This window comes from Azoarcus indigens, assembly GCF_004361735.1.
GTDB lineage: Bacteria > Pseudomonadota > Gammaproteobacteria > Burkholderiales > Rhodocyclaceae > Azoarcus > Azoarcus indigens.
Window position 1 is genome coordinate 1 of record NZ_SNVV01000008.1, and the last position, 114461, is coordinate 114461.

General features: G+C 67.7%; 100 protein-coding genes, 1 tRNA gene, 1 pseudogene and 1 CRISPR repeat array (1 of these 103 running past the window's edge). Of the genes and pseudogenes, 26 read left to right on the forward strand and 76 right to left on the reverse strand.

The genetic code is table 11. From position 1 onward, the window contains the following. The first annotated feature begins 95 nt into the window (after positions 1–95). A CRISPR array of direct repeats spans positions 96–978; the repeat unit is 32 nt; unit sequence GTCGCGTCCCTCGCGGACGCGTGGATTGAAAC. 107 nt (positions 979–1085) lie between these two features. Further along, positions 1086–1532, reverse strand: coding sequence for a potassium channel family protein (locus tag C7389_RS10445; RefSeq protein ID WP_133591100.1), 447 nt, complete (start codon positions 1530–1532; stop codon positions 1086–1088). Positions 1533–2043: 511 nt separating this feature from the next. On the opposite strand from C7389_RS10445, the pseudogene C7389_RS10450 reads away from it, so the two are divergent. The 4 genes and pseudogenes from C7389_RS10450 to C7389_RS10465 form a co-directional block, all read left to right on the forward strand. Further along, positions 2044–2226 (forward strand): annotated as a pseudogene (locus C7389_RS10450) (KUP/HAK/KT family potassium transporter); the annotation flags it as partial. A 124-nt stretch (positions 2227–2350) separates the two neighbouring features. After that, complete coding sequence (locus C7389_RS10455) at positions 2351–2791, forward strand: hypothetical protein (RefSeq protein WP_133591104.1); 441 nt, start codon at positions 2351–2353, stop codon at positions 2789–2791. 77 nt (positions 2792–2868) lie between these two features. Next, a complete protein-coding gene (locus tag C7389_RS10460) occupies positions 2869–3450 on the forward strand; it encodes a TetR/AcrR family transcriptional regulator (protein ID WP_162851714.1) in 582 nt (193 codons plus the stop codon). Beyond that, positions 3447–4658, forward strand: coding sequence for an MFS transporter (locus tag C7389_RS10465; RefSeq protein WP_133591108.1), 1212 nt, complete (start codon positions 3447–3449; stop codon positions 4656–4658). Before C7389_RS10460 ends, C7389_RS10465 begins: the two co-directional genes overlap by 4 nt. Before the next feature lie 64 nt (positions 4659–4722). On the opposite strand, the gene C7389_RS10470 is transcribed toward C7389_RS10465, so the two are convergent. From C7389_RS10470 to C7389_RS10515, 10 genes are all read right to left on the reverse strand, one after another. Further along, positions 4723–5571 carry a coiled-coil domain-containing protein gene (locus tag C7389_RS10470; protein ID WP_133591110.1) on the reverse strand — a complete coding sequence of 283 codons (849 nt, stop codon included), beginning with the start codon at positions 5569–5571 and terminating at the stop codon, positions 4723–4725. A gap of 41 nt (positions 5572–5612) precedes the next feature. Next, on the reverse strand, positions 5613–7703 hold the full coding sequence (locus tag C7389_RS10475; protein WP_133591112.1) for a type IV secretory system conjugative DNA transfer family protein: 2091 nt from the start codon (positions 7701–7703) through the stop codon (positions 5613–5615). 277 nt (positions 7704–7980) lie between these two features. Then, positions 7981–8862 carry a helix-turn-helix domain-containing protein gene (locus C7389_RS10480; protein WP_133591114.1) on the reverse strand — a complete coding sequence of 294 codons (882 nt, stop codon included), beginning with the start codon at positions 8860–8862 and terminating at the stop codon, positions 7981–7983. 614 nt (positions 8863–9476) lie between these two features. Continuing rightward, positions 9477–10667: an enolase C-terminal domain-like protein gene (locus tag C7389_RS10485; protein ID WP_246034708.1), complete on the reverse strand. Its 1191-nt coding sequence runs from the start codon at positions 10665–10667 to the stop codon at positions 9477–9479. Further along, a complete protein-coding gene (locus C7389_RS10490) occupies positions 10664–11890 on the reverse strand; it encodes an alpha-hydroxy acid oxidase (protein WP_133591116.1) in 1227 nt (408 codons plus the stop codon). The genes C7389_RS10485 and C7389_RS10490 overlap by 4 nt, the downstream gene beginning before the upstream one ends. A 66-nt stretch (positions 11891–11956) precedes the next feature. Beyond that, a complete protein-coding gene (locus C7389_RS10495) occupies positions 11957–13258 on the reverse strand; it encodes a TRAP transporter large permease (protein WP_133591118.1) in 1302 nt (433 codons plus the stop codon). Further along, positions 13248–13745, reverse strand: a complete 498-nt coding sequence (locus C7389_RS10500) for a TRAP transporter small permease (RefSeq protein ID WP_133591120.1) — start codon at positions 13743–13745, stop codon at positions 13248–13250. The genes C7389_RS10495 and C7389_RS10500 overlap by 11 nt, the downstream gene beginning before the upstream one ends. A 15-nt stretch (positions 13746–13760) precedes the next feature. Next, positions 13761–14789, reverse strand: coding sequence for a TRAP transporter substrate-binding protein (locus C7389_RS10505; RefSeq protein WP_133591122.1), 1029 nt, complete (start codon positions 14787–14789; stop codon positions 13761–13763). A 288-nt stretch (positions 14790–15077) separates the two neighbouring features. Next, positions 15078–16607 (reverse strand): indolepyruvate oxidoreductase subunit beta family protein, encoded by a 1530-nt coding sequence (locus tag C7389_RS10510; protein ID WP_246034709.1) that lies wholly within the window; start codon positions 16605–16607, stop codon positions 15078–15080. After that, positions 16604–18811 carry a thiamine pyrophosphate-dependent enzyme gene (locus C7389_RS10515; protein ID WP_133591124.1) on the reverse strand — a complete coding sequence of 736 codons (2208 nt, stop codon included), beginning with the start codon at positions 18809–18811 and terminating at the stop codon, positions 16604–16606. The genes C7389_RS10510 and C7389_RS10515 overlap by 4 nt, the downstream gene beginning before the upstream one ends. 177 nt (positions 18812–18988) lie before the next feature. Between C7389_RS10515 and C7389_RS10520 the strand changes: the two genes are divergently transcribed. Next, the gene (locus C7389_RS10520; protein WP_133591126.1) at positions 18989–19891 is read left to right on the forward strand and encodes a LysR family transcriptional regulator; all 903 of its coding nucleotides are present in this window, start codon (positions 18989–18991) and stop codon (positions 19889–19891) included. A 291-nt stretch (positions 19892–20182) separates the two neighbouring features. Continuing rightward, positions 20183–21370, forward strand: a complete 1188-nt coding sequence (gene pobA / locus C7389_RS10525; protein ID WP_133591128.1) for a 4-hydroxybenzoate 3-monooxygenase — start codon at positions 20183–20185, stop codon at positions 21368–21370. A 319-nt stretch (positions 21371–21689) separates the two neighbouring features. On the opposite strand, the gene C7389_RS10530 is transcribed toward pobA, so the two are convergent. From C7389_RS10530 to C7389_RS10560, 7 genes are all read right to left on the reverse strand, one after another. After that, the gene (locus C7389_RS10530) at positions 21690–23207 is read right to left on the reverse strand and encodes a tripartite tricarboxylate transporter permease (protein WP_133591130.1); all 1518 of its coding nucleotides are present in this window, start codon (positions 23205–23207) and stop codon (positions 21690–21692) included. A 13-nt stretch (positions 23208–23220) separates the two neighbouring features. Beyond that, entirely contained in the window at positions 23221–23670 is a 450-nt protein-coding gene (locus C7389_RS10535) for a tripartite tricarboxylate transporter TctB family protein (protein WP_133591132.1), read from the reverse strand. A gap of 128 nt (positions 23671–23798) precedes the next feature. Then, positions 23799–24791, reverse strand: coding sequence for a Bug family tripartite tricarboxylate transporter substrate binding protein (locus C7389_RS10540; protein WP_133591134.1), 993 nt, complete (start codon positions 24789–24791; stop codon positions 23799–23801). Positions 24792–25029: 238 nt separating this feature from the next. Next, complete coding sequence (locus tag C7389_RS10545) at positions 25030–26268, reverse strand: mandelate racemase/muconate lactonizing enzyme family protein (RefSeq protein ID WP_133591136.1); 1239 nt, start codon at positions 26266–26268, stop codon at positions 25030–25032. 119 nt (positions 26269–26387) lie between these two features. Continuing rightward, entirely contained in the window at positions 26388–27335 is a 948-nt protein-coding gene (locus C7389_RS10550; RefSeq protein ID WP_133591138.1) for a LysR substrate-binding domain-containing protein, read from the reverse strand. A 49-nt stretch (positions 27336–27384) separates the two neighbouring features. After that, complete coding sequence (petA, locus tag C7389_RS10555) at positions 27385–28008, reverse strand: ubiquinol-cytochrome c reductase iron-sulfur subunit (protein WP_133591140.1); 624 nt, start codon at positions 28006–28008, stop codon at positions 27385–27387. A 287-nt stretch (positions 28009–28295) separates the two neighbouring features. Continuing rightward, on the reverse strand, positions 28296–29615 hold the full coding sequence (locus tag C7389_RS10560) for a sigma-54 interaction domain-containing protein (RefSeq protein WP_133591142.1): 1320 nt from the start codon (positions 29613–29615) through the stop codon (positions 28296–28298). A 175-nt stretch (positions 29616–29790) separates the two neighbouring features. Here C7389_RS10560 and C7389_RS10565 point away from each other — a divergent pair, with 175 nt between their 5' ends. The 5 genes from C7389_RS10565 to C7389_RS10585 are packed head-to-tail and all read left to right on the forward strand — an operon-like array spanning position 29791 to position 33291. After that, positions 29791–30075: a hypothetical protein gene (locus tag C7389_RS10565; RefSeq protein WP_133591144.1), complete on the forward strand. Its 285-nt coding sequence runs from the start codon at positions 29791–29793 to the stop codon at positions 30073–30075. Beyond that, on the forward strand, positions 30065–31669 hold the full coding sequence (locus C7389_RS10570; protein WP_133591146.1) for a cytochrome ubiquinol oxidase subunit I: 1605 nt from the start codon (positions 30065–30067) through the stop codon (positions 31667–31669). Before C7389_RS10565 ends, C7389_RS10570 begins: the two co-directional genes overlap by 11 nt. Positions 31670–31682: 13 nt before the next feature. Then, the gene (cydB, locus tag C7389_RS10575; protein ID WP_133591148.1) at positions 31683–32825 is read left to right on the forward strand and encodes a cytochrome d ubiquinol oxidase subunit II; all 1143 of its coding nucleotides are present in this window, start codon (positions 31683–31685) and stop codon (positions 32823–32825) included. A gap of 17 nt (positions 32826–32842) precedes the next feature. After that, positions 32843–32974 carry a cytochrome bd-I oxidase subunit CydX gene (cydX, locus tag C7389_RS10580; protein WP_133591150.1) on the forward strand — a complete coding sequence of 44 codons (132 nt, stop codon included), beginning with the start codon at positions 32843–32845 and terminating at the stop codon, positions 32972–32974. Further along, positions 32974–33291, forward strand: coding sequence for a cyd operon YbgE family protein (locus C7389_RS10585; RefSeq protein ID WP_133591152.1), 318 nt, complete (start codon positions 32974–32976; stop codon positions 33289–33291). The genes cydX and C7389_RS10585 overlap by 1 nt, the downstream gene beginning before the upstream one ends. A gap of 255 nt (positions 33292–33546) precedes the next feature. Here C7389_RS10585 and C7389_RS10590 read toward each other — a convergent pair whose 3' ends face one another. Further along, positions 33547–34443, reverse strand: a complete 897-nt coding sequence (locus tag C7389_RS10590) for a helix-turn-helix domain-containing protein (RefSeq protein WP_133591154.1) — start codon at positions 34441–34443, stop codon at positions 33547–33549. Positions 34444–34663: 220 nt separating this feature from the next. Here C7389_RS10590 and C7389_RS10595 point away from each other — a divergent pair, with 220 nt between their 5' ends. The 3 genes from C7389_RS10595 (at position 34664) to C7389_RS10605 (ending at position 37507) form a co-directional block, all read left to right on the forward strand. Beyond that, positions 34664–35827, forward strand: a complete 1164-nt coding sequence (locus C7389_RS10595) for a cytochrome P450 (protein ID WP_133591156.1) — start codon at positions 34664–34666, stop codon at positions 35825–35827. Positions 35828–35940: 113 nt separating this feature from the next. Further along, entirely contained in the window at positions 35941–36264 is a 324-nt protein-coding gene (locus C7389_RS10600; protein ID WP_133591157.1) for a 2Fe-2S iron-sulfur cluster-binding protein, read from the forward strand. Position 36265: 1 nt separating this feature from the next. Beyond that, positions 36266–37507, forward strand: a complete 1242-nt coding sequence (locus C7389_RS10605; RefSeq protein WP_133591159.1) for an NAD(P)/FAD-dependent oxidoreductase — start codon at positions 36266–36268, stop codon at positions 37505–37507. Positions 37508–37753: 246 nt separating this feature from the next. On the opposite strand, the gene C7389_RS10610 is transcribed toward C7389_RS10605, so the two are convergent. From C7389_RS10610 to C7389_RS10655, 10 genes are all read right to left on the reverse strand, one after another. Beyond that, entirely contained in the window at positions 37754–38173 is a 420-nt protein-coding gene (locus tag C7389_RS10610; protein WP_133591161.1) for a tautomerase family protein, read from the reverse strand. Between the two features lie 10 nt (positions 38174–38183). Further along, positions 38184–38939 carry an SDR family oxidoreductase gene (locus C7389_RS10615; protein ID WP_133591163.1) on the reverse strand — a complete coding sequence of 252 codons (756 nt, stop codon included), beginning with the start codon at positions 38937–38939 and terminating at the stop codon, positions 38184–38186. Between the two features lie 21 nt (positions 38940–38960). Continuing rightward, positions 38961–39893: a catechol 2,3-dioxygenase gene (locus tag C7389_RS10620; protein ID WP_133591165.1), complete on the reverse strand. Its 933-nt coding sequence runs from the start codon at positions 39891–39893 to the stop codon at positions 38961–38963. Between the two features lie 133 nt (positions 39894–40026). Next, a complete protein-coding gene (gene dmpG / locus C7389_RS10625; RefSeq protein WP_133591167.1) occupies positions 40027–41076 on the reverse strand; it encodes a 4-hydroxy-2-oxovalerate aldolase in 1050 nt (349 codons plus the stop codon). Next, positions 41076–41990 carry an acetaldehyde dehydrogenase (acetylating) gene (locus tag C7389_RS10630; RefSeq protein WP_133591169.1) on the reverse strand — a complete coding sequence of 305 codons (915 nt, stop codon included), beginning with the start codon at positions 41988–41990 and terminating at the stop codon, positions 41076–41078. The genes dmpG and C7389_RS10630 overlap by 1 nt, the downstream gene beginning before the upstream one ends. Then, entirely contained in the window at positions 41987–42214 is a 228-nt protein-coding gene (locus C7389_RS10635) for a tautomerase family protein (protein ID WP_133591171.1), read from the reverse strand. Before C7389_RS10635 ends, C7389_RS10630 begins: the two co-directional genes overlap by 4 nt. 19 nt (positions 42215–42233) lie before the next feature. Then, the gene (dmpH, locus tag C7389_RS10640; protein WP_133591173.1) at positions 42234–43037 is read right to left on the reverse strand and encodes a 2-oxo-3-hexenedioate decarboxylase; all 804 of its coding nucleotides are present in this window, start codon (positions 43035–43037) and stop codon (positions 42234–42236) included. Further along, positions 43034–43831, reverse strand: a complete 798-nt coding sequence (gene dmpE, locus C7389_RS10645) for a 2-oxopent-4-enoate hydratase (protein ID WP_133591175.1) — start codon at positions 43829–43831, stop codon at positions 43034–43036. Before dmpE ends, dmpH begins: the two co-directional genes overlap by 4 nt. A gap of 52 nt (positions 43832–43883) precedes the next feature. Next, the gene (locus C7389_RS10650; protein ID WP_133591177.1) at positions 43884–45344 is read right to left on the reverse strand and encodes a 2-hydroxymuconic semialdehyde dehydrogenase; all 1461 of its coding nucleotides are present in this window, start codon (positions 45342–45344) and stop codon (positions 43884–43886) included. Between the two features lie 278 nt (positions 45345–45622). Beyond that, positions 45623–45802, reverse strand: a complete 180-nt coding sequence (locus tag C7389_RS10655; RefSeq protein ID WP_133591179.1) for a hypothetical protein — start codon at positions 45800–45802, stop codon at positions 45623–45625. Between the two features lie 373 nt (positions 45803–46175). Here C7389_RS10655 and C7389_RS10660 point away from each other — a divergent pair, with 373 nt between their 5' ends. The 4 genes from C7389_RS10660 to C7389_RS10675 all read left to right on the forward strand — a co-directional run bounded on the left by C7389_RS10660 (position 46176) and on the right by C7389_RS10675 (position 49132). Beyond that, a complete protein-coding gene (locus C7389_RS10660; protein ID WP_133591181.1) occupies positions 46176–46934 on the forward strand; it encodes a hypothetical protein in 759 nt (252 codons plus the stop codon). A gap of 26 nt (positions 46935–46960) precedes the next feature. Further along, positions 46961–47647: a hypothetical protein gene (locus C7389_RS10665; protein ID WP_133591183.1), complete on the forward strand. Its 687-nt coding sequence runs from the start codon at positions 46961–46963 to the stop codon at positions 47645–47647. A 25-nt stretch (positions 47648–47672) separates the two neighbouring features. Next, the gene (locus tag C7389_RS10670) at positions 47673–48371 is read left to right on the forward strand and encodes an FRG domain-containing protein (RefSeq protein WP_133591185.1); all 699 of its coding nucleotides are present in this window, start codon (positions 47673–47675) and stop codon (positions 48369–48371) included. Positions 48372–48607: 236 nt separating this feature from the next. Next, positions 48608–49132: a hypothetical protein gene (locus C7389_RS10675; protein ID WP_133591187.1), complete on the forward strand. Its 525-nt coding sequence runs from the start codon at positions 48608–48610 to the stop codon at positions 49130–49132. Between the two features lie 265 nt (positions 49133–49397). On the opposite strand, the gene C7389_RS10680 is transcribed toward C7389_RS10675, so the two are convergent. From C7389_RS10680 to C7389_RS10750, 15 genes are all read right to left on the reverse strand, one after another. Beyond that, the gene (locus tag C7389_RS10680) at positions 49398–50459 is read right to left on the reverse strand and encodes an NADH:ubiquinone reductase (Na(+)-transporting) subunit F (protein ID WP_133591189.1); all 1062 of its coding nucleotides are present in this window, start codon (positions 50457–50459) and stop codon (positions 49398–49400) included. Between the two features lie 97 nt (positions 50460–50556). Next, positions 50557–50913, reverse strand: a complete 357-nt coding sequence (locus C7389_RS10685) for a phenol hydroxylase subunit P4 (RefSeq protein WP_133591191.1) — start codon at positions 50911–50913, stop codon at positions 50557–50559. Between the two features lie 79 nt (positions 50914–50992). Beyond that, positions 50993–52510, reverse strand: a complete 1518-nt coding sequence (locus tag C7389_RS10690; RefSeq protein WP_133591193.1) for a YHS domain-containing protein — start codon at positions 52508–52510, stop codon at positions 50993–50995. A gap of 15 nt (positions 52511–52525) precedes the next feature. Then, positions 52526–52795 (reverse strand): MmoB/DmpM family protein, encoded by a 270-nt coding sequence (locus C7389_RS10695; RefSeq protein ID WP_133591195.1) that lies wholly within the window; start codon positions 52793–52795, stop codon positions 52526–52528. An 8-nt stretch (positions 52796–52803) separates the two neighbouring features. Next, entirely contained in the window at positions 52804–53796 is a 993-nt protein-coding gene (locus C7389_RS10700; RefSeq protein ID WP_133591197.1) for a ferritin family protein, read from the reverse strand. Between the two features lie 45 nt (positions 53797–53841). Next, positions 53842–54093 carry a phenol hydroxylase subunit gene (locus C7389_RS10705; protein ID WP_133591199.1) on the reverse strand — a complete coding sequence of 84 codons (252 nt, stop codon included), beginning with the start codon at positions 54091–54093 and terminating at the stop codon, positions 53842–53844. Beyond that, a complete protein-coding gene (locus tag C7389_RS10710) occupies positions 54093–55028 on the reverse strand; it encodes a catechol 2,3-dioxygenase (protein WP_133591201.1) in 936 nt (311 codons plus the stop codon). The genes C7389_RS10705 and C7389_RS10710 overlap by 1 nt, the downstream gene beginning before the upstream one ends. Positions 55029–55064: 36 nt before the next feature. Then, positions 55065–55382, reverse strand: coding sequence for a 2Fe-2S iron-sulfur cluster-binding protein (locus C7389_RS10715; RefSeq protein ID WP_133591203.1), 318 nt, complete (start codon positions 55380–55382; stop codon positions 55065–55067). A 446-nt stretch (positions 55383–55828) separates the two neighbouring features. Beyond that, positions 55829–57514, reverse strand: a complete 1686-nt coding sequence (locus C7389_RS10720; protein WP_133591205.1) for a sigma-54-dependent Fis family transcriptional regulator — start codon at positions 57512–57514, stop codon at positions 55829–55831. A 93-nt stretch (positions 57515–57607) separates the two neighbouring features. Then, a complete protein-coding gene (locus C7389_RS25140; RefSeq protein ID WP_281275375.1) occupies positions 57608–59080 on the reverse strand; it encodes a methyl-accepting chemotaxis protein in 1473 nt (490 codons plus the stop codon). Between the two features lie 4 nt (positions 59081–59084). Further along, a complete protein-coding gene (locus C7389_RS10730) occupies positions 59085–59534 on the reverse strand; it encodes a universal stress protein (RefSeq protein ID WP_133591207.1) in 450 nt (149 codons plus the stop codon). Between the two features lie 18 nt (positions 59535–59552). Next, entirely contained in the window at positions 59553–61943 is a 2391-nt protein-coding gene (locus C7389_RS10735; protein ID WP_133591209.1) for an efflux RND transporter permease subunit, read from the reverse strand. Then, positions 61943–63058, reverse strand: a complete 1116-nt coding sequence (locus tag C7389_RS10740; protein WP_133591211.1) for a WD40/YVTN/BNR-like repeat-containing protein — start codon at positions 63056–63058, stop codon at positions 61943–61945. Before C7389_RS10740 ends, C7389_RS10735 begins: the two co-directional genes overlap by 1 nt. 92 nt (positions 63059–63150) lie before the next feature. Continuing rightward, the gene (locus C7389_RS10745; protein ID WP_133591212.1) at positions 63151–64503 is read right to left on the reverse strand and encodes a DUF1329 domain-containing protein; all 1353 of its coding nucleotides are present in this window, start codon (positions 64501–64503) and stop codon (positions 63151–63153) included. Positions 64504–64532: 29 nt separating this feature from the next. Further along, positions 64533–66221 carry a DUF1302 domain-containing protein gene (locus C7389_RS10750; protein WP_133591214.1) on the reverse strand — a complete coding sequence of 563 codons (1689 nt, stop codon included), beginning with the start codon at positions 66219–66221 and terminating at the stop codon, positions 64533–64535. A 241-nt stretch (positions 66222–66462) separates the two neighbouring features. Here C7389_RS10750 and C7389_RS10755 point away from each other — a divergent pair, with 241 nt between their 5' ends. After that, positions 66463–67377 carry a LysR family transcriptional regulator gene (locus C7389_RS10755; RefSeq protein ID WP_133591216.1) on the forward strand — a complete coding sequence of 305 codons (915 nt, stop codon included), beginning with the start codon at positions 66463–66465 and terminating at the stop codon, positions 67375–67377. A 79-nt stretch (positions 67378–67456) separates the two neighbouring features. Here C7389_RS10755 and C7389_RS10760 read toward each other — a convergent pair whose 3' ends face one another. Then, complete coding sequence (locus C7389_RS10760; protein WP_133591218.1) at positions 67457–68380, reverse strand: LysR family transcriptional regulator; 924 nt, start codon at positions 68378–68380, stop codon at positions 67457–67459. A 233-nt stretch (positions 68381–68613) separates the two neighbouring features. Between C7389_RS10760 and C7389_RS10765 the strand changes: the two genes are divergently transcribed. Continuing rightward, positions 68614–69762 (forward strand): serine hydrolase domain-containing protein, encoded by a 1149-nt coding sequence (locus C7389_RS10765; protein ID WP_211168265.1) that lies wholly within the window; start codon positions 68614–68616, stop codon positions 69760–69762. Continuing rightward, positions 69759–70994 carry an MFS transporter gene (locus C7389_RS10770; protein WP_133591222.1) on the forward strand — a complete coding sequence of 412 codons (1236 nt, stop codon included), beginning with the start codon at positions 69759–69761 and terminating at the stop codon, positions 70992–70994. Before C7389_RS10765 ends, C7389_RS10770 begins: the two co-directional genes overlap by 4 nt. Before the next feature lie 71 nt (positions 70995–71065). On the opposite strand, the gene C7389_RS10775 is transcribed toward C7389_RS10770, so the two are convergent. From C7389_RS10775 to C7389_RS10795, 5 genes are all read right to left on the reverse strand, one after another. Further along, a complete protein-coding gene (locus C7389_RS10775; RefSeq protein ID WP_133591224.1) occupies positions 71066–72391 on the reverse strand; it encodes a TRAP transporter large permease in 1326 nt (441 codons plus the stop codon). After that, a complete protein-coding gene (locus C7389_RS10780) occupies positions 72388–72912 on the reverse strand; it encodes a TRAP transporter small permease (protein WP_133591226.1) in 525 nt (174 codons plus the stop codon). Before C7389_RS10780 ends, C7389_RS10775 begins: the two co-directional genes overlap by 4 nt. An 80-nt stretch (positions 72913–72992) precedes the next feature. Next, the gene (locus C7389_RS10785; protein ID WP_133591228.1) at positions 72993–74018 is read right to left on the reverse strand and encodes a TRAP transporter substrate-binding protein; all 1026 of its coding nucleotides are present in this window, start codon (positions 74016–74018) and stop codon (positions 72993–72995) included. A 239-nt stretch (positions 74019–74257) separates the two neighbouring features. After that, entirely contained in the window at positions 74258–75100 is an 843-nt protein-coding gene (locus C7389_RS10790; RefSeq protein ID WP_133591231.1) for a class III extradiol dioxygenase family protein, read from the reverse strand. 3 nt (positions 75101–75103) lie between these two features. Further along, positions 75104–75457, reverse strand: coding sequence for a protocatechuate 4,5-dioxygenase subunit alpha (locus tag C7389_RS10795; RefSeq protein WP_133591233.1), 354 nt, complete (start codon positions 75455–75457; stop codon positions 75104–75106). Positions 75458–75545: 88 nt separating this feature from the next. Between C7389_RS10795 and C7389_RS10800 the strand changes: the two genes are divergently transcribed. The 3 genes from C7389_RS10800 to C7389_RS10810 all read left to right on the forward strand — a co-directional run bounded on the left by C7389_RS10800 (position 75546) and on the right by C7389_RS10810 (position 79019). Then, on the forward strand, positions 75546–76478 hold the full coding sequence (locus tag C7389_RS10800) for a LysR family transcriptional regulator (RefSeq protein WP_133591235.1): 933 nt from the start codon (positions 75546–75548) through the stop codon (positions 76476–76478). Positions 76479–76811: 333 nt separating this feature from the next. Further along, positions 76812–78230, forward strand: coding sequence for a cytochrome B6 (locus tag C7389_RS10805; protein ID WP_133591236.1), 1419 nt, complete (start codon positions 76812–76814; stop codon positions 78228–78230). 330 nt (positions 78231–78560) lie between these two features. Continuing rightward, complete coding sequence (locus C7389_RS10810) at positions 78561–79019, forward strand: hypothetical protein (RefSeq protein ID WP_133591238.1); 459 nt, start codon at positions 78561–78563, stop codon at positions 79017–79019. Positions 79020–79163: 144 nt separating this feature from the next. Here the strand turns inward: C7389_RS10810 and C7389_RS10815 are convergent, their stop codons facing one another. From C7389_RS10815 to C7389_RS10880, 14 genes are all read right to left on the reverse strand, one after another. Then, positions 79164–80024, reverse strand: a complete 861-nt coding sequence (locus tag C7389_RS10815; RefSeq protein ID WP_133591240.1) for a DUF3750 domain-containing protein — start codon at positions 80022–80024, stop codon at positions 79164–79166. A 116-nt stretch (positions 80025–80140) separates the two neighbouring features. After that, positions 80141–81070 carry an AEC family transporter gene (locus C7389_RS10820; RefSeq protein WP_133591242.1) on the reverse strand — a complete coding sequence of 310 codons (930 nt, stop codon included), beginning with the start codon at positions 81068–81070 and terminating at the stop codon, positions 80141–80143. A 332-nt stretch (positions 81071–81402) separates the two neighbouring features. Continuing rightward, complete coding sequence (locus tag C7389_RS10825) at positions 81403–82398, reverse strand: aldo/keto reductase (RefSeq protein ID WP_133591245.1); 996 nt, start codon at positions 82396–82398, stop codon at positions 81403–81405. A gap of 185 nt (positions 82399–82583) precedes the next feature. Next, positions 82584–83540, reverse strand: a complete 957-nt coding sequence (locus C7389_RS10830) for a Gfo/Idh/MocA family oxidoreductase (RefSeq protein ID WP_133591247.1) — start codon at positions 83538–83540, stop codon at positions 82584–82586. A gap of 107 nt (positions 83541–83647) precedes the next feature. Beyond that, the gene (locus C7389_RS10835; RefSeq protein ID WP_133591249.1) at positions 83648–84502 is read right to left on the reverse strand and encodes a class III extradiol dioxygenase subunit beta; all 855 of its coding nucleotides are present in this window, start codon (positions 84500–84502) and stop codon (positions 83648–83650) included. A gap of 2 nt (positions 84503–84504) precedes the next feature. After that, positions 84505–84945, reverse strand: a complete 441-nt coding sequence (ligA, locus tag C7389_RS10840; RefSeq protein ID WP_133591251.1) for a protocatechuate 4,5-dioxygenase subunit alpha — start codon at positions 84943–84945, stop codon at positions 84505–84507. 33 nt (positions 84946–84978) lie between these two features. Beyond that, positions 84979–85893, reverse strand: a complete 915-nt coding sequence (locus C7389_RS10845; protein ID WP_133591253.1) for an amidohydrolase family protein — start codon at positions 85891–85893, stop codon at positions 84979–84981. Between the two features lie 71 nt (positions 85894–85964). Continuing rightward, positions 85965–86969, reverse strand: coding sequence for an MBL fold metallo-hydrolase (locus C7389_RS10850; protein ID WP_162851715.1), 1005 nt, complete (start codon positions 86967–86969; stop codon positions 85965–85967). Between the two features lie 85 nt (positions 86970–87054). Continuing rightward, positions 87055–87981 carry an NAD(P)-dependent oxidoreductase gene (locus C7389_RS10855; protein WP_133591257.1) on the reverse strand — a complete coding sequence of 309 codons (927 nt, stop codon included), beginning with the start codon at positions 87979–87981 and terminating at the stop codon, positions 87055–87057. Beyond that, positions 87981–88985 carry an MBL fold metallo-hydrolase gene (locus C7389_RS10860; protein WP_133591259.1) on the reverse strand — a complete coding sequence of 335 codons (1005 nt, stop codon included), beginning with the start codon at positions 88983–88985 and terminating at the stop codon, positions 87981–87983. Before C7389_RS10860 ends, C7389_RS10855 begins: the two co-directional genes overlap by 1 nt. A gap of 206 nt (positions 88986–89191) precedes the next feature. Further along, entirely contained in the window at positions 89192–89887 is a 696-nt protein-coding gene (gene ligK / locus C7389_RS10865) for a 4-carboxy-4-hydroxy-2-oxoadipate aldolase/oxaloacetate decarboxylase (protein ID WP_133591261.1), read from the reverse strand. A 13-nt stretch (positions 89888–89900) separates the two neighbouring features. Beyond that, positions 89901–90926, reverse strand: a complete 1026-nt coding sequence (locus tag C7389_RS10870) for an amidohydrolase family protein (RefSeq protein WP_133591263.1) — start codon at positions 90924–90926, stop codon at positions 89901–89903. 76 nt (positions 90927–91002) lie between these two features. Further along, positions 91003–92367, reverse strand: a complete 1365-nt coding sequence (locus tag C7389_RS10875; protein ID WP_133591265.1) for an MFS transporter — start codon at positions 92365–92367, stop codon at positions 91003–91005. A 130-nt stretch (positions 92368–92497) separates the two neighbouring features. After that, positions 92498–93580, reverse strand: coding sequence for a 4-oxalomesaconate tautomerase (locus C7389_RS10880; protein ID WP_133591267.1), 1083 nt, complete (start codon positions 93578–93580; stop codon positions 92498–92500). Positions 93581–93691: 111 nt separating this feature from the next. On the opposite strand from C7389_RS10880, the gene C7389_RS10885 reads away from it, so the two are divergent. Together C7389_RS10885 and C7389_RS10890 are read left to right on the forward strand one after the other, a co-directional pair. Further along, complete coding sequence (locus C7389_RS10885; RefSeq protein ID WP_133591269.1) at positions 93692–94651, forward strand: LysR substrate-binding domain-containing protein; 960 nt, start codon at positions 93692–93694, stop codon at positions 94649–94651. Between the two features lie 153 nt (positions 94652–94804). Next, complete coding sequence (locus C7389_RS10890; protein WP_133591271.1) at positions 94805–96451, forward strand: methyl-accepting chemotaxis protein; 1647 nt, start codon at positions 94805–94807, stop codon at positions 96449–96451. A 162-nt stretch (positions 96452–96613) separates the two neighbouring features. Here the strand turns inward: C7389_RS10890 and C7389_RS10895 are convergent, their stop codons facing one another. From C7389_RS10895 to acs, 12 genes are all read right to left on the reverse strand, one after another. Then, a complete protein-coding gene (locus C7389_RS10895; protein WP_133591273.1) occupies positions 96614–97477 on the reverse strand; it encodes a Dyp-type peroxidase in 864 nt (287 codons plus the stop codon). A 108-nt stretch (positions 97478–97585) separates the two neighbouring features. Continuing rightward, positions 97586–98488, reverse strand: a complete 903-nt coding sequence (locus C7389_RS10900) for a tRNA nucleotidyltransferase (RefSeq protein WP_133591275.1) — start codon at positions 98486–98488, stop codon at positions 97586–97588. 172 nt (positions 98489–98660) lie between these two features. Continuing rightward, a complete protein-coding gene (locus C7389_RS10905; protein ID WP_133591277.1) occupies positions 98661–99830 on the reverse strand; it encodes a glycosyltransferase family 9 protein in 1170 nt (389 codons plus the stop codon). Positions 99831–99844: 14 nt separating this feature from the next. Beyond that, a complete protein-coding gene (locus C7389_RS10910; RefSeq protein ID WP_133591279.1) occupies positions 99845–101968 on the reverse strand; it encodes a tetratricopeptide repeat-containing sulfotransferase family protein in 2124 nt (707 codons plus the stop codon). A gap of 190 nt (positions 101969–102158) precedes the next feature. Next, positions 102159–105746 (reverse strand): autotransporter outer membrane beta-barrel domain-containing protein, encoded by a 3588-nt coding sequence (locus tag C7389_RS25145; protein WP_211168264.1) that lies wholly within the window; start codon positions 105744–105746, stop codon positions 102159–102161. 433 nt (positions 105747–106179) lie between these two features. Beyond that, positions 106180–106270 (reverse strand) — tRNA-Ser (locus tag C7389_RS10920). Between the two features lie 74 nt (positions 106271–106344). Continuing rightward, positions 106345–108399 carry a sodium:solute symporter family protein gene (locus tag C7389_RS10925; protein ID WP_133591281.1) on the reverse strand — a complete coding sequence of 685 codons (2055 nt, stop codon included), beginning with the start codon at positions 108397–108399 and terminating at the stop codon, positions 106345–106347. A 25-nt stretch (positions 108400–108424) separates the two neighbouring features. Further along, positions 108425–110593, reverse strand: coding sequence for a 3'-5' exonuclease (locus C7389_RS10930; protein ID WP_133591283.1), 2169 nt, complete (start codon positions 110591–110593; stop codon positions 108425–108427). Between the two features lie 8 nt (positions 110594–110601). After that, positions 110602–110976, reverse strand: a complete 375-nt coding sequence (locus C7389_RS10935) for a response regulator transcription factor (protein ID WP_133591285.1) — start codon at positions 110974–110976, stop codon at positions 110602–110604. Between the two features lie 86 nt (positions 110977–111062). Beyond that, positions 111063–113804, reverse strand: a complete 2742-nt coding sequence (locus C7389_RS10940) for a sensor histidine kinase (protein ID WP_133591287.1) — start codon at positions 113802–113804, stop codon at positions 111063–111065. A gap of 13 nt (positions 113805–113817) precedes the next feature. Further along, positions 113818–114015: a hypothetical protein gene (locus C7389_RS10945; protein WP_211168269.1), complete on the reverse strand. Its 198-nt coding sequence runs from the start codon at positions 114013–114015 to the stop codon at positions 113818–113820. A gap of 201 nt (positions 114016–114216) precedes the next feature. After that, positions 114217–114461: the final stretch of an acetate--CoA ligase gene (gene acs / locus C7389_RS10950; protein WP_133591291.1), read on the reverse strand. 1729 nt of this gene lie beyond the right edge of the window; the window shows 245 of its 1974 coding nt (coding positions 1730–1974); the start codon falls outside the window, past its right edge; the stop codon is at positions 114217–114219.

Genomic DNA, 114461 nt, shown 5'->3' on the forward strand with positions numbered 1-114461 from the left:
CCTCAATGTGCTTCGTTTCCAACGATGCCCTCCTTGCGAGCGAGGGGGGCAATTCCTCGTGTCGCTAGGGGGTCAATTTACGATGTCGCCTGACAGTCGCGTCCCTCGCGGACGCGTGGATTGAAACCGTCGTACGCCTCCGCGCCGGCCCCGACCGCCACCGTCGCGTCCCTCGCGGACGCGTGGATTGAAACGTGTTCGGCCGCTCGAAGCCCGCCGCGCCCAGCGGTCGCGTCCCTCGCGGACGCGTGGATTGAAACATGTACGCCTCCTGGCGTGTCAGCCCCTTCGAAGTAGTCGCGTCCCTCGCGGACGCGTGGATTGAAACGTTCTTGATCAGTTGGATTTCGAAATTCCGATGGGGGTCGCGTCCCTCGCGGACGCGTGGATTGAAACTTCGAGAACAGAGGCGAATGATTACTTCGGCTGGGGTCGCGTCCCTCGCGGACGCGTGGATTGAAACCGGCGCAAAGGGCGTCGGTCTCCCCCACGGTGCTGGTCGCATCCCTCGCGGACGCGTGGATTGAAACAGCCCGACCGCATCCGGCCTGAACTGCTTGACCAGGTCGCGTCCCTCGCGGACGCGTGGATTGAAACAGGCCGAGGGGTATGCGCCGCTGATGCGATTCGGTGTCGCGTCCCTCGCGGACGCGTGGATTGAAACGGTGCCGGCGTCGCCCCCGACGGCACGCCCTGGGCGCGTCGCGTCCCTCGCGGACGCGTGGATTGAAACCGGCGCATACAGCTCAATAGGCGCATAGCCGCCCGTCGCGTCCCTCGCGGACGCGTGGATTGAAACACCGTCCCCGACGTCTGCCCTTCCGGACACGACTCGTCGCGTCCCTCGCGGACGCGTGGATTGAAACGGCCTCGAAAGGCCTCAACGACCTCGCGGACGCGTGGATTGAAACCACAGACCGGCCTCGCCCATGAAGAGCGGGTTCATGTCGCGTCCCCCGCTGACGCGCGGATTGAAACCGCTTGATGCGCTCGCGCTCGCGCAAATTGCGCCACGTTCTTCGATGCACAGCTCGCTCCCCGGCCCAGCCGCAGCAGTTCTGCCGGCTTGGCCGGGGAAAGCGGCCTCAGGTTTTGAGAGCCTTCTTGCCGCTCTCCCCCCAGAAGCGCTCCATTGCGATGTAGGTGTAGGAGGCGCTCCATCCGATCAGGAGCAGGCCGTTCAGGGCTTCCACGCCGGCCATCAGGCGCAGGTCTCCCTTGGGCACCACGTCGCCGTAACCCAGTGAGGTGTAGGTTTCGGCGGAGAAATACAGCGAGACGTCGAAAGAGAAACGGCCCGCATCGCCGAGATGGCCGAGTTTTCCGAAGCGGGCCAGCAGGTAGAGCGTGGCGGCGTACAGCAGTATTTCCAGCGTGTGGGCGAGAAAGGCGACGAAGATCACGATGACCAGCCGGGCCCGGGCCCGCACCGGCGCCCTGGACAGGTGGCGGTTCATCAGGCCGAGCACCTCGTAGTGGATGAGGGTGGTTGCCACGAGCAAGCTCAGGCAGGCGAACAGCACCATAGGCATGGCGACACGCTCCGGGAGGGCTGGATCGGCGATGGGTTCCGGCACTCTAGCGCGTTGCGGGGAATGCTGCCCTGAGCATGGAATCTCTTTTCCGCTCATATGCTTGGATTCATTCAGCACGACCTTGAGCGCCTCATGCCCGAAGCTGCCCGAGGCAAACAGCAATCCCACCCGCAAGGGGCCGGGAAGATACGGGACACCGGCTCAGCCGCCTCACAGGAGATGACCGGCCGGGCGGGTGAGGCGGTTCCGTCCATGCCGCGCGGTCCAGGCATGCCGCAGCCAATGAAGGTCATGCGACTGTCAGATCCGCTCCACATTGACTTGGTCGCCCGGCGCCCCTCCCGGCGCAAGATGGCAGGTCACACCGTTTGCCCCCGGCGATCACCGCCCCGCGGGAAGACCTGGGAGATAACCTTCTTCCCACCAAGCAGCAGCGTCGCGGCACACTCCCCGCCAGCATCCCCCGGTCCCCGGGCCGGCGGCATCCGGACGGGATTGCCGCCGGCAGTTCATCCTCCTCACGGGCATGTTCGGCGCAGCGCTCTTCTATGGCGACAGGGTGATCACGCCCGCAATCCCGATAGCCGGCGCGCTGGAAGGGCGGGAAACGATCAACCCGGATTTCGCCGCCTGGATGAGCCCGGTTTCCGTGGCGCCCAAAACCTTGCAGCCACAGGGAACTGGCCATTAATGAGAATTCATCTCATTAAATTTGACCTATTATTGACTATCAGTCATTATCTCTCCACGCATCGGCCCCGGATCGCAAACCGGAGGGCCGGCGAAAAACGACAAACCGCACCGGAGAGAAACCCATGATCCGTCACGATCTTTCCCACTGGCCCCTGGTCATCACCGTCGCTTCCGGGCGAGCCACGCTGGACGACATGCTGGCCTTCACCGCCGAGTGGAACCACTGGCTGGATGAGTGCGATGCCTTCGCCACCTTGCGCATCTTCACCGACGCGGCAGCGCTGGAGCATCCGGAGGGGTCGGCGCAGAACGCGAAGAAGTGGCTGCAGGAGAAGGGGGAGGCGATACGCACCCAGGTGATGGGTATGGCGACGGTGGTACCGCCGGCCGAGTACGAACGCGTACGCAGGATGAACGTGGAGAAGCTGTTCGGCGTTCCGGCTGCAACCTTCCAGGATCTGCCTTCCGCCCTCGCCTGGCTGCAGACGCAGGTGTTCGAGCCGCGCGGACGGACACTGGATGCGGCAGCGGCAAAGGCGGCCGTGGCGGCGCTGGCGCAATGAACGCCATCCGCGAACGAAGGGGGGCGGAGACCGCAGAGGCCGGCGAACGGCGCCCGCCCCGCCGGCCGCGCCGGCGCATGCCGGAAAGCCGCCGCGGCGAGCTGATGGATGCAGCCGAGCGGCTCTTCCTCGCCAAGGGCGTCGCCGCCACCAGCGTGGATGACATCACCACTGCGGCCCAGGTCGCCAAAGGCACCTTCTACGTCTATTTCCCCTCCCGCGACGCCTTGCTGGCGGCGCTGCAGCAGCGCTTCGTCGATGGCTTCTGCCAGCGGGTGGACGCTGCCCTGGCACGCCGCCGCACCAGCGACTGGAACGGCCGCCTGCGCGCCTGGTTCGCTACCGCGCTGGACACCCTGCTCGACCAGTTGGTGCTGCACGACATGTTGTTCCACGAGCTGGGCCACGATCACCGCGACCTCATCCACGACAACCCGGTGGTGACCCAGCTGGCCGCCCTGGTCAGCCAGGGCGTGGCGGCCGGCGTGTGGCACGCGGCAGAGCCGCGGTACATCGCCATCATCATGTTCCACGGCATGCATGGCCTCGCCGACGACCTCGCCGCACAGGCGCAGAGCGGCAACAAGGCCGCCCGCAAGCGGCTGGCCGACACCCTGTTCAACACCTTCTCCAGCGCCATGCGCCCCCTCGTGCCATGAAGACGAACGCGGAAATCCTGCCGCCCTCCCCTGCCTTCAACCCGCGTCCGCTGATGCTCGCCTACATGAGCTGCACCATGGCGATGATGGCCTTCGTCGCCCTCATCGGCCCGATGGCGCGGGTGCTGCACCTGGCCGCCTGGCAGGCCGGTACCGTCGTCACCGTGGGCGGCGTGCTGTGGATGGTGCTGGCGCGCGCCTGGGGCCGCGCCAGCGACAGGCTGGGCCGGCGCCGCGTGCTGCTGATGGGCGTTGGCGGCTTCATGCTGAGCTACTGGGCGATGTGCGGGCTGCTGCTCGCCTCGCTGGAGCTGCTGCCGGCAGCCGCGCTGGTGTTCGCCGGCCTGCTGCTCACCCGCGGCGCGGTCGGCGGCTTCTTCGCCGCCATTCCCTCGGTGGGGCAGGCGCTGGTGGCGGACCATGTGTCGCCCGCCGGCCGCACCGCCGCCCTTGCCGGCCTGGGCGCCGCCAATGCCATTGGGCTGGTGCTCGGCCCGGCGCTGGCGGCGGCGCTGACGCCGATCAGCCTCGGCTTGCCGTTGTATGTGACCGCCGCCCTGCCGCTGCTGGCCTTCGTCGCGCTGTGGCGCGGCCTGCCGCGCAGCGAACATCACCGCGACATGCCCGCCAGCAGCGTGCGCCTCGCCGATCCCAGGCTGCGCCGGCCGATGGCGGTGGCCTTCGCCGCCATGTTCAGCGTCTCGGTGGGTCAGATCTCGGTCGGCTTCTTCGCCATCGACCGCCTGGGCTTGCCGCCCGAACAGGCCGCGCGGGCCGCCGGTCTGGCGCTCACCCTGGTCGGCGTGGGGCTGATCCTCGCGCAGGTGGCCGTCCGCCGGCTGAAGTGGGACAGCCTGAAGCTGATCCGCGTGGGCGCCGCCGTCAGCGGGCTGGGCTTTGGCGCCGTCGCGCTGGCGGACAGCAGCGCGACGCTCGCCGCCTGCTACTTCACCGCCGCCGCCGGCATGGGCTGGGTCTTCCCCGCCTTCGCCGCCCTGGCCTCCAACGCGGTCGGCGCGCACGAACAGGGCGCCACCGCCGGCTCCCTGGGCGCGGCCCAGGGCCTGGGGCTGGTGCTGGGGCCGGTGGTGGGCACCCTGCTCTATGAACTGGGGCCGGGCGTGCCCTACATGTTCATCGGGCTGGTGCTGGTACTGGTGGCTGCGTGGCCGGTGGCAGCGGAGGCGAGCGTTCCGGCTGGCGAATAGCCGGTAGCGGCCTTTCCCTCGATGCCGTCGCGCAGCGCGGCCAGCCTTTCGGCCCTTCCCGCTCTCAGAGTGTGCGCGGGTCCCACTCCTTGCGCTTTCTCTCCTGCTCCTCCAGCAGGCGCTGCCGGTCCTCGGCCAGCTTCGCCTCGAGTTGATCCCGCAACGCCTGGAAGCGCTCCTGCAGTTGCTGACGCAATTCGTCGCGCCGTTCGGGTTCGGTGTTCTGGTGCCGCTGCTCGAAGGTCTGCTCCAGCTTCTGCAGGTTCTGCTCCAATTCCTTGCGTGCGGCGCTGGCCTGCTCCTTTTGCGCCACAGACTCTGCCTGCTCCTTCTCTATCGCGGCGAACACCTCGTTCTCACGCTGGCTCTGCCCGGAAGGCTGGTGCTGGGCAATGGCCTGTTCGAGGCGTTTTTCCTGGCTGATCTCGAGCTTCTCGATGCCGGCCTTGATTGCCTCGATGCCGGCGACCGCGGTCAGCGCAAGGCCCAGGGCCGGGTCAAGCTGGTTGACCGGCGCCTGGTGGACCATGCCGGATTCGTGCTGCACCTCGCGCTTGAACTCCGCCGACGCCGCCAGATAGCGGTCGACGCCAACCTCCTGGGCCTGCGCCTGCTGCTGCTCCCGCACGCGGACCTCCGCCTCCGTCAGCTGTCTCGAGTGTTCCAGCCCCTGCGCCCCAAGCGTCCGGTCGGCCACTTCCTTTGCGATCAGGAGCGCGGTCAGCCGTTCCTCGGTCAGCTTCAGCGCCCCCTGCGCATCGGTTCTCAGGCCGGCGGCTTCCTGCTCCTTCGCCGCGCGGTCTTCGGCAGGTAGCGCGGCGATCCTGGAAGCCAGCTGATCCAGGTCCGTCAGCGCCGCTTCCAGGGCTTCCTTCCGCTTCTGCAATTCCGCGATTTCCTGCTCAAGGCTCATGCCACTCTCCCCACCCGCGACTCACGCAGCCGATGCGGCCCTCACAGGCTGCCCATGCGGCCAGCCACTTCCGGGTTCTGCCAGGCGAAGTCCTTCCTGACCTTCGCCGGCTTGCAACTCGCCGCCATCACGATCTGGTAATCGCGGTAGGCCGGCCCGGCCAGCTCGGCCGCATCCACCAGCCTCTGCCGCGAGCCGTCCATGATGGATTCGCGGTAGCCCAACTGCTCGGAGAGCTTCTCCGCCAGGCCGTCATGCGCGGTGGGGTTCATGAAGATGCGCACCGCGCAGCTGCCCACCATGCCCTCCGCGTTCGGGTAGGCCTTCTCCAGCTGCCCCAGGCTCTGGGCGAACAGCCACAGGCGCAGTCCGTACTGGCGGCCGATCTCGATGGCCTCCTCCACCGGCGGCATGTGCTTCAGGCGCGGCAATTCATCCAGCAGGAACAGGATGGGCGCGGCGCCGCGCGGCGGAAGTTCGCTGCACAACATGCGGATGTGCTGGGCGATGATCACCCGCAGCAGCGAGATGTAGCTGTCCACCTCGCTCGGCTTCAGGCAGATATACACGGTGGGATTGGCGGCCCCGCGCAGGTCCAGCGGACTCCAGTCCGACCGGCTGGTGGCCCTGGCGATACGCTCGCCGCTCCAGGCACTGAGGCTGGATTGCGCTGTCTGCAGCACGCTGTCGCGGGTCTTCTCGTTCATGCCGGCCAGGGAGGTGCCCTGCTGCATCATGCTGCGCACATCCACCGCGGCCTGCAGGCCGAGCACCATTTCGTCCCAGGGCTTGCCGCCGTGGATGATGTCGATGATCTGCGACATCGGCCGGCTCTCCGGCGGATTGGAGTAGGCCACATAGGCCACCGCCGCGGTCAGCACATCGCGCGCCTTGTTCTCCCAGAACGGATCGGCCGCGCCGGAAGGCACGATCATCATGTCGGCGAGGAAGCGCGCATCCTCCCAGATGTAGTCCGACTCCTGGCGGATGAAGGCCAGCGGGTTGTAGAAGTGGCTGTTGGCCGGGTCCAGCGGGCTGAACTTGAACACCGGCCCGACATTCTCGGCGCGCCATTTGCTCGTTCCGGCATAGATCTCGCCCTTCACGTCCAGCACCACCGCCGGGCCATGCCAGTCGAGCAGGTTGGGGAATACATTGCACTGCGTTTTCCCGGATCCGGGGGGCGCCACGGTAATCAGCGAGCCCTCGCCCGAGTAGATCAGCGGCTCGCCGTCCACGGTCCCGATCTTCAGCCCGGGTCGCCCGTTCGGCGCAAAGATCGTATCGGCCAGGGCATCCGGCGACAGCCAGGCATTGCCGCCCTTGAGCCTGGCGCTGGCCTCCTTGATCAGGGGCTGGACGGCAGGGTCGCCCTCCTTGCTCTGCATCACCTTCAGCACGTTGCTCACCACTGCGTCGGCCGAGGCCCCCTCTTTCGACATGAACCAGTTGATGGCGCCGCCGGCATCGCGGATGCCTTTGTCCTCGGCCCACATCGAATAGCTGTAGTGGTCTATGGTCGCTTTCCCATTCCCCCAGATCAGCCCGAACTTCGCCCATCGGTACCACTTCATGTCCTGCTCGCTGGGCGCCCCTTCCACCGCGTTCAGCAGCAGTTCCGTAACGCGCAGCATCTCCCGCTCCCGCGTTTCCATGGCTGCAAGGTGGCGGCTGATATGGAACTCCAGGAAAGACTCGCTTTTCGTTCCATTGGCGCTCTTGTCGGCGAATTCATGCCAGATGGAGATACTCACCGCCCGGTCTTTTCGATCGAACATCTCGTTGATGGCCGCAGTGCGCTGCGCTTGGCTGGCCCCCAACTCCTGAATCCACTTCTCGTGCTCTTTCAGCACCGCTTCCCGCGCCTGCTGCCTTTTCCTTTTCTCCGCGCCGAAATCGATGCGGGAAATGCCATAGGAAATGGCCAGGACGACAAAACCGCTGATGGGCCCGATGAGCACGCCGGCAATGAAGCCCGGCAGCAGCCATTTCCAGCTCTTTTTCGCATAGGAGCCGGCGAACTGCCCAAAACCCTCGCCGCCTCCCGCCTGTTTTCGATAAGCCAGGAAAACAATCAGCGCGAGTCCGCCCAAGAACACCGGCAGCTCGATAAACAGATGCAGTCCGTTCACACAACCCCCTGTCCCGGTTATCCGCTACTGCATTGCGAATGAGAAATGAAGATTCGACCTTGGCGGAAGACGGTTTCCGCCGCTCGCTACAAGGACATCACCCAGGCGTGAAAAGCTGGCGTGCCGGGCCCGACGGTGCGGCGCAGCGCACCGGCCGCACCTATTTCGGATCGGGTAATCCTATGCCGAGGGATTTTTGCTGTAAAGATTTGTCGCAATGGGAAAATCGATGCGTCGCCCTGGCCAATTCGGCCCAGACAAAAGTGCCGTCGACCCCTCAGCCGCTTCGCCCCTGCGCCTGCCGGAAAGCCGAGGGCGACATGCCCTGCATGCGGGTGAAGAAACGGGAGAAGTAAGCCGGGTCGCGGAAGCCCAACGCGTAGCCGATGCCGGTGACGTCGAGATCGGAATAGGCGAGCAGGCGGCGGGCCTCGAGCAGCAGGCGCTCGTGGATCATGTGCTGGGCGCTGAGGCCGGCCTCGCGGCGGCAGCTGTTGTTGAGCTGGGCGGTGGAGACGCCCAGGCGGTTGGCGTAGAAGGCGAGCGGCTGCCAGTCGCGGAAGTGGCGTTCGATCAACTCGCTGAAGCGCGTCACCCGCTGGCGGATGCGGTCGCCGCCGGTTTCGGCGGCGCTCAGGCCGCCGCTGCGCAGCAGGCGCACCAGGGCGAGGCCGATGATGGCCTTGAGCACGCTGACCCGACCGGCCTCGCGGCCGCTGTATTCGCGGGCGAATTCCTCGAAGTGCAGGCGCATCAGGTCGAAGGTGGCGGCTTCCTCCGCCAGCGGCAGGTAGTGCAGCAGGCCGAGAGCCTGGCGCAGCTCCGGCGACAGCGCCAGCAACTCATCCACCAGCGGCTGCGGCAGGGTGACGATCTGGCCGACGATGTCCGGCGAGAAGCGAAAGCCATGCACCCGCTGCGGCGGCACCATCAGCAGGCAGGGCGTCTGCAGCGCCACCCGCCGCGTCTCGAAGCTGATCTCGGCCGCGCCGCTCTGCAGGAAAACGACGTGCAGCAGGTTGTCGTGGCTGTGCGGCGTGATTTCCCAATTGTACAGGGCGCTGCGCGCGGCGATGGTCTCGTGGTGCAGCGGCTCCGGCGTCTGCCACAGCTGCTTTTCGCCAAAAAGCTTGTAAGTCGGGACGGTAGGCTGGCTCATGCGGATTCCGGTTCCTGGCGCGGGAAGCGCGGGCGGGAAATGGAATTTAGCAAAAGTGCAAGCAGATCGACGAGCTCTCCCCGGCTGAAGCCGAGCGCCTTGGCCCGCAGGATGCGCTTCGGGCTTCGGGCGTGAGCAGACGCTATTGCCGCGCCGCCGCGGGACGGCCTTCAAGGAAAAAACCGCCCGCGGCGCCGGCAGAGCACCGCGGACGGCAAGGGGCCGGACGCCTATTCAGGGAGGAGACAACACGGCATCCGGCCGGGAAATAGGGTTGGTTCAGGGGCGCTCGAGCCTCGGTACGGTTCAGGTGACCCGCCTGAGCTGCAAGCCGCGGCGGTGTCTCCCCCCTGGCGGGGGAAGGCCGGGGAGAGGGGGACGCCCCGGTCGGGGCGGCTGCGTTTCAGGTCGGCGCGCGCTGCCCCTCTCTCCCGGCCCCCGCTCCGCGCCCCGGCCCTGTGGCCTGCAGGCCGCAGGGCGCTCCGGCGGGCGAAGCAATGCTTCGTTTTTTCCGCCTGCGCCCCGCGAGGGGCGAGGGGAGAAAACCGCTCCTGCTTGGCGGTCTGGATTGATCTGAAGCGCGGTATCCCGTTCATCGCAGCCAGCGATCGCGCTCACGCCAGGTATCGGGCCACCGCCTCCTCGTTCCATTCAACGCCACTCCCCGGCGCTTCCCCCGGCAGCGCCATGCCGTCGCGGAAGGCCAGCGGGCGGGCGAGGATGGGGGCGGCCAGGTCCATGCGCTCCAGCCAGTGCGCCGTCGGCGTGACTGCCAGCAGGTGCGCGCTCACCTCCTGGAAGATGTGGCTGGAGACCGGCAGGCCGTGGCGTTCGGCGAGCGCGGCGGCTTTCAGCCAGCCGGTGACGCCGCCTATCTTCATTGCGTCCGGCATGGCGAGGTCGCAGGCGCCGGCTTCCAGCGCGCCCTGCATTTCCTCCACGCCGCACCAGTTCTCGCCCATCTGGATGGGCAGTTCGGCGGCGGCGCGCAGGCGGGCGTGGCCGGCGTAGTCCTCCTGCAGGGTGGGCTCTTCCACCCAGGCGGGGTCGAACTCGCGCAGGGCGCGCAGGCGCCGCGCCGCTTCCGGCAGGCTGAGGGACTGGTTGTAATCCACCATCAGCTGCACGCCGTCGCCGATGTGCTGGCGCAGGGCGCCGACGATGCGGCAGTCCTCCGCCAGCGTGGCGTAGCCGATCTTGGTCTTGATGGCGCGGAAGCCGGCATCCAGCGCCCGCGCCGCCCGCTCCAGGGCCAGCGCTTCGCCGTCCATGCTGTGGCTGTCGTAGGCCGGCAGCGGCCGCGGGCGGCCGCCCAGCAGCGTGGCCAGCGGCAGGCGCTGCAGGCGGGCGAGCGCATCCCACAGCGCCATGTCCAGCCCGGCGCAGGCCATGCCGGCGATGCCGCCGCGGCCGAGCAGGCGCAGGCGGCCGGCGAGGTGGCGGTCGATGTCGAAGGGCGCCGCCGGCCGGCCGCAGAGGGCCTCGCCCAGGGCTTGCACCATGGCGCGGGTGCTGGCCAGCGCCAGCGGGGTGTAGGTGAACAGGTAGGCGTGGCCGGTGACCTCGCCCACCTGCAGGTCGATCAGCACCAGCGGCGCGGTGGCGACCACGCCGACGCCGGTGCGCACCGCGTATTCCAGCGGCACGTTGACCGCGCGGGCGCGGATCCCGGTGATACGGCGCTCGTCGGCGGCGGCCAGGGCGTGGGTTTGGGCCTGGGCGAAGCCATGGCTTGCCGCCTGCACCACGGGCAACCTCGTTTCATGCGCCCGCCCGCTGGCGGGCGGCGTCGTGTCCATCTTCATGTCTGCAGCGCCCCCTGGTTTTTCCTATGGATGACGACATCCTCAGCGGCCTGCTCACGCGTGCCCTGCCCTGCCGCGCCCACCGGCCAACGTTCGGCCAGCCCATGCACCATGCCCCGCTCCAGCGCCGCTACCCGGCTTGCCCCGCACAGCACCAGGGCCCGCTCCAGTTCGGTGGCGATGAGTTGCAGCACCGCGCCGGCGCCGGCTTCACCATCCACCGCCAGGCCGTAGAGCAGCGGCCGGCCGAGGAAGACGGCGCGGGCGCCCAGGGCCAGCGCCTTGGCGATGTCGGCGCCGCTGCGGAAGCCGCTGTCCACGAACACCGGAATGCGGCCTTCCACCGCGTCCGCCACGCCGGGCAGCGCGGCGATGGCCGACAGCGCCACGTCCAGCTGGCGGCCGCCGTGGTTGGAGACGATCAGGCCATCCACGCCGCGGCGCAGCGCCTCGCGGGCGTCGGCCGGGTGCAGCACGCCCTTGAGCAGCAGCGGGCCGTCCCACTGGCGGCGCAGCCAGGCGAGGCCATCCCAGTCCAGCGCGCGGTCCAGTTCGCGGCTGAGCAGCGCGGCCTGCAGCTGCAAGGTGTCGGCGCCCTCCTCTTCCGCCAGGTTGACGAAGCCGGGCATGCCGGCGCGCAGGAAGCGCAGCAGCCAGCGCGGATGCAGGGCGATGTCGGCCAGCGTGGCCAGCGGCGGCCGGAAGGGCAGGCGGAAGCCGTTGCGCACGTCGCGCTCGCGGTAGCCGCTCAGCGGCACGTCCACCGTCAGCACCAGCGCCTGGTAGCCGGCGGCGCGGGCACGGCGCAGTAGCTGGCTGGCGATGGCGCGGTCGCGCATCACGTAGAGCTGCAGCCAGTGGATGCCGCCGGGCGTGGCGACCCGCTCCAGCCGTTCGTTGGAGGCGGTGGACAGCACGAAGGGCACACCGGCCGCCGCCGCGGCGCGCGCCAGCATGCCGTCGCCGCCGGCGCGACCAAGGCCGTTGAAGCCCATGGGCGCGATGCCGAAGGGCTGGCGCCAGCGCTGGCCGAAAACCTCGATGCCGCAATCCACCGCCGAGGTGTCGCGCAGCACCCGCGGCATCAGCGCCAGGCGGTCGAGATCGGCACGGTTGCGGTTGAGGCAGTCGCCGCGCTCGGCGGCGCCGTCGATGTAGTCGAAGACGAAGCGCGGCAGCACCCGCCGCGCGGCGCGGCGGTAGTCCTCCACATTGAGTTTCATCGGCACCTCAGGCGAGTCCGGTAAGCCGGTTCAGCCGGCGGACGGCTTGCGCCGCCCGCCGGCCGTTCAGGCAAGGTGATGCGGCAACCACAGCGACAGCACCGGGAAGATGCACAGCACCACCAGGCGGACGATGTCCACCGCGACGAAGGGCGCGATGCCGCGGTAGATCTTGCCGAGCGGGATGTCGCGGGCGATGGAGTTGATGACGAAGACGTTGATGCCCACCGGCGGCGTGATCATGCCGAAGGTCACCGCCATCACCGTGATCACCCCGAACCACACCGGGTCGAAGCCCAGCTCCACCATCGCCGGGAAGACGATGGGCACGGTGAGCAGGATCATCGCCAGCTCGTCCATCACCGCGCCGAGCAGGAAGTAGCCCACCAGCACCACCGCCAGCACGCCGTAGGCGCCTATCGGCAGGTGCACCAGGAAATCCACCGCGTTCTGGGTGAACTGGGTGATGGTGAGGAAGTAGCCGAACAGGTAGGCGCCGACCACGATCATCATGATGGACGAGGAGATGCGCAGCGCATCGATCAGCGAGGCGCGGATCAGCTTCCAGTTCAGCCGCCGCCGCGCCAGGCCGATCAGCAGCGTGCCTATCGCCCCCATGCCTGCGCCCTCCTGCACGGTGAACCAGCCGCCGTAGATGCCGCCCAGCACCATCATGAACAGCAACGCCACCGGCCACAGGCCCACCGAGCTGCGCAGGCGCGCGCCCCAGCCGTGGCGCTCGCCCACCGGCACGCTGGCCGGATTGCGCCAGGCCATGAACTGCACCAGTGCAAAGTAGAACAGCACGCCGAGCAGGCCGGGCACCACACCGGCGGCGAACAGCTGGGTGATGTCGGTGTCGGTCATGATCCCGTACAGCACGAAGATGACCGAAGGCGGAATCATGATGCCCAGGGTGCCGCCAGCCGCCACCAGCCCGGCGGAGAAACCGGGCGCGTAGCCGGCCTTGCGCATCTCCGGCAGCGCCACCTGGGTCATGGTGGCCGCCGTCGCCACCGAGGAGCCGTTCACCGCGGCGAAGCCGCCGCAGGCGGCGATGGAGGCATAGGCCAGACCGCCGCGGCGGTGGCCGAACCACATGCGGCCGGACTCGAACAGCTCCCGGCTCATGCCCGAGTTGGCGGCGAAGGCGCCCATCAGGATGAACATCGGGATCACCGCCAGGTCGTAGTCCGTCACCACCGACAGCGGCACGTTGGCGAACAGGTTGAGCGCCGGGCCGGTGCCGGCGAGCAGGCCGAAGCCAAGCACGCCGGTCGCGCCCATCGCCACGCCGATGGGCACGCGCAGCAGCATCAGCGCGAACATCAGCACGAAGCCGCCGAGGGCTACCAAGTCACGATCCATGGCCGGCCTCCGCAGCTTCGCAGCCTTCCTCCAGCTTGCGGCCACCCAGCGCCTCCAGCGCGCGCCAGATGGCGAACACTGCCGCCGCGGTGGCACCCGCCGCCGCCACCGTCTGGAACCAGGACAAGGGCAGGCGCAGGTCGGAGGTAGCCTGGCCGCCCAGGCCACCCACCTTCACCCACACCATCCAGGCCACGGGCGCGAAGTAGGCGGCGCACAGCACCGCCACCAGCGCGCCCAGCCAGCGCCGGCCGCGCGGCCCCAGCTGTTCCCAGACCAGGTCCACGCAGATGTGGCTGCCGTGCCAGGTGGCGAGCGCGATGCCCCAGAACAGCGCGATGCCGAGCAGCATGCGCGAGCCGTCGAACCAGTCCGGCAGGGTGAAGCCGAACAACTCGCGCGAGGCCACGTTGGCGGCGGTGAGCAAGGCGATGAGCAGCAGGAAGACGGCCGCCACCGTCTCCGTCAGCGAGAGCAGGCGTTTCATGGGTACACGCTCCGCTCAGTAGGCCACGTTGCGCTTGGCCAGCTCCTGGCGGTACTCCTCCAGCACCTTGGCCGGCTCCGGCCCGCCCGCCGGCATCGCCTTCGCCCACATGTCATAGACCGGCGCCACCGCCTTCTTCCACTTCTCCAGGTGGGCTTCGTCTATGGACACGATGGTCTGGCCCTTCATCGCCGCCAGCTTCTCGCGGCCGGAATCCTCCTCGCCGCCCCAGGCCTCGCCCACCCGCGCCGCCCAGCTGTTGTTGCAGTGGTCGTCGATGACCTGGCGCTGCTTGTCGGAGAGCTTGCCGTACCAGGCCTTGTTCATCACCCAGACGAAGGAGGCGTTGTACAGCCGCATGTCGGAGTGGAAGGTGGCCGCCTTGTGCACGTTGAACACGATGAGCGAGTTCCACGGGAAGGTGATGGCATCCGCCACGCCCTTTTCCAGCGCGTCGCGCGATTCCGGCGCCGACACCTGCACATTGCTGCCGCCCAGCAGCGTCACCATCTGCGCCACCGTGCCGTTGGCCGGGCGCACCTTCATGCCGCGGATCTGCTCCGGATCGGTGATGGCCGCCTTGGAGTGCAGGGTGCCGATGTGCATGTGGGCGAAGCACAGCTTGACGTCGGCCATCTCGCGCTCGGCGTACTTGCGGTACCAGGCATCCAGCGCGGCCGAGCCGGGGCCGGGGTCGCGCGCCATGAAGGGCAGCTCGCTGGCGGCGAACACCGGGAAGCGGCCGGCCTGGTAGCCGGGGCTGACCCAGCTCATGTCGGCGATGCCGTCGCGCGCCATGTCGTAGTGGTCCGCCGCCTTGCCCAGTTGCTGGGCGGGGAACATCAGCACCTTGATGCTGCCGCCGGAGGCTTCCTCCACCGACTTGGCCCACGGCGCGAAGCCGGTCTTCACCAGCGCATGCTGCGCCGGCATCCAGTGCGCCAGGCGCAGCTCCACGTTCTTCTCCTGCGCCGCGGCCGGGCTGGCGCCCAGGGTGACGAAGGCGGCGCCGAGCACGGCGGCCAGCGTGGTCTTCAGCCGCATCCCACCCGCTCCCGTTCGGGCCGAGCCTGTCGAAGCCCGTTTCCCCGCCATGCTCCCGGACGGCCTGGCCGGTGGTGACGGTTGCCGCTCAAGCGCCACTGCGTTGGCGTTGGCGCTACAGGTTTCTTCCTGCTTGATTGCCTCGTTCATTTTCGTCTCCTCCATTGTGGTTTTATGTGCTGCGGGTAGTGCGGTGATGCGGTGCTGCGGTGTTGCGGTGCTGCGGGCCGCCTGCCGACGGCACTGGTTTTCAGAATTCCTGAAGTCGCGGCTCACGAAGTCCCTGCCTCATGAGGTCAGCGCGTCCTCCTCCTGCCGGCGGCGCACCAGCCGCACCGGCACCGGCCGCGCCGCCGGTTCCGGCAGGCTGAGGCTGCGCGACAGCGCCAGCCCGGCGGGATCGGCCAGCGCGGCTTCGCGGGCGGCGCGCAGCGTGGCGGCGTCGGCGCCCTGCTCCGCCGCGTCCAGGATCAGGCCCAGGCTGCGGCGGCCGCGGGCGGCGGTGTCGCCATAGCCCTTGATGAGGTTGCCGCAGCGCGCCAGCTCCAGCGCCGCCGCCGGTTCGTCCGCCAGCCGGGCGGTGATCGCCGCCAGCCAGCGCCGCATGGCGGCCTGCTCGGTGGCGTAGCGGGCGCTGCGCGGGCGCCAGCGCTTGAAGCCGCGCAGCAGGCACAGCGCAGCGAAGCCGGCGACGGTGTCGCTGCGCAGGCGCAGGGCGAAACCGCGCCGCTGCGATCCGGCCCGGCGCTCCAGCCACTGCGCCAGCCGCGGTGGCAGCAACGAACAGAGTTCCTCCATGCCCGGCTTCAGGTATTCGGTCACGCGCAGCACCTCGCCCGGCTTGGCGCCGACCTCGCGCCGCAGCCGCTGCAGGCGCTCGCCGCGGGTCTTCAGTTCCGCCACCCGCACCACGTCCTCATAGCCCATCCACAGGGCGAGGAAGCGCGCCACCTCGGCGCCCACCGCACCGGCGCCGCCGGCCTCGCGCTCGCGGGCGCACACCTGGGTGAGCTGCTCCAGGTAGCGGCGGGCGTAGGCGGCATCCTGGTAATCGACAAGCTGGGCCCAGCCCTCGGCGGCCAGCGGGCGCACCGGCGGCGGCAGCGCGGCCAGCGCCGCGTTCACCTCGGCGGGCAGCGGCAGCGCCTGCGCGGCGGCGGCCTCGCGCTCTTCGGCGGCGGCCTGGCTGCGGGCGGCGGCGCGCTCGTAGCCGGCGGCGAAGCCGCGCAGGCTGGCCTCCACCGCCTTGCCGGAACGGCGTATCGCCGCCTCGCAGGCCTCGCGCGGGAATGGCAGCCGGCCGGAGCCGACCATGGCGCCGAACAGCACGGTGTTGATGATGGTGCCCTGGCGCCAGGCGATGTCGCGCATGTCGAAGGCGATGACCTCGCGGGCGAGCTCGCGGGCGGCGTCGAACACCCGCTCGCCGTCGTAGCGGCCATCGCCCATCTGCATCTTCTCCGCCACCGCGTATTCCCGGTGGGTGGAGAACACCAGCGTGGTGCGCGCCGGATCGGCCAGGCCGTTCTGCAGCACCCGGCCGGCTTCGACCAGTTCGGAGGCGGCCACCAGGTCCACATCGCCCGGCCCCGGCGTCAGTGCCAGCACCGGCTGCTGGCCGCCGAGCGCGGCGCGCGGCTGCGGATACACCTCCAGGTAGTAGGTGGTGGCGCCGGTGCGCTGGGCCACGCCCGGCACCGAGGTGCTCTGCACCGGGAAATCGAGCGCGGTGGCGACGTCGATGATCCAGTCGGACAGCACGCCGCCGCCCTCGCCACCCAGCGCGGCGACGAGTATGGAAACCGGTTTCTGCATCATTGGAAGGCTCCGGCAGGCTGGGAAAGCGGACGGGCACGGCCAGCGAGCACGCCGATGGCGGCCTGGCGCAGGCGGTAGAGCGCGCGCTCCCACCAGCGCGGGTTGGCGACGATGTCCACCTTGTAGAAGGAGGGGCAGAGGGTGCCGGCATGCGCCGCCGCGCCGCACAGGCCGCAGCCGACGCAGCCCTGGTTCACCGTGGCCACCGGGTCGATGCGCAGCGGGTTGGGGTTGGGCTTGATGGTGAGCGAGGGACAGCCGGACAGGCGCACGCAGGCGTGGTCGCCGGTGCATACGCCGTCATCCACCGCGAAGCGGGTGCGCTGCACGCGCTGGCCGGCCTGCAGCCGGCGGGCGTTCAGCGGCTTCAGCTTGCGCTGGCGTTCGAGTTGGCACTCGCCGTCGGCGATCACCACCTTGAGGCCGCCTTCCAGCGTGCTCACCGCCTCTTCCAGCGTGCGCAGCATGGTGCCGACCTCGTAGCTGGGCACCTTGCGCACCCAGGACACGCCGACGCCGCGCAGCGCCGCCTCGATGTCCAGCGCCGCCTCCTTGCCGCCGTCCGCCTCCCGCACCGAGGAGGGAATCGCCTGGGTGCCGGTGGCCGAGGTGTAGCCGTTCTTCAGGATCACCAGCACCGAGTCGTGGCGGTTGTACACCGCGTTCACCACGCCGGAGGTGAAGCCGTTATGCCAGAAGCCGCCGTCGCCCATGATGCTGACCACCCGCGTGTCCATCATCGGCGCCACGCCGGAGGAACTGGCGAGACCGAGGCCGTAGCCGAGCACGGTGCTGCCGATGTTGAAGGGCGGCAGCGTGCCGAAGGTGTGACAGCCGATATCGGCGCTGACGTGCAGCGGCCCGGTGCGCGCCTGCAGCAGCTTGAGCGCGGCGAATACCGGCCGCTCCGGACAGCCGACGCAGAAGCCCGGCGGCCGCGCCGGCACCGGCGCCCCCAGCGCGGCGGCGGCCTGGGCGCGCAGCCTGCCGAGGCGGCTTGCGTCCTCCACCCGTTCGGCCACCGCCTGCGCCAGCGGCGCCTGTGCCGCCGGCGCGGCGGCCACCGGATGGCGGGCGAAGAAGGCGGCCATGCCCTTCAGCAGCACCTCGCCGTTGTATTCGCCGGCGCGGGCGAAGGCCTCGCCGCCGTCGAGTTCCGTCGCCAGCCCGGCCTTGCGCAGGATGGCGGCCAGCGCTTCCTCGATGTATTTCGGCTGGCCCTCTTCCACCAGCAGCACCGCCTGCTTGTCGCGGCAGAAGTCCGCCACCTCGTCCGGCACCAGCGGATAGACCACGTTGAGCACGTAGATGGGCAGCGGGCTGCGGCCGAAGGCATCCGCCAGGCCAAGCTGCTGCAGCGCGCGGATCATGCCGTTGTAGAGGCCCCCCTGAACGATGATGCCCAGCCCTCGCGCACCCTCCGCGCCCTCGCCCTGGCCGTCGAAACGCTCGTTCAGCCCGGCCTCGCGGATGAAACGCTGCGCCGCCGGCCAGCGCTCCTCCACCTTGTGCCGCTCCTGGGCGTGGATGGACGGCGGCAGGCAGATGCGGCCGTAGTCGAACTCCGCCTTCTCCAGCGCTTGCCGGCGAGAGTAGCGCGGCGGCCGGTTGTCGCTGCAGGTGAAGCTGCCATGCACATGACAGGCGCGGATGCGTAGCTGCAGCAGCACTGGCGTGGAAGAGGCCTCCGACAGATCGAAGCTGCGCTCCACCGCGGCGACGATGGAGGGCAGGTTGGGCCGCGGATCCAGCAGCCACATCTGCGACTTCATGGCGAAGGCGTGGGTGCGCTCCTGGATGATGCTGGAGCCCTCGCCGTAGTCCTCGCCGAGGATGACCACCGCGCCGCCCTTGACGCCGGCGGAGGCGAGATTGGAAAGCGCGTCCGAGGCGACATTGGTGCCGACGGTGGATTTCCATGTCACCGCGCCGCGCAGCGGGTAGTTGATGGAGGCGCCCAGCATGGCCGCCGCGCCCGCCTCGGAAGCGCTGTTCTCGAAATAGATGCCGAGATCGTCCAGCACCTCGCGGGCATCGCCGAGCACGTCTATCAGGTGGGAAACCGGCGCGCCCTGGTAGCCGCCGATGTAGCTGACGCCCGACTGCAGCAGCGCCTTGGTCACCGCGAGTATGCCCTCGCCGTGGAACACCTCGCCCTCGCCCAGGGTCAGCTTGGCGACCTCGGCGGCAAAGGAACGCTCCATGTCTCTCTCCTTTTGCTTTTGTCCGGCGTCCTGCCCGCTGCACCGCCACGGCTGGCGTGGCTTTGCGGCTGCGGCGCCGATGTTGTGGAGCTAAGACTAACGGCCAGTTCGCATCGAACCAACGCATCGAATGTATGTTACAAATCGACGCCATCTATTCGATGAACGAGGCTGGCGATGGAGCAGTTCGATCTCAATCTGGTGCGCATATTCACCACCTTGTACGAGACCGGCAGCGCCACCCTGGCCGCCGAGCGGCTGGAGCTGACGCAGCCCACGGTGAGCTACCGCCTTGCCCGCCTGCGCGAGGTGTTCTCCGACCCGCTGTTCGTGCGCGACCAGCGCAGCCTCAAGCCCACGCCGCGCGCCGAGGCGCTGTACCGCAAGTTCCGCGAGGCGCTGGCGACCATAGGCGAGGCGGTGGAGGAAACTCACCGCTTCGATCCCCTCACCGCCCGCCGCACCTTCAACCTGGCGATGTCGGACATCGGCAGCATGTACTTCCTGCCGCCGCTGGAAGCCGAGTTGCGCCGCCGCGCACCGGAGATCGCGCTGGAAGTGCGGCAGGTGCCGGTGCCTGAGATCGTCGAGCAGCTGGCCGCCTCCAAGATAGACGCCGCGCTGGGCAACCTCCCCACCCTGCGCGGCCACACCCGCAGCGTGCCGCTGTTCCGCGAGCACTACGTCTGCCTTGTCGGCCGCGCCCACGCCGAACGCCTGGGCGGCCGCATGCCGCTGGAGACCTTCCGCGACGCCCGCCACATCGTCGTTTCCTCCAGCTACTCCGGCCACCAGCTGGCCGAGGACGCGCTGGCCGACCAGGGCATCACCCGCCGCATCGCCCTGCGCACGCCCTATTACAGCTCGCTGCCACTGCTGATCGCGCAGAGCGATCTGGTGGCCCTGCTGCCCTCTCGCGTCGCCGCCACCTTCGCCGCCCAGTGCGCAGTGGTGCCGCTGCCGGTGCCCGCCCAGCTGCCCGGCTTCGAGGTGAAACTGCACTGGCACCCGCGGCATGAATCCAACCCGGCGCTGAACTGGCTGTTCGGCCGCATCGAGGCGGTGCTGGGCGCCTTGTAAGCCTGACGCCTATGTCGCCAGCATGGCGCCGGGCTAGACTTGCCGATCGTACATGGCTTTGCATCGCCCCGACCTTGCTCCGGCACCGGCCGAGACCCGCCAAACTCCAGAAAATCACAGGATTGATGGCGAACGCCCCCTTTTCCATGCTGCATCGCGCCAATCCAACGCCGTTGGCTCGACTTGCGAAAAGTACAAGCATTCACCCCACCGCGTTCAAGCGCCTGCCCGCTCCGCCTCCTATAGTTGAGTCGTCTATAAGACAGCATTAATCCAACGGAGAGAGAGACCATGCGCACCCAAGTCGGCATCATCGGCGGCGGCCCGTCCGGGCTTTGCCTTGCCCGCCTGCTCAGCCTGAGCGGCATCAAGAGCGTCATCCTCGAGCGTCAGACCCGCGACTACGTCGAAGCCCGCATCCGCGCCGGCATCCTGGAGCAAGGCATGGTGGACCTGATGCGCCGCGCCAAGGTCAGCGACCGCCTGGACAAGGAAGGCCTGGTGCACGACGGCATCGTGCTCGCCTTCGACGGCCGCGAAGAACGGGTGGACATGGCCTCCCTCACCGGCGGCAAGCGCGTCACCGTGTACGGCCAGACCGAGCTCACCAAGGATCTCTACGACGCGGTGCTGGAAGACGAAAACGTCACCGTGATCTTCTCCGCCGGCGAAGTCGAACCCACCGGCTACCTCGAAGGCTCGCCCAAGCTCAGCTACACCAAGGACGGCAAGCGCACCACGGTGGAGTGCGACTACATCGCCGGCTGCGACGGCTACCACGGCGTGTCCCGCGCCTCGGTGCCGCGCGGCATGATCCGCGAGTTCGAGCGCGTCTATCCCTTCGGCTGGCTGGGCCTGCTGGCGGACACCCCGCCGGTGCACGAAGAACTCATCTACGCCAACCACGAGCGCGGCTTCGCCCTCTGCTCCCAACGCTCCCACACCCGCAGCCGCTACTACGTGCAGGTGGGCCTGGACGAGAAGATCGAAGACTGGTCCGACGACCGCTTCTGGGACGAAATCCGCGCCCGCCTGCCGGCCCACATCGCCGAACGCATGGTCACCGGCCCCTCCCTGGAAAAGAGCATCGCCCCGCTGCGGAGCTTCGTCGCCGAACCGCTGCGCTTCGGCACCCTCTTCCTCGTCGGCGACGCCGGCCACATCGTCCCGCCCACCGGCGCCAAGGGCCTGAACCTCGCCGCGTCCGACATGTACTACCTCTCCACCGCGCTGATCGCCTACTACAACGAAGGCCGCAGCGACCTGCTGGACCGCTACTCCGAAGTCGCCCTGCGCCGCGTCTGGGCCGCCGTGCGCTTCTCCTGGTGGTTCACCTCCATCACCCACAAGTTCGGCGGCGACCCCATAGAACGCAAGATCCAGGTCGCCGAACTGGACTACCTGATGGGCTCCACCGCCGGCAAGACGACCATTGCGGAGAACTACGTCGGACTGCCGTTCGATCCGAGCTTCAAGTAAGCCAGGGCCGGCTCGCCGGCTGGTGGAAATGAAAGGGGCGCGTCCGCAAGGACGCGCCCTTTTTTTGCGCTGCCTTCTTGGCTGGAGTCAGCTCAGTTGCAACCCGTTGGTGCTTGAACGGACTTCACTGAAGTCACTATCGATTTAGCGCAGTTAGAACATGGCAATCTTCTTGATCTTGCAGATAGTCATAACCACCGGCATTGGCTCGCCCCCCTTAAAGGGATGGCCATTTCCCAAAGACTGGTTGGCTTGAATCAAGCTCCCGGCATTCAATTCCCACCACGATATTTCCAGTGACTTCACCCCAACCTCCCCTTCACCCCGCCGGCCTCAGCGCCTCCCTCCTCTTCAGCACCGCAGCCGTCCTTCTGCACACCGCCCACGCCAGCACGGCCACCGTCACGCCCAGGATGATCGCGCTCAGCGGGCGATCCACGAAGGTCGTCACATCCCCGCGCGCCAGCATCATGGCGCGGCGGAAGTGTTCTTCCATCAGCGGACCGAGGATGAAGCCCAGCAGCAGCGGGGCGGGTTCGAAGCTGAGGACGGCGAAGGCGTAGCCGAGGGCGCCGATGAGGGCCACCTGCAGGATGTCGAAGCTGCTGTTGTTCACGCTGTACACGCCCAGGCAGATGAACACGATGATGGCGGGGTAGAGCACGCTGTAGGGGATGCGCAGCACGCTTACCCACAGGCCGATCAGCGGGATGTTGAGCACCAGCAGCATCAGGTTGCCGATGACGAAGCTGGCAATCAGGCCCCAGAACAGTTCGGGCTGTTCCACCATCAGCAGCGGGCCGGGGGTGATGCCGTGCAGGATGAGCGCGCCCAGCATCAGCGCCATCACCGCGTCGCCGGGGATGCCCAGCGTCAGCGTGGGGACGAAGGCGGTCTGGGCGGCGGCGTTGTTGGCGGATTCGGGCGCGGTGATGCCTTCCACCGCGCCCTTGCCGAAGCGCGCCGGCTCGCGCGCCACTTTCTTTTCCACCGCGTAGGCAATGAAGGCGGCGATGGCGGAGCCGGTGCCGGGCAGCGCGCCGAAGAAGGAGCCGATGCCGGAGCCGCGCGCCATTGGCATCCAGGAGCGGCGCACGTCGTCGCGGCTGGGCACCATGCTGCGCAAGCGGATCTTGTCGTCGCGCAACTGGCCTTCGCGCGGCCGGTTCACCGCGCTGATCACCTCGGCGATGCCGAACACGCCCATCGCCAGGGCGACGATGCTGAGCCCTTCGGCCAGGCCGTTGAAGCCGAAGGTGAAGCGCTGCACGCCGGTGCTGACGTCGGTGCCGACCACGCCCAGCAGCAGGCCGAGCAGCACCATCGCCAGGCCCTTGGCGAGCGCGCCCGAGCCCAGTGTGGAGGCGGCCACCAGGCCCAGCGCCATCAGCGCGAAGTACTCCGCCGAGCCCAGTTCCAGGCCGAGTTCGGCGATCGCCGGGGCGAAAGCCACCAACAGCGCCAGCCCGATCATGGAGCCAAAGAAGGAGGCGGCGGCGGTCATGAACAGGGCGGCGCCCGCCCTGCCCTGCTGTGCCATCGGGTGGCCGTCCAGACAGGTGATGGCGGAGGAGGCCGAGCCCGGCAGGTTGAGCAGGATGGAGGCGGTGGAGCCGCCGTACTGGGCGCCGTAATACACGCCGGCCAACATGATGATGGCGGGCGTCGGCTCGATGTAGTAGGTCACCGGCAGCAGCAGCGAGATGGCCGCCAGCGAGCCGATGCCGGGCAGCACGCCGATGAGGGTGCCGAGGAAGACGCCGATGAAGCAGTACATCAACGTCACCGGCAGCATGGCCGTCTGGAAGCCGGCCAGCAGGTTGTTCAGGGTGTCCATTGCCGTCTCCCCCTCAGAAGTGCCACCACAGCGGCACGATCATGCCCAGGCCGGTGACGAAGATGAGCACCGTGAGCAGCGTGACGCCGGCCGCCAGCTTGAGCCGGCCGGGCCAGCGCAGGCTGCGGTCGGCGAGCGAGGCCAGCAATACCGCCGCCACGGTGGCGATCACCAGGCCCAGGGTCTGCAGCGCCAGCGCGAACACCACCACCGAGCCCAGCACCAGGCCGCCTGTGCGCCATTCCACCCGGATGGGTTTGGCCTTGCCCTGCCGCCGCCAGGCCGGCGCGGCGATGGCGCCGCCGAGCAGCAGCAGGCCGATGCCCAGCAGGATGGGGAAGAAGCCCGGCCCCATCTGCTGCAGGGAGCCGAATTCGTAGCGTTGCCCGTAGAGGGCGGCGAACAGGCCGATGGCGGCGACCAGCAGGCCGCCCAGCAGGTCGCGGTAATTCTTGTCCGTCATGCGGGGTCTCCTCCGCGGCCGCGTCGCGCCCGGTGCTGGCGGCGTCGCGCGGCGCTTGTCGAGTTTTGGCAGTCCCTTGCGGGCCAGTGAGCGTAGCGGCCGGGCGTCCGCGCGCCCGGCTGCGGGCCTCAGTTGGCGGTGATGCCGAACTTGCGGGCGGCGCCGCTCCAGCGGTCCACCTCGGCCACCCAGAAGCGCTGGAACTCCGGCTGCGGCATGTTCACCGCAGCCACCCCGGCGGTCTTCCATACTTCGCGCATGTCTTCGCGCTGCAAGGCACGGACGATTTCCTCGTGCATGCGGGAGACCACCTCCGGCGGCGTGCCCTTGGGCGCGAACACGCCGTACCAGGTCATCACCTGGAAGCCGGGCATCACGGTTTCCGCCAGCGTGGGCACGTCCGGAAAGGCTTCGGTGCGCTGCGGCGAGGTCACCGCCACCGCCTTCACCCGCTTGGCGCGCACCTGCACCGCGGCGGTGGGCATGGTCTCGAACATCACCTGGATGTGGCCGGCGAGGATGTCGCGTATCGCCTGCGAACTGCCACGGTAGTGGATGGCGGCCATGTCCGGCGTGCCGACTTCGGCCTTGAACATCTCGGTGGCGACGTGGTGCAGCGCGCCGGCGCCGCCGGTGCCGTAGCTCACCTTTCCGGGGTTGGCCTTGATCCACGCCACCAGTTCCTGCGGCGTTTCCACCGGCACCCGCTTGCTGACGATGACCATGTTGGGCGTCTCGCCGATGTGGGCGACACCGACCAGATCGCTCTTGCTGTCGTAGGGCACGTCGGCATAGACGCCGGGGATGATGGCGTGGTGGATGGCGCCCATCAGGAAGGTGTAGCCGTCCGGGGCGGACTTGGCGACATGCTCCGCGCCCACCATGCCGGCGGCGCCGCCGCGGTTCTCCACCACCACCGCCTGTTTCAGGGCTTCGCCCAGGTGCTGGGCCAGCGGCCGGGTGAGCGTATCCAGGGAACCGCCGGCCGAGGCCGGCACGATCAGCCGTATCGGCTGCTGGGTGGGCCAGGCCTGGGCCTGGGCGCCGCCGGCGGCGAGGGCACAGGCGGCGAGGGTAATGCCGCGCAGCAGGCGTGCGGCGCGGAATGGGAATCTCTTCATGTCGGGTCTCCTTTGGTCTTGATGTCGTTATGTCGCGGACCGTGAGCGGTCCGGGCCGTCGTCGCGGCGTGCATCGAGTGTGTTTCCCGCCGGCGCGGTGTCCCGCCGCGCCGGTGTGCTGCCTTGTGTCTGCTGGAATCTGCCTCCTCTGCGGGCGGGCTTGGCCCCACACCCGTTCTCTGTTCGTTCCGCTGGCCGGTGGCGGGCGCCCTGTCGCAGGGCCCGCCACCTTGCCGGCTCAGGCCTTGCCGGCGCCGCGCGAGGTTGGCCGCCGCGCCAGTTCCGCCACCGCGTCCCAGTCGGGCGTGAAGCCCAGGCCAGGCGCCTCCGGCAGCGGCAGCCAACCGTTCTCCGGCACCGGCAGGCCGGTGAAGAGCTGTTCGCTCATGGTCACGGCCACATGGTGATATTCGATGAAGCCCCCATGCGCAAGGCCGGCATGTAAATGCATGTTGTGGAAGGGCCAGGCGCCGCCGTTGGCGATGGCCACCTGCCAGGCCTGCGCCATGCCGGCGATGCGCAGGCACTGGGTGTAGCCGCCGGTGATGGCGACGTTGGGCTGGGCGATGTCCACCGCCCTCGCCTGGAAGAGGTCGGCGAAGCGGCTGTCCAGGCCCTCGTTCTGGCCAGCGGCCAGCGGAATATTGATGCTGCGGCGCAGGTCGGCCAGCGCGCGCACGTCGTTGTGGCTCACCGGCTCTTCGAAGAAGGCGATGCCGCAGTCCTCCACCCGCTGGGCGAGCAGGCGGGCGTGGTAGGGGTCCAGGCTGCAGTTGGCGTCTATGCACAACTCCGGCCCCGGCCCCACCGCTTCGCGCACCGCGCGGATGCGGGCTTCGTCCTCGCGGATCACCGCCGACAGCGGCCGTGGCTCGTCGCGGCGCTGCAGGGCATGGTTGCCCACCGTCATCTTCAACCGGGAGAAGCCCAGGCCGACCCAACTGCGCGCCGCCTCGGCCAGCTGCTCGGTATCGAGAAAGCCGAAACCGAAGGTGGCATACACCGGCACCCGCTTGCGCGCGCCGCCGAGCAGCTTCCACAGCGGCAGGCCCAGCGCCTGGGCTTTCAGATCCCACAGGGCGATGTCCAGCGCGGCAATGGCGTGGGCGCCGTAGCCGCTCTGGCCGCGCGGCGTCAGCAGCCAGTAGAGGCGGTTCCACAGCCGCTCGATGTTGAGCGCGCTCTCGCCGAGCAGGTGATGGGCGGCCACCTCGTTGATCGCCGCGGCCACCACCTCTTCCTCGGTGATGGCGGTGAAGCCGCAGCCCACCAGCCCGCTCTCGGTCTCCACCCGCACCAGCACGCAGGACAGCGCGGTGGGCTTGCGCACCGCGCCCACCACCGCATCCACCGGCACGTTGATGGGGATGGCGCGCACGCTGCGGATGGTGAGCTCGCGCTCCAGCCGGGCGCCGGCTGCCGCGGCCGCGCCGTGTTGTTGATCGACGTTCTTCGTGGCTTCTTTATCTATCTGCATGCCTGGGTCTCCTCTTGCGCTCGCCTGCCAGCGGCGTGTCGCCGTGCGGGCTGCGTTCGGCGTTTATAGAGACCGGCGGCAGGAGTGGACAAGCGAGTTTTTTGCGAAGCCGTTTTCGACTATCTCGAAACCTTGGCATCGGGAGATGACAGCGGACTGCCGTCCGCCGCGGCCGATGCCTGCAGGAAGTCGATGATCATCCGCGTCTGCGGCAGCGGTTCGCGCTGGGTGGGCCAGCCGATCAGCAGGCGGCGGCGGGCCCAGTCGTCGCGCAGCGGAATCGCCTTCAGCCGGCCGAGGGCGACATAGGCTTCGGCCGAGCGCACCGGCAGCACGCCGACGCCCACGCCGCCTTCGATCATGCGGCACACCGCGTCGAAGCTGCGCACCTGGATGCGCAGCCGCAGCACCCGGCCGAGCCTGGTCGCCGCCAGCTGCATGCGCGACAGGATGGCGGTGCCGCCGTGCAGGCCCACCTGCTCGTAGGCCAGCGAATCGGCGAAGGAGATTTCGTCCCGCGCTGCCAGCGGGTGGCCCAGCGGCATCACCAGCGCCAACTCGTCGGTGCGGTAGGGGCGCACCACCATGCCGGGCGTGGCATAGCTCTCTTCGAAAATGGCGAGGTCGGTGCGGTCGGTCTGCAGCAGCGCCACCGCCTCGGCGCTGGTCTGCTCCTCCAGGTCGATGCGCAGGCGCGGATGGGCTTCGAGGAAGGCGGCGATGTCGCGTGGCAGGAACTGCACGATGGCGGCGGCGTTGGCCACCATGCGCACCCGGCCCTCGACGCCGCTGGCGTAGTCGCGCAGCTCTTCCTCCAGGCTGGCCGCCAGCGCCGCCATCTGCCGCGCCTGGCCGACGAAGACCTCGCCCGCCGGCGTCAGCGCCACGCCGCGCGGCCGGCGGTGCAGCAGGATCACGCCCAGGCGCGCCTCCAGGTCGCTGATGCGCTTGCTCGCCGCCGCCACCGACATGTGGCAGCGCGCCGCGCCGCCGCTGATGCTGGCGGCTTCGGCCACCGCGATCAGCAGGCGGACGGCGGCGATGTCGAGTTGGGCCAGGGCGCTCATCGGGACTCCGGGGCGGAACGGCCCCGGAGTATCCCACGGGCGGCGGCACTCAGACGACGGCGCCACCCTCGCCGCCGGCATCCTCGCCGACCAGCAGGCGGTTGCCGTCCAGCCAGCGGTGCGGCGGCACTTCGAGATTGGTCGGCGCCGGCTGGTGCAGGAACACCCGGCCGGCGAGGTCGAAGCGCGAGCCGTGGCATGGGCACAGGAAGCCGCCCGGCCAGTCCGCCTCCATGCCGGCGACGGCGCCGGGCGCGAACTTCTCCGAAGGCGAGCAGCCGAGGTGGGTGCAGATGCCGACGAGCACCAGGAACTCCGGCCGGATGGCGCGCTGCGGGCCGGCGGCGTAGGCCGGCTGCTGCGCTTCCTGCGAGGCAGGATCGGCAAGGCGCTCGTCATGGCCTTCCAGCGCGGCCAGCATCTGCGCACTGCGGCGCAGGATCCACACCGGCTTGCCGCGCCACTCCACCGTCATCATCTCGCCCTCGGCGAGACGGCCCACGTTCACCTCCACCGGCGCGCCGGCGGCGCGGGCGCGCTCCGAGGGCGTCAGGCTGGCGACGAAGGGCACGGCGGTGGCAGCCATCGCAACGGCACCCGCGCCGGCGGTGGCGGCGAGCAGGCGGCGGCGGTCGTCGTCCGCGGGGGCGGGCGTCAGCGTATGGGCGGGCATGGTTGGCACTCCTTGAGCGGTCGGGGATGAGGCGACGCGCCGCCGCCGCGGCCCCGGGGCCCGCAGGGGTGGGGCGAGGTGACCAGTGGCCGCCGCGACGCTCGCGGACGCGCCGCCTCGCCCTTACAGAAACAAATCGCGTGCCTGCCGCGCATCGCCTCCCGCAACGGCGGGAAAGCGCTTTTACTTCATTCGCTTGCATGGCTCGGCGCAGACAGGCCGCCACCCCGCGTACTGCCGCCGGCTGCCGCTGGCGGCAGCAGTGGCAGGCACGACCGCCAAGGCTGTCAGCCGCGCTCCAGGTCGCGCAGCTTGCGATACAGGGTGCGCTCGCTGATGCCCAGGCGCTCGGCCAGCGCCCGCCGGCTGCCGTGATGCTCGCGCAGCGCCTCCAGCAGCGCCTGCCGCTCCAGCCGCCGCAGGCCGCCACTCATGGCCGCACCCGCCAGCGGCGCCGACGCCTCGCCGAGCACCTCCGGCGGCAGGTGGGCGAGGTCTATCTGCTCGCCGTCGCACATCAGGCTGGCGCGCTCCAGCACATTGCGCAGTTCGCGCACATTGCCGGGAAAAGCGTAGGCGGCGAGGCAGCGCAGCGCCGGCTCCGTCAGCGTCAGCCGGCGCCGCGGCGCCACCCGCTCCAGCAAGGTCGCCACCAGCAGCGGCAGGTCGGCCAGCCGTTCGCGCAGTGGCGGCACCGGGATGGGGAAGGTATTGATGCGGTAGTACAGATCCTGGCGGAAGCTACCCTCCGCCACCATCTCGCGCAGCGGCCGGTGAGTGGCGGACACCAGGCGGATGTCGGCCTGGCGCAGCTCGGTGGAGCCAACCCGGCGATAGGTGCCGGTCTCCAGCAGGCGCAGCAGCTTCACCTGCATGCCCAGCGGAATGTCGCCCACCTCGTCGAGGAACAGGGTGCCGCCGGCAGCCGCCTCCACCAGCCCGGGCTTGCGTGCGCTGGCGCCGGTGAAGGCGCCGCGCTCATGGCCGAAGAGCTCGCTCTCGAACAGGGTTTCCGGCAGGCCGGAGCAATCCACCGCGACGAAGGGCCGCCCGGCGCGCGGGCTGGCGGCGTGGATGGCCTGGGCCACCAGTTCCTTGCCGGTGCCGGACTCGCCCTGCAGCAGCACCGCCGCCTCGGCCGGCGCCACCCGCGACACCAGCTCCAGCATGCGGCGGAAGGCCGGCGCGCGCCCCACCATGCCGCCTCCGCCGGGGCCGCGGGCGACCTCCATCGGCGCCATCTTCTCGATGAACCAGGCGATGCGGCCCTCGCCGTCGCGCACTGGCGACAGTTCGATGGCGACGTACTCCTCGCCGCGCGGGGTGTGATGCAGATGCAGCACCCGCTCGCGCGTGCCCGACTGCAGGCTGCGGGTGAGCGGACAGGACTCGCCGGCCTGGTCGCAGGGCCGCGGATAGCGGTGCGAGACCTCGTAGCAGTTGCGCCCGAGCACGCTGCGGGTGGTGCCGAAGGCAGCGCGGTAGGCGGTGTTGGCGGCAACGATGCGGTAGTCGCGGTCGCACAGGATGTGGGGCTCGGACAAGGTCTCCAGGTAGGACACCAACTCCGGCAGGACGGGCTCGCCGGCGGACGGCACGGGGGACATGCTGCGACACCTCTGACAGGGGACTGCCATATCTTGCAGCACTGGCAGTACGGCTGTCAGCCCTGCACGCCGGACGGCAGACGCCAAGGCCCTGATTCCACGCTATTCCGCGGCACCGCGCCGGGCTGGCATGCGGCTTGTTATTACCAAGGTGAGATTTTCACCCGCCACCGCCATGTCACCGCCCATCCCCCCGCCTGCCCCGCCGCCTTTCGAGGCGGCCTCAGCAAAAACATGCAAACCGCATCCAGCGCCACCCCTGGCGCCGGCCTCCGGCCCCCTCAGCGGCGCCGACCGCCGCCTGCTGCGCGAACTGGCCGTGGCGCTGGCGGTGAAGCTGGCGCTGCTCGCCGCCCTGGGCGGCTGGCTGGCCAGCGGCGGCACAGAAGCAGGCGCCGCGCCGCTGGCCGGCCCCGCCCCTTCCGATTCCCGTACTCCGAGAGATAACGATGGTCACTGAGCAACTCGTCGACCTGTCGCGGCTGCAGTTCGCCGCCACCGCGATGTACCACTTCCTGTTCGTTCCGCTGACCCTGGGCATGACCTGGCTGCTGGTCATCATGGAAAGCCTGTGGGTGATGACCGGCAAGCCGGTGTACCGCGACATGACCCAGTTCTGGGGCAAGCTGTTCGGCATCAACTTCGCGCTGGGCGTCACCACCGGCATCACGCTGGAGTTCCAGTTCGGCACCAACTGGGCCTACTACTCCCACTACGTCGGCGACATCTTCGGCGCGCCGCTGGCGATAGAGGGCCTGATGGCCTTCTTCCTCGAATCCACCTTCATCGGCCTGTTCTTCTTCGGCTGGGCGCGGCTGTCGCGGCTGCAGCACCTGCTGGTGACGCTGCTGATGGCGGTGGGCACCAACCTCTCCGCGCTGTGGATCCTGGTCGCCAACGGCTGGATGCAGAACCCGGTGGGCGCGGAGTTCAGCTTCGAGACCATGCGCATGGAGCTCACCGACTTCACCGCGGTGCTGCTCAACCCGGTGGCGCAGGCCAAGTTCGTGCACACCGTGTCCGCCGGCTATGTCACCGGCGCGATGTTCGTGCTGGCGATCTCCTCCTGGTACCTGCTGCGCCGCCGCGACGTGGATTTCGCCAAGCGCTCCTTCCGCATCGCCGCCGCCTTCGGCTTCGCCTCGGTGTGCTCGGTGATCGTGCTCGGCGACGAGTCCGGCTATTCGCTGGGCGAGGCGCAGCAGACCAAGCTGGCAGCGATGGAAGCGATGTGGGAGACCGAACCCGCCCCCGCCGGCTTCAACCTCTTCGCCCTGCCGGACGACGCCGCGATGGAGAACCGCTACGCGCTGCAGATTCCCTGGGTGATGGGCCTGATCGGCACCCGCTCGCTGGAGCAAGAGATTCCCGGCCTGAAGGAGATCCTGGCGAAGAACCGCGCCCGCATCGTCAGCGGCATGGAGGCGGTGCGCCTGCTGGACGCGCTGCGCGCCGACCCCGCGGATGCCGCGATGCAGGCGCGTTTCGACGCGATCAAAGGCGACCTCGGCTTCGGCCTGCTGCTGCGCCGCTACGTCCAGAGCATGGACGAGGTGACGCCGGAGCTGGTGGACCGCGCCGCGCGCGACACCCTGCCGCGGGTGGCGCCGCTGTTCTGGACCTTCCGCCTGATGGTGGCGCTGGGCTTCGCCATGCTGGCGCTGTTCGGCCTCGCCCTGTGGCATTCGCTGAAGGGCGACTTCGCCGAGCGCCGCGGCCTGCTGCGCTGGGCGCTGTATTTCCTGCCGGTGCCGTGGATCGCCTGCGAGATGGGCTGGTTCGTGGCCGAGTACGGCCGCCAGCCGTGGACCATCTACGGCGTGCTGCCCACCCATCTGTCCGTGTCCACGCTGACGGTGGAGAGCCTGTACGGCTCGCTCGCCGGCTTCGTCGGCTTCTACACCCTGCTGCTGGTGGTGGAGATGTACCTGATGGTGCGCTTCGCCCGCCTCGGCCCGGCCAGCCTGGGCACCGGCCGCTACCACGGCGAGGCGCCCGCGCCGGCGGCGCCCCTCGCGCCCGCCGCCATCGACCCCCGCCCCACCCTGTCCTGACCGGAGCCCCGCCATGCCTCTCGATTACCCCACCCTGAAACTCATCTGGTGGCTGCTGGTGGGCGTGCTGCTCGTCGGCTTCGCCATCATGGACGGCCACGACATGGGCGTCGGCACCCTGCTGCCCTTCGTCGGCAAGAGCGACGAGGAGCGCCGCGCGGTGATCAACACCGTGGGCCCGCACTGGGACGGCAACCAGGTGTGGTTCATCACCGCCGGCGGCGCCATCTTCGCTGCCTGGCCGCTGGTGTATGCCACCGCCTTCTCCGGCTTCTACTGGGCCATGCTGGCGGTGCTGTGGGCGCTGTTCTTCCGCCCGGTGGGCTTCGACTACCGCAGCAAGATCCACCACGCCGGCTGGCGCCGCACCTGGGACTGGGGCCTGTTCGTGGGCGGCGCGGTGCCGCCGCTGATCTTCGGCGTGGCCTTCGGCAACCTGCTGCAGGGCGTGCCCTTCCATTTCGACGCCAACCTGGTGCCCTACTACACCGGCAGCTTCTGGGCCCTGTTGAACCCCTTCGCCCTGCTCGCCGGGGTGGTGAGCAGCGCCATGCTGAGCTTTCACGGCGCGGTCTATCTCGCCCACCGCACCGAGGGCGACATCCAGCGCCGCGCCATCCGCGCCGCGCTGATCTTCGGCCCGCTGATGCTGCTGGCCTTCAGCCTCGCCGGGCTGTGGGTGGCGCGCGGCGGCCTGGGCTATGCCTTCGCCGTCGCCCCCGACCCGGCCGCCCTGCCCAATCCGCTGGCGAAGCGCGTGGTGGCCGAAGCCGGCGCCTGGCTGCACAACTACGCCAGCGCGCCGGCCACGGTGCTGGTGCCGGCGCTGGCCTACGCCGGCGGCCTCGCCGCCATCGCCCTGGTGGCCGCCCGCCGCACGCTGGCGGCCTTCGTCGCCTCGGCGCTGGCCATCGTCGGCGTCATCGGCACCGCCGGGGTGTCCATGTTCCCCTTCGTGATGCCCTCCTCCACCCGGCCGGACGCCAGCCTCACCGTGTGGGACAGCGTCTCCAGCCAGCGCACGCTGGGCATCATGCTGTGGGCCACGGTGATCTTCATGCCGCTGATCGTGGCCTACACCGGCTGGGCCTACAGGGTGATGGCGGGCAAGGTCACCACCGCCTACATCCGCGAGAACGAGCATTCCGCCTACTGAACCCGAGGAGTCTTTCGATGTGGTACTTCGCCTGGATACTCGGCATCGGCTTCGCCGTGCTGCTGGCCATACTCAACGCCCTGTGGGGCGATACCGCAGCGATGCGCGCCGGCCGCGCCGCGGCGGACGATGACGCGGAGCAAGCTTGATGGCGGCCGCGCCCGGGCCGGCCGCCGCCGGCTCGGCCCCCATCGCCGCCACCCCCGGCCGGCTGCGCCCGCTGCCGCTGCTGGCAGCCCTGGCGCTGATGCTGGGGCTGGGGATCGCACCCAATCTGTTCGCCACCGCCGACGGCCGGGCGGACCACCTGGCGGCGCTGGCGCTGTGCTGGGCGATGAGCGCCGGCTTCGTCGCCGGCGTCGGCTTCCGGCCGCAGGCGCTGGCCTGGCGGCTGCTGTTCTCGCCGGCGGCCGTGGCGCTTGGGCTGGCGCTGGGGCTGGGGCGCTTGCTGATGGTGGGTGGCTGAGGGCGAGAGGGGTTCGGCGGGCTGGCGGGTAGCGCGCGTCTTTTTTCCTGCCTCCGCCTGCGGGGGATGGGCGGCATGGTTTTCTCTGGCTCTCGCGGGAGAAGGAGGGCGGCTGACGCCCCCTGCGGAGGGCGCCCCCTCTCCCCCGGCCCCCGCGAGGGGGAGGGGGCAAACCCGACGTCGCCTGCCCTCATGTAATTTCCTGCCACGCCCCTGCAGTTTCTCCTCCTGCCCCCACACCTCTCACTCCGAGCTTCATGCTTCGCCCTCCACCCCCTGGCGGCGGAAGGCGGATGGGGTGAGACCGGTGCGGCGGCGGAAGAAGCGGCAGAAGTAGGCCGGGTCCTGGAAGCCGAGTTCGTATGCGATGCGGGATACCGGCGCGGCGATGTAGATGAGCTTGCGCCGCGCCTCCAGCAGCAGCCTGTCCTGCGTCAGTTCGAAGGCGGAGCGGCCAGCCACCGCCTGGCACAAGCGGTTCAGCGTGCTCTCCGTGGTGTGCAGCGCCTCGGCGTAGCGCGGCACCAGCCAGTGCTCGGTGTAGTGCGCCTCCACCAGCGCGCGGAAGCGGGCGAAGAGTTCATGGCGGGCACGGTCGGCCGGGGTGGCGGCGTCGGCGGCCTGCAGGCGGCTGCGGGCGAGCAGCATCAGCAGCGCACACACCAGCCACTCCACCATCTTCGCCCGGCCGGCGGCATCCTCATGAAACTCGGCCTGCAGCTGCTCCAGCAGCGCGGCCATCGGCGCCGCCGATTCCAATGGAATGGCCTGCGGCTGGCGGAACAGCACGTCCTCGAACATGCGGCCCGCATTGCCGGCTTCGCCGGACAGCATGGCGGCGGTCAGCGTCAGCACGTAGCCGTGGGTGCCGGGGGTGAAGCGGAAGGCGTGGACCACGCCGGGCGGAATCGCCGCCGCCAGCGGCGCCGTCACCGCCGAGCGCCGGCCATCCAGCGTCAGCTCGCCGCCGCCGTCGAGAAAAAATACCACCTGGTAAAGGCCGGGGTGGGTGTGGGTGCCGATCTCCCAGTCGTAGCGCTCGCTGCGGCTGCGGATGTCTTCGATGTGGAAGAACTCGGCGTCCGCCACCGTGCCGGCGTCGCCATAGAGAAAGAAGCGTGGAATGGCCGCGCCGGGTGCGGGCTGCTGCATGGGTCTCCTCCCAGGATTTCACGGCCGGTCTTGTGCGCCTGGCCTGTTGCGCCCGCCATCGGGGGCGGTACGCAGATTGACGGAATAGTACAAGCCGCCTCCGGCTTAGTCCATTTTCGCGCCAGGGTCTTGTCCCTAAAGTTGCCGCATGGCGGGGCCGGCTCCGGCGGCCCGCCCAGATGCGGTGCCGCCAGCCGGCGGCGCCCGACAAGGAGGAGACATGTTCAGCTTCGATCCCTATTCACCAGCGGTGGACGCGGACCCGTTCCCGTTCTACCGCACCCTGCGCGACGAGCATCCCTGCTTCTGGAGCCAGGAAGCCAATATGTGGGTGCTGTCGCGCTATGCCGACATCGTGACCGCGCTCAACGACTGGCAGACGTATTCCTCGGCGCGCGGCAACCTGATGACCGAGCTGCCCAACCGCGCCGGCGCCACCCTGGGCACCACCGATCCCCCGCGCCACGACCGTCTGCGCGGCCTGGTGCAACACGCCTTCATGAAGCGCAACCTGGCCTCGCTGGACGGCGCCATCCGCGAGGCGGCCATCGACGCGCTGCAGCCGCTGCTGGGTCAGCGCCAGTTCGATTTCGTCGAGGACTTCGCCTCCAAGTTCACCGTAAAAGTGCTGTTCCGCGTGCTCGGCCTGCCGCCGGGCGACGAGGTGGCGGTGCGCGACCGCGCGGTGCTGATGGTGCAGTCCGACCCGGCCACGCGGCAGAAGGGCCCGGCCCACATCGCCGCCTTCAACTGGATGAGCGAGTACGCCAGCGGCATCATCGCAGAGCGGGTGAAGCAGCCGGGCGAGGATCTGATCTCCCAGTTCAGCCTGGCCGAGATCGACGGCGAGCGCCTGTCCGAGCGCGAGGTGCTGCTCACCACCACCACGCTGATCATGGCCGGCATCGAATCGCTGGGCGGCTTCATGTCGATGTTCGCGCTCAACCTCGCCGACCACGCCGAGGCCCGCCGCCGGGTGGTGGCCGATCCGGCGCTGCTGCCGGAAGCCATCGAGGAGTCGCTGCGCTTCAACACCTCCGCCCAGCGCTTCCGCCGCTGCCTCACCCGCGACATCGAGCTGCACGGCCAGCAACTGAAGGAAGGCGATTTCATCTGCCTCGCCTACGGTTCCGGCAACCGCGACGAACGCCAGTTCGCCAACCCGGACGTGTATGACATCGACCGCAAGCCGCGCGGCCACCTCGGCTTCGGCGGCGGCACCCACGCCTGCCTGGGCACCGCCATCGCCCGCATGGCGGTGAAGATGGCCTTCGAGGAATTCCACAAGGTCTTCCCGGAGTACAGCCGGGTGCAGGAGCAACTGCCGTGGATGCCCTCCTCCACCTTCCGCAGCCCGCTGCGGCTGGATCTGGCGGTCGGCTGAAGCACTGCGTCACCCAGGACGACCGCCGGCCCCGCGCCGGCGGTCGCGCTGCATTTTCCGCAACACAGTCCGCAACACAGAACACGCATCCCCATATCGAGAGGAGACAAACCATGGTCATGATCACTTACGTCGAACCCAACGGCGGCCGGCAGGAAATCGATGTGCCCGAAGGCTGGAGCCTGATGCAGGGCGCCATGTCCAACGGCGTGGATGGCATGGAGGCCGAATGTGGCGGCTCCTGCGCCTGTGCCACCTGCCACTGCTACATCGACGAAGCCGCGCTGGCGCGCATTCCGCCGGCCGCCGACAACGAAGCGGCGATGCTGGAGAACGTGGTGGCCGAGCGCCGCCCCAACAGCCGGCTGGCCTGCCAGGTCAAGGCCACGGCCGCGCTGGAAGGCATCCTGGTGGAACTGCCGGCGGCGCAGAGCTGACATGGGCGCGCCCATCGTCATCGTCGGCGCCGGCCAGTCCGGCCTGCAGGTGGCCGAGTCCCTGCGCAGCGAAGGCTGGGAGGGCGGCATCCTGCTGCTGGGCGAGGAAGCGGTGCCGCCCTACCACCGGCCGCCGCTGTCCAAGGCCTACCTTGCCGGCAAGGCGGAAGAGGCCCAGCTCTTCATCCGCAGCCCGGAAGCGCTGGCGAAGAAGCGCATCGACTTCCGCCCCGGCAGCCGCGTCGCCGCCCTCGACATCGCCCGGCAGACGCTGACGCTGGCCGATGGCAGCCAGCTGGACTACGAAGGCCTGGCGCTGGCCACCGGCGCGCGCAACCGCGCGCTGCCGCTGCCCGGCGCGGAGCTGGACGGCGTGTTCGGCCTGCGCACCCTGGACGACACCCGCCGCATCGCCGAAGCCCTGGCCGCGACCGAAGCGGTGGTGGTGATAGGCGGCGGCTTCATCGGCCTGGAATTCGCCGCGGTCGCCGCCGCCCAGGGCAAGCGCGTCACCGTGCTGGAAGCGGCGGAGCGGCTGATGGCGCGGGCGGTGCCACCGGCGCTGTCGGACTTCTACCTGGCGCTGCATCGCGCCCACGGCGTGCGGGTGGAGCTGGGCGTGAGCGTGGCGGCGGTCCTCGGCGAGCAGGGCCGCGCCCATGGCGTGCGCTGCGCCGACGGCCGCGAGTTCGAAGCCGGGCTGGTGGTCGCCGGCATCGGCGTGCTGCCCAATGACGAGCTGGCCGCCGCCGCCGGCATCGCCTGCGATCGCGGCATCCTGGTGGATGCCTGCTCGCGCACTTCTGCGCCCAACGTGGTTGCCAGCGGCGACTGCACCGTCACCCGGCTGGAAGATGGCAGCCTGCGCCGGCTGGAGTCGGTGCAGGCGGCGGTGGAGCAAGGCAAGTCCGCCGCCGCCGCGCTGCTTGGCCGCGAGCGCCCCTTCAGCGCCCGGCCGTGGTTCTGGTCCGACCAGTACGAGGTCAAGCTGCAGATGGCCGGCCTCGCCGCCGGTGCCGACCGCAGCGTGCTGCGCGGCAGTCAGGAGGCGCACGCCTTCTCGCTGTTCCACTATCGCGGCGAGCAATTGCTGGCGGTGGATTCCCTCAACCAGCCGCAGGTGCACATGCTCGCCCGCCGCATGCTGGACGCCGGCCGCTCGCCGACGCCGGCCCAGGCGGCGGACAGCGGCTTCGAGCTCAACACCGTGCTGGCGACACCGGCGCCGGCCATGAGCAGCTGATTCAGTCCGCGGTGGCCGGGCGCCGGGGGTTTGACAGCCGCTGCCGCGATGAGGCTGGAGCCCCTTGCAGAGGTGATTCCAGGGTAGCGAGGCAACCTGGATGAAGCGCCACCGGCCGGCAGCGCCTGCGGCCAGCCAGCGGCCGGACTGCTTGCGGGCTGTCGTGGCGCTGACAGCCCCGCGCGGCGCCCGCCAGTGAGGCAGCGCCGCCAGGGAAAAAGCCAGGCGCGGCTTAAGCCAGAGGGGTCAGCAAGTCTTGCCCGCTCGAGCCGCGACCTCGCCTTGCCGCATGACGCTGGCCGGCACGCCGCCGATCCCCCAGTTCTCCGGCACCACCGGCACGATGCCGCCGCGCACCAGGGCGCGATCGACGCCGAGCACCCGTTCGACGATGTCGGTAAAGCCATGCAGCAGGCGCTGGCGGTCGGCCAGCGAGCGCCCTTCCATCACGACGAAGCTGAAGTACGGTGCCCGCCGCACCTCCCGGCACAGCGGCACGCCGCCCACCGCCACGAGTTCCGGCCGGTAGAGCTGGATGAATACCCGCACGCGGTCCACCGGGCAGGCGAGCACTTCAGCGAAGAAACGGCTGGACTCCACCAACAGCGTCTCGTGTTGCTCCGCCGTGTACTGCCCTTCAGCGAGATGGAAATGCAGGATCGGCATCGCCGCCTCCTCAGGGCAGGCCGCGGCGGCGGCCGGCGTCCAGCATCAGCGTCGAACCGGTCATCGCGTCGGCTTCGGGCGCCAGCAGCAGCGACACCGCCCAGGCCACCTGCTCCGGCGTGGTCAGCGCGCCGATCGAGGATTCGCCGCGCATTTCATCCAGCACCGCATCCACGCTGATGCCGCGCAGCGCGGCCCGGTCGGCGGCGACACGGTGCAGGCGCTCGGTGTCGGCCGGGCCGGGGGCGATGGTGTGGGCGGTGATGCCGCGCTCGCCGTAGGCCAGGCTCAACTGGCGCACCACGTTGATCAGCGCCGCGTTGGCCACGCCGGCGGCGGCGGCGTAAGCGGTGGGTTCGAGGCCGTAGTGGCCGCCGATGGCGACGATGCGCGCGCCCCGCAGCAGCTTGTCATCGACCGCGCGCACCAGGCGCAGCAGCCCGCCGACCTTGATGTTCACCGCCTCGGTCATCGACGCCGTCGGCGCGCCGAGAATGCCGCCCGCCACCGCCACGCCGGGGCCGTGCACCACCATCCGCACCGGCCCGTCGACCGCGGCGCCTATCGCCGCGATGGCACTGTCCGACGCGATGTCGGCGGCGCAGGGCCGCAGGCCCGGGCAGCGCTCGCGCAGCGCGTCCAGCGCATTCACCGAGCGCGCCACCGCCACCACCGCCAACCCCTGCCCCGCCAGCCGCGAGACGATGGCCTGGCCGAAAGCGCCGGTGGCGCCGACGACGACTGCGATTTCCTGTTGTGATTTCATGCGTTTCCTTCCTGTGGCAACTCAGGTGAGCACGGTCAGGAAGCTCTCGCGCGGGATGTTGTCCTGCGCAAAGGTCGCCGCGCCCAGCTCGCTGGTATCCCAGGTCAGCGTCGGCGTGTCCGGGTAATGCACGTAGCCGCCGGAGAAAACCTCGTTGCGATTGCCCGACGGGTCGAAGAAATAGATGGTCGCGCCGCGGGTGACGCCGTGGCGGTTGGGGCCGACATCGACCGGAATGCGGTACTTGCCGATCAGGTCGGCGGCGTGAATCACGTCGTAGGTCGATTCCAGCAGGAAAGACACGTGATGGAAGCGTGCCTCGTCCGGCTGCAGCACGAAGGCGATGTCGTGCGGCTTGGTGGAGCAGCTGAGGAAGAGTGCGAGCGAGGCCTCGCTGTCCACATCGATCAGGCGCTCGCTCAGGTCGAACTCGAACACCTCCCGGAACAGCCGCGCGTTCCGGTCGATGTTGGGGCCGCCGAGCAGGCAGTGGTCCAGCCGGTTGATGCGGCAGCCGCGGATCACGCCTTCGTCCGGCATCACGCCCGGATTGCGCGTGCCCAGGGTGTTGCCGGTCTGCTCCTTGTGAGCGTAGAGCTGCATCAGGTGTCCGCTCGGCAGGCGGAACTGCAGGCGCCGGCCGGAGTGCGGATAGACGCCGGCGGCAATGTGCTCCACCTTCAGCCCGAAGGCCTCGATCTTCGGCGCCAGTTCGGTGAGCGTGGCGTCGTCATAGACCTTGAAGGCGAAGTAGTCCATGCCGGCGGAATCGGCCTCGCGCAGCACCAGGCAGTGGTGATCGTGCTCGTCCCAGGCCTTGTAATAGACCCGGCCGCCTTCGCCCTGCATCACTTCGTGCAGACCGAGGCGGCGGCCGTAGTGCTCGCGCGCGGCGCTCATGTCGAGTACGCGGATCGCGACTTCGCCGAGCCGCAGCAGACCTCGTAGTGCCATGTTGTTGTCTCCTCTGTTGTTTTTTCTGCTCCGCGCCCGACCTTGGCCGCGGGCGCGGTGTTCTTCTCCTTCCCCGTCGAGGGGGAAGGAGCAAAAGTGCGGCGACTGACGGTCAGCCCGGAGTCGACGGCGCTCAAGCCGCGCCCGTCACCACCCCGCGCTCCCGCGCCATCGTCATCGCGGTGTCCTGGATCATGTCCTCCTGCCCGCCGATCATCTTCTTGCGGCCCAGCTCGACCAGGATGTCCCGCGCCGGCACGCCGAAGCGCTCCGCCGCGCGCTTGGCGTGCAGCAGGAAGGTGGAATACACGCCGGCGAACCCCAGCGTCAGCGATTCGCGGTCGACGCGGACCATGTGGTCCATCATCGGCACGATCACGTCCTCGGCCACGTCCATCAGCTTGAAGAGATCGACGCCGGTCTCGATGCCCATGCGCTCGCACACCGCGGCGAACACTTCCAGCGGCGTGTTGCCGGCGCCAGCGCCCAGGCCGGCCACCGAGCCATCGATGCGGCTGGCGCCGGCCTCGATGGCGGCGATGGAATTGGCGATGCCCATGCCGAGGTTGTGGTGGCCGTGGAAGCCGATTTCGGTTTCCGGCTTCAGCACCTCGCGCAGCGCGCGCACCCGCGCGGTGACGTCGGCCGGCAGCATGTAGCCGGCGGAGTCGGTCACGTACACCGTTTGCGCGCCGTAGGACTCCATCAGCTTGCCTTGCTGGGCGATGCCGGCGGCGTCGTTGAGGTGGGACATCATCAGGAAGCCGGTGGTGTCCATGCCCAGCTTGCGGGCGAAGGCGATGTGCTGGGGCGCGGTGTCGGCCTCGGTGCAGTGGGTGGCCACATGCACGCTGCGGGCGCCGGCGTCGTAGGCGGCCTGCAGTTCGCGCATCGTGCCCAGGCCGGGAATCAGCAGCACAGACACTTTCGCCTGCTTCATCCGCGATGCCACCGCCGAGATGTATTCCTCGTTGCTCGCCAGCGCAAAGCCGTGCTGCAGCGAATTGCCGCCCAGCCCGGCGCCGTGGGTCGCCTGCAGGTAGGGAATGCCGGCATCGTCCAGCGCGGTGGCCACCTTCACCATCTGCTCCACGCTGATCTGCTCGCGCTTGGCGTGCATGCCGTCGCGCAGGCACATGTCGTGCAACACGACCTTGCGCCCCTTCAGGTTCGATTCGCTCATCACGCCACCTCCACGGTCTTCAGCTTGATCTTTCCGGCCAGGATCTCCTCGGCGAACATCTCGGCGGTGCGCGTTGCCGCCGCGGTCATGATGTCCAGGTTGCCGGCGTACTTCGGCAGATAGTCGCCCAGGCCGGCGACCTCCATGAACACCGAGACCTTGTTGCCGTCGTAGCTCGGCCCATTCACCAGCCGGTAGCCGGGCACGTATTTCTGCACTTCACCGATCATCTGCAGGATGGATTCGGTGATGCGCGCCTGGTCCGGCGTGCCTTCGGTGAGGCAGTAGATGGTGTTGCGCATGATGAGCGGCGGCTCGGCCGGGTTGATGATGGCCAGCGCCTTGCCCTTCTTCGCACCGCCGACCTTCTCGATGGCCGACGAGGTGGTGTAGGTGAATTCGTCCAGGTTGGCGCGGGTACCAGGGCCGACCGACTTCGATGACAGGCTGGCGACGATCTCGGCATATTCCACGCCCTGCACGCGCGACACCGCGTTGACGATGGGAATCGTCGCCTGGCCGGCGCAGGAGATCATGTTCACGTTCATCTCCACGCGGTCGGCATGCTGGCGCAGGTTCACCGGCGGCACGCACAGCGGGCCGATGGCGGCGGGCGTCAGGTCGATCATCATCACGCCCAGCTCGTTGAGCTTGCGCGAGTTCTCCGCATGCACATAGGCGCTGGTGGCGTCGAAGGCGATCTGGATGCCGTCTTCCAGCACATGCGGCAGCAGGCCATCCACGCCGTCGGCGGTGGTCTTGAGGCCCAGCTCGCGGGCACGCGCCAGCCCTTCGGAGGCGGGGTCGATGCCCACCATCCACACCGGCTCCAGCACCGGACTGCGCTTGATCTTGTAGATCAGGTCGGTGCCGATGTTGCCCGAGCCGATCAACGCGCATTTGATCTTGTTCATTGCCTCTCCTCCGCTTGCGCCACCGCGCGCTGGGCTGCGGCGCGCTGGGCCATGTTCATGCCGCCGACGAAGAACTCCTCGTCGCCGTGTTCGGTAATCAGGATGCGCACGCTGTCCTGCCGCACCCCCAGGCTGCGCGTCACCGCCTCGGTGACGGCCTGGGCCACCGCCCGCTTCTGCTCGACGGTGCGCCCCTCCATCAGGTGCATCTCGATGATTGGCATGTTTCCCCCTTGAAATCCCTCAGGCCACGAAGCGCATCGACACGCTGCCCAGCTCCTGGAAGCGCGCCACCACGCTGTCGCCGGGCTTGACCGCGATGGCCTCGGTAATGCCGCCGCTCATCACGAAGCTGCCGGCGGGCAGCGTCTCGCCGAGTTCGGCGAGGATGTTCACCAGCATCGCAATCGCCTCGGCCGGATGGCCGAGCACCGCCGCCGAGGCGCCCATGGCGACGATCTCGCCGTTCTTCTCCAGCACCACGCCGAGCGTGCGCAGGTCCAGTTCCTCGACATAGCGCGCCCGCCCGCCGCCGACGAAGCGCGCGGAAGAGCCGTTATCGGCGATCACGCTGGGCAGGTCGAACTTGAAGCCGGCAAAGCGCGAATCGATGATCTCCACCGCCGGCAGCACGTAATCGGTAGCGGCCAGCACGTCCGCCGCAGTGCAGCCAGGGCCGCGCAGTTCGCGCTTCATGACGAAGGCCACCTCGCACTCGACGCGCGGATGCACCAGGTCGGCGGTGGAAATCGCCGCGTTTTCCGGGCGCGCCATGCGGTCGGTGAGGAAGCCGATGGAGGGCACGTCCACGCCCATCTGCTTCATCTTGGCCTTCGACGTCAGCCCCGCCTTCCAGCCCACCTGGCGATGGCCCTGGGCGAGGTAGCGGCGGCGCAGTTCGTTCTGCACCGCGTAGCCGTCGGCGATGGTCATCGCCGGGTATTCGTCGGTGAGCTTGGGGATGGCGCTGGCGCGGGTCTGCGCGCCTTCGACGCGCTCGCACAGGCGCACGATGTCCTCGCGCGACAGGGTCAGGTTCTGGCTCATGCCGCGCTCCTTCCTGCAAATTTCACCCGGCAGCTGCCGAGCCCGCCCACGGTGCACACCAGTTCGTCGCCATCGGCCACCGGCACCAGCGCCGACTGCGAGCCGGACAGGATCACCTCGCCAGCCTTGAACGGAATGCCCCGCTCACCCAGCGTGTTGGCCAGCCAGGCCACCGCGTTGGCCGGCGAACCCTGTACCGCAGCGCCGACGCCGGTGGAGTACAGCTCGCCGTTCTTCTCCAGCACCATGCCGGCCAGCGTGATGTCCAGCCGGCGCGGATCGCCCTTGGTCTTGCCGAGCACATACACGCCGCAGGAAGCGTTGTCCGCCACCGTGTCCTGGATGCGGATCTTCCAGTCGGTGATGCGCGAATCGACGATCTCGAAGCAGGGCACCACGTAGTCGGTGGCGCGGATCACGTCCATCGCCGTCACGCCCGGCCCCTGCAAGTCATCCTTCAGCACGAAGGCGAGTTCGGCCTCGGCCTTGGGCTGGATCAGCGTATCCAGCGGCAGCGTGTCGCCTTCCTGGTAGACCATGCCCGAGGTGAGCTGGCCGAAGTCCGGCTGGAACACGCCGAGAAAGTCCTGCACCGGCTTGCTGGTCGCGCCTATCTTCTTGCCGACGATGGTCTCGCCCGCCTGCAGCCGGCGCGCCACGTAGCGCTGCTGGATGCGGTAGGCATCGTCCAGGGTGATCTCTGGCGCCTGCTCGACCAGCGGCGGGATGGTGCGGCGCGCCAGCCACGCTTCGTAGAGCGCGTCGCCGTAGTGGCGGATCTGTTCCTCGTTCATGGATCCCTCTGTGGGTGGGGAGATGGGATGGGGTCGCGCGGCGCCGACCGCCCTACAACTTCACGCAGACATTCCGCGTCTCGGTGTAGAACTCCAGCGAATGCACCCCGCCCTCGCGCCCTATGCCGGACTGTTTCGACCCGCCGAAGGCCGTGCGCAGATCACGCAGGAACCAGCTGTTGATCCAGGTGATGCCCACCTCCACCCGCGCCGCAACGCGGTGGGCGCGCGCCAGATTGGTGGTCCAGATCGTGGTCGAAAGCCCGTAGTCGGTGGCATTGGCCAGCGCGACCACTTCCTGTTCGCTGTCGAAGGGGCGGATGTGGCAGCAGGGGCCGAAGATTTCCTCGCGCACCACCGCGGCGGTTTCGGGCAGGCCCGTCCAGATCGTCGGCTGCACCCAGGCGCCCTCGGCCAGTTCGCCGGGCATGTCGGGCACGCCGCCGCCGGTCACCACGGTGGCGCCCTCCTCCACCGCCTTGGCGTAGTAGGACAGCACCTTGCACTTGTGCTCCTGGCTGATCAGCGGGCCGTAACTGGCGGCGTGGTCTTCCGGGCGGCCGTACTTCACCGCCTCGGCCTTCAGCTTCAGCGCCTGCACGAAGCGCTCGAAGATCGGCCGCTCGACATACACCCGCTCGGTGCCGAGGCAGACCTGCCCGGTGTTGAGGAAGGCGGAGCGGAAGATGCCATCCACCGCGGCGTCGAAATCCGCATCGGCGAAGACGATGCCGGCGTTCTTGCCGCCCAGCTCGAAGGACACATCGCGCATGCCCTCGGAAGCCGCCTTCATGATGGCCGCGCCGGTGCGGGTTTCGCCGGTGAAGGTGATCGCATCCACGCCCGGATGCTGGGTGAGGAAGGCGCCGGCGGAATCCGGCCCAAAGCCGTTCACCACGTTGTACACACCCTTGGGCACACCCACCGCGTTCATCACCTCGCCCAGCAGCGCGGCGGTGTTGGGCGTTTCCTCGGAGGGTTTCACCACCACGGTGTTGCCGCAGGCCAGCGCCGGACCCAGCTTCCACGTCATCAGCAGGAAGGGCGCGTTCCACGGGCAGATCACGCCGATCACGCCCTTGGGCACGCGGATCGCGTAATTCAGCGCCCCGGCGCCGTCCGGCGTCGCCATCTGGAAAGCCTCGGTCGGCACGTTCTTCACCACGTCGGCGAAGACCTTGAAATTGGCCGCGCCGCGCGGGATGAACACGTGGCGCATCACATGCGAAGGCTGGCCGGTGTCGGCCATCTCGGCCTCGACGAAATCCTCGAAGCGGCGGGTAATCTCGTTGGCCACGCCATACAGCAGTTCGACGCGCTGGTCAGTGGTCAGCCCGCCCCATTCGCCGTGCAGCGCCGCGCGCGCCGCCTGCACCGCCGCATCCACCTCGGGCCGTCCGGCCTCGCTGATCGAGGCGATCACCGTGTTATCCACCGGCGAACGCTTCTCGAAACGCCGGCCACTGGCGGCGGCGCGATATTCGCCGGCAATGAAGTTGTCGATCTGACGCATCTGCTCCTCCGTTATCCGCCCCGCCGCCGCGCTGCCTTGGGAAGCGGCGGGATGGCGTTGGGTTCTATTCGAAACTGAGTCTAAGAAGCGGGAGAAATACCGTCCAATACCTTATTTTTCGAAACTGAATACCTTCAGGGTATCGGGATGCCCAACCCTGCTCGGGTGCGGCGACTGCGCTTCAGGCGCCTTCATCGCCGCCCACCACCCCGGCAAGTGGCCCGCCCCGCGATCCCGAGAACGCACCCGGTACGCGCCCCGAGCCCCATCCCCACCTGCTAGCAGAACAGGCGCGCAAAGGTGCTCGCATCCTGGTAGCCAACCCGGTTGGCCGGCGCCTCCACTGTCGCCCGCCACGGCATGATCGCGGCGGCCTCGCCAGCAAGCGCGCAATGCGCACCTTCTCCCCGGGCGGCCGTAAGCGAGACCGACTGCATATGCTTGTACTGGACAGCCATACGCCGCTCGTTTTGCCTTGCGTCGAGCACTTCGATGAGCAGCTAAGGCCGAGAGCAGGTGTCTGAGCGCTGCTACAACTGCTGCATCGCCTGAGTCGGCAATCAAGCTTCGCCCTGAGCCGATAGCCAGCCCACGCCAAGCGAATGGCCGTGGCCAGCCACGAGCAATACGTCACAGTTACACTTCATCCGTTCGACATACATTATTGCCGACACGTCGCCGGGTTTGGACCCCCATTTAGGACTGTGTATAACCTGGGATACACGCAAAAGTGCTTATGCGTCAGCTCGTTACCAATGCGGTATTTTTCGATCTATACCGCAGATCTCCGGATGAGTCCGCGGATTTGCGGACTAAAGCACATTGGGCATCATGAATGCTGCGGCAATCCGACACTCTGAGCTACGCTCGGCACTCGAGTGGTACTTCGAGTCAAAGAATCTCGCGCTCAAGAACGCACTTGGACTCCGTTGTCCATTGTGTCCGGAGCAACAGAAGGAGGTACGTCAGTACTACTCCGAGTATTTTGTTGCCCTTGTCTCCGCCACTGAGTTGTTGTGCGAGCCGAGCTACGAATTCAGCACACGGTTCAAAGACCAGCTAAACGCGGCTCTTTCCTTCGAAGGTTTTCCGGATGGGAAGGGCAATTACGACTACATTCGCGAGCTCCGAAACAGCATTGTTCATCGTGGGCTAGACATATGTTCAGCGGCGCATGTTCATGAAAATCGTCTTCTTGTCATAGCCCCTAAAAGGGTGTCTGATCGAAATGGGAAGAAGTCATTTTCGGCTTTTGGTGGGTACTTAATTGAAATTATTGCTAAGTGCGAAGAGGCGGTCGGCCCATACATTGCAAAGCACTTAGAAGAAGTGGGCCTTTTGAAGCCTCTTCTCACCCAAGATCAAGCTAGGGCCGAGGCGAGTAGGTTTCTTGCAGAGGCTCCTGCAGTTCCAGACTGGGTAAAGCAGAATGCCTCTGACCTCATCTCCCAAGTAGATTTCATTCAGGCGCAGGTATCAACGATAGAGAAATTGGTCGACCTATTGAACTTCAACGTTCTCTTCGCTGAAGATGATGCCCAACCCTGCAATGCACCGGACCTTGCGCATAAAACCGCGCAAGGCCGATGATTTTGAACGTCAGAGGAAATACGTGTGTGGCGATGAAACAAGGCACCGATGATCTGGCGGCACTTGAGGAGGCTTTCGGCCTCCCTCAAAAATTCATTGACGGCCTTATCAATGAAGATGACTGGTCTCTCATCATTAAATCGCACGCATTACTAGAGTCAGCGTGTTCAGGCATGCTCTGCCATTATTTCGGAAAATACGAGCTCATCGACATATTTGCGCACCTTGATATGAGCAATAAAAAATATGGAAAAATCGCCTTTATTTCAGCTTTAAAACTCTTGAGCAAAGCAGAAAGGCGATTTATCTCTGAGCTATCGGAGCTTAGAAACATGCTCGTACACAACGCATCAAATGTGACGTTTTCTTTAGAAAATTATTTCTCGAACGCTACCAAAGAAAAGCAAGAAAGATACCATTCCGCCCTAAATTTGCGTCTGAAAAAAATTTCTACAAAAACCGAAGTTATCGAAGGCGTTAATCTCCTAATAAAAGAACCTAAGTCCGTAATCTGGAGCTCATTAACCCAATGCCTAAGCAGCATCTATATTCAAGACATTTTTTCCATAAAGCGGAACGAACTAATAAGTGATGCCCTAAAAAAAATAAAATCAGCGAGGCCAATCGAGATTAAAAAAGAGGACATCCCTCTAACAGTTGGTTCAAAATCGTTCGCCTCGCTCACTCGGGACGGAATAAAGCCCGCCCCTTAACCAACGTTATGCAAATGGAAATCACATGAGAGAGTTTTACATAGAAAGCTTGGAAGAGTTTCTAAAAACACCTTTATGGGATACTCATACAATGATTTTTCGCGGGGTCTCCCAAGCCTCATATGAACTCTCCCCATCAATTGCGAGAATCCCCGCCAAAGACGAAAAATCGAGGTTCGATTTTGAGCAGGAAGTCTTTGAAGAATTTCAATTAAGAGCAATCCCATACATAAAGCGCGAGCCAAAGTTGAAAATAGAATGGCTTTTTCTCGCACAGCACTACGGAATACCAACGCGACTACTAGATTGGACAACTAATCCATTAGTAGCACTTTTCTTTGCCACACAAAATAACAATGAAAACGATTTCGCAGTTTACAAAAAAATGCAAACAGAATGGTTATCCGGCGACATTGATCCATTTGAATTAAAAGAAGAATATGGCATCCAGCCTAGCCACAGTGACATTCGTTATGTGAATCAAGCAGGTGTATTCACAATCCATCCGAACCATTCAGTTGAAAGCAGCAAAAACAGCGTCGCCAAGTACACATTTCCCTGCGCCGCAAAGGAAGAGATTCGGTGGCGCCTAGGAAAATATGGTATTAAGACATCTTTCATCTACCCAAACCTCGATGGCATTTCAAAAGACATAATAGAGGAATGCAAGACTCGGCTTAATGGTGGGAGTATGCGGTCAACCTCACCTTTAGATTGGGCATAACTATGTGCTCAACACCGTTCGCTTCGCTCATTGGACTCGCAAAAGCTACACTTTTGCTCGCTGGTTAGCACAAACGTTAGCCGTCAAACGCACCTATGGACCAAGTTCTCCGCGACCCGATTTGGCAATTCATCGGCGTTCTCACTTCCATGCTCGCCCTCGTGGTAGCGGTTCTAGCGATCCGATACCAACAGCAACGAAAAGCACTGGGGTACCACCTTTCTTTCGATAGCCCAGTGTTCTACCTCTTCAACAAGGCGCTTCGAGACCGATTGGTCGTCACCCTGGATGGGAATCCTGTGAGCGGGCTGAGCACGCGCGAAGTGAGCTTCTTCAACCTGGGAAACACGCCGATCACCCCCGCCGATTTCGTGGAGCCACTGTCTGTCAAGTTCGAGGACGAACTGCGGGTTCTCGGCGTAGCGGTTAGTGATGCGCACCCAGAGAATCTCGGCGCATCTGTGAGTAACGCAGGAAACACCTTCGTTGTTTCGCCAGTTCTTCTCAATCCCGGCGACGAGTTTGTTCTCCAGTTCCTGGTCGAGGAAGACAGAGAAAAGTACAGCGACTCGCCTATGGTTTCGGGGAGGATCGCTGGTGTGCAGCGGCTGGAAGCTCGATCAAGCCGGCCGCGAGCCAGATACCGGATCGAGTACTACGGATTTCGCGCGGTGCGAGCGGCTCCCTACTTCGTGCTTGGAATCATTGCAAGTTGGGGGGCGTCCTTGGTGTATCGCTGGATCGACGCGACAGCAAAATGACGGCTAACCATTCCTCTATGAACGCCCCGTAAATTAAGACAGATCATGTTTCCGACTTTCCGGGGTGAATCACCTGCAGTCGTATATCCGGCATCTGTGGTGGGTTCTGAATAACCCGAGCCGACATGGATTCGGCCCGCGATACGCCAATCGGCACAAGCAACTGCAGGTGAGCAGAGGTGTTATCGACATCGAAGGCTGCGCGTTCGAACCTCCTGCCGCAGGCGTGGCGACCGGTCGCTATAGGCAAACGCACTCAACCCCCTCAAATCGCCTTAAACAACGGACTCCTAACCTGCTGCGCATCCGCCGCGGAAATGAACTTCTCCATATAAATATCCCGCTCGAACAACCGCCCCTGCATCAGCGTCGTGATACACGCGTCTATCATCAGCGGCGGCCCGCACAGGTAGGCCTTGTGCCCGCGGAAGTCGTTGTCGAACGCGGCCTTCGCGGCCTCATGCACGAAGCCGCGGAAGCCGCTCCAGCCCGACCCTTCCGGCTCGTGCGACAGCGCCGGCACGTAGCGGAAGTTGGGATGGCGCTCCGCAAGCGCCAGGAATTCATCGTGGTAGTACAGCTCGGCGCGGCTGCGCTGGCCGTACACCAGGGTGATCGGCAGGTCGAAGCCTTCTTCCAGTAGATCGAGAATCATCGAGCGCGGGCTGGATAGCCCGGAGCCGCCGGCCATGAACACCACCGGCACCCGGGCGGATTTCTTCACGAAGAAGCGGCCGTAGGGGCCGGTGATGCGGATGGGGTCGCCGGCTTTCAGGTGTTCGTGCACATAGCCCGTGCCCTGCCCGCCGGCGACGATGCGGATGTTGAGTTCGATTTCGCCCGCCGCCGATGGCGGGCTGGCGATGGAGAAGGCGCGGGTGCCGATGCCTTCGGGCAGGTGCAGGTTGATGTACTGGCCGGCCTGGAAGCGCATGCCGTCCGGTGCGTCGAGCTTGATCCACACGCCCTTGATGGTGGGCGTGAGGCTTTCGATGCGGCTCACCACGCCGTCGAAGTCGCGCACCGGCAGGTTGAGGGCGTCGGGGTCGTCTTCGATTTCGGCTTCGATCACCAGGTCGCTTTCGGCGGTGGCGCAGCAGGCGAGGCATTTGCGCTCGTCGCGCTCGAAATCCATCAGCGCAAAGCTGGAGGCAGCGCCGTGGTCGACGTCGCCGTCGCTCACCTGCACCTTGCAGGTGGCACAGAGGCCGTGGCAGCAGGCGTGGGGCAGGTAGATGCCGGCGCGCAGCGCGGCGTCCAGGATGGTTTGCCCCTCTTCGATCTCGATGGTCTGGCCGAGGGGTTCTATCGTCAGTTCGTAGCTCATGGCTCCTCCGTGGGGTGTTGCCGGCGGGCGCGCTGCCGCCGCCCTGCCCCGCTGGCGTCGATGCGCGGGGCGGCAGGCGGGCGGCCCGCCGTGGTGCTCAGGCAGCGGGCGACAGGCTGTTGGGGCCGGGCGTGCGCAGGCGCAGCTGGTCCTTGTGGCCGATGCCGTTGGCGGCGAGGCTGGCGTCGAAGTCCGGCGTCCAGGGCTGGTTGGATTTCAGCCATTCCACCCGGCTCCAGTCGACCGCGGCGGCGTCCGGGTCGGGCGACATCAGCGCCTTCAGCGGGCCTTCGACGAGCTCGCGGAACGGGGTTTCCGGCGGCAGGCAGATCAGGAAGGGGGCGGCGAACAGCAGGTGGCGGTCCCAGCTCACATACACGAGCTGTTTGCCGTGGAAGTTGGCGGCCGGGTCGCGCGGGACGCCGACGTATTCCCGGATGGCGGTGACGGGCATTTCGATTCTCCTGGCATGAGGGCTCCCGCCGGGGCCGGACCCCGGAACGGAAGCTGCGGTGGAAGCCTTGTGGAAGGGATTACTGGTTGGATGTCGCCAGCCCGCGCCATTGCTGGAAGTTGCGCTGGTCCTCGGAGCCGGCGTAGTCGCCGTTGTCGGTGCCGTCCTTCAGGCTCACCCAGTCCATCCAGGCGCCGATGTCGCCCTGCTGGTCCTGGAACAGCGCCGGCATCGGCAGCCAGGCCTGGATGTATTTCTCCGGCTCATGCTCGAACACGTCCTGGCAGCCATCGGAGCAGAAGTGGTACTTCTCGCCCTTGTAGGTGGTTTCGCGGTTGCACAGCATGGTTGGGTCGTCCGGCTCGGTGAACACGATGGGCAGCTGGCAGCACTGGCACAGCTTGGCGAGGCCGAAGTTCTTGTACGGCGTGCCGGCGGCGGCGAGCTTCTTGATGTGGTTCCAGCGCGGGCGGTAGTGCTTGTCGAAGGTGGCCGGGTACTTGGCGGACAGCCAGTCCATGTCCTCGTCGGACGGAATCCAGCTGTGGAAGGCGGTGCCGAAGCTCCACTGGTACAGGCCCAGCATCAGCTGGTGCGACATGTGGTCGATGGCCTTTTCGGCGTCGTCCCAGCCCTTGGGCGGGCGGATGCCGTAGCGGGCGAGGTCGCGGAACAGCGCGCCGCCGTTTTCCACGCCGTAGATTTCCCAGGCTTCGCGCCAGGACATCACGCGCTTGGGCAGCATGTAATCCATCATCGTGCTCACCAGCCCGAGCACGCGGAAGCCGCGCCAGAACCACTTGTCTATCCAGGCCTGGACGATGGGCAGGTTGTCCGGGTCCTGTTCCAGCATGAACTTGATGCATTCCAGGCCGAGCGTCATGTGGCGCGCTTCGTCGGATTGCGCCGAGAAGCCGAAGGTCACCGTGGCCATGTCGCCGTTATAGGCGGCGCCGGACATGAAGGGCACGAACAGCAGGTTGGTGAGCACGTATTCGAAGCTGAAGCCGATCGCGATCATGAATTCGAACGGCCCGGCCGACATCGAATCGTCGAAGAAGGAGCGCGCCACCGAGGTGTACCAGATGCGGTCGCGGGCGTCGGCGAAGGCGTGGAAACCGTTGTAGTAGCGGTTGTAGTTGGACATCGCGTGGATCTGCGTCTGGGCGTGGCGCAGTTCGTCGATGGCCTGCATCTGGCACGCGACCTGGGTGCCGACGCCGGCGAATTCGCGCCCGGCGCGGGCAAAGCCCTTGTGCGCGGCGTATTCGCCCGGGCTGATCGCCTGCAGGAAGATCTTCAGCGCGGTGAGGTAGCGCGCGTCGGTGATGTTGAGGTGGCCGTTGTTCTGGGTGTGGGCGTCGATGATCGCGTAGAACTTGCGCTCCTTCTCGGCCTGGTACTTCCAGTAGGCGTCCATGGTGAGGCGGAAGGGGTCTTCCCACTTGTCCCAGTCGTGCACCTTCAGGCCCTCGTACTTCACGTAGGGGTAGATCTCGTCCTTGCTGCGGTAGCTCGGCTCCCAACCCAGGTCGCGGGTCAGCAGCTTGTACTTGTCCTTGAGGTTGAGCTTCTTCTTTTCGACTTTCATGTCCATGACGGGTCTCCGGGGTCAGCTGTTCCAGCGCAGGGTCAGGGTTTCGTCGTCTTCGTCGACGTTGCCCGAGAGGGTGATCAGGTTGATCTGCAGTTCCTGCAGGTCGAAGGCGCGGCCGAGTTGCTCCTCGATGGTCTGCTTGCGGATCACCAGCTCGTCGGGGGCGTCGATCTTGACCATCGCCGGCTGGCGATGGACCACCGCCCTGGGGTTGTCGAGTTCGATGGCGTCGATGATGGGGCGGGTTTCTTCGTTGGCTTGCAGGGCAATGAATACGGTGGACATGGCGTGCCTCAGAGGGTGATGCCGATCTTGTCGAGCCGCTGCTTCAGGCCCGCCAGCTGTTCGCAGACGGCCTCGTCCGCTTGGGCGCCGAGCGCGAGCTCCACCACCGGCAGCAGCGCCGCCGCCGCGCGGCTGCTCCACGCCTGCGTCCATTCGCTGAGCTGCGCCTGGTTTTGAGCGGATTCAGCGGCGGCGACCTTCACCACCGCATCCACCCACTTGCGCGTTTCGGCGAACCAGTCGGTCATGAACCGGGTGAGCATCGCCACCGCCGAGCCGCCGCGCACCGAGAAATCGTCATCGACGATGCGTTCGTAGATCAGCGGGTACAGCAGGCCGTCCAGCGCCAGGTTCTGCGCGACGAAGAGCTCGAAGGGGTCGCGCACCACCAGGCAGTCCTCGACGTAGCGCCGCAGCGGCTGCCAGGCGGCGCCGTCCATCCAGGCGCGCTTGCCGGCTTCCAGCGCCTCGGTGCCGCCCAGCAGCAGGCCGAGGCGCGACAGGTACTGGGCGATGCCGAGGTTGTCCATCGCCTGGTACATGCAGGGCTGGGTGAAGGCTGCGCCGTAGCCGTAGCCGCAGATGAAGCTGTTGTGCTGGTTTGCGCCCCAGGCGGCGTGACGCAGCGGCACCAGCACCGCCAGCGCGGTGTTGCGCAGCGCGTCCGGCAGCCTGTCGGCCAGGCCGCGGCTGTCGACGAACTCGAAATTGGCTTCGGCGGTGTCTTGCTGGCGGGCGCGGGCCAGGGTGTAGGTGTTGTAGTAGTACTGGCGCGGGTCCTTCAGCGCGTACCAGTCCTGCATCACGATCCTGGTGATGGAAGCGTCGTAGAGCTGCTGCTCCGGCGCCCAGGTGGGGCGGTAGTGCAGGTTCTCGGCGGCCTGGATGTCGTAGCTCGCCTCCTGGTAGCGCGACGCCGGCTTGTCGCCGAAGCGGCGCGCGAGGTGGTCGAAGGTGTTCCGCAACGGCTGGATGCTCACCGTGCGCAGGTCGATCTGCATGGATGTCTCCTCGGCGGGCGCTCTATGGCGGCGCCCTGTTGTGGGTTATTGCGGCTTGAAGCGGGTGCGGGTGGCGTCGGCGAGGCGCCAGTTCCAGTCGTCGGCACCACCCTCGCCCGCCGCGGCCTCCAGGCGCTCGACGTGGTTGGCGTGGCAGAACTCGGCGAAGGCGGCCGGCGGCAGGATCATCTCGACGAAGATCTCCGGTTCGCCGACGGCGAAGTCGAACTCGACGAAACCGTTATCGCGCTCGCCGGTGACACGGACGTAGCGGCGGGTGGTGTCGAATGGGGCCATCAGGTCACCACGCTCAGGAAGCTCTCGTGCAGCTTGCGCTGCGGGTAGTCGAGTCCGCCGCCGGCGCCCAGCCCGTCGAAAGTCCAGGTGGTGGGCTCGTAGTCCGGGTAGGGCTGGTAGCCGCCCATGAAGGTCTCGAAGCGGTTGCCCGACGGGTCCCAGGCGTAGATCGTGCAGCCGCGGGTGACGCCGTGGCGGGTGGGGCCGATATCCACGGTGACGTTGTTCATCGCCATGATGTCGGCCGCGCGCAGCACCTCTTCCCAGCTCTCCAGCAGGAAGGACAGGTGGTGCAGCTTGCCCGGCTCCGGGTGCTCGACGAAGGCGATGTCGTGCACCTTGTGCGAGCACGACAGCCAGATCGCCACGTTGCCCGCGCCGTCCGGGGTCAGCACCCGCTCCACCAGGTAGAAGCCGAGCACGTCGCAGAAAATTTTCTGCACCTCGGCGATGTTGGGGCCGTAGAGCAGACAGTGGTCAAGCCGCACCGGGGCGATGCCGTTCTCGGAGGCCTTGGTCCACGGCGCCGGGTTGAGCACCTGCAGGCCGTTGCCCACCGCCCGCTTCTCGGCGTAGAGCTCGATGTCGTGCCCGGACGGCAGGCGGAAGCGCACGCGCTCGCCGGTGGCCAGCAGCTCGCCGGCGGGGATGCGCTCGGTGGCGAGGCCGTAGGCGCGCAGGTCGCCTTCCAGCTTGTCGAGCGTCGCCTTGTCCAGCACCTTGAAGCCGACGAAGTCGATCCCGGCCTGGTCGGCCTCGCGCAGCACCAGGCTGTTGTGGTCGCGCTCGTCCCAGCACTTCAGATACACCCGGCCCTGTTCGTCGCGGCCGGTTTCCACCATGCCGAGCACGTCGCGGTAGTGGTGCACACCTTCTTCCAGGTTCAACACGCGCAGTTGCGCGTGACCCGGGCGCAGTACGCCAGTCAATGCCATCTGGTACTCCTCCTCGTTATTGGAATGAAGCGCCGCTCAGGCCTTGGCGGCCGGGCGGCAGACGTTCTTGTGCATGCGGCCCAGCACACGCAGCGAAACGTCGGAGAGCGGATACGCCTTGCAGGCGAGCAGGCAGCCGCGCGCCTCTTCGTCGGCGCTGACGTGGGCGCGGCTCATCGCCCCGGTGGTCACCGCGCCGCGGGTGATCTCCACCTTGCAGACCCCGCAGCCGCCACCGTGGCAGCCGGACGGAATCCCCCGCCGCCCCAGCCGCAGCATCGCCTTCAAGAGGGATTCACCCGGCACGCAGTCGTAGCGCTCGCCGGTGTCCTCGATATGCACGTTCACACCCATGTAAGGCCTCCTTTGTCTGCCCTGCCCTTTTTGTCACGCCGGGCTTTGGATCAGCTCGATTGATGGGCAGGTAAGCGCTGTTAATGCAGAGGGCGTGCCATCAGGGTCAAGTGCTTGTTTTTATTGGGGGCGGGAGAAGCGGCGGGCGGTGGGGCGGGAAAGGGGACGCGAACGGGCCTTACAAATTGGTAAGGCGGGGGTTTTGGTGGACAAAAACGTCGAGGTGCACTGCAGCAGGGGAAATGGCTTTGCCCTTTCCCCTTCAAGGCAGCGAAACAGGGGTTCGGCAAACACCGTTCGCCGCCGGGCTGACGACGCGACGCAGCGAAAGCTCCTGGGTCGCGGTGGGGGGGAGGAAACTGAACAAAAACGCCCCAGCGGTTCGGAACCGATGGGGCGTATCCAGATGCGCCAAGACCCGCGAGAAACCTGCCTGAGGCCCTCCCCTACTCCGCCGCGGCCGTGTTCTGCTTCAACCGGTAAGCCAGCTGCCGCCGCGTAATCCCCAGCGCCCTGGCCGCATGCGTGAGATTCCCCTTGGCCTGCTGCACGGCCAGTTCGATCAGCCGCGCCTCGTGCGCTTCGAGGTTGAAGCCCTCCTTCAGCAGCGCCTCGCACAGCTTGTTGTGCGAACTCTCCCTCGCATCGCACAGATGCCCGCCGGTATCGAGTTCCACGCCCGCCGGCACCACCGACTCCGCGCCGGCGAACAGGTGCTCTTCCTCCAGCCGTCCGCCCGGCGGTGCCAGCAGCACGCCGCGTTCGATCACGTTCTCCAGTTCGCGCACGTTGCCCGGCCAGGGGTAATCGACCAGCGCGCGGATGGCGCGGTCGGTGATGCCCTGCAGCTTCTTGTGATAGACCGCCTCGTACTTGCCGAGCAGGGCCTGGGCGAGCAGCGGGATGTCGCTGCGGCGGTCGCGCAGCGGCGGGATGGCCACCGGGTAGGTGGCGAGCCGGTAGTAGAGGTCGGCGCGGAAGCTGCCCTGCCGGATCGCCTGCGGCAGATTGACGTTGGTGGCCGCCACCAGGCGCACGTTCACCTTGCGCGTCTGGTCGTCGCCGAGGCGTTCCACCTCGCCGGACTGCAGCACCCGCAGCAGCTTCACCTGCGCCGCCGGCGACAGGTCGCCGACTTCGTCGAGGAACAGCGTGCCGCCGTCGGCGCGCTCGAAGCGGCCGGCGCGGGATTGCTGGGCGCCGGTGTAGGCGCCCTTCTGCACGCCGAAGAGTTCCGCCTCGATCAGGTCGTGCGGAATCGCCGCGCAGTTGATCGCGACGAAGGGCTTGTCGGCGCGGTCGCTGTGGGCGTGCAGCCAGCGCGCGAACACCTCCTTGCCGACGCCGGTCTCGCCGAGCAGCAGCACGTTGATGGCGCTGCCCGCCGCCTTGCGGACCAGCTCGAAGGCCGCCTCGAAGGCGGGCGAACTGCCGATCAGGTCGTCGCGCTGGCAGGCGCCGCCGAGCGAGGCCCGCAGGCGCGCGAGTTCCTCGCGCAGTTCGGCGAGTTCGCCCTCGATATCGCCGGGGCGGAAGTAGTCGAGGTAAGCATCGGCATTGCCCCACTCCTCCGCCGGCTTGCCGACGAGCACGCAGTGTTCGTCACCCTTGCCGACGCAATGGGTCTCGCGGAAGACGATGAAACGATTGAAGAAGCGGGTCACGTAGCCGGAGGCGTAACCGATCAGGCTCCAGCAGGCCGGCGAATCGCCGATGCCGAAATCGCGGACGTGCGCCTCCGCCTCCCAGGAGTTCTCCCACTTCACGTCGCCGATGAAGCTGCCCTGCTCCCAATCCAGCTGGGCGTTGAGGATGCGGGTGCGCACCAGGCCTTCGAAGGCGTGCAGTTCCGGCCCCAGCCGGAAGACGTCCTCGCGCTCGCTGTCGCGGAACAGCTTGCGCGCGAGGTCGGCGTCTTGCTGTCCCGAGGCGAAGCCCATGCGCACCAGCAGGCCGCGCGCACGTTCCACGCCGAGGGAGCGGAACAGCTCGGTGCGCAAGGCGCCCATCGCCTGGGCGTGCAGCAGCAGCATGCGGCTCTCGTCCAGCCAGATGTTGCCGCCGTCGATATCGAAGCGTAGCCGCGAGCGCAAATTGAACTGCTCGACCAGCCCCTGTTTTTCAGTCCCCATCACGCCTCCGGGTCGCGCCCCTCTGCCGGGGGCCTGACCGTGTTCTTCCGTCTGTCCCGCACTCTACCGCGAACGTGATAGCGCCGCCCGGCATCACGCCGCAGCGGCGAGCGCGGCATAGGCCTCCTTCACCGCCTGGTAGGCGGGCCGCACCTGGGCCGGCGCCAGCTTGCGCGTCTGTTCCAGATCCCCGCGGCGCGCATGGGCGAGCGCGTCGTCGCGCACCCGGCGGTAGGCGGCCAGCCTGTCGCGCAGTGTGCGCAACGGCAGCGCCAAGGCCGCCGCATCCAGGCGGGCGAGCTGGGTGTCCATCTCGCCGTCCAGCACTTCGATGCGTTCGATATGCGGCAGCGCCTGCTCCGGTGTGCGCGCGTTGAGCACCATGATGTTGTTCACCCGGGTTTCCTCGATCGCGTCCAGCACCGCGCCCAGCGCGTCGTGCTGCACCTCCAGCCGCCCGGCCAGCGCCTTCATGTCGACCAGCTTGAGCATCAGCCCGCGCAGGCCGTCGTTGCAGAGGTTGATGCGGTCGTCGAGCATGCGCGCCAGCGTGTCGACGCCGGTCATCGCCTCCACCACCGCGCCGCCGGTCTGCGCCCCGGCGGTGGCGCGCGCGGCAATCTCGGCCACCGCGCTTTCACTGTCGCGCGCGGCGGCGGCGATGCCTTCCAGCGTCGCCATCGCCTCGCCGCTGCGGGCGACGCCGTCGTGCGCCATGCCGGTCACCGCGTCGATGCCGTGCTTGAGATGGTCGAAACCGCGGCCGATGCCGTCGATGATCTCGTCCACGCTGACGGTCGCGGTCGCGGTGCGTTCGGCGAGCTTGCGCACTTCGTCCGCCACCACCGCGAAGCCGCGCCCCTGCTCGCCGGCGCGGGCCGCCTCGATGGCAGCATTGAGCGCCAGCAGATTGGTCTGCCCGGCGATCTCCTGGATGATGCGGACGATCTCGCCGATGCGCGCCACCTGGCCGCGCAGGCCGTCGAACTCGCGGCCGACGCCCGCGATCACCTCGGCAAGTTCCTTCACCCCGGCGGCCACCCGCGCCACCCGCTCGCCGCCGTTGGCGGCATGGCTGCTGACCTGGGTAGCGAGGCCCACCAGATGCGCCGCGCCCGCCGCCACGTCGTCGGCCGCGCCCGCCATCGCCACCACGCTGCCAACCGCCTCGCGCGCCAGCGCGGCCTGGCGGTCGGTGGCGTCCACCACCTCGGTGAAGGTCGACACCTGGCTGCCGCTGAAGGCGGCGAGTTCGCGTGCCAGCCCACCCATGCGGGTGGCGTAACCCACCTTGTCCGCCAGCAGTTCGTTCAGGCGCGCCACCGAGGCGGCCGGATCGGCAATCGCCTGCGGGTCTTCCAGCAGCGCGCGGATCGCGTCCACCGCCCCGCCCACCCGCCGGTGCGCGTTCCACGCCATCCACAGCGCCGCCAGCGCGCAGACGACGCCGACCGCGACCACCACCCAGCCCGCGCTGCCACCCACGGCGCCGCCCAGGCCGGTCGCCGTCAACCCAGCCAGCAACAGCGACGCCTGCGCCGCGCGGCCGCCCGTTCCGCCCGTCACGGCGCTAGTCCTGTGCAACGCGGGCAACCAGCACCGGCAGCCGGGCTTCCGCCAGCAGCCGCGCCGTCTCGGAGCCGAGCACTAGCCGTTGCAGCCCGCTGCGGCCGTGCGAGGCGATGAAGATCAGGTCGGCGCCGAGCTTTTCCGCCTGTTGCAGGATGGCTTGGTGCGGATGGTCGGAGACCGCCCACAGCGCCCGCCACGGAATGCCGGCGGCGGCGCCGGCCTGCTCCGCCGGTTCCAGCACCGCGCGCGCCTCGTCGGCAAGGCGCTGGGCGAAGGCGGCCGGGTCCAGGCTGCGCTCCAGCGCGCCGGCATCGGTGGCGCCGAAGTCGGCCACCGCGTGGAAGAAGGTGACGCGGGCGCCGACCGCGGCGGCGAAATCCAGCGCCTGCCGCGTCAGCGCGGCGGAGATGGCGGAACCGTCCAGCGGGACGAAGAGGTGTTGGTACATGGTTGATCCTCGCGTGGGTCAGGCGGCCTTGGGGCGCAGCAGGAAATGGCCGAGCGCGGGCAGCAGGATCAGCGCGCCGAGCATGTTCCAGATGAACATGAAGGCGAGCAGGATGCCCATGTCGGCCTGGAACTTGATCGGCGAAAACGCCCAGGTCGCCACCGCGATGCCCAGCGTGACGCCGGTCAGCACCACCACCTTGCCGGTGAAGGTGAGCGCCTTGTAGTAGGCCTCGGACAGGCTCATGCCGTCGCGCATGCGCGCCAGCGTCACCGTCATCACGTACAGCGCGTAATCCACGCCGATGCCGACGCCGAGCGCGATCACCGGCAGCGTGGCCACCTTCACGCCGATGTTGAGCCACACCATCAGCGCCTCGCACAGCACCGAGGTCAGTGCCAGCGGCAGCACCGCGCACAGCACCGCCCGCCACGAGCGGAAGGTGATGAAGGCAAGCACCGTCACCGCCGCATACACCAGCAGCAGCATCTCGCGGTTGGCCTGGCGCACCACGATGTTGGTCGCGGCCTCGATGCCGGCGTTGCCGGCGGCGTTGAGGTAGCGCACCTCGCCGTTGCCGTACTGCGCGGCGAAGGCCTCCACCGCGTCGACCACGCTCGCCAGCGTGTCCGCCTTGTGGTCCTTGAGGTAGGCGTAGACCGTGAGCAGGTCGCAGTTCTGGTTGAACATCTCGCGCGGCGCCCGGGTGATGATGGCGTTGAGCACGCCCTGCGAGCGCGGCACCTCGTACCACTTCAGGCTGCCTTCGTTCATGCCGACGGCCGACACCTTGGCCAGCCCGGCGAGCGACTTGGTCGATTCCACCCCCGGCAGCTGCTGCAGCGCCAGCTCCAGCGCATCCACGCCCATCAGCGTGTCGTAGGCGGCGCAGCCGTACTGCGGCGTCTTCACCATGACGATGTACACATCGCTGCCGGCGGCGTAGTTGGCGACGATGTAGCTGTTGTCGCGGTTGTAGCGGGAATCCGCGCGCAGCTCCGGCGCGCCGGGGTCGGTGTCGCCGATCTTGAGCTGGAAGCTGAGCACCAGGCCGGCGACGCCCATCACCGCCGCCACGGCCACCGCAATGCCCGCCCACTTGCGCTGGGTGAAGAGGTCGAGGAAGGCCCAGAACGGATGCTTGCGATGCGCGCTGTCCGCCGCCTCCATCAGCTCGGCCTTCAGGCTGCGGCGCGCCGCTTCCGGGCTGACCCCGGTGTAGGACAGCAGGATGGGCAGCAGCACCAGGTTGGTGAAGATCAGCACCGCCACGCCGATGCTGGCGGTGACTGCGAGGTCCTGGATCACCTGGATGCGGATCACCATCAGCACCGCGAAGCCGACCGCATCGGCCAGCAGCGCGGTAACACCGGCGAGGATCAGGCGGCGGAAGGTGAAACGGGCGGCGACCAGCTTGTGGGTGCCGCGGCCGATGTCCTGCATGATGCCGTTCATCTTCTGCGCGCCGTGGCTCATGCCGATGGCGAACACCAGGAAAGGCACCAGCACCGAGTAGGGGTCCAGTTCGTAGCCGAGCGTAGGCAGCAGCCCGAGCAGCCACACCACCGCCACCACCGAGCAGGCCACCACCAGCACGGTGCTGCGCACGCAACGGGTGTACCAGTACAGCACCGCGGTGCAGATGCCGATGGCGAGCAGGAAGAACAGCGCCACCTGGCGCAGGCCGTCGATCAGGTCGCCCACCACCTTGGCGAAGCCGGTGATGTGGATGCGCACATGCTGGCCGTCGTAGCGCTGGCGCAGCTCCTCCAGGCGCTGGCCGAGGTCGCCGTAGTCGATGCGGCCCGTGCCGTCTGCACGCGCTTCCTGCAGCGGCACCAGGATGATGCTGGAGGCGAAGCTGCCCGCCACCAGCTGGCCGATCTCGCCGGAGCGTTCGACATTGAGCCGCACCTGCTGGACGCTTTCGGCCGAGCCGTCGTAGTCGTCCGGGATCACCGGCCCGCCGTCCAGCCCGTCTTCGGTGACGCCGGTCCAGCGCACCGCCGGCGTCCACAGCGACTTCATGAAGGGCCGGTCCACCTCCGGGAACAGGAACAGCTCGTCGGTGAGCTTGCGCAGGGTGTCGAGGTATTCCAGCGTGAAGATGCTGCCGTCGGTGCTTTCCACCGCAATCCGCAGCGTGTTGCCGACGCCGGCCAGTTGCGCCCGGTTGTCGAGGAAGTTGGCGATGTAGGCGTGCTGCGTCGGAATCATCTTCTCGAACGCGGCATTGAGCCGCAGGCCGCCGATCTGCCACGCCAGCACCAGCGTCGCCAGCGCGCACAGCGCGACGACCACCAGGCGATGGTTGAACAGCAGGCGCTCGATGCGCGAACCGGACTCGCGGTCGAAGTCTTCGAGGCGCATCACCACGGCATCGGCGGCGCCGGTATGACTGGGGTTCATCACTTGCCTTCCGTACTGGAATCAATCGGGGCGAGGCGCAGCGGGCCGCGCACGCTGGCCATCACCAGGGTTTTGTCGGCGCCCTCGGCGAGCGCGGTGAAGCGCGGCCCGGCGCTGGCCGGCAGTTCTTCGAAGCGGGCGCCGCCATCGCTGCTGCGCAGCAGGCGGCCGGCCTCATCCACCAGCACCAGCGCGCCGTCGGCGAGCCGCGTGCCGGCGACCACCGATTCGCCGCGGCCGGTGTTCACCTTGGTCCACGCCGCACCGGGCGCGGGCTGGTGGAAAAGGTTGCCGCGCAGGCCGAACACCACCGCGCCGTCGCCGGCAAGCAGCGCGCCGAAGAAGGTGCCGTTGTAGGGCGAGGCGAGCGGCGCGAAGCTGGCGCCGCCGTCTTCCGACGCGAACATCGCGCCCTGCTCGCCCACCACCAGCAGGCGTGCACCCTGGCGGGCGATGGCGTAGAGATGGCGGCCGCGCGGGTCGCCGATGCGGTCCATGATCGAGTGCCAGCTGCGGCCGCCGTCCTCGGTCGCCAGCGCCAGGCCGTAGGCGCCGACCACGAAGCCGCGCTGCGCATCGACGAAATGCACGTCGAGCAGCGGCTTGTCGGGGCCGTCGTCGACGAGACGCTGCGCATCCGCCAGCCGGCGCGCGCTGGCGGCATCGCCCGCGGCGGCAGCCTGGGCTGCTTCCAGCACGCGCTGCGCCGCCTGGCGGCCGTCGAGCTGGCGTACCCAGGTTTTGCCGCCGTCCGCGCTATGCAGCACCACCCCGCCGTGCCCCACCGCCCAGCCGTGCTGCGCATCGGCGAAGTGCACATTGGTCAGCGCCACGCTCACCGGCACCGCGTCGGCCTGGCGCCAGCGCGCGCCGTTGTCGTCGGAAAGCAGCACGGTGCCGCGCTCGCCCACCGCCACCAGGCGGTCGCCGGCGCGGGTGATCGCCAGCAGCAGCGCGGTGTTGGCGCGCGGCGTCGTGGCCGCAGGCTGTTCGAGCAGGTCGAAGCGCGCGGCGAGTGGCGCTTCCGGCGTGGCCGCATGCAGCACTGGCATGCCCAGGCCGAGGGCGAGCAAGGCCGCCCCGACCCGCCGCCGGGTAGAGATTCTGGTGTTCATGATGTCGTGTTCCCTGGCGCCGGCGATGGCCGGCTCAGCGCGGCGTCCGCGGCCGTCGAAGGGCCGCGGAGGGACCGCTGAAGCAGACAGGATCAGCGCACGGCTTCGGCCGCGACCGCATCCCCGGTGAAGTAGTTTTCGCTCTTGCGCGGCACCACGCGGAAGTCCTCGCCGTTGAGCGCCTGGATCACGCTCATGGTGCCGGCCTGCAGGTTGAACACGGTGGCGGTCTTGATCAGCGTGGCCGGCACGCTCGGCACCACGAAGGGCGTCACCTGGGTGGTGCGCCACAGCTTGCCCTCGGCGTCGTAGCCGTCCATCAGCAGCAGCAGCCAGCTGTCCTCGTCGAAGTAGAAGCGGCGCTTGGGCACCGCATGGCGCTTGCCGGAAGCGACCGTGGCTTCCACCTCCCACACCCGGTGCAGCTCCCAGCGCACGTGGTCGGGGTTGAGGTGGTGCTTGGCGATGGCATCGTCCAGCTTCGCGCCGATCAGGCCGTTGGTGTTGTACGGCACGTACATCTCTTTCTTGCCGACGATCTTCCAGTCGTAACGGTCCATCGCGCCGAAGAAGCCCTGCACCTCGTCGAAGTAGTTGGCGCCGGAGGCGACGAAGTCGGGCGTGTCGTAGGCCACCGTGGGCGCCCGCCGCACGCGGCGCTGGCCGACCAGGTATTGCCAGGCCTGGCGCGGATTGGCCGGGTCGATGGTGTCGCGGATGACCAGCGATTCGCCGGCCTTGAACGGCGGTTCCAGCGTGTTGAAGCGGAACATCGCGTACTCGCCCGACCAGCGCTCCGGCGCGCCGTCCTTGTAATAGAACGGGTACTGGAAGGCGATGTCGTTGCGCGTCGCCAGCGTGTGGCTGCCGTCGGCGTTGCCGACGATGTTCTTGAAGCGGTACTCGATGGACTCCGCCTCGACCCGCATCAGGTAGTTCCAGATGACCTCGGCGCCGTCCTTGGGAATCGGGAACGGCGTGCCGCCGAAGCAGCCCTCCAGCGAGCGCTTCTCGTCCTTCAGCGAACAGCGGGTGGCGTTCTTGAAGGCGTTGTCGTAGACGTGCTGGGGCGCGGCGGCGGTGCGCTGGGTCGGGTAGACGTCGACGCGGAAGCTGTCCGGATACTTGGCGAGCAGCAGCCGGGTGCCCTCGCTGAGCTTGTCGGCGTACTGGGCGGCGTTCTTCGCGCTGATCTGCAGCAGCGGCTTGTCGTTGGCGAGGAACTGCGTCGGGATGTCGCCGAGCTTGTTGCCGGCCACCGGCTTGGTCTGGCCGCCGGTCCAGGCGGGAATGCTGCCGTCCTTGTTGCCGGCGCGCTCGCCACCCAGCGGCGTCAGCGTGGTCTTGAGGGCGGCGGCCTCGGCCTCGGTCACCGCGGCCTGGGCCTGCGGTGCGATTGCGAGCAGTCCGCCAATGGCGATGCACAGCATCTTCATGCGCAACATGGTCGTGTCTCCAGTCGTTGTAGTCGTGTTCAGAACGTGCGCTGCACGGAGAGCGAGATGAAGTCGCGGTCGCCGTGGAAGTTCTGGTAGGAAAGCTCGGGCACCGCGGTGTTGTAGCGGATCACCGAGCCGGCGGAGCCGATGTAGTGCGTGTAGTTCAGGCTGGCCTGCCAGGTCTTCTGGTAGTCGCCCTTCACCCCGATCGAGATGTTGCCGCCGTGCTCCGAGGGGAACAGCGCGCCGTTGACCGAGCTGCGCCCGGAGATGCCGTAGCTCACGCCGATCGGCACCTGCAGGTCCAGCCCCGGCACCACCTGGAAGTACTCCGGCTGGAAGATGAACTGCACCGCGCTGGCGTCGCGGGTGGCGCGCGGATCGAGCTGATCGGCGTTCTTGCTGATCGACAGGCGGCGGTTGAAGGCGAATTCGCCGATGAAGGAGGCGCCATCCCACAGCGGGCTGGCCGCCAGCACGGCGAGCGCGGACAGGTTGAGGTGCAGGGTCTTGCCGACCGGGTAGGCCGCGTTGCCGCCGCCGTTGGCGGTGGCGTTGCCCGGCATGATCACCGTGTTGCCGCTCGCCACCAGCGGCATGTTGTCGCGGAAGGAGAGCTCGCCCGCCACGTTGGTGTCGCCCAGCAGGGTGCTGAAGCTCGCCCCCACCATGCGGATGTTCTCGCCGAAGACCTGCACGTAGTCGCCGATGCTGCCGGCCTGCGCGTTCACGCCGGGGCGCACGTAGAACTGGGGCATCTTGTCGTGGTAGCGCGCTGCGTAGAAGCCGAACTCGGTGTCGTCGAGCTTCAGCCGCAGTTGCACCCCGCCCTGCCCGGAATCCCGCGCCTCGATGTCCTTGCCGCGGTAGGCGACGGCGCCCGGCCCGAGGATCAGCGATTCACCGCCGTTATCGACAAAGTCGGCAAAGCTGAAATAGCTGCCCGCCGCCGGCAGGCGCGTCTTGCGCCACTCGAACTGGTAGTAGGCGCCGACGGTGACCTTGGGGTTGATCTGCACCTGGCCGGAGATCTGCCCGATCGGCCGCAGGATCTCCTTGAACTGCGAGTTGGGCACCGACAGCGCCTTGATCAGATCGAGCGAGGTCTGCGCCGCGGCGATGCCGTTGGAGCCGAAGAACAGGCTCTCGCCGTAGAGCTGGGTGAAGCGCCCAGCCTTGACGTTCACATTCATGTCGCCCGGGCTGAAGTTGGCGTAGGCGAAGGCATCCAGCACCTCGGCGTACTGGCCGTGCAGCTTGCGGGTGGAGCGGGTGAACTCGTCGTAGTCGGCCGAGCGCGAATTGACCAGCGCGCCACCGGCGGCGCCGGGGTTGTCGTTGCGGCGCTGATAGACGCTGTCGTACCAGCCGGCGCCGCTCAGGCGAAAGCCGTAGTCGCGCTTGTAGCGGAAGTCGAGTTCGGTCAGCAGGTCGAGCCGGTTGGAGATCAGCCCGCGGCCGAAGTTGAGATCGCCGTCGTTGGTGTTGGCCTGGGTGCCGGCGGAGTTGTCGGCAACATCGCCATCGGCCCCGCGCAAGCGCCACGCGGCGCTGTACTTCACCGTGTTGTCCCAGCGCAGCACCACGTCCGGGTTGCCGGTGTCGATGGTGGCTGCGCCCACGGCCGCCGGCAGCAGCCCGCCAAAGGCGACGGCCAGGGCCTGCACCAGGCAGCTGTATGGGACCACGCGCGGACGGACGGCCCGCCTTGAATCAAACGCCATGTCTTCCTCCTGTCGTTGTTATCGCTGTGGGGCGACTGGAGGCCAGGGAGGGAGCAAACCGCCCCACCCCCGACCCGCATCGCCATCAGCTGTTATTGCCGGCCCGGGCCTCGCCTTTCCTGCGAGCCCCCTGCCGTCATGAGGAAAAATTACCGGCGCGCCTCATTACCGTCCAATACCCATTCAAGGCTCACCTAATACCTTCGCGGTATGATGAACACCCTCGAACGGGACGCCGCCCATGGATATCCGCCAACTCCGCTACTTCATCGCCGTCGCCGAGGAGGCGAACATCGGCCGGGCCGCCACCCGGCTGCACATGTCGCAGCCGCCGCTGACCCGCCAGATCCAGCAACTGGAAGAAGAACTCGACACCCAGCTCTTCGTGCGCACCCCGCGCGGCATGGAACTGACCCAGGCGGGCACGCTGTTCCTCGCGGAAGCGCGCAACATCCGCGCCCTCATCGAGCAGGCCACCGAACGCACCCAGCGCGCCGGGCAAGGCAGGCTTGGGCGGCTGGACGTGGCCATCTTCGGCTCGGCCATCCTCGACCGCATCCCCAAGCTGATCCTGAATTTCCGCAACGAATACCCGGATGTGAACGTGGTGCTGCACACCATGACCAAGGCCGAGCAGATCGCGGCCTTGCGGCAGAACCGCATCACCGTGGGCTTCAACCGCATGCTCGCGCCGCTGCCGGACATCCGCAGCGAAGTGATCGCCACCGAGGCGCTGCTGCTCGCGGTGAACCTCAACGATCCGCTGGCCGCGCAGCCCGCCTTGCCCTTCGACGCGCTCGCCCGGCGTCCTGTGATCCTGTTCCCCTCAGGCGCGCGCCCCAACTTCGTCGACAAGGTGCTGGCGCTGTGCGAAGCGCGCGGCTTCATCCCCGAAGTCGCGCAGGAGGTGGGCGACGCGGTCACCGGCGTGGCGCTGGTCGCCAGCGGCTTCGGCGTCTGCGTGGTTCCGGAATCGGCAACCACGCTGCAGTACCCCGGCGTGGCTTACCTCCCCTTCGCCGACGCCCCGGCCGACGCTCGCGTCGACCTCAGCTGCATCTACCGCGCCGACGACCACTCGCCCATCCTGACGACCTTCCTTGCCTCCGTCCGCAAGTCGGCGGCACTGCAGGACGGGGCGGCGCGCGGCGCGTAAACACCCCGCGCTGGCGAGGCCGCCGCTTCCGCGTGGCGGCGGTCTGGCTGCACGAGCGGTTCTCCTTTTTCCCGCGCGCTCAAGCCACCCGGCAGGCGCCGGCGCTGTCGGATGCCATTGCCGGAAACACCCGCTCGCAGAGGAAATCCACCAGCGCGCGCACCTTGGGCGAGGCATGCTTGCTCGCCGGCCACAGCACATGGAAGGTGTTGCTGCGCGCCACATGGTCCTCCAGCACCCGCTGCAGCCGGCCCTCCGCCAGCAGGGCGCGCACCGAGAAATCCGGCACGCAGGCGATGCCCAGGTCTTGCAGGGCGAAGCACACCCGCGTCTCGATGTTGTTGCAGATCATCGAGGTCGGCAGCGCCAGCTCGGGCTCGTCCGGCGCCCGCCGCAGAGGCCAGCTTTCCAGCTTGCCGGAGTTGGGATAGCGGTAATGCAGGCAGCTGTGCGCCAGCAGATCCGCCGGCACCCGCGGCGTGCCGCGCTGCGCCAGGTAGCCGGGCGAGGCCACCAGCAGCAGCTGGAACTGCCCCAGCTTGCGGGCGGAGAGGCGGGAGTCGGCCGGCTCGCCGGTGCGCACCACCGCGTCGAAACCCTCTTCGATGACGTCCACCAGGCGGTCGGAGAAATCCAGGTCCAGCTCGATGTCCGGATGGCAGCGCATGAACTCGCCCAGCACCGGCAGCACCAGCGAACTCACCAGCGGCAGGCTGACCCGCAGCCGCCCGCGCGGCACCGCCGAAGCCTCGGACAGCTCCAGCTCCGCCGCCTCTATCTCCGCCAGGATGCGCCGGCTGCGCTCCAGGAACAGCGCGCCCTCCGCCGTCAGCGTGATGCTGCGGGTGCTGCGGTGGAACAGGCGTACCCCCAGCCGCTCTTCCAGCCGGGCCACGCTTTTGCCCACCGCCGAGGCCGACACCCCCAGCGCCCGGCCGGCGGCGACGAAGCTGCGGGTCTCCGCTACCTGGATGAACACGGTGAAGCCACTGAGGCTGTCCATATGCGCCCTCGATTAAGGACAAAATTGTCCGTAGAACGAGGAACTCTACCCTGCTTTTTCTTCAATCCAACGTTTTCTATTGTCTCGGGGCCTTCCATGAACACGAGGAATTCCCGATGGCTTCCGCCCCTTTTGCAGCTCCGGCAGCGCCGCTTCCCGCGCCCCACGCTGCATCCCTTGATGGCTCGCCCTCCCCCGCCGCAGCGCCACTCCTGCCCGCCGTGCAGCAGGCAGTGCGGCGAGCGCTGGAGGAGCAGCGGCTGGTCGGCGCGGTGGTGCTGGTGGCACACGATGGCGCGCTGATCCACCACCAGGCCGCCGGCTTCGCCGACCGCGAAAGCGCCTCGCCGATGCGGCCGGACACCCTCTTCCGCCTGGCCTCGGTCAGCAAGCCCATCGTCGCCACCGCGGCGATGGTGCTGGTGGCGCAAGGCCGGCTGGCGCTGGACGAGGACATCCGCCGCTGGCTGCCGGATTTCCAGCCCAGGCTGGCCGATGGCAGCGTAGCCCGCATCACCCCGCGCCAGTTGCTGAGCCACACCGCCGGCCTGGGCTACCGCTTCTTCGAGGCGGACGAGAATGGCGCCTACGCCCGCGCCGGCGTTTCCGACGGCATGGACGACAGCCCCATCAGCCTGCAGGAGAACCTGCGCCGCATCGCCAGCGTGCCCCTGGGCTATCCGCCCGGCAGCGGCTGGGGCTATTCGCTCGCCATCGACGTGCTCGGCGGCGTGATCGAAGCGCTGTGCGGCATGCCGCTGGCGCAGGCGGTGCGCCAGTTGGTGACCGCGCCGCTGGGCATGGCGGACACCGGCTTCAGCGCCAGCGCCGCCGGCCGCGTCGCCACCGCCTATGTCAGCGACCAGCCGCGACCCCACCGCCTGGGCGAAGGTGAGGTGGTGCCGGTGCTGCCGGGCACCGTCGGCATCCGTTACAGCCCGGCGCGCATCTTCGATCCGCGGGCCTTTCCTTCCGCCGGTGCCGGCATGGCGGGCAGCGCACCCGACTTCCTGCGCCTGCTCGAAACGCTGCGCCAGGGCGGCGGCGGGCTGCTGCCGGCCGGGCTGGTGGACGAGATGGGCCGCGACCAGACCGGCGGCCTGTCGCTGCCGGACGCCCCCGGCACCGGCTTCGGCCTGGGCTTCTCGGTGCTGCGCGAGCCGGCGCTGGCCGCCTCGCCGGAATCCGCCGGCACCTGGCGCTGGGGCGGCGCCTACGGCCATTCCTGGTTCGTGGACCGCGCCCGCGGGCTCAGCGTGGTGGCTTTCACCAACACGCTGTACGAGGGCATGTCCGGCCGCTTCGTCGCCGAGCTGCGCGATGCCGTGTATGCCGATGCCAGCCGACCCGTCTCCGATCTCAAGCGAAGGAAAGAAGCATGACATACGCAGGCAACACTCTGGCGGCTGAAGCCGCCGGCCTCGCCCCGCCCTCCCAGCTGCCGCCCTCCCGGTTGCCGCTCTCCGCGCTGCTGGCGCTGGCGGTGGCCGGTTTCATCACCATCCTCACCGAAGCCCTGCCGGCCGGGCTGCTGCCGCAGATAGCCGCCGGCCTGGCGGTGCCGGAGGCGCTCGCCGGCCAGTTGGTCACCCTGTATGCCGTCGGCTCGCTGGCCGCCGCCATTCCGCTCACGCTGGCCACCCGCGGCCTGCGGCGGCGGCCGCTGCTGCTGGCGGCCATCGCCGGTTTCGCCGTCGCCAACACCGTCACCGCGCTGTCCGGCCACTATGTGCTGACCCTGATCGCCCGCCTGCTCGCCGGGGTGGCCGCCGGCCTGCTGTGGGCGCTGATCGCCGGCTACGCCGCCCGCATGGTGCCGGAGCATCTGAAAGGCCGGGCGATTGCGCTGGCGATGGTGGGCACGCCGCTGGCGCTGTCGCTGGGCGTGCCGGCGGGCACCTTTCTCGGCGCCCTGGCTGGCTGGCGCGCCTGCTTCGGCCTGATGACGGGAATGACGCTGCTGCTGATGCTCTGGGTGCTGCGCACGGTGCCGGATTTCCCCGGCCAGGCCGCCGACCGCCGCCAACCGCTGCTGCGGGTGCTGGCGCTGCCCGGCATACGCACGGTGCTGCTCGCGACCCTGGGCTTCGTGCTGGCGCACAACATCCTCTACACCTACATCGCTCCCTTCCTGCGGGAGGCGCAACTCGGCGACCGGGTGGACCTGGTGCTGCTGGTGTTCGGCGCCGCCTCGCTGCTGGGCATCTGGATCACCGGCGTGCTGATAGACCGCTGGCTGCGGCAGCTGATGCTGGCCAGCACGCTGCTGTTCGGCCTCGCCGTGTTGGCGCTGGGGCTGTGGAGCGGCCGCCCTGCGGCGGTGTATGCCGCCATCGGCCTATGGGGCCTGGCCTTCGGCGGCTCGGCCACGCTGCTGCAGACCGCGCTGGCGAAGGCAGCCGGGGAGGCCTCGGATCTCGCCCAGTCCATGCTGGTCACCGCCTGGAACCTCGCCATCGCCGGTGGCGGCCTGCTGGGCGGGCTGCTGCTGGAAGAGCTGGGCGTGACCGCCTTTGCACCGGCCTTGCTGCTCCTGCTGGGGGCGACCTGGGGGCTGGTGTGGCGGGCCCGCGCTGCGGGTTTTCCGCCAGCGGGTGGCGAGCACCGCGCCTGAGCGGCCGGCGGCCGGCATAAAAAAGGGGCGTCTCTCGACGCCCCTTCTGCGTTAACGCGCTGGCCGTCCCGCTATGCCAGCCATCTCAGCATGATCAGCGAGATGGCGGGGAAGGCCACGAGCAGCAGGATGCGCAGGACGTCGGAACACAGGAAGGGCAGCACGCCGCGGAAGATGGTCGCCAGCGGGATGTCCTTGGCCATGCTGTTGATGATGAACACGTTCATCCCCACCGGTGGCGTGATCAGGCCGATCTCCATCACCACCAGCGCCACCATGCCGAACCAGATGGCCTTTTCCTCATGGGTGAGGCCGTAGTAGTCCATGCCGAGGATGATGGGCAGGAAGATGGGGATGGTGAGCAGGATCATGGACAGGCTGTCCATCACGCAGCCCAGCAGCAGATAGATGAGGATGATGGCGAACAGCACGGTGAAGGGACCGAAGCCCATCTGCTCCACCCACTGCGCCACTTCCACCGGCATCTGGCTGACGGCCATGAAGGCGTTGAGCATGTCGGCGCCAAGCAGAATGAGGAACATCATGCCGGTGCCGGTAGCGGTACCGTAGATGCACTCCATCAGACCGCCGTTCTTCAGGCCGCCGGATTTCCATGCCGCGATGCCGGTGGCGATCACGCCCACTGAGGCCGCTTCCGTCGGGGTGAACAGGCCGCCGTAGATACCGCCGATCACCACCGCGAAGATCAGCATCACCGGCCAGGTGTCGACCAGCGTCGCCATGCGTTCCGCCCAGCTGTGCTTGGGCGTTCCCGGGCCGCCGGCGGCCGGGTCCAGGCGGGTGACGATGGCGATCACCAGCATGTAGCCCAGTGCAGCCAGAACGCCGGGGATGAAGGCGGCGACGAACAGCTTGGCGATGTTCTGCTCCGCCAGGATGGCGTAGATCACCAGCGGCACCGAGGGCGGAATCAGGATGCCCAGCGTGCCGCCCGCCGCCAGCGAACCCGCCGCCAGGCTGGGCTTGTACTGGTGGCGCTTGAGTTCCGGCAGCACCACGTGCGACATGGTGGCCGCGGTGGCCAGCGAGGAGCCGCAGATGGCGCCGAAGCCGGCGCAGGCGGATACGCCCGCCATCGCCATGCCGCCACGCCAGTGGCCGATGAAGGCGTTGCCGGCGCGGAACAGGGCCTTGGACAGGCCGCCGTGGGTGGCGAACTGACCCATCAGCAGGAAGAGCGGCACCACCGACAGGTCGTACAGCGAAAAGCGGCCATAGGGCGCATTCTTCAGGTAGGCGAGCAGCGGGTCCCAGCCGGAGGCCCAGACGTAGCCGAGGGCGCCGGCCAGGAACATCGAGATGCCGATATGCACCCGCAGGGCGAGCATGACCATCATGATCGCGCCCATGGTCAAACCAATAGTCATACCGCTCACGACTTCACCTCCCCGCGCACTTCACCCATGAACACGAACAGCGCGGCGATACCGAGCAGCGCAAACGACGGCACCAGCGGGATATAGCCCCACCACACCGGCAGCGAGATCACCATGGAGGTCTCGCCGTACTCGCGCATTTCCAGCATGCCCTCCCACACCCGCCAGGCGATGAAGAAGGCGGAGATCGCCAGCAGCAGCGAGGCCACCGCGTCCAGCAGGCGCTTGAGCACCTCAGGCGCCCACAGGGTGAAGAAATCCACGAACACATGCCCTTTCTTCAACTGGCAATAGGGCAGGCACATGGCCACGCCCATCGCGGAGAACATCTGTACCAGCTCGTAGTCGCCCGGCACCGGCGTGGCAAACAAGGCGCGGCCGACAACGCTGGCGACCGACATGAGGGATTCGATGACGAACAAGATGCCGCCGAGAATGGCCAACGCAGCGCAGGCCAGCTCGACGATCCTGCCCAACGGACCATGCGCATGCACGGTCGGCTGCGCCAGGGACTCTGACATGGGGTTCTCCGGTCGGAGGGGGAAAGGCTAAAAAAACGGCCGCGGGCAGAGCGCGCCGCGGCCGTCGCAGTGCAAGCAGCTTACTTCGCGTAGCTCTGGGACAGGGAGACAGCTTCGTCGTACAGCTTCTTGCCGTCCACACCCTTGGAGGAGACTTCCTTGATCCACTCTTCGGTGACCGGCTTGGTCGCCGCTTCCCACTTGCTCACTTCTTCCGGAGCCAGCGAATAGACGGTGTTGCCGCGCTCGACGGTGAGCTTGCGGCCGGCGGCGTCGGCTTCGCGGAACTGGGTGGAAACCCAGGCGGAGACGTCGCGGCCGCTGTTGTCGTCGATGACCTTCTTCAGCTCGGCAGGCAGGCTGTCGTACTTCTTCTGGTTCATCACGAAGATCATCGTGGAGGTCAGCATGGCGCGGTCTCCGGCGACCTCCATGTTGAACTTGGTCAGCTCGTGCGTCTTGGTGGAGGGCACCACTTCCCAGGGGATCATGGCGCCTTCGATCACACCCTTGGACAGGCTTTCCGCCATCTGCGGCACCGGCATGCCGACCGGGGTCGCGCCCAGCGAGGACAGCATCTTGTTGCCCAGGCGGGAAGGCGCGCGCACCTTCATGCCCTTGAGGTCATCCAGGGTCTTGACCTGCTTGTCGCGGAAGTGGAACACATAGGGGCCGGGCACCCAGGTGGCGATGGGCTTCATGCCGGCGAATTCCTTCATCGCATTCTTGTGGATGAAGTCCCACAGTGCGCGGGAGGTGGCTTCCGGCGTGGTGGTGGCGAAAGGCAGCTCGAACACTTCGGACAGCGGGAAGCGGCCCGGAGTGTAGCCCGGCAGGGTCCACACGATGTCGGCCACGCCATCGCGCACCTGGCTCAGCAGTTGCGGCGGGGTGCCGCCCAGCTGCATGGCCGGGTAGATCTGGCACTTGAGCTTGCCCTGCGATTCGGCGGCGATCTTGTCGCACCAGGGGGCGATGAACTTGGTATGGGCCGGCGAAACCGGCGGCAGGAAGTGGGCAACCTTCAGCACAACTTCCTGAGCATGGGCGGCGGCAGGCGCGAGGGTGGCCAGGGCGATGCCCACGGCCAGGCGGCGAAGCTTCATCAGTGAGTCTCCTCTATGAACACGTTGCGACAGGGTCCGGTTCGTGGTGCCGGCTATCCTGCCGCTTCCTCTGCGTGGCAGAGTTTGACGTCACTGAATGTAAGCCAAAAGACCTATGGCGGACTAACAGCTATATCAGTTCGATATAGCTATATAGGCGATATTTTGCTTTTAATCATCTGAAATACCGCTCCGCCCCGCCATTGGCGGGGCGGAGCGGAACGGCGCACGATGCAGGCTCAGTCGGCGCACTCCATCACCATCAGGCCGGCGGCCGTGTTGGAGATGGGGATGTGGTAGTTGGCGTGCACCTTGCGCACCTTGCCCGGCAGCGCTGCGCGGGTAGCCAGCCACATCAGCAGTTCCACGCCCTGGGTGCCGGTGAGCTCCACCAGTTCTTCGATGGAGTACTTGGTCGCCCATTCCGGGTCGTTGATCAGGCTCTCCATGAAGGCGAGGTCGAAGTCCTTGTTCACGAAGCCGGCGCGCTTGCCGTCCAGTTGGTGCGACAGGCCGCCGGTGCCGATCACCACCACCCGCAGGTCTTCGTCCCAGGAGGCGATGGCTTCGCCCAGCGCCTTGCCAAGCTTGAAGCAGCGCTTGGCCGAGGGCAGCGGGTACTGCACGGTGTTGATGCACACCGGCACCGTCTGCACCGGACAGCGTTCCTCGTTCGGCCACAGCAGCTTCAGCGGCAACGAGAAGGCGTGGTCCACCAGCATTTCCTGGCAGGTGGTGAGGTCGAATTCCTTCTCCACCAGCTCGTTGATGACGTGCCAGGACAGGGCCTGGTTGCCGGCATAGGGCGGCAGCGTGGGAATGCCCCAGCCTTCGTCGGCGTTCTGGTATTCCGGCGCGGCGCCCACGGCGAAGGTCGGCATCTTGTCGAGGAAGAAATTGAGGCCGTGGTCGTTGTAGACCACCACCGCGATGTCCGGCTTCACCTTGGCGAGCCAGTCATGCACCGGCGGGAAACCGTCGAAGAAGGGCTTCCAGTAAGGGTCCTGCTGCAGGTTGCCGGCGATGGCGCGGCCGATGGCCGGCACGTGGGAAGTGGTGATGCCGCCTACGATCTTGGCCATGTCTTATTTCCCCGCGGCCACGAGCATGGCCTTGAATTCGTCTTTCGTCATACCGGTCTGGGCGGCGCCCAGGTCCTGTACGTCCAGCCCCAGGATGCCGGCGAACTTCGCCAGGTAATACACATTGCCGCCGGCGGCGAGCAGACCGAGCACGTCGCGGTTGCGGATCACGCTCTCCTGCTCTTCGTTGAGGCCGTACTTGCGGCAATAGGCGTGCTCGTCGCGCTGGAACTCGGCGCGGTTGTCCGCACTGTTGAACGAGAAACACATCTTGTTCAGCGCATAGCCCTTCTGCGCGAGATCGCCGTCGAACACGGCGGTGCCGGGAATCTCCCGTTTCTGCCTGACGCTGCTCATTCTTTCCCCTCCATGCTTTCTTGTTCGTGGAGGCGCCAGTATTTGCGACTGGACAGGGAAGATAAACGCAGCGAGACTCATACGACCCATGAGCGATTTCGATCATTCCCACCTGGACGGCCGCCTGCTGCAGTTGCTGCTCGCAGTGGTGGAGGAAGGCTCGGTCACCCGCGCCGCCGAGCGCCTGGGCGTGACCCAGTCGGCGGTGTCCCACCTGCTGGGCAAGCTGCGCACCATCGTCGGCGATCCGCTGTTCGTCAAATCCGGCCGCGGCATCGTCGCCACCGCCCGCGCCGAGGGGCTGGCGGTGCACGCGCGGGTGCTGCTGGAGGAAATGCGCCGCTTCGCCAGCGCGCCGGTGTTCGAGCCGGCCCAGCTCCACACCACTTTCACCCTGGCCGCCAACGACTTCCAGCGCGACCTGCTGCTGCCGGCGCTGCTGCGCCGGCTGCGCGCGGTGGCGCCGGGCGTGGCGCTGCGCATCATCCCTTCCGACGTGCCGACACCTGAGATGCTGCGGGACGAACACTGCCACCTCGCCATCTCGCCGCGCCCGCCGGATGCCGGCGACATCCTGCACAAGCGCCTGTTCGCCGATCACTACCGGGTGTTCTTCGACGCCACCCAGCGCGCCGCGCCCGCGGACACCGCGGAATACCTGGCGGCCGAGCACATCACCGTGGTCTATGAGGCCAGCCGGCCGCTGGATTTCGACCGCGGCCTCGCCGCCCGCGGCCTGCAGCGCCGCTTCGTCGCCAGCGTGCCCGGCTTCGCCGGCATCCCCGCCTTCGTCCATGGCAGCCCGCTGCTCGCCACCGTGCCCGGTCTGCTGCAGGGCAGCTTGATGCGCGGGCTGGCGAGCTGCGCCCTGCCCTTCGAGGCGCCGCCGCTGCCGATGTACATGATCTGGCACCTGCGCAACCGCCACGACCCGGCCCACAGCTGGCTGCGCAGCGAACTGGAGGCGGTGGTGCGCGCCCTGCCACTGGCCGCGGCCGCGTCTTCCGCAGCCGTCGCTTGATCCGGCCCATCCTGCCCGCCTGAAAGCCCCGCCAGCCGGGGCTTTCCGTCTTCCGCCGACACTTCCGCAGCACCCCGGATGCCGCCTGGATAGCCGGCACATTGGCCGCCGCTATCGCCGCCATGGTCAATTGCAATTGGCAGGACAAGGGCCCGCGGCCTGTACTGGACTTGCACATGCCAGTTGCAAGGCAGGGAGGTGCGGCGGTGCATCCCACATCACGCCACCGCCGGTGCAACGCAGCGCCACGGCCATCCCCACGGCCCAAGGCACATCTCCGAAGGGCGGCACAGCCCGGGCGATCCGCGTACGCCGGCTGCAAGGAGGAGACCGATGCGACATCCCACTCAGCCTTTACCGCAACGCCCTGCCGTCCATCCCGCCCTGAAAGCGCTGGCCGCCGCCCTCACCGGCGGTAGCCTGCTGCTGCCCCTGGCCGCCGATGCCGCCTCCAGCTACGCGCCGGTCAACAGCGAGGAGAGCTTCTCCGCCCTGCGCGCCCGCTATGTGGACATGAAGCCCGGCGTGGAGCGCCGGCACCGCAGCCTGCTGGAGCAACGCTACGACCTCGGCGACAAGCCCGGCGACCTCGCCATGACCCGCGGCAAGCGGGTGCAGACCGGCGTGCGGGTACGCCTGCCGGCCGGCGTCGCCTCCTGGGAAGCGCTGACGCGCATGAGCCCGGAGCAGATCAAGGAGCGCGACCTCTTCCCGGCTGGCTTCCTGCCGCTGCCCCATCCGCACCATGCCGAAGGCGGCATGCTGTTCCCGCAGTTCCACATCGACAAGGTGATGCAGCAGGACGGCCGCGACCTCAAGCGCTTCGACCTCAGCTACGACCTCCCCGACCACCTGCTGCCGGAATATCCGCCCGCCATCTTCCTCACCACCCGCAAGGACCTGGGCGACGTCTCCAGGGGCCAGGTGGTGACGCTGGCGAACTACTTCGAGCTGTTCGACGGCGTGCTCAATCCCAAGCAGCTGGAAGGGCTGCGCCTGCTGGTGACGCCCTTCCCGCAGCAGCAGTTCAACGCCACCGCCGACCGCCGCTCGGACAAGCCCTCGCAGGGCGTCACCTGCTTCGACTGCCATGTGAACGGCCACACCAACGCCAGCACCCATCTGGTGGGCGACATCCGCCCGCAGGAATTCCGCCACCGGCTGGACACGCCCTCGCTGCGCGGGGTGAACATCCAGCGCCTGTTCGGCTCGCAGCGCGCCCTGAAAACGGTGGAAGACTTCACCGAGTTCGAGCAGCGCGCCGCCTACTTCGACGGCGACCCGGTGATCGCCACCAAGAAAGGCGTGAACATCCTGGAGCGCGGCAGCCAGGTGCACTTCATGGGCGAGTTCCAGGCCCTGCTGGACTTCCCGCCGGCACCCAAGCTGGACCTGCTCGGCAAGCTGGTCCCGGCCAAGGCCAGCGCCAGCGAACTGCGCGGGCAGGACGTGTTCTTCGGCAAGGGCCAGTGCGCCAGCTGCCACACCCCGCCCTTCTACACCGACAACCTGATGCACGACCTGCAGGCCGAACGCTTCTTCACCCCGCGCGACATCAACGGCCGCATGGCGGCCATGGATGGTCCGATCAAGACCTTTCCGCTGCGCGGCCTGAAGGAGTCACCGCCCTACCTGCACGACGGCCGCCTGCTCACCATCGAGGACACGGTGGAGTACTTCAACCTGGTGCTGGGCGTGCAGCTCTCTAGCCAGGAAAAGGCCGACCTGGTCGCCTTCCTGCGCACGCTGTGACGCGCCTGCGCCCAAGCGCAGACAAGTTGCACGCCGACCGGGAGCCGCGGGCATGCGCGGCTCCCGCTTTTTCTTTCGCCGGACGGCAAACCCTGCGGGCGCCCGGCGGCAAGCTCATTGCCCGGCAAGGAAGCGGAGCCGTTCTCCCCTGGCCCTAGACACAGCCAGGAACAGGCCCCTCGGCTTCGCTCAAGGCGGGCTGTCGCAAAGAGCCGCGCCTTCGGCAGGCCCGCCCCGAGCCTGGCGAAAGGCCTTGCCCTGATCGCCGGGTCATTGAATCCATGCCCGATGGCTGGCCGACTGCACGCGACGCTTTCCCCTGATAATCCAGTGGTCTTTCACCCCGACTCGATCACCATCGCCATGCTAGAGCGCCCCTCCCCCGCCGACCGTCCCGCGCCACGCGAACTCGACACCCTGCTGGAGCAATTGCGCAGCAGCATCGCCCACCACCTCGCCACCAGCAGCCCCCGCTCCGCCAGCGTCGCCCAGGACCTGCTGGCCCGCCTGGCCACCCTGGTCGATGGCAGCGGCAAGCTCGCGGCCTGCGGCGGCGGCAACATCGAACACCAACCGGCCCTGGCCGAACTGCTGGCCCAGCTCTCCCGCCAGGCCATCGCCCCCTCGCCCCAGGACGCCCGCCAGATCGCCCGCCAGCTGGAAGCCCTCAGCCATACCGCCGACACCGGCCTGGGCGACGCCCTGCGCGGCCGCATCGTCAAGCTGGCCGAGGAATGGCGGCTGAAGGAACGCCGCGCGAGCGACATGCAGGCCGGGCTGGAAGAGTGAACTGGCTGGCCGGCGACGCAGTGCTTCGCTTTTTCCGCCTACGCCCAGCAAGGGGAGCAAGGAGCGGGGAGAAAACCCACGGCGCCTCATTCGGCGAGCCTTGGAACCGGAACACCAAGAAAGAGGCTGCCGCCCCTCAAGCCATCAAGGCCTGACCGCCTCCGCCGCAACCGGCGCAGCTGCGCCGCCTGCCAGCGCGCCACCCTCGCCCTCCCCCTCCAGCCGCCGCACGCCCCACATCGCGCTGCCCGGCACATGTTCCGGTACGCCGACGCGGCCGATCCCGGGCAGCTTCAGTGCTGGCGGCCAGACATCCACGCCCAGGCTGAGGCCGAGCAGGTTCAGCTCCAGGCCTTCCTCCGCCGCCACGGTGATGCCCAGCAGGCCGAGCAGGGAGAACTGGGCGCCGGTGCCGCTGGGGGCGGTGCCGAATAGGGCGCCGTCGGGCAGGTAGTCCTTGCCGATGGCGGTGGAAGGCAGTTCCAGGTGCAGTTCCGGCACCGCCCGCGCCAGGTAGGCGACGAAGGTGTTGCTGTTGGGACCGGGCCAGATGCGGTATTCGTTGGCGTGCGGATAGCGGCCGGTGGCCTCGTGCAGGCGGGCGATCATCGCGTCCACCTCGGCACCGCCGCGCAGGTCGCGCAGCAGCGTGGGTTCGTTGCCATACCAGTAGCCATCCGGGATGCCTTCGCGCACCCGCACCGCCTGGCGGCCGTTGCCGACGCCAAAGCCCATCACTTCGAAGCGGGTGTATTCCGCCCCGCCGCGCGGCTTGGCCGCAATCCAGGTATGCACGCCGAAGGCCCCGCGCCAGCGCACCGCGCGGGCGGAATACACCTGGATCACCGCCTCCCTGGTGCTTGCCGGATCCGGGGCGAGGCCGGTGCTGTCGCGGCGGGCGCCGCGCCAGTCGCGGGCGTTGTCGCCGGCGTAGTAAGCCGCCACCGAACCGGCAAGCGGCAGGAAGAAGGCAGCGATGGCGCAGAGGAGGAGGCGGAGCTTCATCGGCTGGGCAGAAGTCGGAATCGTGCGGGGAACGCTGTCCAGAGTATCACCGGCCGCGCCGGGTTCCCGGCGCGGGGCTCGGCTTTTACGCATGCACCAGCCCGACGCATGCGTGCTCAGGCGATGAAGCCGAGCACCACGCTCAGGGTGACGAAGGACAGCAGCGTCGCCACCACCAGCGCCGCCGAGCACATGCCCTCCTGGCCATACTTCAGGCCGAAGATGGGGTAGATGGTGAGCATGGGCGCGGCGGCGAACACCACCGCCGCGCTGCGCAGCGCCGGGTCGGCCGGCGGGAACACCAGCACGAAGGCGGCCACCGCCAGCGGGTGCAGCACCAGCTTGCCGAGGGAGATGGCGGCGAGGTCGCCCGCCATGCCCCTCACCTTCTGCCCGACCAGGCCGCCGCCGATGACGAACAGCGCCACCGGCGCCGACGCGGTGGCCAGCATGTCCACCGCCTTGGCCGGTACGCCGCCCAGGCGCAGCCCGGCGAGCGAACCGGCGAAGCCGAGCACGATGGCGATCACGATGGGGTTCCTGGTGAGGCGCAGGAAGGTCTGGCCCAGCACCGTGCGCAGGCTGGCGCCCTGGCCGCCGGCGCTTTCCGCCAGCGCGATGACGAAGGGCAGCAGCAGCAGGTTCTCCACCAGCATGCACAGCGCCAGGGCGACGCCGGCGGTTTCGCCGAAGAGCTGCCAGGCCACCGGGAAGCCGACGAAGGCGCTGTTGGACATCGCCGCGCCCATGCCCACGAGCGCGCAGCCCTGGGCGTTCTTCTTCAGCAGGTAGCGCGCGGCGCCCAGCGCCAGCAGGAAGACCAGCAGCGAGCCGGCGAGGTAGGCGGCGACGTAGTTGGGGTCCATCACCTCGCCGAAGCTGCGTTGCAGCAGGGCGCGGAACAGCACCGCCGGCAGGGCGATGTTGATGACGAAGGCGCCCAGCACCCGCATGTCCTGGCGCGGAAACAGGCCGCCGCGCACGCAGGTGTAGCCGAGGGCGATGATGAGGAAGATGGGGCCGACGATGGTCAGGATGTCGAGCAAGGTGGTTCTCCGGGCATGAGAAGGGCCGCGTTCCCGGCGAGCGGCGGACGCGGCCCTGCATCAATGCGCGCATGCGGCGCGCTTCGTTTGTTGCGACTTCGTTTGCTGCATCGAACTGGACGACCAAAGCCGCCCACGCGGGCACGCCGGCAGGCGCTACACCAGCCGATGGTTCTGCGCCTGTGTATTCAGGAGCGGAGGCCCTGCCCCCGGCAAGCCCGGCAAACCGCGGCCCGCCGCCTGGCCGCGGGGAGCCGGATCGTTCCAGGCCCCCACCTCTTACCGGGCGCTGGCAAGACCACCGACAGCGGGTCCGATTCCTGGCGGGGGCATCAGAACTCCTCGGTATCGATCTCGGTCTGGGTCGGCGCGTTGTAGCGCGGGCCGGTGACGGTGCGCTGGCTGACCAGTTCGCCGGCGCGCGCCAGCAGCGTCGGGTCCAGCTTCAGGTCGGCGGCGGCCAGGTTCTCTTCCAGGTGGTCGATGCGGGTGGTGCCGGGAATCGGCAGCACATGCCCGCCTTGCGCCAGCAGCCAGGCCAGCGCGAGTTGGGCCGGGGTGCAGCCGGCTTCCCGCGCCCGCGCGCGGTAGTCGTCCAGCAGTTTGAGGTTGGCAACGAGGTTGTCGCCCTGGAAGCGCGGCATGGCGCGGCGGATGTCCTTGGCGTCGAAGGCGGCCACGTCTTCCACCGTGTGGAAGGCGTCCGCCAGGTAGCCGCGCGCCACCGGGCTGAAGGCGACGAAGGCGGCGCCCAGCTCGCGGCAGGCGTCCAGCACCGCGATCTCGGCGTTGCGCGTCCACAGCGAGTATTCGGTCTGCACCGCGGCCACCGGATGCACCGCATGGGCGCGGCGCAGGGTGTCGGCGGAGACTTCGGACAGGCCGACCGCGCGGATCTTGCCGGCGGCCACCAGCTCGGCCATCGCGCCCATGCTGTCTTCGATGGGCACTTTCTTGTCCCAGCGGTGCAGGTAGTAGAGGTCGATGACGTCGGTGCGCAGGCGAGCGAGTGCTTCGTCGCAGGTGCGCTTGATGGTTTCCGGTCGGCCGTCGATGACGCGCTTGCCGTCCACCCCCGTCATGCCGCACTTGCTCGCCAGCGTGAAGCGCGAGCGGTAGGGCGACAGCACCCGCCCGACCAAGGTTTCATTGGCGCCGAAGCCGTAGAGGGCGGCGGTGTCGAAATGGGTGACGCCCAGGTCCAGCGCCCGCAGCAGCACCTTTTCGGCGGCTTCCGGCGCCGGTGGCACGCCGTAGGCGTGGCTGAGATTCATGCAGCCCAGGCCGATGGCGCTGACCGGGAAGGGTCCGAGATTGCGTTGATGCATGCGCAGCTCCTTGGAAATGACTGCGCCGGCGCGGGGCCGGCGGAGCATGAAACAGAAACGGAGCAGCCCGGCCGGGGCGGCTCCGTGAAGCGATGCTGCGGCGGTCCACCCGGCGGCCAGGGGAAAAGCCGGCCCTCCCCTTGCCGCCGGCGCGCCCGCCGGGCCGCCGTCGCGGCCTTACGGCATCAGTCCTTCAACTGCTGTTCCAGCTGGGCCAGCACTTCGTAGCAGGGCAGCACCTTGGCGACGCTGGAGTTGGGCTCGCGGCCTTCGCGGATGGCGGCGAAGAACTCGCGGTCCTGCAACTCGATGCCGTTCATCGACACATCCACCTTGGAGACGTCGATCCTCTCTTCCTTGCCATTCACCAGGTCGTCGTAACGGGCGATGTAGGTGCCGGTGTCGCCGATGTAGCGGAAGAAGGTGCCCAGCGGGCCGTCATTGTTGAACGACAGGCTCAGCGTGCAGATGGCGCCGTTGGCGGCCTTGAGCTGGATGCTCATGTCCATGGCGATGCCCAGCGTCGGATGGATGGGGCCCTGGATGGCGTTGGCCTTCACGATCGGGCTGCCGGCCTGGTAGGCGAACAGGTCCACGGTGTGGGCGGCGTGGTGCCACAGCAGGTGGTCGGTCCAGCTGCGCGGCTGGCCGAGCGCGTTCATGTTGGTGCGGCGGAAGAAGTAGGTCTGCACATCCATCTGCTGGACGTTGAACTCGCCGGCTTCGATCTTCTTGTGCACCCACTGGTGGCTGGGGTTGAAGCGGCGGGTGTGGCCGCACATCGCGACCAGGCCGGTTTCCTGCTGCAGGCGCACCACTTCCTGGGCGTCTGCCAGGGAGTCGGCCAGCGGGATTTCGACCTGCACATGCTTGCCCGCGCGCAGGCAGGCGATGGCCTGCGAGGCGTGCATCTGGGTCGGGGTGCACAGGATCACCGCGTCCACTTCCGGCAGCGCCAGGCTGTCGGCGAGGTCGGTGGTGATGTGGCCGATGCCGTACTTGTCTGCCACTTCCTTGGTCTTTTCCAGGTCGCGGCTGACCAGCGACACCACTTCGACGCCGTCGATGTTCTTGATGCCGTCCAGGTGCTTGATGCCGAAGGCGCCGGCGCCAGCCAGCGCAACCTTGATCGTCTTGCTCATTTACTACCCCCGTTTGTCATGTATGCCAAACAGCCCCCCGAGGGGGCCTCGTCCGTCTTGGGACGGCCCTGCGACGGTCTCGTCGATTCCAGCAGGGCGAAACTGCTTCAGTTGTTCTCCAGAATGAGATGGCCCACGGCGGTGTTGGACGCCGGGACGTGGAAGAAACGGTGCTTCACCGTCGGCTTGGCGCCGCCGTTGACGTCGGCCATCGCGCCGCGCGCGATCAGCCACATGACCAGCTCGATGCCCTCGGAGCCGGCTTCGCGCACGTAGTCGATGTGCGGCATCTGCGCCAGATCGGCCGGGTCGGCGATCAGGCGGTCGAGGAAGCGGTTGTCCCACTCGGCGTTGATCAGGCCGGCGCGGGCGCCCTGCAGCTGGTGGCTCATGCCGCCGGTGCCCCAGATCTGCACCTTGATGTCGTCATCGTAGCTCTCGATCGCCTTGCGGATGGCCTGGCCGAGCTGGAAGCAGCGGCGCCCCGACGGCACCGGATACTGCACCACGTTGACGGCGAAGGGGATGACCTTGCACGGCCAGGCGTCCGGCTCGCCGAACATCAGCGACAGCGGCACGGTGAGGCCGTGGTCCACATCCATCTTGTTGACGATGGTGAGGTCGAAGTCGTCCTGGATCACGCTCTGGGCGATGTGGGAGGCGAGCTCCGGATGGCCGATGACCTTGGGCACCGGCCGCGGGCCCCAGCCCTCGTCCGCCGGGATGAACTCGGCGGCGGTGCCGATGGCGAAGGTCGGAATGAAGTCCAGGCTGAAGGCGGTGGCGTGGTCGTTGTAGACGAGGAAGATCACGTCGGGCGTGTTCTCCTTCATCCACTGCTTGGAGTACTCGTAGCCGGCGAACAGCGGCTGCCAGTAGGCCTCGCCGGTCTTCTTCAGGTCGATCGCGGCGCCGATGGCCGGCACGTGCGAGGTGTAAACGGAGGCGGAAATCTTGGCCATGGTCAGTCCTTCTTGTTGCCGGCGGCGCCTTGCGGCTGGTTCTGCGGCTGGGCGTCGCCGTTCTCGCCGAGGTAGCGGTTGCCCTCGGCGGAGCGGCCGCCCTTGATCATCATGTCGCGGTATTCCTCTTCGGTCATGCCGGTCATGCTGCCCGCCATCTGCTGGAAGCTCTTGCCGTCGGTGGCGCCGATCTTGGCGAGGAAGTAGATGTTGCCGCCGGTGCGCATGCACCAGTTGAGGTCGCGGGCGAGCACCGCCTGCTTCTGCTCCTCGGTCATCGGCCACTCGTCCAGGTAGGCCCGCTCGTCGGCCTTGAAGCGCTCGCGGTTGGCGGCCTTCATCAGCGACATGCAGAACTGGTTGAGCCAGTAGCCTTTGCGCGACTGGTCGGCATCGAAAATGATGGTGCCGGGAACGTCGGTGTAGGGCTTGTCGAGTGCCATGGTGTCTCTCCTTCTATGCCGGGCGCGCCGCGCTCAGACTTCTTCCGGCCAGTACAGCCGCATCGGGTTGTCGACCAGCAGCTTCTGCTGCAGCTCGGCGGTGGGGGCGATGTGGGGGATGAAATCCACCAGCAGGCCGTCGTCCGGCATGTGGTCCTTGAGGTTGGGGTGCGGCCAGTCGGTGCCCCACAGCACGCGGTCGGGGAAGCTCTCGACCACCTTGCGGGCGAAGGGCACCACGTCGCGGTAAGCGTTGCGCTCGCCGTCCAGCGCGCGCGGGCCGGTCACCGACAGGCGCTCCGGGCAGCTTACCTTGCTCCACACATTTTCGTTCTCGCGCATGAACTTGAGGAAGAGCTCGAACTCGGGACCGTCGACCGGCTTGCTCACGTCTGGCCGCCCCATGTGGTCCACCACCACCGTGGTCGGCAGCGCGGTGAAGAAGTCCCACAGCTCGGGCAGGTCCACCGCCTCGAAGTAGATCACCACATGCCAGCCCAGCGGGGCGATGCGGCTGGCGATCTCCAGCAGCTCGTCCTTGGGGGTGAAGTCCACCAGGCGCTTGACGAAGTTGAAGCGCACGCCGCGCACGCCGGCTTCATGCATCGCCTTCAGCTCTCCGTCGGTGACGCTGCGGCGCACGGTGGCCACGCCGCGGGCCTTGCCGCCGGAATGCACCAGCGCATCCACCATGGCGCGGTTGTCGGCGCCGTGGCAGGTGGCCTGGACGACGACGTTGCGGGCGAAGCCGAGGTGGTCGCGCAGGGCGTAGAGCTGGTGCTTGCTGGCGTCGCAGGGGGTGTACTTGCGCTCCGGCGCGTAGGGGAACTCCGCCCCCGGACCGAACACATGGCAGTGCGCATCCACCGCACCGGCAGGGAGCTTGAACTGAGGTTTGGTCGGGCCCTGATACCAGTCGAGCCAGCCGGGGGTCTTGGTGAATTCCATGTCGCGTTCCACTAAGGCAAGTTGTTGTCGGTAAAAGGCCGGGCGGCCTGCGGGGACGCCCGGCGCGGGTTTCATCGGCTGGCGGGCTTCCAGGGCACCACACTGACCGTGTCGGCGATGTCGAAGCGCATCAGGTCTTCGCCCATCGCCAGCGGACCGTCATAGACCGTCTGCGTGGCCTGCCTGACGTCGTTCACCGACATCGGCGGGTACTTCTTGGTGGCGGGCAGCACGTAATGGGTGTAGGCCGCCAGCTTCGGCCGGGTTTCGGCGAAGATCCTGCCGGCCTGCTCCGGGGTGGAGTGGTGGTCCATGATGGGCTGCATCTTGGGGTTCTCTTCCAGCAGGCCGGGGCGGGCGGCGGCGACTTCGTGGATCAGCAGATCCACGCCCTTGCCGTACTTGAGCACGCCGGGCGAGGGCCGGGTGTCGCCGGAGATCAGCACCGAGCGGCCGCCGTAGTCGATGCGGTAGCCCACCGAAGGGTGGATCTTCTCGCCATGCTCATTGGGAAAGGCGGTGACCTTGACGCCGCCCTGCTCGTACACCACGCCGCCGGCCTCATCGAACTCGGTGACGTCGAACTTCACGCCGGCCAGCGGCAGGCCTTCGTCCGCCACACGCACCGCGAGGTCGTCCGCATAGGCGGCCTCCAGCCCCCTGGTGAGATTACCCAGGCCCTTGGGGCCGGTGATGCGGAAGGGCGTGGTACGCCCGCCATAGGCGGTGGATACCCAGCCGGTAAGCCACAGGTCGACGAGGCCGTTGGTGTGGTCGAAGTGGTAGTGGGTCAGGAAGACATGATCCACGCTGCGCAGCGGCAGGCCGAGCTGCCACAGGCGGATGGTGACGCCGCGGCCGGCGTCGAACACCAGGTTCTGGCCGCCGGCCTGCACCAGCACCGCGCCACCGAAGCGCTCGGCGTTGGGATTGGGCGTGCCGGTGCCCAGCAGCACCACGCTGAAATCCCTGGCGGACGAGGCGGCGGCAGCCGGCTCGGCGGCATGCACCGCGGTGGTGGATAAGGCAATCAGCGCAGCGGCGATGGCGCTGCCCAGCTGGTTCTTCAGTTTCATCTCACGGTCTCCTTCGGGTGGTATTGGCCATGCCGCGCCGGGCGGACATGTGCCTTTCTGAAATCGGTTTGCCATTGCGCCACGCTCACTCGCCGCCCTTCCCCAGGCTGTGCAGGATGCGGTCGGCCTCGGTGCGCCAGTCGGCGCTGCGGGCGAATTCGGGTGCGGCCCGGTCGCCGAACAAGCCGGCATCGGCGAGGTCGGCGATCCAGGCCTGGCGCTCGGCGGTGCCGGCGGCGGACCAGGGCACGAGGCCGGCCTCGCGCACCGTCTGCGCCACTTCGCGCACTTCCTCGCTGCGGCGGCGGCCGTGCTGGATGACGCGCTGGAAGAAATAGGCGGCCTGCTTTTCCCAGTCGATGCCGGGGAAGGTCTCGTACAGCGAGGCCAGCACCGCGTCCTCCACGCCGTAGTGGCGGGCGGTGGTGAGGCTTTCGATGACCATGGCTTCCATGCCCTTGATCATCACGCTGCGGCACATCTTGGTGGCGGAGGCCACGCCCAGGCGCACGTCCGCGATCTGCGCCTCGAAGCCGAGGGATGCCAGCGCCGGCGCCAGCGCCGCCGCGTGCCGCCCGCCCAGCAGCAGCGGCACACGGATGCGGTAGGGCGGCACTGAGGTCATCACCGCGCCTTCCACGTAGCGGCCCCCTGCCCCGTCGATGATCTCCGCCGCGCGGCGCTTGGCGCCGGGCGAGGCGGAGTTGAAGTCGAGGAAGAAGATGCCGGCGGCCACGCCGGGTACGCAGGCCTGGGCCACGGCCACCGCCTGGCTGGCGGTGACGGCTGAGATGAGGAGCTCGCACTCGGCGGCGACCTGGGCATGGGAGGCGGCCAGGGTGACGCCATGCGCGGCGGCATGCTGGCGCAGCGGCGCGGCGGCGGTTTCGTCTGCCAGCTTGAGGTCGAAGGCGGACACCGCGACGTCGAGCGCGCGCAGGTCCTCGGCCAGGATGCGGCCCACCTCGCCGTAGCCGATGAGACCGACACGCAGGACGAGCGGCCCGTCCATCACAGCACCATCAGGTCCTTGCCGACGACGACTTCGCCCTTGTAGTGCTTGCGCACGCCTTCGAGCCACATCTCGTCGGTGATGCCGGGGTCGTCGCCCGGCACCAGGTGGGTCAGCACCAGCTTCTTCACCCCGGCCTCGGCGGCCACGCGGCCGACGTCCTCGGTGGTGGTATGGCTGGCGAGCAGGTGTTCGCGCAGGGTGGCGGCGTTGGGCACGCGCTTGAGCATGGCGTCCACGCCCGGCACGTAGATGGCCTCGTGCACCAGCACGTCGGCGCCGGTGGCGAGCTTGACGATGGCCTCGGAATAGTTGGTGTCGCCGGACACCACCACGCTGCGGTCGCGCGTATCGAAGCGCAGGCCGTAGGAGTGGTGGATGGGCGGATGGATGTTGCGCGCGGCGCTGACCTTGACCTGGGCGTTTTGCAGGATCACGCCGTCGCGGTCGTAGGTGTGCGTCTCCACCAGCTTGCGCGGGTCGGGCTTGCCCTCGTCGCCGATGCGGGTGTCGATGTCGAACTTCATGTACTCGAAGAAGGCCTGCGTCATCTCTTCGAGCGGCGGCGGCCCATAGACGGCGACCTTGTCCTTCAGCCCGGTGGCCCAGGCGCTGTAGAGCAGGCCGCCGTACTCCAGGTTGTGGTCGGAGTGCATGTGGGTGAGGAAGACGTAGCGCAGGTCGCGCAGCGAGATGCCGGCCTGCACCAACTGGCGGGCCACGCCCTGGCCGCAGTCGATGACGTAGGGCACGCCGTCTATCAGCAGCGCGGTGCAGGGGTTGGAGCGCTCGCCGCCCACCCGCGGGCCGCCCTTGGTGCCGACCAGGATGATGCGGGTGCCGCTGGCGCTGGCCGCCGGCTGCTGCGCCCATGCAGGCAGCCCCAAGCCGGCGGCGGCGAGGCCGCCGAAGCCGGCCAGGCCAGCCAGCAGCGCGCGGCGCTGCGGGTCGGCCTGGGATGGGGGGAAATGCTTGCCTAGGGTGTCGATCTCGTTCGCCTTCATGCTCTCTGTCTCCTCCGGGCCGGGGGTGGTGGGGACTGCGCCCCTCTCTTGACGAAAACCGCGTGCTTGCGGCCTGCTTGCGGACCGGCCTCCGGCGAGGGAGGCCGGCCGCGGGATTCACATCGCTCGATCTACCTCGTCGAGTTGCTTCGGCGGGATTCGGGGCCGGCCACCCGGCGCCACCGGGTGAGCGCCGGGGCCGGACATCAGTCGATGTACTTCAGGCCAGCCTTTTCCAGCGGCTCGCGCATCTTGTACATGTCCAGGCCGAGCACGCCGGAAGCCAGCTTGGCGCGCTTCTCGCCTTCGAAGGACTCGCGCTTCTCGGCGGCGTCCGCCACCTGCTGGGCGATGGCGGCGGGCACCACGACCACGCCGTCCACATCCGCGATGACGACGTCGCCCGGATTCACCAGCGCGCCGGCGCACACCACCGGGATGTTCACCGAGCCCAGCGTGGCCTTGATGGTGCCCTTGGCATGGATGGCCTTGGAGAACACCGGGAAGCCCATCTTCTCCAGCTCTTCGACGTCGCGCACGCCGCCGTCGATGATCAGGCCCTTGGCCCCGCGAGACTGGAAGGAGGTGGCGAGCAGGTCGCCGAAGAAGCCGTCCTCGTTGTCGGTGGTGCAGGCGGCCACGGCGACGTCGCCCGGCTGCAGCTGCTCGGCGGCCACGTGCATCATCCAGTTGTCGCCCGGCTGCAGCAGGATGGTGACGGCGGTGCCGCAGATCTTGGCACCGGAATACACCGGGCGCATGTAGGGCTTCATCAGGCCGACGCGGCCCATCGCTTCGTGGATGGTGGCGACGCCGAACTTGGACAGCTTCTCCACCGCCGCCTTGTCGGCGCGGACGATGTTGCGCTTGACGATGCCGAGCTGGTTCATCGGTTGGCTCATCTTCGTTCTCTCCTTACAGGCCCTTGGCCTTGAGCGCAGCGTCCAGGCGCGGATAAACCCGGCGGGCGTTGCCCTCATAGATCTTGTAGCGGTCTTCGGCGCTGATCGCGGCGGCCTCGATGTAGCGCTTGGTGTCGTCGTAGTAGTAGCCGGTCTCGGGGTCGATGCCGCGCACCGCGCCTATCATTTCGGAGGCGAACAGCACGTTCTCGACCGGGATCACCTTGGTCAGCAGGTCGATGCCCGGCTGGTGATAGACGCAGGTGTCGAAGAAGATGTTGTTCAGCAGGTGATCCTTCAGCAGCGGCTTCTTCAGCTCCTGCGCCAGGCCGCGGAAACGGCCCCAGTGGTAGGGCACCGCGCCGCCGCCGTGCGGGATCACGAACTTCAGCGTGGGGAAATCCTTGAACAGGTCGGAGGTGAGGCACTGCATGAAGGCGGTGGTGTCCGCGTTCAGGTAGTGGGCGCCGGTGGTGTGGAAGCAGCTGTTGCAGCTGGTGGACACGTGCACCATGGCCGGAATGTCGTACTCGACCATCTTTTCGTAGATGGGGTACCAGTGGCGGTCATGCAGCGGCGGGCTGGTCCAGTGGCCGCCGGAGGGGTCCGGATTGAGGTTGATGCCGACGAAACCGTATTCCTTGACGCACTTTTCCAGTTCGGGAATGCAGGTCTTGGGATCGACGCCAGGGGACTGCGGCAGCATCGCAGCGCCGATGAAGTTGTCCGGGAACAGCTGGGAGACGCGATAGCACAGTTCATTGCAGATCGCCGCCCAAGTGGAGCTGGTGTTGAAATCGCCGATGTGGTGGGCCATGAAGCTGGCGCGCGGCGAGAAGATGGTGAGGTCGGAGCCGCGCTCCTTCATCAGACGGAGCTGGTTCTTCTCGATGGTCTCGCGCAGGTCGTCGTCACTGATCTGCAGCTCGGAGACCTTGGGCGTGGCCGAGGGATCCTTCAGCCCCGCGATCTGGCGGTTGCGCCATTCTTCGAGCGCTTTCGGTGCGGTGGTGTAGTGACCATGACAGTCGATGATCATCGTTTTGTCCTTTTGTCGTCGTACTCGGAACCGGCCTTGTGGGGCGGCCGCGCGGGCCGCCCCACAAGGCCAACTATTAGTGGGCGTGAACCTCTTCGGCAACCCGCTTGGCCGCACCGGAGGGCTCCGGATGGGCAAACTGCTTGATCAGCAGCGCCACCGCGGCGATCAGCGCCGGCACCGCGACCACCATGAAGATCTCGCTGAAGCTCAGCTGGCGGCGCGACAGTTCCGCCACCAGGAAGGAGCCGGCGATACCGCCGAAGCGGCCGATGCCCAGCATCCAGGACACGCCGGTGGCGCGGCCCGCAGTCGGATAGAAGGCGGCGGCCAGCGCCGGCAGCGAGGACTGGGCGGTGTTCATGATGGTGCCGGCGACGAACACCACTACCACCAGGGTGCCGACGCTGCCCACCACTTCACCGATGGAGAAGATGGCGATGGCGGTCAGCAGCCAGCCCACCGCGATGATGCGGTTGGCGTTGAAGCGGTCCATCAGCCAGCCGAAGAACACCGCGCCCACGCCGCCCAGCGGGAACAGCGCGGCGATCAGGGTCGCCTGCCCGGGGGCCAGGCCGGCGTCCTTGAACAGCACCGGCATCCAGTTCATCAGCGCGTAGAAGATCACCAGGCCCATGAAGTAGGACAGCCACAGCATCACGGTGCCGACGGCGTAAGCGCGCGAGAACACCACGCCCAGGCCGCTCTTGCCCTCCACCACCGCCTTGGTCTCGCTCATAACGAAGGAGGAGGCGGAGGACACGCTGGCGGAAATGCGGCTCAGCACGGCGCGGATGCGGTCGGCGGACTGGGCCTTGGCCACCATGTAGCGCACCGACTCCGGCAGCAGGACGAGCAGCAGCACGACCAGCAGCAGCGGCGCGATGCCACCTAGCGTCAGCACGCTGCGCCAGCCCCACTGCGGAATCATCCACGCCGCCAGGAAGCCGCCGAAGGCCGCGCCCAGCGGGAAACCGCAGAACATGGCGTTGGTGATCATGGCGCGGCGCTTGTCCGGGCAGTACTCGCTCATCAGCGTGACCGCGTTCGGCATGGCCGCGCCCAGGCCGAGGCCGGTGACGAAGCGCAGTTCGGTGAGCATGCGCAGATCGGTGGCGAAGGACGAGGCCAGGCAGGCCAGGCCGAATACCAGCACCGAGCCCACCAGCACCTTCTTGCGCCCGAGGCGGTCCGCCAGCGGGCCGGCGGACAGGGCGCCGGCGGCCAGGCCGAACAGCGCCGCGCTCAGCACCGGAGCCAGGTCGGGCTTGCTGACGCCCCATTCCTGGATCAGCGAGGGCGCGATGTAGCCGATGGCGGCGGTGTCGAAGCCGTCCAGCAGCACGATGAAGAAACACAGGCCGAAGATGGCCCACTGGAAGCGGGAGAAAGGGTGCCCGTTGATGAACGCCTGCACATCCACAGGCTGCTGCTTGCTCATTGTGCGTCTCCGATGAGCGAGTGGAAGGGACGCTCTCTGGCGTTTGAAGGGGTCGTTTCCGGATGCGCCAGCCTCGCTGGGAAGGCTCCGGCTCGCCGTTTGGGTGGATTAACTTGAAACGGTGTGCCGCCTACGGTTTCCAGACCGAGGCCGGCACCATCACCTCGCCACGCATCAGCAGGCGCGCGGTGCGCAGCAGGGCGGCGCGGGTGACGTTCTGCGGGTTCGCCGGATCGAGCGCCAGCTCGACCGAGAACTCGCCGGTGGGATGCTCCACCGAGACCTTCTTGGCGTCGCCCTCCGGCACCACCGCGATGCCTTCGGTGACCGAGCCTTCCAGCACGCAGGCGGTCGCCACGGTGACCGCGGCAAGCACGCCGATGGCGTCGTGGCAGACGTGCGGGATGAAGCTGCGGGTGCTGAGGCTGCCGCCGTCGCGCGGCGGGGCGATCAGCGTCATCTTCGGGTAGTTCTTGGCGCTGACGTCGCCCAGCCCCATGGCGTGGCCACAGGCCAGGCGCAGGCGCTCGATGCGGGCCTTGAGTTCGGTATCGGCGTTCAGCTCGGCCACCGTCTCGTAGCCGGTACGGCCGACGTCGGCGGCGCGGAAGATCACCAGCGGCATGCCGTTGTCGATGCAGGTGACCTCGACGCCGTCGATCACGTCGCGCACCTTGCCGGTGGGCAGCAGGCCGGAACAGACCGAACCGGCGGTATCCAGGAAGTTGATGGTGATGGGCGCCGAACTGCCGGGCACGCCGTCGATGCGCGCATCGCCCTCGTACTCCACCACGCCCCCCGGGGTGCGCACGGTGATGTCGCACTGCATGTCGGTGTTCAGCGTGAGCACGCGGAAGGTGGAGGTGTCGCCCTGCGGCTGGACCAGGCCGGTCTCCAGCGCGAAGGGCACCACCGCCGCCAGCATGTTGCCGCAGTTTGGGGTGGTGTCCACCGTGTCCTTCTCCGGCTGCAACTGGGCGAAGAGGAAATCCAGATCCACGCCCGGCACTTCGCTGCGGCGGACGATGCCGACCTTGCTGGTGAGGGGGTGGGCGCCGCCCAGGCCGTCGATCTGGCGGCGGTCGGGCGAACCCATCACAGCCAGCAGCACACGGTCGCGGGTAGCGATGTCGGCGGGCAGGTCGGACTCCTTGAAGAAGGGTCCGCGCGAGGTGCCGCCACGCATGAACAGGGTCGGGATAGGGGTTTGCATGGGATGATTATGGGAGCCGCCAACCCGGTTCGACAGGGGCGGGCCGCTCTATCAGCTATTCCTTTTTGCGATATCATCGCTGCAGTTATTCTCTCCTTGGCAGTGCGCGGCATGGATCTGAAGCAGCTGGAATACTTCGTCCGGGTAGCAGAACTGGGCAGCTTCACCCGCGCCTCCATCGCCCTGGACATCGCCCAGCCGGCGCTGAGCCGGCAGGTACGGCTGCTGGAGGTGGAGCTGCGCCAGAGCCTGCTGATCCGCAACGGCCGCGGCGTCACCACCACCGAGGCCGGCAAGCTGCTGCTGGAGCACGGCCGCGGCGTGCTGCACCAGATAGAGCGCGCCAAGGAAGAGCTGGCCCGGGTGCGCGGCACCCTGAGCGGCCGCGTCGCCCTCGGCCTGCCGCCCAGCCTGTCCAAGGTGCTCACCGTGCCGCTGACGCGGGAGTTCCGCGCCCGCCTGCCGGAGGCTTCGCTGTCCATCACCGAAGGCCTGTCCACCACCATGCAGGAATCCCTGGTGAGCGGCCGGCTGGATATCGCGGTGCTTTACAACGCGGTGGCCTCGCCGGACGTGGACCTGATCCCGCTGCTGGAGGAAGAGCTCTTCCTCATCGAGCGCAAGAGTAACGCCGGCCCGCAGCCGGTGATCCTGAAGGAGATCGCCGCCCGCGAGCTGGTGATCCCCAGCCGCCCTCACGCGATGCGCATGCTGATCGAATCCGAGCTGGCCAACATCGGCTGCCGGCCGCGCATCGCGCTGGAGATAGACAGCGTGGCCGCCATCCTCGACCTGGTGGCGGACGGCGCCGGCAGCGCGGTGCTGACGATGAACGCGGTGACTGCCTCCGGCAATGCGGACGCCTTCGACGTCCACCCCATCGTCTCACCCACAGTGCGCAGCAAGCTGATGCTGGCCATCAGCTCGCGCCGGCCGGCGACGCTGACGCAGCAGGCCATGCTGGAGTTGATCGCCGAGACCGCAAGCGGCCTGGTGGCCGGCGCCACCCCCGCGGGCATCGCCGCCGCGGCTGGCCCTGCGCCCCGCCGCACTGTGCCGAAGTCCTCATAAAACGCTAAAGGAGTACCCCGGCCGTACCGCTAAGGGGGTATCTTTCCCCACGCAGGGCAGTCCGCCTGCACCCCGGCGGGCAGTTCGGCACGCCCTCCGGCGCAACGCACAAACGACACAACGATGCCGCTACCGAGGCGGCCGGAGGAGACTATGACGCGCCCAACCCCGCGTGCGCCGGGCAAGAGCCTGGCCGTCCGTACCCTGCTCTACCTCGCCATCCTGCTGCAGATCGCCCTCGCCCTCGTCCTCGGCCTGCTGGGCATCAAGGGCATGTATTCCACCCTCAACGGACTGGATGGCGTCTATAACCAGCGGGTGATTCCGCTGCGCGACCTCAAGGTCATCTCCGACGAATACGCGGTCGCCATCGTCAACGCCACCCAGAAGGTGCGCGACGGCACGCTGACGCCGGAGGATGGCGCCGCCGTGATGGAAAAGGCGCACAAGCTGATCGGCGAGAAATGGCAGGCCTTCCGCGCCGGCCAGCTTTCCCCGCGCGAGCAGGAGCTGGTGAAGACCGCCGAGCCACTGATGGCCACCGGCGACAAGCTGGTCACCGAGATGATCGAAAAGCTCAAGCTCGGCGCCCTGAGCGAAATCCACGCGGTGGCCGAGCGGGTGCTCTACCCCACCATGGACCCGATCTCGGCGGTGATCCGCGAGCTGATCGAGGCCCAGCTCGAAAGCGCCCGCCACGAGTACGAGCAGGAACAGGCCGCCTTCCAGCAGGCGGTGGTGGTGATGCTGGCGATGATCCTGCTGGCGGCCGCCATCTCCGGCATCGGCGGCTTCATCTTCGCCCGCAACTTCCTGATGCGGCCGCTGGAGGACGCCCGCCGCTTCGCCACCGACATCGCCGGCGGCAACCTCGCCACCGAGATCCGCATCCACCGCGACGACGAGATCGGCAGCCTGGCGATAGCCCTGCGCAGCATGCAGCAGGAGTTGCGCAACATGGTGCGGCTGATCCAGGACAACGCCGAGCGCATCGCCTCCGCCAGCGAGAACCTGGCCGGCAACACCGGCGCCATCTCCACCGCCAGCGCCCAGCAGTCCGGCGCGGCCGAGTCCATCGCCGCCGCCATCGAGCAGATGACCACCTCCATCACCCACGTCTCCGCCTTCACCGCGGATGCGCGCAAGATCGCCACCGAGTCCGGCGACACCGCGCAGAGCGGCGCCGAGGTGATACGCCGGGTGGTTAGCGATATCCAGCGCGTGGCCCAGTCGGTGGACCAGTCCGCCGAGGCCATCCGCAACCTCGGCCAGCAGTCCAAGGAGATCGCCACCGTGGTCACTGTGATCAAGGAGGTGGCGGACCAGACCAATCTGCTGGCGCTGAACGCCGCCATCGAGGCCGCCCGCGCCGGCGAACAGGGCCGCGGCTTCGCCGTCGTGGCCGACGAAGTGCGCAAGCTGGCCGAGCGCACCGCCGCCTCCACCGAGGACATCGCCCGCATCGTCGGCCTGATCACCACCGGCACCGATTCCGCGGTGCGCGCGATGGACGAGCAGGTGCGCGGCGTGCAGCGCAGCGTCGCCCTGGCCGGCGAGGCCGGCGAGGCCATCGCCCGCATCAACGATTCCTCGCAGCAAGTGGTGTCTACGGTGAGCGACGTCTCCTCCGCGCTGGACGAACAGGCCACCACCAGCACCGAGATTGCCCGCGGCATTGAGGAGATCGCCGCCATGAGCGGCCGCAACCGCGAATCCACCCAGGAGGTGGATGAGGCCACCCGTGAGCTGGCCGGCTTGTCCCAGCAGCTGCGGGAAACGGTGCGCCGCTTCCGCCTCTGAGCGGCGGAAAGGAAAAAAGCGCCGGCGGCCTCAATGGCCGTCGGCGCTTTTTTTGTGGCTGCGGGTCTGGTGCCGCCGGCCGGGCGCAAGTGGCGCCCGCGCAAGCACGCAACCCCCTCAGTCTGATCACGCTCCGGCGCCCACCGGCCCGGAGCGCCCGGATCAACAGCCGATAGCGGACAGCTCCAGCCGGCCCTGCGCCACCGGCGGGCACCAGAAGTAGCCGCCAGTGAGCGGCCGGGTGAAGCGGTAGAGCGCGTCCACCACACCATCCTCGGCACCGCTCATGCGGTGCAGCTGGGCCTCGAAGGCGTCGAAGGACTTGCCGAAGGCGAGGAACAGCAGGCCGGCGTTGCGGCCCTCCGCCCAAGGCATGGAGCGGCGCAGCACGAAGGCTTCCGGGTCGAAATCCTCCTGCGCGGTGCGCTTGACGTGGGCGGACTCCGGCGCGTCTTCAAGCTCCTCGTTGTCCGAGCGGCGGCGGCCGATGGAATTGTCCTGGTCCTCGCCGCTCATGGCGTCGAAGCGGGCGAAGTCATGCCGCCAATGCTGGATGGCGGCGAAGCTGGCGCCGCTGGCATCGAAGGCCGCGGCCAGCGCCGCCTCGCCTTCCGGGTTCTCGGTGCCGTCCTCGTAGCCGGTCAGGTCGCGGCCTTCCTTGAAGCGGAAGGCATCGGTGCCGCGCTCCAGCAGCAGCGCCGGCGCCAGCGCCTGCTCGATGCCGCGGGCGCGCTCGAACAGTGCGCCACGGTCATCGCCGCGCAGCCACACCCACAGGTCCCACGGCGTGGACGGCACCGCGACATCGCCCGCGCGGCCTTCCGGGAAGGCGCGCAGGCCTGCCACCTCCTTGCCGAGCGCCTGCACCAGCGGCAGGCCCAGGCCCACCACTACGCCATCGTCGATCTGCAGCGCGCGCAGCGCCTGCACGGACGCACCCAGTGCATCCGCCTGGGCGATGCGGAAGAACAGGTGTCTCGCCATCGAGGGAACCGGGGCCAGGATGCCCGGCTGGAAATCGCTCATGACAACTCCAGTGAGAGTGAAGGGAGAAAGAGGAGGCTGATGCGCAGCCGGAGCGCGCGCGGCGGCGGGCATGGTACAGGCTGCCGCGGCGGCACGACATGCGCAAGATCAGAAGCCGTCCGCCGCCGGCGGCGCCCAGCGTTCTGAGCGCAGCGCCGCCGCCACCGCCATCGCCCGCGCCTGCTGCAGGGCGGCGGCGGCCTCCTCCGGGTCGCCCTCGCCGGAGAAGACGGCCGCTGCGTCCACCTCACGACAGGCGCGCAGCGCCAGCCGCAGCATCGGCGCCTTGGGATAGCGGCGGCTGGCGCGGCCGGGAAAGGCGCGGAAATCGCATTCACACAGGCACAGCAGGCGCTCGAAACGCTCCTCGCGCTCGAAGGCGTCCACCCGCTCCAGCAGGGCGGCGATGGAACCGGCGCGCATTTCCGCCGCCCGGTGCACCCGCTCGCACTCTGCCAGCGCCAGCAGGGCCAGGTCGCGGTACTCGGCCGGCAGCCGGTTGCGCTCGCAGATAGCCTCGATGCGGGGCCGGCCGCGCTCCATGTGGCGGTAGTGCGCCGGCAGATGCTCCCGCGGCGAATCCGACTTGCCGACGTTGAACACCAGCGCGGCAAACCGCAGCGCCGCCGGCGCTCCACAGCGCGCCGCCTCGTCCACCACCCGCAGCAGGTGCTCGCCGATGTCCACCTCCGCCGGATCGTCCGCGCTTTGTGGCACACCGAACAAGGCATCAACTTCGGGCAGGAACACCGCCAATGCACCGCAATCGCGCAGCACCCGCAGCATGCGCGAGGGCGCGACCGCCAGCAGCCCGCGCTCGAACTCCGCCCATAGCGCCACATCGCCGGCAGTCAGCAGCGCACCGTCGGCCACCGCCTTGCGCATCAGGCCCAGGGTTTCACCGTCCATGCCCGCGCCATCCCCCGCCGTCAGCGCCGCCAGCCGCATCAGGTTGAGGCCGGGATCGGCAGGCGGCGGCTCGGGAAGGCCACGGAGGAAATCAGCGCACATGGAGAGGACCGGGAGCTTGAATCCCCGAGGGCGAGCAAGATGCGCGCCATTTGGCGCAGCGCCAGAGCCGACCCGGCTCTCATGTGCGGTTGTGCGCTGGGCAGCGGCAAGATCCTGCAGGGCACCGACCGAACACGAGTGCTCAACGCGTGGTGAAGCGCGTCGTGGCAGTTCAAATCTGCCGCCTGAGTTCCCCCAGCGACAGTGCGACACGCTCCACCACCCCTACCCAACCGCCCCACTCCTTCTGCCGGAAAAGCCGCATGGAGGGGTACCAGGGCGAGTCTTCGCGCTCCAGCAGCCAGCGCCAGTCGGGCAGGAAAGGGAGCATCACCCAGGCGGGGCGGCCGAGGGCGCCGGCGAGGTGTACCGGCGAGCTGTCGATGGAGATCAGCAGGTCCACCTCGCTCAGGATGGCGGCGGTGTCCTCGAAATCGCGGATGTCGGCGCTCAGGCTCACCACCGGCATGCCGGGCGGTGGCGTCAGCGCCTGGGCTTCGGCCGGGCCTTTCTGGATGGAGAACAGGCTGACGCCGGCTTGCGCCAGGGGTTTGAGCATCTCCAGCGTCATCGAGCGGTTGGCGTCGTTGGGGTGCGAGGGGCGGCCGGCCCACAGGAAGGCGATTTTCAGGCCCGGATAGGGCGCGAGGCGTTCCCGCCAGACGGCGCGCCGCTCGGGCAGCGCCTGCAGGTAGGGCATGGGCTCGCCGGGCAGATCGGCCAGCTGCAGGCCCATGATCATCGGCAGGCTCATCAGTTCGCAGTGGAAGTCGAAGGCCGGCGGCAGGTCGCCGCGCAGGGTGATCCCGTCATGCCCCTGCATGCGGCTGGCCAGGCCGGCGGTTTCACGATTGACATCGAAAACGAGACGCGCCTGGCTGCGTGCCTGGGCCCAGGCCACCATGCGCATGAACTGGAAGGTATCGCCGTAACCCTGTTCATCGTGGATCAGCAGCGTCTTGCCAGGGATGGGCCTGCCATCCCAGCGCGGCCTCTGCACTTTGCGCTCGATGCGGCTGGTATGCGGCAGGCTGTAGCGGAAGGCGTATTCCCGCCAGCCCCGTTCGAAGTCGCCCAACAGCAGCCGGGTTTCGGCCAGATCGAAGCGGACGGCGAGATCGCCGGGCATCTGGTCCGCCACCATCTGCTGTATCGGCAGCGACTCCGCCACCCTGCCCTGTACCCGCAGGGCGTGGGCGAGCAGCAGCCACAGCGACACCGGCCCCGAGCCGCTGGCCAGATGCGGCTTGATCCAGGCCTCGACCTCGGCGCCACGGCCGGCGGCCAGCAAGGCGCGCAGTTGCGGCTCGACAGCGGCGAGATTGATGGGGGCTGCGTTCATCCGTGTCCAGGGCCTCAGCCGATGCGGCCTGCTTCCGCCGGTTTGCCCTCCACGCCTTCAACACCCAGCGCGGCCAGCAGGGGCCCGAGTTGCCGGGCATAGGGCTTCCACCGGCCGACGCTGCTGTTGAACAGGGGCTGGCGGACTTGATTGACGCTGGCGGTTCTGACCAGCCGGCGGGTCTGGTGGAAGTCCAGGCAGGCCGGACTCCACTCCAGCCCGCAGAACGCCAGCAGGCGGCGGACGCCGCCTTCCAGGTCGGCCACCAGTTCCTCGTATTCGATCTCGAGGAAGCGGTCTGCCGGCAGTACTGCCCGCCAGTGCGTCATCAGGCGCTCGTAGGCGCGGTAGAACAGGCCAAGTTCGGTCTGGTCGTAGGCGAACAGTTGCTCGCGGGTGAAGAGCTTGGAATAGCAGGACAGGCAGGTGTCCACCGGGTTGCGCCGCACATGGATGATGCGGGCCCCAGGGAGGATGCGGTTGATGAAGCCGGCGTGGAAGAAGTTCGAGGGCATCTTGTCCACCAGGTACGCATGGCTGCCCGCCCGCGTCCGCAGGCTTTCCAGATAGCGCCGGCCCAGCGCGGCCTCCGCCTCCGGTGCCATTTGCGCTGCGCTGCCGGGATAGGACGGCACGCGCTGCGTCAGGTGAGGGATGTCCGCCAGCTCGCCGGCACCGAATACCAGCGGATGGGACGCCAGGATCTGCTCCACCAGCGAGGTGCCCGAGCGCGGCATGCCCAGCACGAACAAGGCGGCCTCGCTGCCGGCCACCGCCTCGCCCGGCCGCGCCATCGCCTCCGCAGAGAAGGCGGCGGCAATGGATGCCATCCATTGCTCGGTGGCGGCGCTGTCATAGGAGAAAGTCGCGCGCTTGTTGCGGTTGGCCTCGTCCAGGTAGGCAAAGGCCCGCTCCGCTTCGCCGAGGTCCATCCAGGCCTTGGCGAGGGCGAAACCGAGGGCGATGCGGTCATTGAGCGCCTGCACGCCCCCCGTCGCCAGCAGCGCTTCCATCGCCTCGAGCGCCGGGTCGTCCGCCGTGGTGAAGCGGTGTAGGTCGGAGAAGTTGAACCATGCCCCCGCCGCACGCGGAAAACGCGCGAGCAGCGCGGCGAAAGCCTGTTCCGCCTTATCCCGCTCGCCCAGTTCCATCAGCAGGCTGGCACGGTTGAGCAGCGCCTTTTCCGGCGCGAAACCCAGGGACGCGGCCGCCCGCTCGAACGCGGCCAGGGCCTCGGCGGTGTTGCCGCGGGCCTGCAGCACTTCTCCCAGGGCGTTCTGGGCCTCGCCATTCTCCGGCACGCTGGCGACCGCCCTGCGGACTTCGACCAGCGCCTCGTCCAGCCGATTCAGGTAGCTCAGGGCTTTCGCCTTTACCACCATGGCGCCGACATGCAGCGGAGCAAAGTTCGCCAAGGCGTCGGCCCAGCGCAGCGCCTGCTCGTAACGGCCGGCGGCCAGCTCCGCGGCACCCGCGTTGATGTAGGCGTCGGCCAGCCGGGGATTGATGTTGATGGCACGACGGGCATCGGCCAGGGCTTCGTCCAGCAGCCCCAGCTCGGTCAGCAGGTTGGCCCGATTGCTGAAGGCTTCGGCATAGGCCGGCGCCAGGGCCAGCGCCGCCTCATAACAACGGCGGGCTTCCGCCAGCCTGCCCATGCGCTTGAGGGTGTTGCCGAGGTTGTTGTGGGCCTCGGGCGAGCCCGGTTGCAGGGCGGCCACCCGCTCCAGGCAATGCAGGCTTTCCTCCAGCTTGCCGGCCTCCTGCAGGATGATGCCGAGGTTGTTCCAGCCCGCCACCAGTGTGCTTTCCAGCGTCACCGCCCGCCGCGCCGCCCGCTCGGCCTCTTCCAGCAGCCCCTTCTGCCTGCACATCTCGGCCAGGTTGCTGAGGAAGGCGGCCGGCACCCGGGGTGCGAGGCAGGCCTTGCGCAGGTGGTCGATGGCGAGGTCGAGATTGCCGTAGGCATGCGCCATCAGGCCCATCAGGTGCAGGGCGTCGGACTGCCCCGGCCACAATGCCAGCACATGCTGGCACAGCCGCTCCGCCTGGTCGGCATGGCCCGCGTTCCAGTGCGCCTGGGCCTGTCCAAGCGCCTGCTCCACGGTTATCTGCTGGGGTTGCTGAGGTGAGGTCATGGCTGGACTGGGCGGAATGGGAGCGTATGACTATAGAGCACCGGAAAGGCGACCGAGACAGGTCTGCCACGGGAAACGCAGGCCACCTGCCTTTCCCGACAGCGCGGGACCGACAGGTGGCCAGGGGCATCGCGGGGGCCGGGCATCACCGCGACCGCGGCTCCGCCCGACATGCAGGGAAGAAGCGGGATCAGAAATCCCAGCTGGCGCGCAGCACCCCGGTGTGAGCCTGGTAGGCATGGCGGAAGTCGCCGTTGTACTCCAGCCGCAGCTTGACGCCGTTCTTCTTGTCCAGCGTCGCGCCCACCCCCACGGTGACGCCATCCGCACTCAGCCTGGCGGAGGATGAAGTGAAGGCGACGCCGCCCATCGCGCCATTGGTACGAATCGCTCCGTCCTCGTACTCGTGCAGCCAGGCCACCTTCACATCGGGCGCAAGCCGGCCGGCTGCGGTATCAAAGCTGGCAGAGAGTTTCACGCCCAGTTCCTGGGTCAGCACGTCGGTGCTGAGGTGATCCACCTTGAGATTGGCAGCGCCGGCGCCGTGTTCGGTGTAGCCGTCGTTCTCCAGCCGCGCGGCCATCAGGCTGAACTGCGGTGTCAGGGTGAGGTTCTGGTTGAGCGGGAAGTCGTAGCCCACCGTGACCTGGCCGAGGTATTGCTCGCCGTCGTAGTCGGCCTTGGCCTTGACCCCGAGGAAGTCGATACGGCGGCTCTGGTCATAGCGGTTGACGCCGATGCCGAGCTGCCCGGCGATCGACAGCCGGCCATCTGCCCAATCCGGCTGCCACAGGCTGTAGGCGGTGAGCTGGTAGGTATCCGCCTGCGTCTTGCTGCCGGAGGAAACGCCCCTGCCGTCGAGATCGTTCCGTATCCAGCTGAAGGCCAGGCCGGCCATGAAGCGGGGGCTGGCGTACCAGTCGGCGCCGATCACGAAGCCGGCGCTGCTCGCACGATAGCCAGCCGCCCGGTGGGAGTTGTCGCGCTCGGCCACACCGCCCACCAGTTCGCCCCAAAACGCACCGCGCTGGCCGAGCAGGCCATCGCCGGAGGACTGGCCAGTCATGCCCGCCATCTGGGCGACGGCGTTTCGATCACTGCCATTCATCGCACCAGCGATCATCTGTTGATGCTGGCCTATCGCCATCGCCACCGGCTTCACCGCGGTGGTAATCAGCTGCGGCGTCAGCTGATTGGGGGCCAACTGCGCCACGCCCACCTGCTGTTCGCCCTCGGACAGGGCACCCAGCGGCGCCAGCACATCGGATTGGAAGGCCGCGGCTGCCGGGGTGACGCCGCTGCTGGAGGCGATTGCCGCAATCCTGTCCAGCGCCACGCCCATGCCAGTGGCGAAGCCGCCCTGCTGCTGGCCGATACGGGTGTAGTCCGTGGTCGGAACGCCTCCCCCGTCTCCCACCGTCAGCACCAGTTGGGTGTTGCCGCCGACCGTGACCAGGCTGCCAGTGACCACATAGCCGCTGGCGTAGTAGGACAGGTTGCCGAGGCTCAGGCCGCTGCCTGCGGAAACGATGGTGTAAGTGCCCTCCTGCACGCTGCCGCCGCCCAATGCCCGCATGTTGATGAACCCGCCGGTCAGCGACGCATTGTCGCTGACGAGCAGGTTGCCGTAGCTGGATGACGAAACACCAATGAGCAGCCCACCGGCGCTCTGGGTGTAGTTACCGGTGATGCTGATCGCCTCATTGACCATCAGCACGCCGTTATTCACGACCGAATGGGAGCCGACGTTGATGTTGCTGTTCAGCAACTGCACGCCCCCTCCGAGGAACAGCACATTCGCGGCGGTACTGCTGATGGTGCCAATGCCACCGGCGTAACCGGTCAGCGTGCCAGGTGCCGAGATGGTTCCACCTGTGAAGCTCAACGCGTTCGTTGAGGTATTGACGATGTTGCCGGCGATCACGCCAGCATTCCGGATCGTGCCCAACTGCCCGGACGAAAAGATCGCATTGACGCTGCCGCTCACCAGCCCCTCGTTATGAAGCAACCCGATGGTGCCGTCATTCACGATACCGAGCAGCCCCTGGATCGTCCCCGAGGAATTCAACTCGGAAATACTGGAGGCCGACCCGTAGTTGTAGACGCCTATCGTACCGCCGACGATGGAGCCATCGTTGCTGATGGTGCCTATGCTGCCCAGGTTCCTGACCCCCGCTCCCACCCCGATCAAGGCACCGGAATTGGTCAGCGTGCCGAGGGTGCCGGTCGAGGCAACATAGATCGGATTGAATGCATTCAGCGTGCCGCTGTTGCTCAGCGTCGCCAGCGAGCCGCCAATGTAATTGTTGCCCCCTGCCAGGGAGAGGCTGTTTCCCGTCACCGAGCCGGCGAGCTCCAGCCCTTCCACATCCGAGGCATAGCTGAGGCCGGTAAAGGTGGAACCGGAACCACCGCTCACCACGAGCACGCTGCCTTGATTGACAAGGTTATTGGCATTGGCGGAAAAACCGCCCAATTCGATCTCACCGCCAGTGATATTGGCCGCACCGGTCACCGTCAGCCCGGCGGATGAAGACTCGAGTTGCAGCGAGCCCGTCGTCTGGAGATAGGCGCCCGTCATCGTGACCTGATTGCTCAGCAGCAGCTGGGCGCCGGTATTGGCAATCGTATGGCCGGTGGCAACGATATTGTCATTCAGCAGCAACGCACCATCACTGAAGACGACATCCGCGGCGGTGCTGGTGATCGTTCCCTTGTCGGCGGATCCCGTTCCGCCGCTGGCGCCGGTCAAGGTGCCGATAGTGCCGCCGATTCCGCCCACGATGGTGAGCGCATTGGCGGAAGTATTGCTGATATTGCCCGCGATCAAACCCGAATTGACCACAGCGCCTATGGTGCCTGCCCCGTCATTCTGGATTGCCGTCGCGGCGCTGAGGGTGCCGCTATTGCTCAGCGTACCGATGCTGCCGGAATTGGAAACACCTATACCGCCGGAACTAACGATGAAGCCATCGTTGTCGATTGAATCGATATGGCCTTGAGCTGAATTCCATATGCCGGCCTGATCACCAGCGATCGTCCCCCCGGTGTTCTCCACGCTGATTATGGTGGCGTCGTTACCGATCCCATAAAGGGGGCCGCTGATCATCCCGGAGTTGGTGACGGTCCCAATCGTAGATCCGCCGTAATTGAAAATACCGGACGAATTACTGGTTATGGTTCCGCCTGCCTGATTCTCTATGAGGCCGATATACCCGCCATTGCCGTTGACGATGCCGTTGCTTGTCAAAGTGCCGGAGCCACTCCCGGTGATCAGGCCGGCATTGATGATGGTGCCTATCGTGCCGCTGGTGGCGTCGCCAATGAAACCACTATTACTGATGCCAGCGTATTGGCCGACTATGGTTCCGCTAATCTGGTTGTGGATCAGGCCTATAGTCGCCACATTGTGAATAGCGGCCGACTGTGCAGCCGACGCAGAAAGGGTCCCCGCATTGGACAGGGTGCCTATGCTGCCACCCGCATTTAAGAAGGCTCTGTCGCTCCCGCTGATCACGCCGTCATTGATCAGGGAGTCGAGGATGGACGAGGTACTCTGAAGACCCACCGCTCCACCCGAGATGGTGGAGCTCACAGCAATAGTCAGGCTGGTCAGGCCGCTGCCGACGAAAGCCGGTCCATCACATGCAAGCCCGCTGGTATCGAATACCGCTGTATTGATCGTGCCGCAGGGCGCCGCCTGTGCCGGATGATGTGCCAGGACAGCCAGGGATAGCCCCAGCAGTGAAGTCGTTGCCGGCAGGTTGTTCCTCTTCAATGTCCCTCTCCTATTGTCCTATGCCCAGTAGCCCACAAGCGAAACCGGACTCATCTCCAGCCGGATGCCATCGACCACTTCATCCAGAAAGGATTTGGCCGTGGATTTCGGAGTATAAAAGACAAAAGCTCGCCCAAACCATGCCGGTGACAAGCCCGCAACATTCCACAGCGGAATGGCCTAATTCCCGCGGACGCGAAAAGGGAGGTCCAATGTGCAATCCTGCTGGCGCCGCCCCGGCACGGAGCGCATCCCTTTCCGTCGGAGCAGGCAACCTGGCGCAATATTCAGCCTTTAAGAACCCGAAAGCTGCCAGCGCGCATGGAATGCAGCACCTTCAATGCAAATTGCATGGAAACGCATGGGGAAATCGAAGCCAGATTCATCCTGAAGGCCGGAAATGACAAAGGCCCTTGCGGGCCTCGATGAATTCTGGCGGAGAGGGCGGGATTCGAACCCGCGTTAGGGTATTACCCTAAACACGCTTTCCAGGCGTGCGACTTAAACCACTCATCCACCTCTCCGTGGAAGGCGCGCATTGTAGCCGCAAGTCGGGCGATATGGAAGCCCCGAATTTGCGGCAATCGCGGGCGGGGAATCAGGGCTTCTTCACCGCCCCTTCCTCCTGCTCCGGCAGGTGCGGATAGCGCACGTAATCCACCAGATCCTGGATCTCGCGGGGTGGCGGTCTGGTGCATAGACTGACCAGCACGATCACCGCGAAGCCCAGCGGCACGCCGAACACACCGGCCGAAATGGGGTTGATGTCGAACCAGGCGTTGGCCGTGGAACCGCCGAAGAAAGGATGGGTGCGGAAGGCGTAGTAGAGGGTGACGCTCAGCCCGGCCACCATGCCGGCCACCGCACCGGGGCGGTTGGCGCGCTTCCAGAAGATACCCAGCACCAGCGCCGGGAAAAAGGCGGCGGCGCCGATGGAGAAGGCGAAGCCGACCATGAACAGGATGTTGTCCGGCCGCAGCGAGGCCACCCAGGCGGCAACCGCCGCCACCACCAGCAGCTGCGACTTGGAGATGACCAGGCGGCGGTGGGTGGAGGCGCGCGGGTTGATCACCTTGTAGTAGAGGTCGTGCGACAGCGCGTTGGAGATGGTCAGCAGCAGACCGTCGGCGGTGGACAGCGCCGCCGCCAGCCCGCCGGCGGCGACCAGCCCGGAGAACACATAGGGCAGGCCGGCGATCTCCGGCGTGGCGAGCAGGATCACATCGGTGTTCAGGCTCAGTTCCGCCAGCTGCAGGATGCCGTCGCCGTTGATATCGTCTATGCGCACCAGGCCGACCTTGCCCCAGGACGCCACCCAGCTCGGCAGCACCGCCAGGCTGGAACCGACCACGTTGGTATACACCTCCCACTTGGCAAACACCGCGTAGGCCGGTGCGGTGACGTAAAGCAGGAAGATGAAGACGATGGACCAGAACACCGAGCGGCGGGCATCCGCCACCCCCGGTGTGGTGTAGTAGCGCGCCAGCACATGGGGCAGCGCGGCGGTGCCAACCATGAGCACGAAGACCAGCGCCAGGAAGTTGTTGCGCTTAGCGACCGACTCCTCCTCCGTCACCCCGGGATGCGCCTCGGCATGGCGCGGCGGCGGCCGGGCGCGCTCCAGCGCCTCGGCGCGGGCGCGCTCCCAGGCCACCCTGGCGTCCTCCGGCGAGCGCGGCAGGTCTCGCAGCGCGCGCTCGGTGAGGGCGATGTCGCGCGCCGGCGCGCTATCCGCGCGCAGCTGGTGCAGGCGCTCGATCAGACCGCGCCGCTCCGCATCCAGCGACTCCGGCAACGTGGAGATCTTGGTGCCGTAATCCTCGGCCCGGTAGCGGTACATGCTGCGCACCTCTACCTCCTCCGGCGCATCGAACAGCATCTCCTCCCGCTGCGAAAGCTCGCTCAGCACCGCGCCATAGGCTGCCTGCGGGATCGGTACACCGGTGAGCTTGTAGGAAAGGATGCCGACCGGCACCAGGTAGGCAATCATCAGGATCACGTACTGCGCCACCTGGGTCCAGGTGACCGCCCGCATGCCACCGAGGAAGGAGCACACCAGGATGCCGGCGAGGCCGACGAAGAGGCCGATCTCGAACTCCACGCTGACGAAGCGGCTGGCGATCAGGCCGACGCCGTAGATCTGCGCCACCAGATAGACGAAGCTCGCCAGGATGGTGGCGCCGATGCCGACCAGCCGGGCGACGTTGCCCTCGTAGCGGGCGCCGAGGAAATCCGGAATGGTGTATTGGCCGAACTTGCGCAGATAAGGCGCCAGCAGCAGCGCCACCAGCACGAAGCCGCCGGTCCAGCCGGTGACGAAGGCCAAGCCCTCGAAACCGGTGAAGTAAAGCGTGCCGGCGAGGCCGATGAAGGAAGCGGCGCTCATCCAGTCGGCCGCGGTCGCCATGCCGTTGAACACTGCCGGCACCCGGCGGCCGGCGACATAGTATTCGCTGACGTCGCTGGTGCGGCTCATGACGCCGATGCTGGCGTAGATGGCCAGCGTGACGAACAGGAAGACATGGCCGATGGCGCGCTGCGATAGGCCGAACTGCTCCGCCACTGCCAGCAGGCCGACGAAGAAGACGAAAGCCACGGTGTACCAGACGTAGTAGCGCCGCAGCCGGCCGGCGAAAGTCGTCGGCCCTCTCATGCCCGCCGCGCCTCCGCCCGCGCCATCAGTAGCGCACCCTGGCGTAGTAGGACTGCTCTGCCGCCTCGCGCGCCTGGCGCAGGGTGACGATGCCCTTCGCTGCCAGCAGCGGCACCAGCGCAAGAAAGACCTCGGCGGTCACCAGCGCATCGCCCACCGCGGTATGGCGGCCCACCACTTCCACCCCCAGCAGTTCGGCGATGGCCTCCAGCCGGTGTGATTCCTGGTTGGGGTGGATCACTGCAGACAGCAGCAGGGTGTCCAGCACCGGCTGGTCGAAGCGCAGGCCGGTCGCCGCCTCCTTGAGCTGGAGGAAGCGCATGTCGAAGGCGGCGTTGTGGGCGACCAGCACGGTATCCGCGGCGAAGGCATGGAAGGCGGGCAGCACCGTCGCGATGGCCGGCCGGCCGGCCAGCATGTCGGCGGTGATGCCGTGCACCTTGACCGACTCCGGGTCGAGCGGCCGGCCGGGGTCCATCAACTGCTCGAAGGCCTCGCCGCGCAGCAGCTTGCCGTTGACGATGCGCACTGCGCCGATCTGGATGATCTCGTCGCCCTGGGAGGGGTTGAGGCCGGTGGTCTCGGTATCGAATACCGTGTAGGCCAGTTCGGCCAGCGGCCTGTCGTCCAAAGCACGAGAGCGCTCCGACCAGCTGAAGAGGTCGAAGTCGTAGTACTCCGGCCGCCCCTCGCCCGCCGGGTAGGCAGGCACCTCCTGCGCCACCTGGGGCACCGCGGCGGGCAACGCGATGCGGAAGAAGGCGCGGTGGCGCACCTTCTCACGCTCCATCCACATCTCCCCATCGTGGCGTTCGATCACGTCGCGCACCGACAGCGGGCTGCTCTCGCCGGCGAACTGCATCGCCTCCAGCTCCCAGCTCATCACCGTTTCGGTACTCATCGCCTGCCCGGACCAGATCATGTCCAGGTGCACCAGCCGGCCGTTGGGAACGAGGCGGAAGCGCACCTCCCGCACTTCGAACTCGTCCGACAGCCGGTGCGCCAGATAGGTGAGCGCCTGCAGCAGGGAGAAACTGTCCACCTTCAGCCACAGGCCTTCGTCCACCTCCTCCAGCTTGGTAGGCAGCGACACCATCTGCTCGATGCGGCGCTGCGCCGCGGCGACCAGGTCGGCGCCCAGCATTTCCTCCAGGGGCCAGCGTGCCTTCAGGGAATCGGCGAACTCGGTGGCGGTGCGGTCCAGCAGCTGGCTCATGGCCTGGACCTCGTCGCGGATCACCTTGCGGAAGCGTTCGCGCAGCTCTTCCTGCAGGTCGGCGTAATCCAGCATCTCGGCGGCGGCCCTCACATTGGCCAGCGCCGCGCGGTTGCCCTCGGTAAGCGTATGCAGCATCTGGTCGCGGCGCGATTCGGTCTCGAAATTACGGGTGATGTTGTCCAGCAGCAAGATGAAGCCGCTGACCTCGCCGCCGGCCACTACCGTGCCCGCGCCGCCGGGCAGCACCGGCGCCATCTGCACCCGCAGCAGCTGGCCGCTGCGGGTGGTGGTGACGAAGTGGGTTACCGCCTGTATGCCCCGCTGCAGCCGGTGTCGCACGGTTTCCAGCGCATGATCGACCAGGGCGCGGTCGAACACGGTGTAGATGGAGCGGCCCAGCCCGAGCAGTTCGCCGCCGCCGGCCGCCGCCGGCGCATCGGACAGCGCGCGGAACTGCTGCCGCGCATGGCCGTTGTAGAGCAGCACCCGGCCTTCCAGGTTGCAGACGATGACGCTCTGGGTCAGCTCGGACATCAGCGCCGCAAGGCGATTCTTCTCCTCTTCCACCGAGTTCATCGCCGCGCGGATGCGCTCGGCCACATCGTCCTCCAGGCTGCGGCGATGTTCCGCCAGGGCGTTGATGGTCTCCACCAGGGCCCGCACCTCCGGGCTACCCGCGACGCCGACCGGCCGAGCGGCGCCAGTGCTCAGCAGCACCCGCGCCTCTTCGGCCAGGCGCGCCGGCAGGGCGACGTAGTTGCGGTGCAGCTGCCTCACCACTGCGATGGCGCACACGGCGGCAAGGGCGAGGAATACGAACATCAGGCCAACGCGAGGCGCCAGCAGGCCGGCGAGCGCATGACGCTCTTCAGCGGAGAGATCCACCCACAGGATGCCGCCGACGGCGGCGACGGTGAGAAGCAGGAAAACGGGGACCGCGAGGGTGGCCAGGGTCAGCCGGGCGCGGGGGCTCATTGCCCGGCTCACGCCTCCATGCCCAGCAGGCTGCGCACCCGGGCGACCAGCTCGCGGGTAGAGAAGGGCTTGGTCATGTAGGCGTCCGCGCCCAGCGCCAGTCCCTTGGCCACCTCGGTATCGCGGCCCTTGGCGGTCAGCATCAGGATGCAGGTGGCTTGGGTCTTGGGGTCCGCCTTGATCTCCTGGCAGACCTCAAAGCCGCTCTTCTTCGGCATCATCACGTCCAGCAGCACCAGATCGGGCTGCTCGGCACGAATGCAGCGCACCGCCTCATCGCCATCATTCGCCACCAGCACTTCGAAGCCTTCGCGCTTCATCAGGAATTCGAGTGAAATGACGATGTTTTGCTCGTCATCCACGATCAGTATTTTCTTCGTCATCCTTGCCCCTCCCCCTGCATTCTATGTGAAGCCCCGCGCCCGCAGGCGCATGCTTCCTTTCATCAGCCCGCCGGCGCCGGCCGCCCTCAGGCCGCCCGCGTTACCGGCGCGAGCGGCAGCGTGAATGAGAACGTGACGCCTTCTCCGGGCACCGAATTCATCCACAGGCGGCCACCGAAGTGTTCGATGATCTGCCGGCTGATCGGCAAACCGAGGCCGGTGCCTTGCGGCCGTGAGCGCTCGTTGCCGCCCTGGCGGAAACGCTGGAAGATCACCGCCTCCAGCCCCGGTTCGATGCCGGGGCCGTTGTCCGCCACATCCACCCGGAAGCCCTCGGCCTCCGTTCGCAGGGTCACCCTGACGCGCCCCTCTCCCGGCGTCAGGAACTTCGCTGCGTTGGACAGCAGGTTCAACATCACCTGCAGCAGGCGATCATGGTCCGCCAACAGTGACGGTACCGTGTCCGGCAGATCCAGCTCGACCTCGGCCTGCCGCTCGCGGAACAGCTGCGCGGTCGTTTCCACCGCCTGCAGCACCAGCTGACGCATATCCACTTCGGAATTGTGCCATTCGGCATGGCCGGATTCGATCTTGGCCAGGTCCAGCACCTGATTGACCAGCCGCGTCAGCCGCTCGGTTTCCGAGACGATGATGCCGAGAAAGCGCCGCCGGTCTTCCAGGCCGATCCGGGGATCGTCGTGCAGCATCTCGGAAAAGGCCCTGATCGACGTCAAGGGCGTGCGCAGTTCGTGGGTCACCGAGGACATGAAGTCGTCCTTGAGGCGGTCCAGCTCGGTCAGCCGCTCATTGGCCAGGCGCAGTTCGGCGGTGGCCGCCTCAAGTTCGCGCGACTTCTCCTCCAGCCGGTGTGAGTAGGCGCGGACCTCGGAGGCCTCGTCCAGGATGTCCATCACCTCCTCCAGCCGCAGCGGTGCCTCCTGCACCACGGTGGACACCATGACCCGCGCCGACGCGCTGCCGATGGCCCCGGCGAGCAGGGTCTCGGCGAAGTGCACCAGTTCGGCATCCGCTTCCAGCTCGTTCATGTCGCTGACGCCGCGCGCCTGCGCATAGGCCTGGAAGGCCTGCTCGGTGCGATGGCGGCCGAGGAAGCGCGCCACCAGCGGCACCAGCTCGCGCGCCTCCACCCCGCCGCGCCAGAAGCTGGCCCGCGGCGCCTCGCCCTGGCGCAGCGCGTCAACGAACAGCGTCGCCTGGCTGGCCTCCGCCGCCGAGGGTTCGCGCAGCAACGACACCACGCCGTAGCAGGCGATGTTGGCCAGCAGGCTCCACAGCAGCGCATGGCTGATGTTGTCCAGCCCGCCCAGCCCGAACAGCGACTCCGGCTTCAGCCAGGCCATGCCCCCCAGGCCATGGTCGAGAAAGCTTGCATCCAGCCAACCCGACTTGGCGAAGGACGGCAGCAGCAGGGTGTAGCCCCACACCAGGAAACCCGCCAGCAGCCCGGCCAGCGCGCCCTCGCGGGTACCGCCGCGCCAGTACATGCCGCCCAGCATGGCCGGCGCGAACTGCGCCACCGCGGCGAAGCTGATGAGGCCGATGCTGACCAGCGCGTAGGCCTCGCCCGCCAGCCGGAAATAGAGATAGCCCAGCATCAGGATGCCGACGATGGCGCCGCGGCGTATGCCCAGCAGCAGGCCGGTGAGGTCGCGCTGGGCGCCGGTGCCGAGGTGGCGCCAGCGCAGCAGCACCGGCATCACCAGATCGTTGCAGACCATGGTGGACAGCGCGATGGTTTCGACGATGACCATGCCGGTGGCGGCCGACAGCCCACCGATGAACACGAACAGCGCCAACCCCTCGTAGCCGTGGGCCAGCGGCAGCGTGAGCACGAAGGTATCCGGGTCCACCGTGCCACGGCCGAAATGCAGCAGGCCGCCCAGGGTGATGGGGATCACGAACAGGTTGATCGCCAGCAGGTAGGCGGGAAACAGCCAGGTGGCGCGGCGCAGGTGGGCCTCGTTCACATTCTCCACCACCGCGATCTGGAACTGCCGCGGCAGGAAGAACAGCGCCAGCATCGCCAGCAGCACATGGGCGAACCAACCGCCGTGGCCGATGGAACTGCCGCCATCGAACACCAGCAGGCCGGCCAGCTCCGGTTGCGCCGCCGCCCGCTCGTAGAGGTCACCGAAACCGTCATAAAGCCCATAGGTGACGAACACACCCACGGCGACAAAGGCCGCCAGCTTGATCACCGACTCGAAGGCGATCGCCGCCACCATGCCCTCGTGGCGCTCGGTGGCATCCAGGTGGCGGGTGCCGAACAGAATGGTGAATACCGCCAGCGCCAGCGCGATGTAGAAGGCGCCGTCCTCCAGCCAGTTGGCACCGGCAGACGAACTGAAAAGGCCGTCGTGCGAGCCCAGCAGCACCGTGTAGCCGCTGGAGATGGCCTTGAGCTGCAGGGCGATGTAGGGCACCACGCCGACCACCGCGATGATGGTCACCAACCCGCCCAGCAGGTGGCTCTTGCCATAGCGCGAGGCGATGAAGTCGGCGATGGAGGTGATGCGCTGGGCCTGCGCGATGCGGATCATCTTCAGCAGCAGCAGCCAGGACAGCGTCAGCCCCAGCGTCGGCCCCAGGTAGGTGGGCAGGAACCAGACGCCGCCGGACGCGGCACGGCCGACGCTGCCGAAATAGGTCCAGGCGGTGCAATACACCGCCATCGACAGCGCGTAGGTCCACGGGTTGGCGATCAAGGAGCGGCCCCGGTCGGCGCTGCGGTCGCCCAGGTAGGCAACGGTGAACAGAACCAGCAGATAGGCGCAGGAGGCGCCGATGATGACCGCGCCGGAAATCATCGCGGACAGCCCGTCACCGTGCGCCCCTTTCGGCGATCCAGGCCACCAGGGCGATCAGCCCGCCCCAGCAGACGAAGAGATAGACGTGCAGCAAAGGCAGCCCGAACACCTGCAGCGGGCGGTCGAACAGCGACAGCAAGGGATAGTTGAACAGCAGTACGCCGGCAATGAACACGGCGACCAGGCGTTGCCCGGCGAGACCTTTGCGCATCATTCGCCCCGGTGATGATGGCGGTCCGTGATTATAGGTGGTGTCGCCTCCGGCCAATGCCGGAGACGACCCCGAAAAGAAGCGCATCTTGGCGTGCGCCTTCTTTGCTCCCCCTCCCGGCCCGGCTGCATGGCCGGACTTTCTCCGTAAGACGGTACCGGAGCCGCCGGCCTTGCACCGGCCGGCCCCGCAGGCCCGGGCTTAGCCCGCGCTCTGCTTCAACTGCTCGAGGATGGCCGGGTTTTCCAGCGTGGAGGTGTCCTGGGTGATGTCCTCGCCCTTGGCCAGCTGGCGCAGCAGGCGGCGCATGATCTTGCCGGAGCGGGTCTTGGGCAGGTTCTCGCCGAAGCGGATGTCCTTGGGCTTGGCGATCGGGCCGATCTCCTTGCCCACCCAGTTCTGCAGCTCCTTGATCATCGCCTTGGCGTCCTCGCCGGTGGGGCGCT

Coding starts and splice junctions, on each gene's coding strand:
- C7389_RS10445 (WP_133591100.1), bottom strand. CDS start 1,532: ATGCCTATGGTGCTGTTCGCCTGCCTGAGCTTGCTCGTGGCAACCACC.
- C7389_RS10455 (WP_133591104.1), top strand. CDS start 2,351: ATGATCCGTCACGATCTTTCCCACTGGCCCCTGGTCATCACCGTCGCT.
- C7389_RS10460 (WP_162851714.1), top strand. CDS start 2,869: ATGCCGGAAAGCCGCCGCGGCGAGCTGATGGATGCAGCCGAGCGGCTC.
- C7389_RS10465 (WP_133591108.1), top strand. CDS start 3,447: ATGAAGACGAACGCGGAAATCCTGCCGCCCTCCCCTGCCTTCAACCCG.
- C7389_RS10470 (WP_133591110.1), bottom strand. CDS start 5,571: ATGAGCCTTGAGCAGGAAATCGCGGAATTGCAGAAGCGGAAGGAAGCC.
- C7389_RS10480 (WP_133591114.1), bottom strand. CDS start 8,862: ATGAGCCAGCCTACCGTCCCGACTTACAAGCTTTTTGGCGAAAAGCAG.
- C7389_RS10485 (WP_246034708.1), bottom strand. CDS start 10,667: ATGAAGATGGACACGACGCCGCCCGCCAGCGGGCGGGCGCATGAAACG.
- C7389_RS10490 (WP_133591116.1), bottom strand. CDS start 11,890: ATGAAACTCAATGTGGAGGACTACCGCCGCGCCGCGCGGCGGGTGCTG.
- C7389_RS10495 (WP_133591118.1), bottom strand. CDS start 13,258: ATGGATCGTGACTTGGTAGCCCTCGGCGGCTTCGTGCTGATGTTCGCG.
- C7389_RS10500 (WP_133591120.1), bottom strand. CDS start 13,745: ATGAAACGCCTGCTCTCGCTGACGGAGACGGTGGCGGCCGTCTTCCTG.
- C7389_RS10505 (WP_133591122.1), bottom strand. CDS start 14,789: ATGCGGCTGAAGACCACGCTGGCCGCCGTGCTCGGCGCCGCCTTCGTC.
- C7389_RS10510 (WP_246034709.1), bottom strand. CDS start 16,607: ATGATGCAGAAACCGGTTTCCATACTCGTCGCCGCGCTGGGTGGCGAG.
- C7389_RS10515 (WP_133591124.1), bottom strand. CDS start 18,811: ATGGAGCGTTCCTTTGCCGCCGAGGTCGCCAAGCTGACCCTGGGCGAG.
- C7389_RS10520 (WP_133591126.1), top strand. CDS start 18,989: ATGGAGCAGTTCGATCTCAATCTGGTGCGCATATTCACCACCTTGTAC.
- pobA (WP_133591128.1), top strand. CDS start 20,183: ATGCGCACCCAAGTCGGCATCATCGGCGGCGGCCCGTCCGGGCTTTGC.
- C7389_RS10530 (WP_133591130.1), bottom strand. CDS start 23,207: ATGGACACCCTGAACAACCTGCTGGCCGGCTTCCAGACGGCCATGCTG.
- C7389_RS10535 (WP_133591132.1), bottom strand. CDS start 23,670: ATGACGGACAAGAATTACCGCGACCTGCTGGGCGGCCTGCTGGTCGCC.
- C7389_RS10540 (WP_133591134.1), bottom strand. CDS start 24,791: ATGAAGAGATTCCCATTCCGCGCCGCACGCCTGCTGCGCGGCATTACC.
- C7389_RS10545 (WP_133591136.1), bottom strand. CDS start 26,268: ATGCAGATAGATAAAGAAGCCACGAAGAACGTCGATCAACAACACGGC.
- C7389_RS10550 (WP_133591138.1), bottom strand. CDS start 27,335: ATGAGCGCCCTGGCCCAACTCGACATCGCCGCCGTCCGCCTGCTGATC.
- petA (WP_133591140.1), bottom strand. CDS start 28,008: ATGCCCGCCCATACGCTGACGCCCGCCCCCGCGGACGACGACCGCCGC.
- C7389_RS10560 (WP_133591142.1), bottom strand. CDS start 29,615: ATGTCCCCCGTGCCGTCCGCCGGCGAGCCCGTCCTGCCGGAGTTGGTG.
- C7389_RS10565 (WP_133591144.1), top strand. CDS start 29,791: ATGTCACCGCCCATCCCCCCGCCTGCCCCGCCGCCTTTCGAGGCGGCC.
- C7389_RS10570 (WP_133591146.1), top strand. CDS start 30,065: ATGGTCACTGAGCAACTCGTCGACCTGTCGCGGCTGCAGTTCGCCGCC.
- cydB (WP_133591148.1), top strand. CDS start 31,683: ATGCCTCTCGATTACCCCACCCTGAAACTCATCTGGTGGCTGCTGGTG.
- cydX (WP_133591150.1), top strand. CDS start 32,843: ATGTGGTACTTCGCCTGGATACTCGGCATCGGCTTCGCCGTGCTGCTG.
- C7389_RS10585 (WP_133591152.1), top strand. CDS start 32,974: ATGGCGGCCGCGCCCGGGCCGGCCGCCGCCGGCTCGGCCCCCATCGCC.
- C7389_RS10590 (WP_133591154.1), bottom strand. CDS start 34,443: ATGCAGCAGCCCGCACCCGGCGCGGCCATTCCACGCTTCTTTCTCTAT.
- C7389_RS10595 (WP_133591156.1), top strand. CDS start 34,664: ATGTTCAGCTTCGATCCCTATTCACCAGCGGTGGACGCGGACCCGTTC.
- C7389_RS10600 (WP_133591157.1), top strand. CDS start 35,941: ATGGTCATGATCACTTACGTCGAACCCAACGGCGGCCGGCAGGAAATC.
- C7389_RS10605 (WP_133591159.1), top strand. CDS start 36,266: ATGGGCGCGCCCATCGTCATCGTCGGCGCCGGCCAGTCCGGCCTGCAG.
- C7389_RS10610 (WP_133591161.1), bottom strand. CDS start 38,173: ATGCCGATCCTGCATTTCCATCTCGCTGAAGGGCAGTACACGGCGGAG.
- C7389_RS10615 (WP_133591163.1), bottom strand. CDS start 38,939: ATGAAATCACAACAGGAAATCGCAGTCGTCGTCGGCGCCACCGGCGCT.
- C7389_RS10620 (WP_133591165.1), bottom strand. CDS start 39,893: ATGGCACTACGAGGTCTGCTGCGGCTCGGCGAAGTCGCGATCCGCGTA.
- dmpG (WP_133591167.1), bottom strand. CDS start 41,076: ATGAGCGAATCGAACCTGAAGGGGCGCAAGGTCGTGTTGCACGACATG.
- C7389_RS10630 (WP_133591169.1), bottom strand. CDS start 41,990: ATGAACAAGATCAAATGCGCGTTGATCGGCTCGGGCAACATCGGCACC.
- C7389_RS10635 (WP_133591171.1), bottom strand. CDS start 42,214: ATGCCAATCATCGAGATGCACCTGATGGAGGGGCGCACCGTCGAGCAG.
- dmpH (WP_133591173.1), bottom strand. CDS start 43,037: ATGAGCCAGAACCTGACCCTGTCGCGCGAGGACATCGTGCGCCTGTGC.
- dmpE (WP_133591175.1), bottom strand. CDS start 43,831: ATGAACGAGGAACAGATCCGCCACTACGGCGACGCGCTCTACGAAGCG.
- C7389_RS10650 (WP_133591177.1), bottom strand. CDS start 45,344: ATGCGTCAGATCGACAACTTCATTGCCGGCGAATATCGCGCCGCCGCC.
- C7389_RS10655 (WP_133591179.1), bottom strand. CDS start 45,802: ATGGCTGTCCAGTACAAGCATATGCAGTCGGTCTCGCTTACGGCCGCC.
- C7389_RS10660 (WP_133591181.1), top strand. CDS start 46,176: ATGAATGCTGCGGCAATCCGACACTCTGAGCTACGCTCGGCACTCGAG.
- C7389_RS10670 (WP_133591185.1), top strand. CDS start 47,673: ATGAGAGAGTTTTACATAGAAAGCTTGGAAGAGTTTCTAAAAACACCT.
- C7389_RS10680 (WP_133591189.1), bottom strand. CDS start 50,459: ATGAGCTACGAACTGACGATAGAACCCCTCGGCCAGACCATCGAGATC.
- C7389_RS10685 (WP_133591191.1), bottom strand. CDS start 50,913: ATGCCCGTCACCGCCATCCGGGAATACGTCGGCGTCCCGCGCGACCCG.
- C7389_RS10690 (WP_133591193.1), bottom strand. CDS start 52,510: ATGGACATGAAAGTCGAAAAGAAGAAGCTCAACCTCAAGGACAAGTAC.
- C7389_RS10695 (WP_133591195.1), bottom strand. CDS start 52,795: ATGTCCACCGTATTCATTGCCCTGCAAGCCAACGAAGAAACCCGCCCC.
- C7389_RS10700 (WP_133591197.1), bottom strand. CDS start 53,796: ATGCAGATCGACCTGCGCACGGTGAGCATCCAGCCGTTGCGGAACACC.
- C7389_RS10705 (WP_133591199.1), bottom strand. CDS start 54,093: ATGGCCCCATTCGACACCACCCGCCGCTACGTCCGTGTCACCGGCGAG.
- C7389_RS10710 (WP_133591201.1), bottom strand. CDS start 55,028: ATGGCATTGACTGGCGTACTGCGCCCGGGTCACGCGCAACTGCGCGTG.
- C7389_RS10715 (WP_133591203.1), bottom strand. CDS start 55,382: ATGGGTGTGAACGTGCATATCGAGGACACCGGCGAGCGCTACGACTGC.
- C7389_RS10720 (WP_133591205.1), bottom strand. CDS start 57,514: ATGGGGACTGAAAAACAGGGGCTGGTCGAGCAGTTCAATTTGCGCTCG.
- C7389_RS10730 (WP_133591207.1), bottom strand. CDS start 59,534: ATGTACCAACACCTCTTCGTCCCGCTGGACGGTTCCGCCATCTCCGCC.
- C7389_RS10735 (WP_133591209.1), bottom strand. CDS start 61,943: ATGAACCCCAGTCATACCGGCGCCGCCGATGCCGTGGTGATGCGCCTC.
- C7389_RS10740 (WP_133591211.1), bottom strand. CDS start 63,058: ATGAACACCAGAATCTCTACCCGGCGGCGGGTCGGGGCGGCCTTGCTC.
- C7389_RS10745 (WP_133591212.1), bottom strand. CDS start 64,503: ATGTTGCGCATGAAGATGCTGTGCATCGCCATTGGCGGACTGCTCGCA.
- C7389_RS10750 (WP_133591214.1), bottom strand. CDS start 66,221: ATGGCGTTTGATTCAAGGCGGGCCGTCCGTCCGCGCGTGGTCCCATAC.
- C7389_RS10755 (WP_133591216.1), top strand. CDS start 66,463: ATGGATATCCGCCAACTCCGCTACTTCATCGCCGTCGCCGAGGAGGCG.
- C7389_RS10760 (WP_133591218.1), bottom strand. CDS start 68,380: ATGGACAGCCTCAGTGGCTTCACCGTGTTCATCCAGGTAGCGGAGACC.
- C7389_RS10770 (WP_133591222.1), top strand. CDS start 69,759: ATGACATACGCAGGCAACACTCTGGCGGCTGAAGCCGCCGGCCTCGCC.
- C7389_RS10780 (WP_133591226.1), bottom strand. CDS start 72,912: ATGTCAGAGTCCCTGGCGCAGCCGACCGTGCATGCGCATGGTCCGTTG.
- C7389_RS10785 (WP_133591228.1), bottom strand. CDS start 74,018: ATGAAGCTTCGCCGCCTGGCCGTGGGCATCGCCCTGGCCACCCTCGCG.
- C7389_RS10790 (WP_133591231.1), bottom strand. CDS start 75,100: ATGGCCAAGATCGTAGGCGGCATCACCACTTCCCACGTGCCGGCCATC.
- C7389_RS10795 (WP_133591233.1), bottom strand. CDS start 75,457: ATGAGCAGCGTCAGGCAGAAACGGGAGATTCCCGGCACCGCCGTGTTC.
- C7389_RS10800 (WP_133591235.1), top strand. CDS start 75,546: ATGAGCGATTTCGATCATTCCCACCTGGACGGCCGCCTGCTGCAGTTG.
- C7389_RS10805 (WP_133591236.1), top strand. CDS start 76,812: ATGCGACATCCCACTCAGCCTTTACCGCAACGCCCTGCCGTCCATCCC.
- C7389_RS10815 (WP_133591240.1), bottom strand. CDS start 80,024: ATGAAGCTCCGCCTCCTCCTCTGCGCCATCGCTGCCTTCTTCCTGCCG.
- C7389_RS10825 (WP_133591245.1), bottom strand. CDS start 82,398: ATGCATCAACGCAATCTCGGACCCTTCCCGGTCAGCGCCATCGGCCTG.
- C7389_RS10830 (WP_133591247.1), bottom strand. CDS start 83,540: ATGAGCAAGACGATCAAGGTTGCGCTGGCTGGCGCCGGCGCCTTCGGC.
- C7389_RS10835 (WP_133591249.1), bottom strand. CDS start 84,502: ATGGCCAAGATTTCCGCCTCCGTTTACACCTCGCACGTGCCGGCCATC.
- ligA (WP_133591251.1), bottom strand. CDS start 84,945: ATGGCACTCGACAAGCCCTACACCGACGTTCCCGGCACCATCATTTTC.
- C7389_RS10845 (WP_133591253.1), bottom strand. CDS start 85,893: ATGGAATTCACCAAGACCCCCGGCTGGCTCGACTGGTATCAGGGCCCG.
- C7389_RS10850 (WP_162851715.1), bottom strand. CDS start 86,969: ATGAAACTGAAGAACCAGCTGGGCAGCGCCATCGCCGCTGCGCTGATT.
- C7389_RS10855 (WP_133591257.1), bottom strand. CDS start 87,981: ATGGACGGGCCGCTCGTCCTGCGTGTCGGTCTCATCGGCTACGGCGAG.
- C7389_RS10860 (WP_133591259.1), bottom strand. CDS start 88,985: ATGAAGGCGAACGAGATCGACACCCTAGGCAAGCATTTCCCCCCATCC.
- ligK (WP_133591261.1), bottom strand. CDS start 89,887: ATGAGCCAACCGATGAACCAGCTCGGCATCGTCAAGCGCAACATCGTC.
- C7389_RS10870 (WP_133591263.1), bottom strand. CDS start 90,926: ATGATCATCGACTGTCATGGTCACTACACCACCGCACCGAAAGCGCTC.
- C7389_RS10875 (WP_133591265.1), bottom strand. CDS start 92,367: ATGAGCAAGCAGCAGCCTGTGGATGTGCAGGCGTTCATCAACGGGCAC.
- C7389_RS10880 (WP_133591267.1), bottom strand. CDS start 93,580: ATGCAAACCCCTATCCCGACCCTGTTCATGCGTGGCGGCACCTCGCGC.
- C7389_RS10885 (WP_133591269.1), top strand. CDS start 93,692: ATGGATCTGAAGCAGCTGGAATACTTCGTCCGGGTAGCAGAACTGGGC.
- C7389_RS10890 (WP_133591271.1), top strand. CDS start 94,805: ATGACGCGCCCAACCCCGCGTGCGCCGGGCAAGAGCCTGGCCGTCCGT.
- C7389_RS10895 (WP_133591273.1), bottom strand. CDS start 97,477: ATGAGCGATTTCCAGCCGGGCATCCTGGCCCCGGTTCCCTCGATGGCG.
- C7389_RS10900 (WP_133591275.1), bottom strand. CDS start 98,488: ATGTGCGCTGATTTCCTCCGTGGCCTTCCCGAGCCGCCGCCTGCCGAT.
- C7389_RS10905 (WP_133591277.1), bottom strand. CDS start 99,830: ATGAACGCAGCCCCCATCAATCTCGCCGCTGTCGAGCCGCAACTGCGC.
- C7389_RS10910 (WP_133591279.1), bottom strand. CDS start 101,968: ATGACCTCACCTCAGCAACCCCAGCAGATAACCGTGGAGCAGGCGCTT.
- C7389_RS10925 (WP_133591281.1), bottom strand. CDS start 108,399: ATGAGAGGGCCGACGACTTTCGCCGGCCGGCTGCGGCGCTACTACGTC.
- C7389_RS10930 (WP_133591283.1), bottom strand. CDS start 110,593: ATGAGCCCCCGCGCCCGGCTGACCCTGGCCACCCTCGCGGTCCCCGTT.
- C7389_RS10935 (WP_133591285.1), bottom strand. CDS start 110,976: ATGACGAAGAAAATACTGATCGTGGATGACGAGCAAAACATCGTCATT.
- C7389_RS10940 (WP_133591287.1), bottom strand. CDS start 113,804: ATGATTTCCGGCGCGGTCATCATCGGCGCCTCCTGCGCCTATCTGCTG.
- C7389_RS10945 (WP_211168269.1), bottom strand. CDS start 114,015: ATGCGCAAAGGTCTCGCCGGGCAACGCCTGGTCGCCGTGTTCATTGCC.